This window comes from Mycobacterium sp. PS03-16 (assembly GCF_004570325.1).
Taxonomy (GTDB): domain Bacteria; phylum Actinomycetota; class Actinomycetes; order Mycobacteriales; family Mycobacteriaceae; genus Mycobacterium.
In genome coordinates this window covers 57,508-170,109 of the sequence record NZ_SPQO01000008.1, presented here as the reverse complement: position 1 = coordinate 170,109, position 112,602 = coordinate 57,508, and the positions used below count along the sequence as shown (strand labels likewise).

Below are 112,602 nucleotides of genomic sequence, written 5' to 3'. Positions count from 1 at the left end.
AGCGACGGCCGGCCGTGGACCTCCGGTAGCGCCAGATCGGACCCGACGGCGGTCTGCCAGGCCACGCGCACCGGTTTGGCCGCCGCGCCATAGAACCGGCTCGCCAGCTCGGCGTCGTTGTCCTGCAGGCACTCTCGCAACAGCAGCGCTTCGATCGCGGCGATGCTCATGCCCTGGCCGTAGATCGGGTTGAAGCTGCAGATCGCGTCACCCAGTGTGAGGAATCCGGCCGGGTGCCTGCTCAGCTTGTCGTAGCGACGCCAGCGGTTGCTCGGGTACTGGTAGATGCGGACCCCGGCGAGCGGCTCGGCGGACCGGGCGGCGGCCAGTGCGTATCCGGGCGCGAGATTCTCCGCGAAACCCAGCAGCTCCGACGGATTGGTGGGCGGGCGGATTCCACCGAGAGTCGCGGCGAGCACCATGAAGGTGTCGTTCTCGGCGCGCACCATCATGAAACCGCGCGGGCGGCCCGGCTCGAACATCCGCACGATCATGTGCTGCCGCACCGCATCGACGGCGAGCCGCACCGGCATGCTGGCATAGGTGACTCGCACGGTGAGCTCGTCGACCTCCGGGCGGGGGTAACCGAGGTCCTCGAGAAACGCCGGTGCCCGCGAGCCGCGGCCGGTGGCATCGACGACCAGATCCGCGGACAGATCGACCGTCGACCCGTCGGGGCGATGGACCTTCGCGCCGGTGACCCGGTTCCCGTCGGACATCAGTGTGTCGACGCAGTGGCCGTCGAGTATCGCCACGCCGGGCAGCGCGCACAGCCGCCGCCGCACGTGGTGCTCGATGAGTGCGCGGGAGGCGAAATGCTGGATCAGGCCGGCGGGATCGGGCATGCGACCGGTCCGGACCAGCACGTGGCCGCCGAACGAGAAGTCGTAACGCGAGACGTCCCCGTCGTCCCACCGGTGTGCGCCCGCCTCGACGAGTTCGGCGAGATACCCGGGGAACAACTCCTCGACGATCTGCGCGCACCGCGACAGGATCACATGGGGTTGGCAGCCCTGCGGCACACCTCTGCGGGCCACCGGACCGTCCGGGAGGCGGTCGCGCTCGAGCACGGTCACCCGGTCGAAGTGCTCGGTGAGCACCCTGGCCGCCAGCATCCCCGCCATGCTGGCGCCGATGACCACCGCATGCCCCCCACGTCCGTCCACGGTTGACCCTCCCGACTGTGCGCGTTGTGTCGAGACAAGCACCGCCCGCGGCGCACCACCTCATCCGAACGCATGAGTTTTCGGTGGCCGCCCGCACACGTCGCCCCTACGTTCTCGGCATGTCCGCCGACGTGCCGACGATCCTGGCCATCAGGGCGGTCAGCGAGACCGACCGTGCCGGAGCCGACTTCGTGGACGCCGACGGAGAACACCGCCTCCCGGTCCGGCGACTGTCAGATTCCCAGTAGTGCCGGCAGGTCGGCCACCGAGTCGATGACGTGGTTGGGCTGCATCGCGAATTCGTCAGCCGCCCAGCGGTCCAGTGTGTCCTGCCGGAACTTGCCGGTCCGCACCAGCACACCGGTCATCCCCACCACCTGACCGGCCAGCACGTCGTTGTTGAGATCGTCGCCGATCATGTACATCTCGTCCGGATCGACGCCCAGCCGATTCGCCGCAGCCAGGAACCCCTCCGGGGCCGGCTTGCCGACCGCGGTCGCCTTGCGGCCCGACGTCTCCTCCATGCCCAGCAGGTACATCCCGGTATCGATGCGCAATCCCTCGGCGGTGTTCCACGACGTACTGCGATGCATCGCAACCACCGGCACCCCTTGGGCCATCCAGTCGTAGACCCAGCTGAGCGTCAGGTGGTCGTACTCCGGCCCGGCGCCGCCGAGCAGCACCACGTCCGGTATCTCGGGCGGTGCGTCCGGGCCGTACTCGCTGGAGTACACCAGGTCGACCCCGGTCATGTCCTCACCGATGCGGCCACTGTTGACCAGGAAACACCGCGCACCGGGATACCGGTCGCGGACGTACTCGGCGGTCAGCACGGCCGCGGTGATCACCTCGTCGGCGGTCACCTCCATGCCGGATTCCACGAGGAGATCCGCGATCTGCACCCGCGTCTTGGTGGTCGTGTTGGTCAGGTAGGACCGGGCGATCTGATGGTCGGCGAGCACGCGCAGCGTCTCGGCGGCGCCGTCGATCGGCCGCCACGATGTCACCAGCACGCCATCGATGTCGAAGAGCACTCCACCGATCGCCATGCTGTCCGACAGTAAACCGCCGGTGCCGGGCCGCAACTCGGACCCGGTCAATCACTCCCGGCCCACGACACGTCGCGCAGCCACTCGGACGCCTCGGCGGCGATCGACCACGCGAGCTCGGAGGGCACATCGATGAGGCGGTAGGCCTTCTCGCCGGCCGCGGTCGCCGCCACCACCGTCGCGACGCCCGCGCGCCGCTGCCAGAAAGTCTGGCGCACCGTCCAGCCGATGATGCCCGCCCCGGCGATGCAGTCCCGGCGCCGCTCCAGGCTCCCGGCCCGCGCCACCAGCCAGCCGCCGCCCACGCGATGGCCGAGCGCGCGCACCCGGTCGGCGGCCAGCAGCGCCCCGCACACCGTCGCGACCGCCAACAGCGGCCACACCCACACCGGCAGCACGATCCACCGGATCGCCACCGCCGCCGCGACCGCCAGCACCGCGGGCAGGGCCAGCGCCCTGATCCAGCGCCGCCGGACCGCTGCGGGCCCGTGCCCGCGCAGCGGCCCGGTCACCGCGTCGCGGTCGTCGATCAGGTCGGTGAGCACGTCGCGCGCGGTGACCGCCGGGCATGGCGGCAACAGCAGCGACGCCTCCCCCGCTCCGCCGACGCCGGTCATCACCGCGTCGAGCCGGGCGCCTCCGAACAGCCGCACCAGCAGCGGCTCGCGCAGGGTGCCCCCGCGCAGCCGACGCATGTCATAGGTGTGTTCCTGCCGCCGCACCAGCCCGTGCGCCAGGTGCAGCACGCCGGGACAGTCCGCCGCGTCGCGCCGGATCAGCACCAGATCGGCGTAGGCGAGCAGTGACCGCACGACCGACAGCACCACCGACGCGGTCAGCACGACGACCACCACCGCCGCCACCGTGGCAGCCACCCCGACCCGGGCGGCGACCTCGCGTCCGTCCTCGACGAGTCCGGAATCTCGCAGCAGCACACCGGCTCCCGCCTGATAGAGCAGACCCGCCGCGGCCAGGATCATCGCCAGGCCGGTGAAGCTCAGCGGGCTGTAGCGCAGCCACGCCGGCTGCCAGCGCGCCAGCACCCGCCCCGGGTCGTCGGCCGAGCCCTCGGCGACAGCGGTCGGCACGGCCGACGACCGGGCCAGCAGTTCGGCCCGCAGCCGCGGCACCTGACCGGCCCGCACCGCGTCGAGCGCGAAACCCGCGTCGCCGCGCGCCTCCTGGCCGGTGCTCACCCGAAGCACCGTCAGCCCCAGCAGCCGGTGCAGCAACCGCGCATCGGTGGACACCGAACGAATCCTGCTGCGCGGCACCGACAGCACCCGGCGCTGCAGCACCCCGACCCGCAGCTGCACGTCGTCGACGTCGATGCGGTAGGTGGTGGTGAACCACCGCGCGACCCCCACCCCGACGGTGACGGCCAGCGCGGCGATCGCCCACAGCGGATTGCCGGTGGCCGAGCCGAGCACCACCGAGCCGATCAGCACCGGCACCTGGCGCAGCACCTCGTGCACCGGGTGCACGAGCAGCATCCGGGGACTCAGCCGCTCCCACGGCGGTTCGGCCGGGGCAGTCACGTCGCGTCCTGTTCGCCGAGCGCGGCGATGTCGGTCAGCTGCGCGACGACCCGGTCGGCGACGGCGGTGTCCAGCGCGACGATGCGCACGGCACCGGCCGACGACGCCGTCGTCACGGTCACCGCCGCGAGCCCGAACAGCCGGTCCAGCGGGCCGCGCTGGGTGTCGACGGTCTGCACGCGCGAGATCGGGGCGATCCGGCGCTCCTGCACCAGCCAGCCGGTCCGCGTGTACACCGCCCGGGCGTCGATGTCCCAGCGGTGCACGCGAAACCGCCACACCGGCACGACGACGACGAACAGCACCACACCGGCGACCGTCGCGGCCGCGGCGGCCCCGTGCAGCCAGGGCTGCCCCGGCGCGGCCAACCACCACGCCACCTGCGCGGCCACCGCGATCACCCACGGCACCGCGGCCGACGTCGCCCACAGCAGCGGCGCCCTGGTGCTCGGCCGGTGGGCCGGATCGGCGAGGACGACAGGAGACGGCCCGGTGTTGTCCATGCTTTCGAGCATGGCGCATCGGCGGGGAGAAGATCGGACCGCAGTAGGGTGCTGGCCATGAGCGCGAACAGTGATTGGACCGCCGCCCGGGTGCCTGACCAGGAGGGCCGCGTCGCGGTGATCACCGGCGCGAACACCGGCATCGGCTACGAGGCGGCGGCGGTGCTGGCGGGTAGGGGCGCGCACGTGGTGCTGGCCGTGCGCAACACCGAGAAGGGCCGGGCCGCCGCCGAACGCATTCACGCCGCGACTCCGCACGCCGACGTGACCGTCCAGGAACTGGACCTCACCTCGCTGGACAGCATCCGGCGCGCGGCCGACGACCTGCGCGCGCAGTACTCGCGCATCGACCTGCTGATCAACAACGCCGGCGTGATGATGACGCCGAAGGACACCACCCGCGACGGGTTCGAGTTGCAGTTCGGCACCAACCACCTCGGGCATTTCGCGCTCACCGGCCAGCTGCTCGACAACCTGCTGCCGGTCGAGGGCTCGCGGGTGGTGACGGTCAGCAGCGGAGCCCACCGCATGGGCCGGATGAACTTCGACGATCTGCAGTCCGAGCGCAGCTACAACCGGGTGACCGCCTACGGACAGTCCAAGCTGGCGAACCTGCTGTTCACCTACGAGCTGAACCGGCGGCTGTCGGCGAAGGGCGCACCCACCATCGCCGTCGCCGCCCACCCCGGCGGCTCCAACACCGAGCTGACCCGCAACCTGTGGCCGGTGATCCGTCAGCCGATCGAGCTGGTGTGGGGGCTGCTGGCGCAGAGCGCGCAGATGGGTGCGCTGCCCACCCTGCGGGCCGCCACGGATCCGGAGGTGCGCGGCGGGCAGTACTTCGGACCCAACGGCTTCGGCGAACAGCGCGGTTACCCCGTCCTGGTGCAGTCCATCGGCCGCTCGCACGACGAGGCCGCGCAGCGGCGCCTGTGGACGGTGTCCGAGGAACTCACCGGCGTCACGTTCCCGGTCTAGCCGATGCGCTCCGTCGAAGAACATCAGCGCGTCGTCGCCGCCCTGATCGGCGCCCGCCCGCCGGTCCGCCTGCCCATCGCCGACACCCTGGGCCTGGCACTGGCCGAGGACATCGTGGCCCCGCTGTCGCTGCCCGGATTCGACAATTCGGCGATGGACGGTTACGCGGTGCGCGCCGACGACGTCGCCGCCGCCACCGCCGAGGCCCCGGTCCGCCTTCCCGTCGCCGAGGACATCCCGGCCGGCCGCACGGATCCGCTGACCCTGCAGCCGGGCACCGCGCACCGCATCATGACCGGCGCGCCGCTGCCCACCGGGGCGACCGCCGTGGTCCCGGTGGAGGCGACCGACGGCGCCACCGACACCGTCACCATCCGCGCCGCCGCCGGCGCCGGCCAGCATGTCCGGCGCGCCGGTGAGGACGTCGCCGCGGGCACCACGGTGCTGCGCGCCGGGGTGGCGCTCACCCCGGCCGCGCTCGGGCTGGCCGCCGCGCTCGGACTCGGTGAGCTCATGGTGCGGCCGCGGGCGCGGGTGCTGGTCATGTCGACGGGCACCGAATTGGTCGCACCCGGCACCCCGCTGGCGCCGGGGCAGATCTACGAGTCCAACGCCGTCATGCTGGCCGCGGCCGTCCGCGACGCCGGCGGCGAGGTGGTGGCGTGCCCGATGACCGGCGACGACGTCAACACGTTCCGCGCGACGCTGGACCGCTACGCCGGACAGGCCGATCTGATCATCACCACCGGCGGAGTGAGCGCCGGGGCGTACGAGGTGGTCAAGGACTCGCTGGGGAGTGAGGTCGAGTTCGTCAAGGTCGCGATGCAGCCCGGGATGCCGCAGGGCGCCGGCCGCGTCGGCGAGACCCCGATCGTCACGCTGCCCGGCAATCCGGTCAGCGCGCTGGTGTCGTTCGAGGTGTTCCTGCGGGCACCGCTGCGCGCGGCCATGGGCCTGCCCCGGCCGGAACGGCCGCGGCGCACCGCCGTGCTCACCGAGGACCTGACCTCGCCGCGCGGGAAGCGCCAGTTCCGCCGCGGGGTGTTCGACGCCGCCACGGGTGAGGTGACCAGCTACGGACCGCCCGCATCGCACCACCTGCGGTGGCTGGCGTCGGCGAACTGCCTGCTGGAGCTCGGCGAGGACGTCACCGAGGCGCGGGCCGGCTCCGATGTGCGGGTGTGGGACCTGAGTTAGCTCGCGGGTACCCCGGCGCACGTAGAATCCGGAACCGATGGCCAGACGCCCCCGCACCGACGACCTGAAATCCGGCCCAGAGCGGTTCATGGCGCTGGTGAAGACCACCGTTCCCCCGGTTCACCCGGCCGGTCTGCCGTTCATCGGCGCCGGTCTGGCGCTGGCCGCGGCCGGCCGCCGCAACCGGTGGGTGCGCGGCACCGGACTGCTCGCCGCCGGTGTGAACGCCGCGTTCTTCCGGCATCCGCCGCGGGTGCCGCCGATCCGGCCCGGGGTGGTGGTCGCCCCCGCCGACGGCCTGATCTGCCTGGTCGAGGAGGCCGTGCCGCCCGCCGAGCTGAACCTGCCCGCCCGGCCGGTCCCGCGGGTCAGCATCTTCCTGTCGATCTTCGACGCGCACGTGCAGCGCATCCCGGTCAGCGGTGAGGTGGTGGCCGTCGCGCACCGGCCGGGTCTGTTCGGGTCCGCCGAACTCGCCGCGGCCAGTGAGGACAACGAGCGCAACAGCGTGGTGATCCGCACCCCGCAGGGCGCCGAGGTGATCGCGGTGCAGATCGCCGGTCTGGTCGCGCGGCGCATCGTCTGTGACGCCAAGGTGGGCGACACGGTCACCATCGGCGACACCTACGGCCTGATCCGCTACGGCTCCCGGCTGGACACCTACCTGCCCGAGGGCACCGAGGTGCAGGTGCTGCCCGGACAGCGCGCGGTGGGCGGCGAGACGATCCTGGCGGCGCTGTCGTGATCCGGCCCCGCGTCTCGAAACGGGTCGTGAGCCTGCGCATGCTGCCGAGCGCGATGACGGTCGCGGCGATCTGCCTCGGCCTGTCGTCGGTGAAGTTCGCACTCGACGACCGGCCCACCGAGGCGATGGCGTTCCTGGCGGTCGCGGCGATCCTCGACGCGCTCGACGGGCGGATCGCCCGGATGCTCAAGGCCACCTCCAAGATGGGCGAGGAGATCGACTCGCTGGCCGACGCCGTGAACTTCGGAGTGGCGCCGGCCTTCATCGTCTACGGCACCCTGCTGTCGCAGTCGCGGATCGGCTGGATCGTCGTGCTGGTGTACGCCGTCTGCATCGTGCTGCGGTTGGCGCGCTACAACGCGATGCTGGCCGAGGACCTGCCCGCCTACACCAAGGACTACTTCGTCGGGATGCCCGCCCCCGCGGGCGCGATCGGCGCGATCGGCCCGCTGGCGGCCAAGATGCAGTTCGGCGAGGGCTGGTGGACGTCGGAGCCCGCGGTGGTCATCTGGATGGTCGGCGTCTCTCTGCTGGTGGTCAGCACCATCCCGATGCGCAAGGTCCACACGTTCTCGGTCTCACCCAACATGGTGGTGCCGCTGCTGGCGCTGCTGGCCATCGGCGTCGCCGCGTCGATCCTCTACGGCTACGTGGTGATCCTGCTGATCATCCTGGCCTACGTCATCCACATCCCGTTCGCGGTGCGGACCAACCGCTGGCTGGCCGCCCACCCCGAGACGTGGTCCGATCAGCCGCGTCAGCGGCGGGCGATCCGCCGCGCGACCCGTCGCGAGATCCGCCAGATCCGCCGCACCCAGCCGCGCCGCTCGATGGCCCGCCTGGGCCTGCGCAAACCCGGCCGCTGAGCCATGACCGAGATCGAGCAGTACGAGGAACCCGGTCTGAGCCACCTGCGGTTGACCGCCCGGCTGAACACCTCGGCGCTCGACGCGCGGCGCGGGGTGGTGCGGCTGCATCCGGAGGTGATCGCGGCGCTGGGCATCCGCGAATGGGATGCGGTGTCGCTGACCGGGTCACGGACCACCGCCGCCGTCGTCGGTATCGCGCCGGCGGGCACCCCCGCGGGCACCGCACTGCTCGACGACGTGACGCTGTCCAACGCCGGGCTGCGGGAGAACACCGCCGTGATCGTGGCCCCGGTGACCGTGTACGGCGCGCGGTCGGTGACGGTGACGGGGTCGCGGCTGGCCACCCAGTCGATCTCCCCCGCGACGCTGCGTCAGGCCCTGCTGGGCAAGGTGATGACGGTGGGCGACACCGTGTCCCTGCTGCCCCGCGATCTCGGCCCGGGCACGTCCACGTCGGCGGCGACCACCGCGCTCGCCTCGTCGGTGGGGATCACCTGGACCTCCGAACTGCTGACGGTGACCGGGGTCGATCCCGCCGGCCCGGTGAGCGTGCAGCCGAATTCGTCGGTCACCTGGGGTGACGCGCTCAGCGCCGCGCCGGCCGATGCGGTCGCACTGCCGTCCGGTGAGCCGGTCGGCCAGGCCACCGTCACCACCCCGTCGACCGAGAAACCCTCGGTGACCTACGACGACCTCAAGGGCAGCCACACCCAGGCCGCGCGCCTGACCGAATGGCTCAAGCTGTCGCTCGACGAGCCGGGACTGCTCGAAACCCTGGGCGCCACTCCGCATCTCGGGGTGCTGGTGTCCGGTCCGGCCGGGGTGGGCAAGGCGACGCTGGTGCGGGTGGTGTGTGCGCAGCGGCGGGTCGTCGAACTCGACGGTCCCGAGGTGGGCGCCCTGCACCCGGAGCACCGGCTCAAGAGCGTGTCGGCGGCGGTGGCCACGGTCCGCGACGGCGGCGGGGTCCTGCTGATCACCGACGTCGACGCGCTGCTGCCCGCGACACCCGAACCGGTCGGCACGCTGATCCTCACGGAACTGCGCACGGCGGTGGCGACGCCCGGCGTCGCGTTCATCGCCACGTCGGCGATGCCCGACAACCTCGACGCCCGGCTGCGGGCGCCGGACCTGTGCGACCGCGAACTCGGTCTGACCCTGCCCGACGCCGCCACCCGCAAACAGCTGCTCGAGGTGCTGCTGCGCGACGTCCCCGCCGAGGATCTGCAGCTCGACGAGATCGGTGGGCGGACACCCGGTTTCGTGGTCGCCGACCTGTGCGCGCTGATCCGGGAGGCGGCGCTGCGGGCGGCCGCACGCGCCAGTGCCGACGGTGCCCCGCCGGTGCTGACCCAGGCGGACCTGACCGGTGCGCTCACCGTGATCCGGCCGCTGTCGCGGTCGGCCACAGAGGAGGTCTCGGTCGGGTCGGTCACGCTCGACGACGTCGGCGACATGGTGGAGACGAAACAGGCGCTCACCGAGGCGGTGCTGTGGCCGCTGCAGCATCCCGACACCTTCGAGCGGCTCGGGATCGAGCCGCCGCGGGGTGTGCTGCTCTTCGGGCCGCCCGGCTGCGGGAAGACGTTCGTGGTGCGCGCGCTGGCCAGTTCGGGCCGGCTGTCGGTGCACGCGGTCAAGGGCGCCGAGTTGATGGACAAGTGGGTCGGCGCCTCGGAGAAGGCGGTGCGCGAACTGTTCCGCCGTGCTCGCGATTCGGCGCCGTCGCTGGTGTTCCTCGACGAGATCGACGCGCTGGCGCCGCGACGCGGCCAGAGCTTCGACTCCGGGGTGACCGACCGCGTGGTGGCGTCGCTGCTGACCGAACTCGACGGCATCGAACCGATGCGCGACGTCGTCGTGCTCGGCGCCACCAACCGGCCGGATCTGATCGACCCGGCGCTGCTGCGGCCGGGCCGGCTGGAGCGGCTGGTGTTCGTCGAACCGCCCGATGCCGAGGCGCGCCGGGAGATCCTGCGCACCGCGGGCAAAGCGATACCGCTGGCGGCCGATGTCGACCTCGACGCGATCGCCACGGACCTCGACGGGTACAGCGCCGCGGACTGCGTGGCGCTGCTGCGCGAATCGGCGATGACCGCGATGCGCCGGTCCATCGACGCCGCGGACGTCACGGCCGCCGACGTCGATGCCGCCCGGCGCACGGTCCGGCCTTCGCTGGACCCCGGGCAGGTGGAGGCGCTGCGCGCGTTCGCCGCCGGACGCTGAGCCGTCGCCGCCGAAATCTTGACAGTGCCAAGTTGAGGTGCCACCCTGGGTGCAGTCGAACTTGTCACCGTCTAGATCGCATTCGGGAGGCACCATGTCCAGCCCGCTCACGCCAGTCGACACCACAGTGCGCATCGGCGACGACGATCGGCAGCGCACCGCCACCATGCTCGGACTCGCCCTGAGCCAGGGTTATCTGGAGCTGTCCGAGTACGACTCGCGGCTGCAATCCGCGTACGCCGCCCAGACCTCGGCCGACCTGCGCGCGCTCACCGCGGACCTGCCCGCCGCCGAACTGCGCCGCAAGGATCCGCGGCGGCGGGCCGCCCGGCAGCGCGCCGCCCGGCGCAGCGTGCAGTGGCACCTCGCCGGCTACCTCAGCATGGTCGTGATCGTGCTGACCGTGTGGCTGGCCGTCGGACTGACCGCGGGCGCCTGGTACTTCTGGCCGATCTGGCCGATCCTCGGCGCCGGCATCGGACTGCTCGGTCACGCGCTGCCGATGCGCTACCGGATGTTCTCGCCCTGCTCGGTCACGGTTCGATCAATCCGGCCCTGATCGCGTACCGGGTCAGCGCGAGGCGGTCGCGCAGACCGAGTTTCGCGAGGATGTTGGCGCGGTGCCGGTCGACCGTCTTCGCGCTGATGGTGAGTGTGGCGGCGATCTCCCGGGTCGAGTAACCCTCGGCGACGAGTTTGAGCACCTCCTCCTCGCGCGGCGTGAGGATCGTGTCGGGCAGGTCGTCCCCGCTGCGGGCCCGGTGCAGGTAGTCGCGGATCAGCGCGGTCACCGCCCCGGCGTAGAGGAACGGCTCCCCGCGCAGGGTGGCCCGGCACGCGGCCAGCAGATCGCGGTCGGCCACCGACTTCAGCACGTATCCGGACGCGCCCGCCTTGAGCGCCTCGAAGAAGTACTGCTCGTTGTCGTGCATCGACAGGATCAGGATGCGCACGTGCGGATGTGACCGGCTGATCTCGCGGGCGGCCTGCAGCCCGGTCATCCGCGGCATGGCGATATCGAGGATTGCCAGGTCGGTGGGGGTGGTCGCGAGCGCCGTCAACGCCTCGTGCCCGTCGGCGGCCTCGGCGACCACCTGCAGATCGGGTTCGGCGTCCAGGATCATCCGCAACCCGCTGCGAACCAGCGCGTGATCATCGGCGAGCAGGATGCGCGCCGCCTCGGTGGGCATGATCACTGCGCTCCCCGCAGCGGGATGGTCAATTGGACCTCGGTGCCCCCGCCCGGCGGCGAGCCGATGGTCAGCGCCGCGTCGACGAGAAGCGCCCGCTCGCGCATACCTCCGATGCCCGCGCCTTCCCTCGCCCTCCCCGCACCCACCCCGCCCCTTCCGTCGTCGGCGATGCGCAGCGTCAGCGCAGTGTCGGTGAGGTGCAGATCCATCCAGACCTTGCGGGCACCGGCGTGGCGGGCGACGTTGGTCAGCGATTCCTGGGCGATCCGGTAGCAGACCAGTTCGACGTCCGGCGCGAGCCGACCCGACGGCATCCCGATGTGCTTGACCACCGGCAGCCCCGTCGCCTGGGCGAATTCGTTGCACAGCGCGTTGAGCGCGCTCTGCAGGCCGAGGTCCTCGAGCGCGTCGGGCCGCAGCCGCCGGGCGATGCCGCGCACCTCGTCGAGGCTGGCGCGCACCGTTTCCTGGGTGTCTTCGAGGTCACCCCGGATCTCGGCCGGAGCGCGGTCCACCGCACGCTTGAGCGTGAGCAGCGCGACCGTCAGCGTCTGACCGATCTCGTCGTGCAGTTCCCGCGCGATTCGTTGGCGTTCGTTCTCCTGGGCGGCCAGCGCCGAGGCGCTCGCGGTGGTCCGCTCGGTCTCCAGTCGATCGAGCATCGTGTTGAACGACTCGATCAGATGGTGCAGATCCCCACTGCCCCGGTCATCCACCCGATCGCTGCGGCGGGGCGGATCGACCCGGCGCATGGACGCGGCGAGCCGGTCCAGCGGTGCCAGGCTGGACCGCAGCAGCAGCGCGTTCGCGGTGAGGATGACCGCGAGGCCGACCACCAGGACCGGGATCTCGGTCAGCTTGATGCGGGCCGACACCGTGGCCGGGGACAACGCCAGGATCAACGTGCCGAGCGTGAAGATCGACCCGTTGATCACGAAGACCCGGCGGAACAACGCGGCCGCGGGCGTGCGCGCCCGATTCATACCCACCAGCGTGATCCTTCCGCGCCGGCGTTGTCCATACAGGTCATTGCCCATCCCGAATGGGTGTCAGGCCGGATGGCGATGGGTCCGATCACCGCCGACACTTCCAATCACCCGCCCCAGAGGAGCGCGATGCGAGTGAATCGGACGACGGCGCCGGGCAGCGGAGTGATCCACCACCTCGTCACCCGGGCCGGGGACAGGCTGTGCGTGCTGGTGCGCCCCGACGGACACCGGCAGCTGTTCGAGTACGACGGCGACAGCGACCAACCCACCCGGGCGGTCGGGCTGGCACCCGACGAGGCCGACCAGCTGGCCGACATCCTGCACAGCCGGCCGATCACCGACCGCGTCGCGGCATTGGAACAACGGGTCGACGCATTGATCGGAGAACGAGGACGATGACGGTAACGGCAGCCACCCGATGGAACGAAGTCGCCATGCAAGCACACGAGATCGCGGTCTCGCCGCCGACGGTCCGGGTCGACGACCCGGTCTCCAAGGCAGTTCAGCTCATGGTCGTCAACCGGCTGCCCGGCCTGGTGGTGGTCGACGACGCCGACCACCCGATCGCCGTACTGCCCGGCACCCAGGTCCTGCGCCTGACCATCCCGGAGACGTACCGGGACGACCCGGCACTGGTCCGGACGGTCGACGAGATCCACGCCGACCTGTTCTGGCACGGCCCGGGCAAGCTGACCGTCGGTGACTGCCTGCCGACACCCGTCGCGAAGCCGGCCACCGTATCGCCCGACGCCACACTGCTCGAGGTCGCCACCGTGATGGCGACCAAGCGCAGCCCGCTGATCGCGATCGTAGACAGCCGCGGACGACTCACCGGTGCGGTCACGTTGGAGCGGTTGTTGACCAGCCTGGCGGTGGCGGGGCCGGGCGACTGACCCCGCCACGGCGAGCCCGTGTCGGCCGGGAGTTCGACGGTGTACGCCTCGCTGGCTCCGGTCCTCGCCCTGACCATCTTCGTCGTCGCATTCTGGTTCATCGCCACCGAACGGGCCAACAAGGTCAAGACCGTGCTGATCGCGGCCGGGCTGATGGCGGTGCTCGGACTGATCCCCGGCGAGCGGATCTTCTACTCGGAACACGAGGGCATCGACTGGAACGTCATCTTCCTGCTGCTGGGCATGATGATCATCGTCGGCGTCATCAAGCAGACCGGGCTGTTCGACTTCCTGGCCATCTGGGCGGCCAAACGCTCCCGGGGCAGGCCGTTCCGGCTGATGGTCATGCTGATGGTGATCACCGCCGTCGCCTCGCCCGTGCTGGACAACGTCACGATCATCCTGCTCGTCGCCCCGGTCACCCTGGTCATCTGCGACCGGCTTCGAATTGCGCCGCAGCCCTACCTCATCGCCGAGGTACTGGCATCCAACATCGGTGGCGCCGCCACGCTCATCGGCGATCCGCCCAACATCATCATCGGCAGCCGGGCCGGACTGAGCTTCAACGACTTCCTCGTCCACATGGCGCCGGCCGTCGTCGTGATCTTCGTGCTGTTCGTCGTCTTCACCCGCGTGCTGTTCCGCCGCGATCTGCGCGGCGGGGGACTGCACATCGACGACGTGATGGCGCTGCAGGAACGCCGCGCGATCAAGGACACCCGGTTGCTGTCCCGTGCGTTGGCCGTACTCGCGCTGGTGGTCACCGGGTTCGCGCTGCACTCGGTGCTGCACGTCGCACCGTCGGTCGTCGCGCTGGTCGGCGCCGGCCTCATGGTGATGGTCACTGACGTCGACGTCGCCGAGATCCTGCCGGAGGTCGAATGGTCGACGCTGGTCTTCTTCATGGGCCTGTTCGCGATGGTGGCCGGCCTGGTGCACACCGGGGTCATCGGCGCCCTGGGCTCGGTGGCGGACACGGCGTTCGGCGACCACCATTTCCTGACCGCCACCGCACTGCTGTTCGGTTCGTCGGTCGTGGGCGCCTTCGTCGACAACATCCCCTACACCGCGACGATGACACCGGTGGTGGAAGGGCTGGTGGCCGACGTCCCGGACGAGGACACCGGCCGCGCGCTGTGGTGGGCGTTCGCGTTCGGCGCCTGCTTCAGCGGGAACGGCACCGCGATCGCCGCCAGTGCCAACGTCGTCGCTCTCGGCATCGCCGCACGGGCCGGCCACGCCATCAGCTTCTGGCGCTTCACGCGGTACGGCATTGTCGTGACGCTGCTCAGCACGGCGCTGGCCTGGGTGTACGTCTGGCTGCGGTACTTCTGAGTCCCGCGGCTTCCGCGGGCGGTCAAGTCCGGAAGGCGGTCCACGTAGACTGGGGTCAATCCCTTCAGCTGAGGCTGACACCCCGACACCCGTTCTTTTCGCGAGGACGGCCAGTCAGATCGGAGTGCCATGCTGGCCATCCTCTGCGCCCACGCGGTCGCCACCGCGCTGGCGCCCCTTCTGGTGGCCAAATGGGGACGGCTGGCGTTCTACCCGCTGGCGCTGGTGCCGCTGTGCTCGCTGATCTGGGTGGGCCTCAACTGGCCGGCGCCCGGCGACGCGCGCACCGTCGACATCACCTGGGTGCCCGAGCTGTCGATGGACATCACGCTGCGGTTCGACACGCTCGCGGCCATCATGAGCGTGCTGGTGCTCGGCATCGGCGCACTGGTCCTGTTCTACTGCGCGGCCTATTTCCACCACCACGACGGACGCCCCGAGAAGCGGCTGCCCAGCTTCGCCGCCGAACTCGTCGCGTTCTCCGGCGCGATGTTCGGTCTGGTCACCAGCGACAACATGCTGCTGCTCTACGTGTTCTGGGAGACCACGACCGTCCTGTCATTCCTGCTGGTCGGGCACTACGCCGAACGTGCCACCAGCCGCCGCGCCGCCACGCAGGCCCTGCTGGTGACCACGTTCGGCGGGCTGGCGATGCTGGTCGGCATCGTCATCCTCGGCAACCTGGCCGGCACCTACCTGCTGTCCGAGCTGATCGCCGCGCCGCCCACCGGGACGGCCGCGGCCGTCGGCGTGGCGCTGATCCTCGTCGGCGCGCTGTCCAAATCGGCGATCGTGCCGCTGCACTTCTGGCTGCCGGGTGCGATGGCCGCGCCGACCCCGGTGAGCGCGTACCTGCACGCCGCGGCGATGGTGAAGGCCGGGGTGTTCCTGGTGGCCAGGATGACGCCGGGCTTCGCCGACTCGCCGGTGTGGCGGCCGATGATCGTGACGTTGGGCGTGGGCACGATGCTGCTCGCCGGCTGGCGCGCGGTCCGCGAGTACGACCTCAAGCTGATCCTGGCGTTCGGCACCGTCAGCCAGCTGGGCCTGATCACGCTGATGGTGGGCACCGGCGGTCGCGACATGATGCTCGCCGGGCTGGCGATGCTCGTCGCGCACGCGCTGTTCAAGGCCTCGCTGTTCATGGTGGTCGGCGTCATCGACCACGCGACCGGCACCCGCGACATCCGCAGGCTGGCGTGGCTCGGGGTACGCAGCAAGCCGCTGCTGGTGATCGCGGTCGGCGCGACCGCCAGCATGGCCGCGCTGCCGCCGTTCCTCGGGTTCATCGCCAAGGAGGCCGATTTCGAGACCGTGCTGCACAGCGCGGCGCTCGGCGACTATGCCCCGTACGTGCTCGCCGGCATCGTCACCGGGTCGGTGTTCACCACCATGTACAGCGTGCGGTTCCTGTGGGGCGCCTTCGCCCGCAAAGGCTTACGTGAGCCCAGCGTGCGCGTCGCCGAGATGCACACACCGCCGGTGAGCTTCCTGTTCGCGCCCGCCGTACTGGCCGCAGCCGGTCTGGTGTCGGGTCTGTGGCCGGCGCCGCTGGACACCGTGCTCGACGAGTACGCCGCCACCGTGCCCGGCGGTGAGGAGTACTACCTCGCGCTGTGGCACGGGTTCAACCTGCCGCTGCTGCTGTCGGTGCTGGTGCTGACCGTCGGTGTGGTCGCGTTCTTCGAACGCTCGCGGTTGCGGAGCGCCCGGCTGCCGCACGTGTCGCTGGGCAACGCCGACCGCATCTACGACGGCATGATCCGCGCACTCGACGTGCTGGCCGTCCGGCTGACCGGATCCACGCAGCGCGGTTCGATCCCGGCCACGCAGTCGGTCATCCTCACCACGCTGGTGGTGGTGCCCAGCGTGGCGCTCGCACTCGGGGCACGCGACCGCCCGCAGTTCGCGCTGTGGGAATCACCGTGGGTGGTCGTCGTCGGGTTGCTGATGGTCGCGGCCGCCCTCGGCGCGACCGTCATGCGCAACCGGCTGGCGTCGGTGCTGCTGATCGGCGTGACCGGCTACGGCTGCGGCGCCATCTTCGTCCTGCACGGCGCACCGGATCTCGCGTTGACCCAGTTCCTGGTCGAAACGCTGGTGCTGGTGATCTTCGTGCTCGTGCTGCGTACCCTGCCCGCCGAGGCCGACCGCGCCGGCATCGAACACAAGCGGTTGCCCCGCGCCATCCTGTCGGTGGCGGTCGGTGCGACGGTCACCACGCTCGCGGTGTACGCGATGGCCGCCCGCAGCGGCGCCGGCATCGCCGACCTGCTGCCCGATGCCGCCTACTACCGCGGCTACGGCATGAACACGGTGAACGTGCTGCTCGTCGACATCCGCGCGTGGGACACGATGGGTGAGATCTCGGTACTGCTGGTGGCGGCGACCGGGGTGGCGTCGCTGGTGTTCCGCAACCGGCGGTTCGGCGCCGCGCCGCGGGTCGCCGACGCGGGTCAGCCCGACATCGGCCGGGTTTCGGCGTACCCGAACAGCCCGGCCGCCGGCGACATCACCTGGCTGCGCGGCAGTGAACTGCGCGATCCGCGGCACCGGTCCCTGGTCCTCGAGGTCGCGACCCGGGTGATCTTCCCGCTCATCATGGTGCTGTCGCTGTACTTCTTCTTCGCCGGCCACAACACCCCCGGCGGCGGCTTCGCCGGAGGGTTGACCGCCGGGCTCGCGCTGGTGCTGCGCTATCTGGCCGGCGGCCGCTACGAGCTGGGTGAGACGCTGCCGCTGGACGCCGGCAAGGTGCTGGGCACCGGGCTGGCGCTGTCGGCCGGCACCGCGGTGGCCTCGCTGTTCCTCGGCGCACCCGCGCTGTCCTCCGCGGTGATCGAGTTCGAGGTGCCGGTCCTGGGCACCGTCAAATTCGTCACCGCACTCATCTTCGATCTGGGGGTGTATCTCATCGTCGTCGGGCTGGTGCTGGACGTGCTGCGGAGTCTCGGCGCACGGGTGGACACGGAGATCGCCGAATCGCCGGCCACCGAACCGTCTGTCAGCACGTCGGGGGTGGGCAGCCGATGACCACGTTCGTCGTTCCCCTCGTCCTGATCGGAATCCTCACCAGCATCGGTGTGTACCTGCTGCTGGAGCGCAATCTGACCCGGATGCTGTTGGGGCTGTTGCTGATCGGCAATGCGATCAACCTGCTGATCCTCACCGTCGCGGGCCCGTCGGGCAACCCCCCGATCCGGGGCCGCACCAGCAACGGCGAGACCAACGACGCCGATCCGCTGGCCCAGGGCATGATCCTCACCGCGATCGTCATCAGCATGGGGATCGCCGCGTTCGTGCTCGCCCTGACCTACCGGTCCTACCGGCTGACCACCGCCGAGGACGTCGCCAACGACCCCGAGGACACCCGCGTCTCGGAGCTGGCCGGGAAGGACGCCGCGCCCATCGCCGACGACCGGCCGCCGGAACCGGATCTGTCCATCGACACCGACCTGCCCGACGAACTCGATGCCCTGCCGGGTTACGAGGGGTCCCGATGAGGGCGGTGCGCGGATGACGCTCTCGGCCGTCCTCACTCCGCTTCCGGTGCTGATCCCGACGATCGCGGCGGCGCTCACACTGTTCGTGGGCCGGCAGCCGGTGGTGCAGCGCGTGATCGCTCAGGTCGCGTTGGTCGCCGTCGTCGCCGTGTGCGCGGTGCTGCTGTACCTGACCGACCGGGACGGAACGCTGGCGCTACACGTCGGCGGATGGGACCAGTCGGTGCCCGGGATGGGACCACTGGGCATCACGCTGGTGGTCGACCGCCTGTCCGCGCTGATGCTGGTGGTGTCGTCGATCGTGCTGCTCGCCGTCGTGGTCTACGCGATCGGTCAGGGCATCCGCGACGGCGACGAACGCCAGCCGGTGTCGATCTTCCTCCCGACCTACCTGATCCTCTCGGCCGGCGTGTGCACCGCGTTCCTGGCCGGCGACCTGTTCAACCTGTTCGTCGGGTTCGAGGTGCTCCTGGCGGCGAGCTTCGTGCTGCTCACCATCGGCGCCAGCGGCGAACGGGTCCGCGCCGGCATCGCCTACGTGATGGTGTCGATGGTGTCGTCGATGATCTTCCTGCTCGGCATCGGCCTGGTGTACGCGACCACCGGCACGCTCAATCTCGCCGAGCTCGCGGTCCGGCTCGACGACGTGTCCGCGGGCACGCGCAGCGCATTGTTCGCGGTGCTGATGGTGGCGTTCGGCATCAAGGCCGCGGTGTTCCCGCTGTCGGCGTGGTTGCCCGACTCCTACCCCACCGCACCGGCCCCGGTCACCGCGGTGTTCGCCGGGCTGCTCACCAAAGTCGGTGTGTACGCGATCATCCGCGCGCACTCACTGCTGTTCCCCGGCGGCGGACTGGACCGGATGCTGCTGGCGGCGGCGCTGCTCACCATGATCGTCGGCATCCTCGGCGCGATCGCCCAGAGCGACATCAAACGGTTGCTGTCGTTCACCCTTGTCAGCCACATCGGGTACATGGTGTTCGGCATCGCGCTGTCCAGCGAGCTGGGCATGGCGGGCGCGATCTACTACGTCGCCCACCACATCCTGGTGCAGACGACGCTTTTCCTCGTGGTCGGCCTGATCGAGCGGCAGGCCGGGGCGTCGACGATGGAACGGCTGGGTGGGTTGGCCGCGGTGAGCCCGCTGCTCGCCTTCGTCTTCGTCATCCCGGCACTCAATCTGGGTGGTATCCCGCCGTTCTCGGGGTTCATCGGCAAGGTGGCCCTGCTCGAGGCCGGCGCCGCGGACGGTTCGGTGCTGGCCTGGGCGCTGGTGGCCGGCGGGGTGGTGACCAGCCTGCTGACGCTCTACGTGGTGGTGCGGGTCTGGACGAAGGCGTTCTGGCGGTCCCGGGCGGATGCGCCGGAGGGGCACCTGGCCGCCGCCGCACCCGCCGCACTGCTCGACGACGCCAGGGATTCGGCCGACGTCCAGTTCGAGGACCGCGACAACGTCGGGCGGATGCCGGTCGGGATGCTCGTGCCGACCGGGGCGCTGATCGCGGTCGGCCTGGCGCTGACGGTCGCGGCCGGACCGATCTTCGCCTACAGCGGCCGCGCCGCCGAAGAGGTGATCGACCGCGGCCAGTACATCACCGCGGTGGTGGGTGAGCGGCCATGAGGTCCGTCGCGTCCACGCGCTGGCATCCGCGCCGCCTCGCGCTGCGCGGGTGGGTGCTGTGCTGGCTGATGCTGGTGTGGATTTTGTTGTGGGGCACGCTGTCCGCGGCCAATGTCCTCAGCGGGCTGGCGGTGGCGCTGATCATCACGGTGCTGCTGCCGCTGCCTCCGGTACCGGTGGAGGGGCGGCTGCACCTGCTGTCGCTGCTCCGGCTGATCGCCACCGTCGCGTACTACCTGGTGGTGTCGTCGGTGCAGGTGGCGTGGCTGGCCATCCGGCCGGGCCCGCCGCCGCTGACCGCGGTGCTGCGCGCGCACTTCCACGTCAAGTCGGACCTGGTGCTGGCGCTCGCGGTGAACATCATGAATCTGACGCCGGGCACGATCGTCCTCGAGATCGACCAGAACCGGCGGATGGTGTACGTCCACGTCATCGACGTCGGCAGCGACCGCGCACTCAACCGGTTCTACCGGCAGGTCGGGCAGTTCGAACGTCTGCTGGTGGCTGCCTTCGAGCGGGACAAGGACTGGCAGCCGTCGGCTGATAAGGAGGCGGAGCCCGCATGACGGCCAAGCGAGGAGCGAAGGCGGATCGCGCATGACGGCCAAGCGAGGAGCGAAGGCAGAGCCCGCATGACGGCCAAGCGAGGAGCGAAGGCGGATCGCGCATGACCTGGGTCTGGATCACGGCCGGGCTGATGCTGAGCGGCGCCGCGGCAGCCACGATGTTCCGGTTGCTGTCGGGGCCGAGCACGCTGGATCGGATCGTCGCGCTGGACACCCTGGTCGCGGTGACCATGTGCGCGATCGGGACGTGGGCCGCGTTCAGCCGCGACACCACCGTCACGTACAGCCTGACGGCGCTGGCGCTGATCTCTTTCGTCGGTTCGGTGAGCGTGGCGCGGTTCCGCGTGCCGGACGTCGAACGACCGCGCGGACGGGGGGAGGCACCATGACGGTTCTCGATGTCGTCGTCAGTGTGCTGATCCTCGGCGGGTCGACGCTGGCGCTGACCGCCGCGATCGGCGTGGTCCGGTTCCCCGACACCTTGTCGCGGATGCACGCCGCCACCAAACCTCAGGTCTTCGGACTGCTGCTGGTGCTGACCGGCGCGGCAATCCGGTTGCGCGGCAACGTCGATGTGGGCATGGTGATCCTCACCGGACTGTTCACGCTCATCACCGCGCCGGTGGTCGCCAACCGGGTCGGCCAGCTCGCCTACCGTGAGCAGAACATCCGCGACGACCTGTTGACCAGGGACGAAATGCTTGAGTTCGAGCCGGAGCGGGAATCCTCCGGCAATGAGAAGCCCTGACCACATCGCGAGCGCACTGGCCCTCGCGATGGCCCGGCGGGGTGAGGCGCACGCCGACTGCCCGTTGTTCAACGATCCGTACGCCGAGGTGTTCATCGACGCCGCGCAGCGGCGGGGCTGCCGGCTGCCCACGGGCGATCAGGCGCAAGCCATCGACGGCATCGCCAACTACACGTCCTCGCGCACCAAGTGGTTCGACGACTTCTTCCTGGCGGCCGGCGGGCACGGTCTCGAACAGGCGGTGATCCTGGCGGCCGGACTCGATGCCCGGGCGTGGCGGTTGCCGTGGGTGGGCGGGACAGCGCTGTTCGAGATCGACCAACCCGCGGTGCTCGACTTCAAGACGGACGCGTTGCGCGAACACGGCGACACCCCGGCGGTGGACCGCTACGTGCCGGTGCCGGCCGACCTGTTCGACGGTTGGCCGGATGCGTTGTGCGACGCCGGGTACGACCCGGCCGAGCCGACGGCATGGGCGGTCGAAGGGCTGCTGCCGTATGTGCCGGAGGGCCCGAACAGACTGTTCGAGCGCATTCACGACCTCAGCGCCCCGTTCAGCCGCGTGGCGGTCGAAACGGTGGGGCACGCCGTGGCGGAGTGGCTCTCGGCGAACGGCTGGCAGGTCACCACGCTCTCGGCGCAGGAGTTGATGACGCGATACGGCCGCTGCGGCGCGCACGACGACGTGGACGTCGTGCCCGACACGGTGTTCGTGGACGCCAAACGCACCGGCTGACAGGCGACCCCCAACCGCCCGAAGATTGCGTCCAGGGTTGTGCCACAGGGGGTTTGAACGACCCTCAGCGCAATCTTCGCGGCGTCACTCCGAGAGCTGGAACTCCACCATCGCGGTGACCGACTCGACGGCTTCGCTCAGCGCCGCCAGCCGCGCCGAGGCGGACGGTGCCGCCAGCACCGAATACTTGTCGGCCTGTCCCATCGGGATGCGCGCGGCCAGTCGGTAGAGGCGCTTGGCCAGGTCGGGCTCGGCGGGCCCCAGCACGGTCGAACGGTCCAGCGGCTGCGCACCCCGCGCCACGGCGATCCGCTCGTACAGCGCGAAGATCCGGTCCTCCACGTCGCCGACCGCCGCCGCGTCGACCGGATCGCCGGGCTCGTCGTCCCACACCTCGATGTCGGCCTGCGGGTACGGCGCGTCGTCAAGCCATTGCCTCACCCGGATGCGTTCGCCCATCACACATCTCAGGCGATAGCGGTCGATGCCGAGGTCCGCGTGCTCGACGATGCGGGCCAGCGCCCCCACGTCGCTGCGCCGGTCACCGCCGCCGACCTCGCGGCCCGCTTCGATCAGCACCACCCCGAACGCCGGCTCCTGGGCCGCCATGCAATCCTGCACCAGTGCGACGTAGCGGGGTTCGAAGATCCGCAGCGGCAGCTCCTGTCCGGGCAGCATCGCCACCTCGAGCGGGAACATCGGCGTGACCGGCATGGGTCAGTTGAACCCGCCGCCCACGACGGCGTCCTCGACCAGCGTCGCCGGGTCGGCGAACGTACACATCGCACTGGCCAGCGTGATCCACAGTTCCGGGTTGAGCCCGACGAGTTCGTTCTGCCGGCCGATCGCGTCGATCACCTGCCGCTGCGTGGCCTCGTCCATGTCGACGTACTGCCCACACGTCGTGGCCGCCAACCCGGTCGGCGGCGCACCCGGCGCACCCGGCGCCCCGGGAGCGCCCGGTGCCGGCGGCAGCGTCGGATCGGGCACCCGGGCCCGTGTGGTGGTCGAGGGTGTGGTGGTCGTCGTGGTGGCCAGTCCGGTCTGGTCCGGGTCGGCCATCGGCGTGCCGGTGGTGAGGTTCGTGCACCCGGCCACGGCCAGCGCCGCCACCGCGCACCCCGTCAGCACCCACCGCCGCACCGCCATCAGACCAGCCTATAGCTCCAGCTCCCCGACGAGGGCGTCAACGACTTCCCGTAGATCCCCGTCGTTCTCCTCGGCGACGCGCCGCTGGCGCTGATAGCTCGCCCCGGCCCGCGCGATCCCGGCGACACCGGCCAACTCGTCGGCGCATCCCAGCGACGCGGCTACCGGCTGCAGCCGCGTCAGGATGTCGTCGAGGTCCTCGGTGACCAGGCGTTCGTTGCTGTCCGCGTCGAGGATGATCTCGGCGTCGAGCCCGTAGCGGGCGGCGCGCCACTTGTTCTCCTGAACATGCCACGGCGGCATCACCGGCAGCTGCTCACCGGCATCGAGCCGGCGGTCGAGATCCACGATCAGGCAGTGCGTCAGCGCCACCAGCGACCCGAGCTCGGCCAGGTTCGAGACCCCGTCGAAGATCCGGACCTCCACGGTGCCCAGATGCGGCGACGGCCGGATGTCCCAACGGATCTCGTTCATGTGATCGATGATCCCGGTCTTCTTCTGATCGTGGACGAAGCGCTCGAACTCCGGCCACGACTGGAACTGGAACGGCAGCCCGGCGGTCGGGAGCTGCTGGAACATCATCGCCCGGTTGCTCGCGTACCCGGTGTCCTCACCGTCCCAGAACGGCGACGACGCCGACAGCGCCAGCAGGTGGGGGTACTGGTTGAGCAGCGACGAGATGATCGGCATCACCTTGTGCGCCGAAGACACCCCCACGTGCACGTGCACGCCCCAGATCAGCATCTGCCGACCCCACCACTGCGTGCGCTTGATCAGCTCGGCGTACCGCGGCGCATCGGTCAGTTCCGCCGCCGACCATTTGGCGAAGGGATGCGTGCCTGCGCAGAACAGTTCCATTCCGCGGTCCCGCACGATGCGGCGTGCGGTCTGCAGGGTCGTGCGCAGGTCCGCCATCGCCTCGCCGGCGTTGTCGCACACGCCGGTGACGACCTCGACGGTGTTGCGCAGCAACTCCTTGTGCACGCGCGGGTTCTCGCCGATCTCGGCGATGACCGTCGCGGCCTCGTTGCTCAGGTCGCGGGTGTCGGCGTCGACGAGGGCGAATTCCCACTCGACGCCGACGGTGGGCCGGGGTGACCCGGCGAAATCGATCCGACTACTCGGCGGGACGGATAACACCGCACGCCACCCGGCCCCCGGCGTCACCGGTGGACATGGTCGTCTGGTCGGGCCCCGGCGTGCCGTTGACCTGGTTGTAGCGCTCCGGCGGGATGTTGGCGAAGTTGTCGGCCTTCTCGTGGATGATGATTGCGGTGCCCTGACCCGACGTCAGCTGCTCGGCGGTGAACGCATCCGTGGTGGTGACCAGCATCGCCGAACCGTCCTCGCGCACCTGCAGCGAGGTCAGGTCGCCGCTGGCGGGGTGGCCGGTGTTGCCGTCCACCTGCAGGTGCCCGCCGGCCGAGTTGAAGTTGCCGGGCGCACCGCCGGTCGGGGGCGTGGAGTTGGCCTCACACTTGCCCACCTGGTGGACGTGCATGCCGTGGAAGCCGGGCTCCAGCTGGCCGGAGGCCACGGTCTGCACCGTGATGGTCGCGTAGTCGCCGCTGAAGTCGAACTCCGCCGTGGCCACCGTGGTGCCGTCGGGGCTCTGCAGTTCCGCGGTGAGCATCTCGCCCTCGCCGCCCTGGGCCTGACCGCCGGAGCCGCCTTCACCTTCGCCGGGCGCGGCCGACGGGGACGGCGATCCGGTCCAGACCGGGGGCGTGGTGCCCGGCTCGCTCGACACCGGCTCGTTGGGGGTGCAGGCAGTCATCGCAAGCGCGGGAACGGCGAACAGGGCGGCAACAGCGGCAGGCTTGAGCATGCCCTGAAGCCTAACCGGTGACCACCACGATGATGCCTGGTGGCTGCTCGGCCAGCGGCGGCGTGCGCGGTTCCACCGGCGCCTCGAGCAACCGGCCCACCTCGTCGGCGGCCTCCCGCTCACCCGGCGCGTCGGTGAAGTACACCGTGGTGGCGGGAACGTCCTCCAGCGTGAGGTTGCCGGTCTCGGCGACGTTCCAGCCGTCGTCGCGCAACCGCGTCGCGACGCCCTCCGCGGCGCCCTCGACCGACGAGATGTTGAACACCCGCACCTCCGGCCGGGCCGGTTCGGCCGCCGGCGACGGTTCGGGCGCGGCCGTGCTCGACATCGAGGTGGCGACCGACGACTCGTCGGAGTCCCCGTCGCCACCCGAACCCAGCGCCTGGAACCCCACCAACAGGAAGACCACCCCGAGAAACAACAGCACCATCACGATGGCGCGCAGGGGCAGACCGGAGGATTCTCGCTGGTTCATCACGCACACTGTATCGAGCGGGCCGCCCGGCCCGGCACGACACGCAGTCTCAGGTGACCTCGAAGCCGAGCCGGCGCGCCGCACGCGCCTTCTGCCTGCTGGCCCGCAACCGGCGCAACCGCTTGACCAGCATGGGATCTGCCGCGAGTGCTTCAGGGCGGTCGACCAGCGCGTTGAGCACCTGGTAGTAGCGGGTCGCCGACATCGAGAAGAGCTCCTTGATCGCGTCTTCCTTGCTGCCCGCGTACTTCCACCACTGACGCTCGAACGCCAGGATGTCGAATTCCCGTCGGGTCAGCCCTTCGGGAAGATCAGAGTCGTCGCCGGATTGCTCAGTCCGCGCCATGGCGCCGTCCATATCGCTTCTCGGACCCCTCCGACAGTGGTGAATGACATCGATGTGTTTCGGCGCTCATTCAATCACGGCCCGAACAGATGAGGCGTCACCGAAGCGGGCGAGTCGGCTCACTTAAGCTGCTCACCGTGGCTGTCGTTCCGATCCGCATCGTGGGAGACCCCGTCCTGCACACCGCGACCACCCCCATCCCCGTCGGCGAGGACGGCTCACTGCCCGACGACCTCGCCGATCTGATCAAGGATCTGTACGACACGATGGACGCGGCCAACGGTGTCGGGCTGGCCGCCAACCAGATCGGCATCGGCAAGCGGGTGTTCGTCTTCGACTGCCCCGACTCACGCGGCCGCACCAGCCGGCGCCGCGGCGTCATCGTCAACCCCGTGCTGGAGACCTCCGAGGTCCCCGAGACCATGCCCGACCCCGACGATGACGACGAAGGGTGCCTGTCGGTGCCCGGCGAGCAGTTCCCCACCGGCCGCGCCGAATGGGCCCGCGTCACCGGACTCGACGCCGACGGCACCCCGATCACACTCGAGGGGTCGGGGTTGTTCGCCCGGATGCTCCAGCACGAGACCGGCCACCTCGACGGCTTCCTCTACCTCGACCGCCTCGTCGGCAGGCATGCCCGGGCCGCCAAGCGGGCGGTCAAGCACCACGGCTGGGGCGTGCCCGGCCTGAGTTGGATGCCCGGCGAGGATCCCGACCCGTTCGGACACTGACCGCAGTGGCCGATCTGCCGACGCCCGGCACCCGGGTGAGCCTGCGCTACCGGCGGCCGGCCGGGTCCGTGCCGCCGCTCAACGACGTGGTGGGCCATGTGGTCGACGGCGATCCGGTGGTGCGGGTGCGGACCAAAGAGGGTGAGACCGTCGAGATCTCGCCGGCCGATGTGGTGACCGTGCGGGTGCTGACCGACGTCCCGGTGAAGGCGTCGCAGATCCGCGCCGTCGAACACGCGGCCGCGCTGGCCTGGCCCGGTCGAGAGCACATTTGGCGGGACGGCTGGTTGCTGCGCGCCTCCGACGGCCACACCCACCGCGGCAACTCCGCGGTGCCGCTGGACATCAACGCCTCGGCGGCGGCGCTGCCCGGCATTCGGGACTGGTACGCCGAGCGCGGGCTGACGCCGTGGCTGGCCGTGCCGGACCGGCTGGTGCGCCTGACGGTCGCCGACGTCCACATCGAGAGCGTGGTGATGGTGCGCGACGTCCACGGCGGCGGCGCCGGGAACCTCACCCTGGGCGAGCTACCCGACGACGCGTGGCGGCGGATCTACCAGCGCGACGTCCCGTCCGACGTCCTGGCCGCCGTCGTCGGCGGCCGGGTGGCCTTCGGCCGGCTCGGCGACGCCGCGGTGGGCCGGGCCGCCGTCACCTCCGGGCACGACGGCAGCCGGTGGGTGGGCCTGTCGGCGGTGCGGGTCGCCGAGGAGCACCGGCGCCGCGGCCATGCCCGCACCCTGTGCGACGCGCTGCTGGCGTGGGGCGCGGACCAGGGCGCGACGCGGGCGTATCTGCAGGTGACGGTCGACAACACCGCGGCGATCGCGCTGTACGAGTCGATGGGCTTCACCGCGCAGCACCGGGAGCGCTACATCGACGCTCGTAGGCTGTAGCGCATGCGCCTGGCCACGTGGAACGTCAACTCCATCCGGGCCCGGGTCGACCGGGTCACCGACTGGCTGGCCCGCGCCGACGTCGACGTCCTGGCGATGCAGGAGACCAAGTGCTCCGCCGAGCAGTTCCCGACGATGCCGTTCGCCGCGCTGGGCTACGAGGTGGCGCACTGCGGGTTCAACCAGTGGAACGGGGTGGCGATCGCCTCGCGGGTGGGCCTCGACGACGTCGAGGTCGGGTTCGAGGGGCAGCCCACGTGGAGTGACAAACCGGAATTGGAGGCCGCGGCGGAGGCGCGGGCGCTGGGCGCCACGTGTGACGGGGTGCGGGTGTGGAGCCTGTACATCCCCAACGGTCGGTTCGTCGGGTCAGCGCACTACGACTACAAACTGGAATGGCTTGCCGCACTGCGCAACACCTCGCAGAAGTGGCTGACCGACGATCCGGCGAAGCCGATCGCGATGGTGGGTGACTGGAACATCGCACCCACCGACGACGACGTGTGGAGCGTGGAGGCCTACCAGGACAGCACCCACGTCACGCCGCCCGAACGCGATGCGTTCGCCGCGATCGTCGACGCCGGATACGCCGACGTGGTGCGCCCGTTCACCCCGGGCCCCGGGGTGTACACCTACTGGGACTACACCCGGCTGGCGTTCCAGAAGCGGCGCGGGATGCGGATCGATTTCATCCTGGGCTCACCGGCTCTCGCGGCGCGGGTCACCCACGGGGAGATCGTCCGCGAGGAGCGGAAGGGTAAGGGCGCCAGCGACCACGCGCCCGTCCTGGTCGAACTCGGCGGGTGAGGCTCAGCTCGGCGCGGGGCGCATGACGCGCACGAGTTCGGCGCGCGAGCGGATCCCGAGCTTGCGGTACACGCGGGACAGGTTGGCCTCGACGGTCTTCTCGCTGACGTAGAGCTGTGTGGCGATCTGCCGGTTGGTCAGCCCGGATCCGGCCAATTCCGCGATCCCACGCTCGGATTCGGTGAGTTCGGTCGACGGCTGACCGCCGCTGAGCCGGTTCAGCTCGGCGCGCGCCCGCGTCGCCCACAGCCCGGCGCCGATCCGCTCGAACCCGGCCACCGCTGCGGCCACCGCCCGCGCGGCCTCCTCGCGTTGCCGCCGCCGGCGTAGCAGCGTGCCCAGGACCAGCTGGGTGCGGGCCAGCTCCAAGGGCATGGCCAGCCGATCGTGGGCGGCCAGCGCCTGCTGCGCCGCGGTGACCGCGCCGGCGAGATCACCGGTCGCGGCCAGCACCAGCGCCCGGCATCGCCCACCGCGCGCGAGCATCCACGGCCGGTCGAGCCGGCGGCCGTTGGCCTCCAACAGGTCGGTGAGGCGCCGCGCGTCGTCGACGCGGCCGACCTCGACCATCGCTTCGATGGCGTCGGGGATGCATGCGCCCGTGGGGATTTCGGTTGACCGGGGCCTGGACAGGACGCCGCCCACCAGCGGGTCGAGCAGCGTGAGCGCGGCGGCGGGGTCACCGAGCGACAGCTCGAGGAAGGCCAGGTTGCCGATCGCCATCTCCATGAGGCGCTCGGAGTGGCAGCGTTCGCCCACCTCGATCGCCGACGCGGTGTGCCTGCGGGCCTCGTCCACCCGGCCCAGGTGGGCGTCGACCATGGCCCGGGCGATCAGCGCGACGAAGGTGGCCATGTCGGCGGCGAGGTGACGGGCGTGGGCCATGGCGTTCTCGGTGGCCCGGTCGGCCGCATCGAGGTTGCCGCGCCACACCTCGAGGAAGCACTGGTGCGAGCGCACGAACATCCGCTCGCCCTCCTCACCTCGCTCGGTGCACTGGATCTCGAGCCGCGCCAGCCCCTTTTCCGCCGCGTCGAAATCACCGGTCCACAGCTGCATCAACGTCTGCAACATCCGCGGCCGCACCGACAGCGGGACATCCGTCGAATCGCCGTCGAGGTCGAGGGCATGCTGCAGGTCGCCGGTGTCGACGCCGTCACCGTTGAGGAAGCGGGTCATCACCCGCACCGTCAGGGCACGGCTGAGCAGCCCCGGGTGCAACAGCATGCGCGCCTGCGCGACCGCCTGTTCGGCCGGGCGCAGGGCCGGTTCGCTGTCGGCGTCGGTGGTCATCGCGAAGGCGAGCATGATCAGCATGTGCGTCTGCCGCAACGGGTTCCCGGCGGATTCACCGACGGCCTGCTGCAGGAGCCGGGTCCCGGCCACCGCGTCGTTGTCGTACATGTGCACGAGCGCCAGCAGGTGACACACCTCGGCGCGCAGGCCGCCGGGCGGCAACTCGGCGATCAGCCCGTCGAGCAGGTCCCTGGCCCGGTGTGGGGCACCGGATTCGAAATGGCAGGCGGCGCAGTTCAACCGGTGCTCGACGTCGGTGTCGCCGAGCGTGATCGCCATGTCCAGCAGCTCGGCCGCCGCGGCGGGCGCGCCCCTGCGCCGCGCCGACCGTGCGGCCTCCACCAGCGCCGTGACCGTGCCCGTGTCGGCGACGTCGCCGGCCAGGGCGTGGTGGCGGGCGCGGGACTCGGGATCGGCGACGATGCCGGCCAGCCGGCGGTGCATGGCGCGCAGCTGGTCGGGTGGGGCCTCGGAGTACACGCCCCGGGCCAGCAGCGGATGTTCGAACGCGACCCGGTTGCCGGTGATCCGGACGATGCCGTGGCGTTCGGCCTCCTCGAGGGCGGCCACCGTGTCCCCCACCGCCGCGCCGGCGGCCCGCGCGATCAACTCCACCGTGGGCGCGGCCAGACAGGCCGCCGCCAGCAGGGTGTCCCGGGTGCCGTCGGGCAGCCCGGCGATGCGGGCGGCGACCAGCTCGGCGAGCGTACTGGGCAGCGAGGTCATCGCGGCGCTGTCACGCGTCAGCGCCCGCGCCAATTCCAGTGCGTAGAAGGGGTTTCCGGCCGACACGTCGTGAATCCACACCATCTCGACGCCGGGGAACGCCCGGCCCAGGTGGTGGGAGAGCATCGACCGCAGCGCACCGATCCCCATCGGGGTGACCTTCACCAGGTGCAGGCGTTCGGGGTCGGCGGGCTCGAGCAACGTGCGCGCGGGGCTGCCCTCGTCGCTGCCGCGCAGGGTGGCCAGGAAGCCGATCGGTCCGGCGACCCGCCGCGCCGCCCAGGCCAGCACCGTCGCGGTCGGCGGGTCCAGCCACTGCACGTCGTCGATCGCCACCAGCAGCGGACCCGACTGCGCCAGCCGCTCGAGGACCGAGCGCACGGCAGCCGCCACCGCACGCTGGTCGGTGTCGGGGCCCTGCTCGTCGCCCTCGGCGAGCACCCGGTCGATCGCCAGACGCTGAGGGGCGGGCAGGTGGTCGAGCACCGCGGCGTCCACCCCGGCGAGCAGTTCGGCCAGTGCGGAGTACGCCGCCGCCGATTCGCTGAGCACCGCCCGCGTCGACAGCACCCGGAACCCGCGCAGCTCCGCCGTGGCCATCCCGGCCAGCCACACGCTGGTCTTTCCGATGCCCGCCTCCCCCGACAGGACGAGTGCGCACGGACCGCCGGGCACCTGCGTCAGCAGGTGGTCCACGGCATGACGCTCGACGTCGCGGCCGATGAGTCGCGAGGGCATCAGATCATTGTCCCAGCCGCGGCGGACACCGTCACCGCCGTGGGCATCCGGGTTCCCCCCGGCCGGGCTCTGCGCTAGGTTGGGCTGCGCACCATCAACCACGCGGGAGCGCGCACCGAGCGCGCTGAGAGGACAGCTGGGGCTGTCGACCGTACGAACCTGACCGGGTAATGCCGGCGTAGGGAGATTTCGATGACTGATTCTTTGGCGTTGTCGGGCAACGACGTGGCGGCTCAGATCACCACCGGTCCGATCACCGGGAGCACCAAGGTGTACCGCGACCTCGACGGGATGCGCGTGCCGTTCCGGCGGGTCGGTCTGACCACCGGTGAACACCTCGACCTGTACGACACCTCCGGCCCGTACACCGACCCCGACGCGATGATCGACCTGCAGGCCGGGCTGCCGGCACGGCCGCACGTGGTCCGCGGCCGCGGCACCCAGCTGCAGCGGGCCCGGGCCGGGGAGATCACCGCCGAGATGGCGTTCATCGCGGCTCGCGAGGGCGTGCCCGCCGATCTGGTCCGGTCCGAGGTCGCGGCCGGACGCGCGGTGATCCCGGCCAACCACAACCATCCCGAGAGCGAGCCGATGATCATCGGCAAGGCGTTCGCGGTGAAAGTCAATGCCAACATCGGCAATTCGGCCGTCACCTCCTCGATCGCCGAGGAGGTCGACAAGATGGTGTGGGCCACCCGCTGGGGTGCGGACACCATCATGGACCTGTCCACCGGCCGCGACATCCACCTCACCCGCGAATGGCTGCTGCGCAATTCGCCGGTGCCGGTCGGCACGGTGCCGATCTATCAGGCGCTGGAGAAGGTCAACGGCGAGCCCACCGCGCTGACGTGGGAGATCTACCGCGACACCGTGATCGAACAGTGCGAACAGGGCGTCGACTACATGACCGTGCATGCCGGGGTGCTGTTGCGCCACATCCCGCTCACGGTCGACCGGGTCACCGGGATCGTCAGCCGCGGCGGGTCGATCATGGCGGCGTGGTGCCTGGCCCACCACACCGAATCGTTCCTCTACACCCACTTCGCCGAGCTGTGCGAGATCCTCGCCCACTACGACGTGACGTTCTCCCTGGGCGACGGGCTGCGGCCGGGATCGATCGCCGACGCCAACGACGCGGCCCAGTTCGCCGAGCTGCGGACCCTCGGTGAACTCACCAAGATCGCCAAATCGCATGGTGTGCAGGTGATGATCGAGGGACCGGGCCATGTCCCGATGCACAAGATCGTCGAGAACGTGCGGCTCGAGGAGGAACTGTGCGAGGAGGCGCCGTTCTACACCCTGGGCCCGCTCGCCACCGACATCGCGCCGGCCTACGACCACATCACCTCGGCGATCGGGGCGGCGATCATCGCCCAGGCGGGCACCGCGATGCTGTGCTACGTCACCCCCAAGGAGCACCTCGGCCTGCCCGACCGCAAGGACGTCAAGGACGGGGTGATCGCGTACAAGATCGCCGCGCACGCCGCCGATCTGGCCAAGGGACATCCGCGGGCTCAGGACCGCGATAACGCACTGTCGAAGGCGCGCTTCGAGTTCCGCTGGTACGACCAGTTCGCGCTGTCGCTGGACCCGGACACCGCCCGCGCCTACCACGACGAGACGCTGCCGGCCGAACCGGCCAAGACCGCGCACTTCTGCTCGATGTGCGGGCCGAAGTTCTGCTCGATGCGCATCACCGCCGATCTCAAGGACGCCATCCGCGAGGAGGCCGAGTGGGGTATGGCCGGGAAGTCGCGCGAGTTCGCCGAGCGCGGTAACCGCGTCTACCTGCCCGTGGTGTAGTGGCGCCATGACATTCCTGCCTGTTCCCGAGCCGGGGCACACCCCACGGCGCGTCATGACCATCGCCGGGTCCGACTCCGGTGGCGGTGCGGGCATCCAGGCCGATATGCGCACGTTCGCGATGCTCGGTGTGCACGGCCTGGTCGCGGTCACGGCGGTGACGGTGCAGAACTCGGTCGGCGTCAGAGGGTTTCACGAAATCCCGCTGGACATCATCGCCGGCCAGATCGAGGCGGTGGCCTCCGACATCGGGGCGCAGGCGGCCAAGACCGGCATGCTGGCGTCCTCGGCGATCATCGAGACCGTCGCCGCGACCTGGCGGGCGCAGGGGCTGGCCGGCACGGTCCCGCTGGTGGTCGACCCGGTGTGCGCCTCGATGCACGGGGACCCCCTGCTGCATCCGAGCGCGCTGGACGCCCTGCGTGATCACCTGCTCCCGCTGGCGACGCTGGTCACGCCGAACCTCGACGAGGTGCGGCTGCTGGTCGGGGTCGAGGTGGTCGACGAGGACTCCCAGCGCGCGGCGGCGCGGGCGCTGCATGCGCTGGGCCCGACATGGGTGCTGGTCAAGGGCGGCCACCTGCGGTCCTCGGCCCACAGCCCGGACCTGCTGTTCGACGGCACCGACTTCCACGAGTTCGACGCGCCGCGGGTCGACACCGGCCACGACCACGGCGCCGGGGACACGCTGGCGGCCGCGGTGGCCAGCGCGCTGGCGCACGGCTACGACGTGCCCGATGCGGTGGCGTTCGGCAAGCGGTGGGTGACCGAATGCCTGCGGGCCGCGTATCCGCTGGGCCACGGCCACGGGCCGGTGTCGGCGCTGTTCCGGCTGTCCCGGTGAGCCGACGCCGCGAACTGCCCGACATCGCCGGGGTGGCCCATCACCCCGAGGGCGACCCGCGCGGCGCGGTGGTGCTGACCCACGGTGCCGGCGGAAGCCGGGAGGCGCCGCTGCTGATCCGGATCTGCGACGAGTGGGCGCGCCGCGGCTGGCTGGCCGTCCGCTACAACCTGCCCTACCGGCGCCGCCGGCCGAAGGGACCGCCCTCCGGGTCGGCGGTGGCCGACCGGGAGGGGATCGTCGAGGCGGTCGCCACGGTGCGGGCGCTGGTCGACGGTCCGGTGGTCGCCGGCGGGCACTCCTACGGCGGGCGGATGACGTCGATGGCCGTCGCCGGCTCGATCGATGAGCCCGGCCTCGACCTCGACGTGCTGACGCTGTTCTCCTATCCGCTGCACCCGCCCGGAAAGCCGGATCGCCCGCGCACCGAACATCTTCCGCGGATCGGCGTGCCGACGGTGTTCACCCACGGCACCGCCGACCCGTTCGGCAGCATCGCCGAACTCACCGACGCGGCCACGCTGATCGCCGGGCCGGCCGAGATCGTCGAGATCACCGGCGCCCGCCACGACCTCGGTTCCAAGACGCTCGACGTGCCTGCGCTGGCCGTCGACGCGGCGCTGCGGCTGCTGTCATGATCGGAAAGCGCCGACCAGCGCCGTCACCGGTTATCGTCGTCGCATGACGATGCCGCCTGGCCCGCCTCCCCCGCCATCCGGCCCCCCGACTCCCCCGCCACCCGGACAGCCGCCCTACGGTCAGCAGCCCTACGGTCAGCAGCCGTACGGTCAGCAACCGCCGGGGCAACCGCCGTACTACCCGCCTCCGCCGCCACAGCCGTACGCCGGCATGCCGCCGGGCGGGATACCGCCGCAGAAGAAGAAGAGCCGGCTTCCGCTCATCCTGGGCATCGTCGCGGCGGTCGTCGTCGTCGCGATCGCCGCCGTCGTGCTCATCGTGTATCTGGTGGTCGGCCAGGGCACAGTCACCGCGACCGACGTGCAACTCGGCGACTGCCTGTCGGAGATCCCGTCCGACGCCCGGGTGCTCACGGTCAAGACCGTCAGTTGTGACGAGGTGCATGCCGGTGAGGTGTTCGCAGTGCTGACGATGCCCGACGGCGACTACCCCGGCGACGCCGCGGTGGCGGAGTTCTCCGACCAGTGCAGCCCCGAGCTCGCCGCGTACTCGCCGGCCGCCATGGAGGACGACAGCGTGCAGCTCTACGTGCTGTACCCGACCGCGGAGACCTGGGCGAACGGCGACCGTGCGGTGACCTGCGTGGCGACCCTGGACCCGCCGCGGGCCGGGACGCTGAAGGGCTAGCGGGCGCTGGTCGGTACCGGTACCTGGGGTACCGTCTTGGCATGACTTCGCAGCAGTACGACGTGGTCATCGTGGGCGCCGGCTTCGGCGGGATCGGGGCCGCGATCCAGCTCAAGCGGCTGGGCTACACGAACTTCGTCATTCTCGACCGCGAGGACGACCTGGGCGGCACGTGGTACGTCAACCACTACCCCGGGTTGACCGTCGACGTGCCCACCACCACCTACAGCTACTTCTTCGAGCCGAACCCGAACTGGTCGCGTCTGTTCTCCACCGGGGCGGAGATCAAGCAGTACGCCGACGATGTGGCCGACAAGTACGACGTGCGCCGCCACATCCGCTTCAACACCACCGTGGAGGGCGCCCGCTGGGACGAGGAGGCCTCGGTCTGGCGGGTGACCGTCGCGGGCGGCGACACGTTCACGGCGCGCTATCTCATCACCGCCACGGGATTCCTCTCCCAGCCCAGGCTGCCCGACATCGCGGGCATCGACACCTTCGCCGGCCGGGTGGTCCACACCGCCGACTGGGACGACGACTACGATCCGAGCGGTGAGCGGGTGGCGATCATCGGCACCGGCGCCACTGCCGTGCAGCTGATCCCCGAACTGGCCGACAGAGCCGCCGACCTCACCGTCTACCAGCGCACGCCGATCTGGGTGGCGCCCAAGGTGGACATGCGGTTCTCCGAGCGCACCAAGCGACTGTTCGCGCGGGTCCCGTTGCTGCAGCGCCTCATTCGCGTCATCACCGACACCATCTACGAGGCGATGATCAACATCGGCGTGGTGCACTACCGCGTCCCGCTGTTCCGGCGGCTCAACATCTCGGCGATGGATCTGTGCAAGATCCACCAGTTCCTGTCGATCCGCGACAAGGAACTGCGCCGCAAGCTCACGCCGGACTACGACATCGGCTGTAAGCGGCCGACGTTCTCCAACAGGTACTTCCGGGCGTTCACCAAACCCCATGTGCATCTGCAGTCCGACGGGATCGACCGCGTGGAGGCCGACGGGATCGTCAACGCCGACGGCACCAAGACCGTGATCGACACCCTGGTCCTGGCCACGGGCTTCGACCTGTGGGAGGCGAACTTCCCGGCCATCGAGGTGGTCGGGCGCGGAGGCCGCAACCTCGGGAAGTGGTGGCGCGACACCCGCTTCCAGGCCTACCAGGGCGTGTCGATGCCGCACTTCCCGAACTATCTCAGCCTGGCCAGCCCGTATGCGTTCCTGGGGTTGAACTTCTTCAACACCATGGAGTACCAGATGCGGCTGATGGACCGGTTGTTCGGTGAACTGCAGCGCCGCGGCGCCACCACGTTCGAGGTCACCGAGGAGGCCAACAGCCGCTACCTCGACCGGATGACCGAACTGCTCGGCGACTCGCTGTGGACCCTGGGCAACTGCGCCTCGTCGCGGTCCTACTATTTCAATCCCAGCGGTGAACCGTCGTTGCTGCGCCCCATGTCGACGCGCGACGCCATCCGAGAAGCATCCGAATTCCCCCTGAGCGATTACCAGATCGCTTGACCCGGAAGGACACACCTTGCCCGAGAGCAATCCGCGTGCCGCGAAGCTGACCGGCCTGGCGCTGGCCGGCATGGGGGTGGCGCACTTCGCGCGGCCGCAGCTGTTCGAGCCGATCACCGTCGCGGCGTTCCCGGAGAACACCCGCCGCCACATCTACACCAACGGTGGGCTCGAGACCGCGATCGGGCTGGCGCTGGCCGCCCGGCAGACGCGCAAGCTGGGCGTCGCGGGACTGCTCGGGTACCTGGCCTACTTGGCCGGCAACACCGTCCGCAGCCGGTAGCGGCCCAGCAGGGTCAGGTCCATCACGCCGGCGACCAGGGCGCGGCAGTACGGCGAGTTGCGGTAGCCGACCAGCCGGCCCAAATCCACGGTGACCGCCATCGCCGCGTACACGGCGAAGCGCGCCTGCCCGGCGGTCCAGTCGGGCCGTAACGCGGCAACCAGCTCCGCCCAGGTTTCGACGGTGGAGCGCTGCAGGTTGCGCAGGATCTGCTGGTCGGCGGCCGACATGTTCAGCCGCTCGGTGTAGTAGACGTAGTCGAGCTCGGGCTGGGCGAAGGAGCGGGCCACGTGCCCGTCGATCAGGCGGGTGAGCGCCTCCTCGCGGTCGGCGTCGCGGTCGGACACGTCGGCCAGCACGCCCGACATCTCCGCCGACCAGCGGTCGGCGGACCTCCGGAACGCCCCGGCCAGAATGTCGCTCTTGCCGGAGAAGTACCGGTAGATGCCCGACGCGGGCATCCCGACCGCCGCGGCGATGTCCTCCATCGAGGTGTCGCGGTAACCGTTCTGGTTGAACAGGCGCATCGATTCGACCAGCAGGGCCTCGTACTTCGACCGCAGGGCCGGCGCGACCGGCGGCGCCGGCGGGTCCGGTTCGTCCGAGAGCGCCGGGAACTGTGCGGGCACCAGGGCGAGGACCAGGTCGACCAGTAGCGCCCGAATCTGACCGGCCGGCAACTTCGCGCGGTGGTCGACGATGCTGCCGAGCACACTGATCATCGCCGTCGACAGCGTCCACAGCTGCCGCGAATCCAATTCGGGGCGCAGCAGGGTCAGCGGCTGCTGCAGACGCCGGTGCACCGTGCGAATCTGGGCGTTGAGCGTCGCCTGATCGTCGCCCCGCAGGTACCGCGCCTCCCACCGGTACAGACCGCCGGACTCGCGGTTGGCCAGCGCGGCGTCGCCGATCGCGGTGGCCAAACGCACCAGCGTGTCCCGCGGTTCGGGGGCGTCGTCCTCGTCGGCGAACGCGGTGGCGTCGACCAACTGCTGCCCCAGGGCCAGCACCGCATCGCGGAACAATTCGTACTTTCCCGTGTAGTGCCGGTAGAGCGCAGCGCCGGAGATCCCGACGCGTGAGGCGATGGCCTCCATGCTGACGCCGTGGTAGCCCAGCACGCTGAACGCCTCGGCCGAGGCGCGGGCGATCTGCGCCTTGCGGTCTTTGGGTCGGCGCCGGACACCGTCGCCGCGGCGGGGCGGGGTGAGCGCCATGCGAACACATTAGCCGCACCGGTGCGGCCCGGCCCCGGGGCCGACGGTGGAGATTGTGACGTCCGGCGAGTGTGCGGTAAGAATAGCGATTAACATAGTGTTCGCAGGACGGCGGGACGGGGGTCACGCGCCGAGGTGTGGCAGGTCGCGGCCCGTTCCCCGTGTGCGATACGGAGGAGAACGACGTGCGACATCGCGGGTGGTATCTGGGCATCGGTGGTGCGGTACTGCTCGCAATCGGACTCTTCGCACTGCGCTTCCCCGTGTTCCTCGACCACTACGACCAATGGGGGTGGCAGGTGCGCTGCGGGAGCGGCTTCGTCGCCGACCTCGCCCAGGCCCGCGACGCCACGTCCGTCGACGGCACCGACTTCGTCGGCGACTGCGAGTCCGCGTTGCTGATCCGGCGGGCCTGGACGGTGCCGCTGGTGGTGGCGGGTGCGCTGGCCGTGATGGCCGTAATGGCGGTGGCCGCGTTCACCTCGCGTGACGAGCCACTGGTCGGCGGGCGCGACCGCGCCTGACTACGCTCACGGCGTGACTTCGCCGGGCGGCCCACCCCTGCAGCGACGGCTCGGGGTCGGTGACGCGGTCGTCGTCGGGCTCGGCGCCATGATCGGGGCCGGGGTGTTCGCGGCGCTGGCCCCGGCGGCCGCGGCCGCGGGCAGCGGGCTGCTGATCGGACTGGCCGTGGCCGCCGTGGTGGCCTACTGCAATGCCACGTCGTCGGCCCGGCTGGCGGTGCGGTATCCGCAGTCCGGGGGCACCTACGTCTACGGCCGCGAACGCCTCGGCGCGTTCTGGGGTCACCTGGCCGGCTGGAGCTTCGTGGTCGGCAAGACCGCGTCGTGCGCGGCGATGGCGCTGACCGTCGGCTACTACGTGTGGCCGGACGGGGCGCGCGCGGTCGCGGTGGCCGCCGTCGTCGCGCTGACGGGGGTCAACTACGCGGGTATCCAGAAGTCCGCGCTGCTCACCCGGGTCATCGTGGTGGCGGTGCTCGCCGTGCTCGCCGCGGTGGTGGTGCTGGTGCTCGGGTTCGGTGACCCCGACGTCGGCCACCTGGCGGTGGGCGGCGACGCCGGCGTGGGCGGTGTGCTGCAGGCCGCGGGTCTGCTGTTCTTCGCGTTCGCCGGGTACGCCCGCATCGCGACCCTCGGTGAGGAGGTCCGCGATCCCCAGCGCACCATCCCGCAGGCGATTCCGGTCGCGCTCGCGATCACGCTGCTGGTGTACGCCGCGGTCGCGACCGCGGTGCTGTCCGAACTGGGTGGCGCCGCACTGGCCTCGGCGAGTGCGCCGTTGGCCGAAGCGGTGACGGCCGCGGGCTTCGGCGCCGCTGAACCCGTGGTGCGGGCCGGTGCGGCGGTGGCCGCGCTGGGCTCGCTGCTGTCGCTGATCCTCGGCGTCTCGCGGACCACGCTCGCGATGGCCCGCGACCGCCACCTGCCCGCCGGGCTGGCGGCCGTGCACGAGCGCTTCGGGAGCCCGTACCGCGCCGAGGTGGCGGTCGGGGTCGTGGTCGCGGCGCTGGTGCTGACCGTCGATCTGCGTGGGGCGATCGGGTTCTCGTCGTTCGCGGTGCTGGTGTACTACGCGGTGGCCAATGCTTCGGCGTGGACGCTGGGCCACCGCGTGGTGCCCGCGGTGGGACTGGCGGGATGCCTGCTGCTGGCGTTCGCGCTGCCGGTGACGTCGGTTCTCACCGGGGCGGCGGTGCTCGCGCTGGGGGCGCTCGCCTACACCGTGACCCGCCGCCGGGCCTGACTCAGGCGGCGCCGTCCACCAGCACGTCCGCCGCGCCCGCCATGTGGGCGCGCACGGTGGCCGCGGCACGGTCGGCGTCGCCGGATTCGATGGCGTCGACGATCTCGAAGTGCCTGCGGGCGTCCATGTTCTTCAGTGCGCGCTCGACCCCGGCGAACATGATCGACATCCGGATGCTGCCCTCCAGCGACGTCCACTGGTGCAGCAGCGTCTCGTTGCCGCACAGCGTGCACATGGTGCGGTGAAACTTGAGATCGGCCTCGATGCGGTCCTCGAGGTCGGCGGCCGCCCACTGCTCCATCTCGGTGACCGCCGACCGCAACTGCGCGACGGCGTCGGCCCGGTCTGCCGCCGCGGCCAGCGCCCCGGCGGCCAGCGACTCGAGTGCCGCGCGGACGTCGAAGATGTCGCGGATCTCCTTGGCGTCCAGGTGACGCACCGACAGCCGACCGCGCGCTCCGGCGGAGATGAGGCCTTCCTGCTGCAGCTGGCGCATGGCTTCCCGCAACGTGCCGCGGCTGATCTGCAACGCCTCGGACAACTCCGTCTCCACCAGGTGGGTGCCGGGTGGCAGCTGCCCGGTGGTGATCGCCCGGCGCAGTGCGGTCAGGGCCTGCTGGCGGAGGCTGGTCTTCTCCAGCCGCAGCAGAGACGGTGCCTCCGGTGACGATCCCGCCATCGCGGTCATGGACGCACACTCCTCACAGGTGTCGACACTCAGATGTCGACATTGGACTTTACAGGCGGTCGAGCACCGAGGCGACGATTCGCCGCGTCGACAGTCCGTAGCGGTCGTGCAGCGTGGGAAGTGCACCGGCAGCGAGGAACTCGTCGGGCAGCGCGATCGGGACGATCGTGCGGTGCACACCCCGGCGCACGGCTTCGGACGCGACGGTCTCGAACAGCCCGCCGACCACGGTGTGGTTCTCCAGCGTGACCGCGAGCCGGTCCGAATCGATCTCGCGCAGTACGGTTTCGGCGTCGAACGGTTTGATCGTCGGGGTGTGCACCACCGCCACGTCGACGTGGTGGCCGGCCAGTTCCTCGGCGGCCAGCAGCGCCCGCATGGTCATCAGGCCGCTGGAGACGAACACCACGTCGTTCCCGGGGCGGATCACCTTCGCCTTGCCCAGCTCGAACGTGTAGTCGTACTCGTCGAGGACGGTCGGCACGTTGCCGCGCAGCAGCCGCAGATACGTGGGGCCGTCGTGCTCGGCGAGCTGCGGCACGGCCTGCTCGATGTCCACCGAATCGCACGGGTCGACGATGGTCAGGCCGGGAACCCCACGGAAGATCGCGATGTCCTCGGTGGCCTGGTGCGAGGGACCGTAGCCGGTGGTGAGGCCGGGTAGCCCACCGACGATGTTGACGTTGAGGTTCGGTTCGGCGATGTCGAGGCAGATGAAGTCGTACGCGCGACGGGCGGCGAACACCGAGTACGTCGACGCGAACGGCACCAGCCCGGTCTCGGCCATTCCCGCCGCCGCGCCGAACAGCAGCTGTTCGGCCATGCCCATCTGGAAGTACCGGTCCGGCAGCGCTTTCGCGAAGATGTGCATGTCGGTGTACTTGCCGAGGTCGGCGGTGAGCCCGACGATGCGCTCGTCGGCCTGGGCGGCCCCGACCAGCGCGTGCCCGAACGGGGCCGGTGTGGTGCGCTGACCGGGGTCGGCGAACGAGGCGATCATCGCCGATGTGCGCAGCTTGGTCGGTGTGCTCATGCGAGTGCTCCCTCGAATCCTGCGGTCAGTTGGTCGCGGCACACCTGCCACTCGTCGGCGTCGATGCGCATGAAGTGCGCCTTCTCCCGGTTCTCCAACAGCGGCACGCCTCGGCCGATTCTGGTGTCGCACAGGATGACCGACGGCGCGCCCTCGGGTTGCGCACGCTGGCCGGCGGCGTCGAAGGCGGCGAGCAGCGCATCGATGTCGTTGCCGTCCACCCGCGCCACGTGCCATCCACACGCCGCCCACTTCTCGGCGACCGGTTCGGTGCGCAGCACCCCCTCGGTGGGCCCGTCGGCCTGCAGGGCGTTGATGTCCACCATCGCGACCAGGTTGCCGAGCCGGTGGTGGCTGGCGCCCATGGCGGCCTCCCAGGTCGACCCCTCGTCCAGCTCACCGTCGGACAGGAAGTTGAACACCCGGGCGTCGGACCCCTGGAACCGCAGCCCCAGCGCCATCCCGACGGCCACGGTCAGGCCGTGGCCGAGGGATCCGCCGGAGATCTCCATACCCGGTGTGTAGCTGGCCATCCCGGACATCGGCAGCCGGGAGTCGTCGCACCCGTAGGTGGTCAGCTCGGCGGGGTCGACGATGCCCGCCTCGGCCAGTGCCGCATACAGCCCGATGGCGTAGTGGCCTGTGGACAGCAGGAACCGGTCGCGGCCCGCCCAGTGCGGATCGTCGGCGCGGTAGCGCAACTGGTCGGCGTAGACGCAGGCGAGCAGGTCGGCGGCACCCAAGGCCTGGCCGACGTAGCCCTGCCCCTGGGCCTCACCCATGTCCAGGACGTGGTGGCGCATCCGGTAGGCGGCCTGCGCGACTTTCCGGCTGCGCATCAGGCGGCCAGGTGCACGTCGGAGGAGCGTGGATGGCGCAGTTCGGCTTCGGCGGCCAGTTCGCGTTCGCGCGGGCCCCAGGTTTCCCGGGTGACCAGGGCGGAGATCAGGCCGATCGCGGCGTAGGTGCTGAACAGCAGCGCGGGACCCCACCAGCCGAAGCCCTCGTAGAGCAGGGTGGTGATGAACGGGGTGAACCCGGAGACCATCGCCGAGATCTGGTAGGCGAGCGAGGCGCCCGAGGTGCGGGTGTTGGCGTTGAACAGTTCCGGGAACCAGGCGCCCTGCGCACCGGCCAGCGCGTTTTGGCTGACGCCGTAGGCGATCACGAACGTGGCGATGATCAGGATCATCAAGCCGGTGTTGACGAGGGCGAACATCACGACGCCGAAGGGAATCCCGAAGGCGCACACGCCCAGGTACACCGGCCGGCGGCCGACCTTGTCGGTGAGTGCCGCCCAGCCCAGGGTGGCGAAGATGCCCAGCGCGGACGCGATGCACAGTGCGGTGAGGGTCTGGCTCGCCGACGCCAGCCCGGCGCTCTTGATGTAGGAGATCATGTAGGTGATCGAGACGGCGTAGCCGGCGGTCTCGGCGATGCGCAGGCCGATGCCCCGCAGAATGTTCGGCCAGTCGGTCTTGAAGACCTCGACGATCGGCGCCCGCACGATGGCGCCGGACTCCTTGACCTCTTCGAACACCGGCGACTCCGGCACCTTGGCCCGGATGATCAGGCCGACGATGACCAGCAGGATGCTGGCCAGGAACGGCACCCGCCACGCCCAGTCACCGCCGAGGTGGACGCTGACCAGGAACACGAGGTTGGCCAGCAGCAGCCCGACCGGGAAGCCGGCCTGCACGATGCCGGTGTAGCGGCCCTTCTGGCGCCACGGCGCATGTTCGTAACTCATCAAGATCGCGCCGCCCCATTCGGCGCCGAACGCCAGGCCCTGGATGATGCGCACGGTCACCAGCAGGATCGGCGCCAGGATGCCGACGGATTCGTAGGTGGGCAGCAGGCCGATCGCGAACGTCGCGAGGCCCATCACGATCAGCGACGCGACGAGCACCGGCTTGCGCCCGACCTTGTCGCCGAGGTGACCGCCGATGATGCCGCCGAGCGGGCGGGCGGCGAAGCCGACGCCGAGCGTGGCGAACGCGGCCAGCGTGCCGGCCACCGGGCTGGCGCCGGGGAAGAACGCGGTACCGAAGTACAGCGCCGCCGCCGTGCCGAAGCCGATGAAGTCGTAGGTCTCGATGACTGCGCCGACACCGGAGCCGACCGCGACCCGTCGGGCCTCAGGCGTGCCGTGTACCGGTCCCCGCATCGAGAGAGCGTCGTCGCTCATGGGCTGATCCTTCCAAAACCGCTGTCTGGAGTCACTGTCGACGGTCGACAGTGCGCTACGTCACTCAGTGTGAGCACGCGCACACGCCCTTGTCAACAGTCGACACCAAGTTTGTTCACTAGTTGACTGTCAACAGTCAACGCCGCTACTGTGGCGGCCATCACCCCTTCGTTCCCCGAGGTATTCCATGTACGGCGCGCCCCACACCCGGCTGGGCTGCTCGACGATCTCCTTCCGCCACCTCGACCTGGAGATGGCGCTGGCCTGGATCGGCCAACTCGGCTTCCGGCGCATCGACCTCGGTGCGCTGCCCGGCGTGTGCGACCACGTGCCCTATGAACTCGACGCGCGCGCCGTGGCCTCGGTGGCCGCCACTGTGCGGGCCTCCGACCTGCGGGTGCGCTCCATCAACGGTGACATCGGGGACCTCAACCTGCCGCTCGACGCCGCCGCCCGTGAGGCGCGCGACCGTCACCTCGACGCGCTACTCAGCCTGGCCCGCGCCGTCGGGTCGCCCGCGCTGGTGCTGCCGTGCGGCGCGCTGAGCCACGACCCGCATCGCGATCTCGACTCCGACCTCGATCTCGTCGCCGCCGAGCTGATCCGGGCCGCCGGCCGTGCCGCGGACTACGGCGTCGAGATCTGGACCGAATCGCTGCACTTCCACCGGCTCTGCCACGACCTCGACCGGGCTCAGGCGCTCGCCGACCGGCTGGCCGGGCGCCCGGTGGGCATCGTCATGGACTTCAGCCACATCGTGGCCTCCGGCGGCGACCCGCGCGACTTCGTCGCCCGCTTCGGTGACCGGATCACTCACGCCCACATCCGCGACGCCGAACCCGGCAACATCAACCTCTCGGTCGGGCGCGGTCGCGTCGACTTCGCCGCCGGCCTCAAGACGCTCGCCGACGCCGGCTACACCGGCCACTTCGCCCTCGAACTCGAGACCCGCGACGTCACCAACGACGAGCGGCCCATGGCGACCGCCGCGGCCGCCCGCCTGATCTCCGACCTGATCTGACCGACCCACCGTCAAGGAGCCACCCATGAACCAGCGCACCGCCGTCATCACCGGCGCCACCTCCGACAAAGGCATCGGCAAGGCCGTCGCCGAACGCTACGCCCGCGAAGGCTGGGCCGTGGTGGTCCTCGACCTCGACGGGGAGAAGTCGGCCAAGGTGGCCGCCGAGATCGGCAACCAATTCGCCGTTCCGGCGTTCGGCCACGCCGTCGACGTGACCTCCGAGGAGTCCGTCGCGGCCGCCGAGGCCGCCGTCGCCGCTGAGGTCGCCGCGGGCAACCTGCCCCCGGTGGGCGCGCTGGCCAACATCGCCGGCATCACCTCGCCGGTGCCGTTCCTGGAGACCAGCCTGGACCTGTGGAACCAGGTCATGGCCGTCAACGCCACCGGCACCTACCTGGTCACCAAGGCGTTCCTGCCGGCGATGATCGAGCAGGGCTGGGGTCGCATCGTCAACATGAGCTCGGTGTCGGCGCAGCGCGGCGGCGGCGTGTTCGGCAAGGTGCCCTACTCCTCGGCGAAGGCCGCGATCCTCGGCTTCACCAAGGCGCTGGCCCGCGAGATCGCCGACAGCGGCGTGACGGTCAACGCCGTGACGCCCGGCGCCGTCGACACCAACATCCGCGTCGGCTCCACCGACGAGCAGGAGGCCAAGCTGGCCCGCGACATCCCGGTCGGCCGCACGGCCACCACCGACGAGGTCGCCGCCGTGATCACGTTCCTGTCCAGTCAGGATGCCAGCTACCTCACCGGCACCACCGTGGACATCAACGGCGGCAGCCACATGCACTGACGGCGTCACGCCGCGAGGATCGGCGAGTAGGCCGCAGGACGGCGCTCAACCACGCGATCGGCGTGCACCGGCGCGGGCGATGGTGTGTAGTCGTACTCTGCGTGCGCACGAGAGGAGCCCCGCCATCCCCGCGATCCCGTTGACCTGGAAACCGGTCGAATCCCGCTCCGATCCCGATTTCGTCGTCGCCCCCGGCGAACGCCTGAGCTGGGGCCGCACCATCGGGCTGGGCGCCCAGCACGTGGTGGCGATGTTCGGTGCGACGTTTCTGGTGCCGGTGCTGACGGGGTTTCCGCCCGCCACCACGCTGCTGTTCTCCGGGGTCGGGACGATCCTGTTCCTGATCATCACCGGCAACCGGCTGCCGAGCTATCTCGGCTCGAGCTTCTCGGTCATCGCCCCCGTCACCGCGGCCGTCGCATCCCAGAGCACCGGAAGCGCGCTGGGCGGCATCGTCGCGCTCGGGCTGGTGCTGATCGCCGTCGGCGCCGTCGTCCACGTCGTCGGCACCCACTGGCTCGACGTCGCCCTGCCGCCGGTGGTGACCGGCGCGATCGTCGCGCTCATCGGGTTCAACCTGGCGCCCGCAGCGAAGAACAACTTCGAGCAGGACCCGCTCATCGCGCTGGTCACACTGGTGCTGCTGGTGGCGGTGCTGGCATTTTTCCGCGGGCTCATCGGCCGGCTGGCGATCTTCCTGGCGGTGGTGGTCGGCTACCTGCTGTCGCTGCCGCTGGACGCCGACGCCCGGGCGGCCATCGCGGCGGCGCCCTGGATCGGGCTGCCGGACTTCCAGGCCCCGACGTTCTCGCTCGCGGTGCTGCCGATGTTCCTGCCCGCGGTGATCGCGCTGATCGCCGAGAACATCGGGCACGTCAAGTCGGTCGGGCAGATGACCAGGACCGACCTCGACCCGCTGATCGGCCGGGCGCTGGCCGCCGACGGGGTGGCCACCACGCTCGCCGGCTTCGGCGGCGGCTCGGCCACCACCACCTACGCGGAGAACATCGGCGTCATGGCCGCCACCCGGGTCTACTCCACGGCCGCGTACTGGGTGGCGGCGGTGGTGGCGATCCTGCTGTCGTTGTGCCCGAAGATCGGCGCGGTCATCGCGGCGGTCCCCGAAGGCGTGCTCGGCGGTGCCACCGTGGTGCTCTACGGTCTGGTCGGCATCCTGGGTGTGCGGATCTGGCTGATCAACCGCGTCGACTTCTCGCTGCCGATCAACCAGATGACCGCCGCGATCCCGCTGATCATCGGCATCGCCGACTTCACCTGGCAAGCCGGGGAACTCACGTTCACCGGCATCGCGCTCGGGTCGATCGCCGCGCTGCTGGTCTACCACGGCATGCGCCTGCTCGGGCTGCGGACCAGGCGGACGACGGCCGCGCAGGTCGGCGACGCGGTCGCCGAACCGCCGCGCGACTGACGGGCGGTCGGCGCCGCGTCAGCGCCGCCCCGCCGGGGTAGTACCCCGACATGTTGCGCTCCGGGCCGACCGTCGTCCTGCTGCTGTTGACCGCGGCGTGTGCCATGGAGGCGCCGGGTCCCGGTGACCGCCCGCACCTCGAGGAGGCCTCCCCCGCCACCGCGCCCGCGGATCCCTCCGGCGGCAGGCTGGTCGCCCGTCCGCATCCGCCGGCGGCGCCGCCCGGCGGGCCGGGCCTGCACGAGCTGCCGATCGAGGAGGGCCGCACGGTTCTGCTGTATGTCCCGCCCGGCTACCGCCCCGACCGCGCCGCACCGCTGGTCGTGCTGCTGCACGGCGCCGGCGGCGACGCGCGCGGGGGCATCGACCCGCTGCTGTCGCTCGCCGACGATGCGGGTGTGCTGCTGCTGGCCCCGGCCAGCCGCGCCGCGACCTGGGACGTCATCGTCGGGACCTTCGGACCCGACGTGTCCGCGATCGACCGCGCACTCGCGTACGTCTTCGACCGCTACCGCGTCGATCCGGCGCGGTTGGGCATCGGCGGCTTCTCCGACGGGGCCTCGTACGCGCTGTCGGTGGGACTGACCAACGGTGACCTGTTCACCCACGTTGTCGCCTTCTCGCCGGGGTTCGCCGCACCGGGCCGCACGGTGGGCCGGCCCGGGATCTACATATCCCACGGCGTCGCGGACCGCGTGTTGCCGATCGACCGCACCAGCCGTCGCCTGCACCCGCGCCTCGACGACGCCGGGTATGACGTGGTCTACGAGGAGTTTCCGGACGGCCACGTGGTGCCGCCCGAGCATGCGCGGCGCGCGCTGAGCTGGCTTCTGGGATAACGACCGTGCCCGAGGTCGCGATCCTGGTCGGCCTGCAGGCCTCGGGGAAGACGACGTTCTACCGTCACCGGCTCGCCGCCACCCATGTGCGGGTGAGCAAGGACGCATTCCGCCGCAACCGGAGACCGCAGCGGCGACAGATGCAGCTGATCGCCGAGGCGCTCGGGTCGGGCCGCAGTGTGGCCGTCGACAACACCAATCCGTCGCCGCAGGAGTGGAATCCCATCATCGCGATGGCCCGTGCCCACGGTGCTCGCGTGGTCGGCTACTGGTTCGCTCCCGACCGTGCGGGATCGCTGCGCCGCAACGCGGCACGGAGCGGCGTCGAACGGGTTCCGGACGTCGGCGTGTTCGCCACGCTCAAGCGACTGCGCGAGCCACAGCACTGCGACGGGTTCGACCGCATCTTCGATGTTCGCTTCGACGGCACAGGCGGTTTCGTCGTCTCCGAACGGGTGGGGTGATCCGTCACGGCCGGCGGTGCCGCTCGTTCCTGGGCGGGACACCGTTGGCGCCGTCGGTGGACTGGGCGTAGGTGCCGACCGCGAACGCCACCGCGGGCGCCATCACCTCGAGCACATGGTGGTCGACGTTGTCGACCGTGTCGCGTCGGGTGTGGTGGTTCGGGTCGAACGGCGCCCCGGCGCGGCCGCCCCACAGGCGGGCCTGCACCGGTGTCTTCTGCTGTCCTGCACCGGTGGTGGTACCGCCGATCGGCACACCGGCCGTCAGGAACGGGTGGTAATCGCTGGTGGTGGTCAGCGGCATGTCGGCGGGCCGCACCCCGGCCAGGTTGAGGTATCCGGCCAGCAGGCGTTCGATGGCGGCCGAGCCGTCAGGGACGTTCGGCATCGGTGTGGTGGCCGCGGACTGGTCCCCGTCGTAGGTGAAGTAGCCGGCGTTGGTCGAGCCGATCATGTCGAAGTTCAGATAGAGCGCGATGTCGTCGAGTTGTTCGGCCGTGAGGTCGCCGACGTAGGCGCGCGAGCCTTCCAGTCCGATCTCCTCCGAGCCCCAGAACGCGAACCGGACGGCGTTGGCCACCTGGGGTGAGCTCCCCAGTTGCAGCGCGGCCTCCAGCACGGCCGCGACACCGCTGCCGTTGTCGTTGATGCCCGCTCCGCCCTTTACGCTGTCCAGGTGCGCGCCCGCGATCACCACGTTGCGGGGGTCGCCGGACCTCGTCTGCGCCAGCAGGTTTCGGGAGGTCACCATGATGGGCTGACCGTCGAGGCGCAGCCGGACGGGTGCGGTGGTGCGGCGCAGCGCGGCGTTGGCGTCGGCGCCGATGATACCGACCGGCACGGTGAGCCTGCGGTAGTAGCCGGGGGTGAACAGGCCCGGTGGGCTGCCCCGGTCGGCGGTGGTGGCGACCAGCAGTCCGACCGCACCGTGGGTGAGCGCCACGTCCTGTTTGACCACCACCGAGCACCCGGTGTCGTCGACCACCGCGATCGCGCCCCGGACATCGGCGCCCCGGTAGTCGGCGGCGCTGCAGCCGGCGGGACGGGTCGGCCGCAACGTCGCCGCGGTCAGCCCTTCGGGGCCGGTGTCGATCAACAGCGCGGCCTTCTCGACGGCGTGGTCCCGGCCGTTGACGGTCAGCCGCGGCTGCCCGCCCCGGGTGCCGCCGAAGCGGTCGAATTCCGGTGTCTGAACGTCGAAACCCTTGTCGCGCAGAAGGTTGGCGACATAGTCGAGGCTCGCGTCGTAGCCGGGGGTGCCCTCGCCGCGGTTGCCGCCGTGGCGTTCGGCGATGTCCTGCAGGGCCCGCAGATGGGTGTAGAGGGCGTCGACGGAGATCTTGCCGGCCAGCTCGTCGGCCAGCTCGACCGGCGGTGGGGGCGGGGGCGAAGAGCAGGCGCACAGCACCACACTGAGCGCGGCCGCGATGAACCAGCGGGTTCTCACGACGCGTCGGCGGGATGGCGCGTGCGGTCCTCACGGATCGGAACCCCGTTGCGGCCGCGTTGATCCTGCGCATACAGGCCGACGGAGTAGGCGACGCCGCCGCCGTTGATCTCCATCGCGGTGCGATCGATGTTGTCCAGCGTGTCGCCGGGTTTGTGGTAGTTGGGGTCGAACGGCTGCCCCGCGTCGCCGCCCCACTTCTGTGCCTGCTCGGGCGTCATCTCGGCCTCCGCGCCCGAGAAGATGCCGCCGGCGGGGATGCCGGCGCGGGTGAATCCGTCGTAGTCGCTGCGGCCGTCGAAACCGGTGTCCTCGGCCGGCTTTCCGGCCTCGTCGAGGTAGGCGACCAGCATCCGTTCGATACCCGCCGAACCCTCCGGCACCCGCGGCACCCGGCCTTGCGGATCCGGCGGCGCGGACTGGTTGCCGTCGTAGGTGAAGTAGCCCGGATTGGGTGAGCCGAGCATGTCGAAGTTCAGGTAGAGCGCGATGTCGCGGAGTTGCTCCTCGGTCAGCGACTGCGTGTAGTCACTGGATCCGCGCAGCCCGACCTCCTCAGCGCCCCAAAACCCGAAGCGCACCGTGTTGCGCACGTCCGGGTCGGGACCGAGCTGCAGCGCCGTCTCGAGCACCGCGGCCACGCCGGAACCGTTGTCGTTGATGCCCGGGCCTTCCGGCACGCTGTCGAGGTGGGCGCCGACCATCACCACGTCGGCCGTCGACCCGGTGTTCGTCTGGGCGATGATGTTGCGGGTGCGCTCGGTGCGCACGCCGGCCTCGAGCCGCAATGTCGCCTCCCCGGGATCCGCGCGCAACTGCTCGCCGAGCGCCTTGGTGACGCTGACCACCGGAATTCTGACGTCGGTGGTTTCGCCGAGGGTGCCGCCCATCTCGTCACCGTCGACGTTGTTGGCCACCACCAGCGCCACCGCGCCCCGTTCGGCGGCCGCCGCCTGTTTGTCGCCGAAGGGGCATTCGCCGCGGTCGACCAGCACGACGGCGCCCTGCACGGGCAGGCCGTCGTAGTCCGATGCCGTGCACCCGGGCGAATCCTCGACCCGCGCCGCGACGAGCGGGCCCGACACCCCCGCGGTGCCGATGGTGAACTCCAGCGGTTTGGCCGTCACCGCCCGCCCAGCCACGGTGAGCGCGGGGTCTTCGGCGAACGGTAGCCTGACTTCGAACTCCGGGGTCTGCACCTCGAAGCCCTTGTCGCGCAGCTTGTTCGCCACAAAATCGACACTGGCGTCGTAGCCGGGTGACCCGAGCGCGCGGTTACCGCCGTGCGCGTCGGCGATCTTCTGCAGCTCGGCGAGATGGGCCATCATGGCGTCCGCGGTGACCTTGCCGCGCAGATCGGTGGCGAACTCGGTGGCCGCGGCCGCCGGCTCCTGCGGGGTGGCCGACGGCGCGGGCTCGGTGTCGCGGCCACACCCCGCCAGACCCGTCGTGAGGGCCGCAGCGGACAACACCACCAGCATCTCGCGCACCATTGCATCCACGTTAGCGGCTGCGGCCGCGGGCTCGGGTCCCCTCCGCGAACGGGGGGACCCGAGGTCACCCGGCGGGGGACTCAGCTGTCGGCGCTTGGGCCGCCGCGTCATCGGAGGGCTCGATGCCCGCGTGCGACGGCGGGCCCGACCGTTCCGCACCTCATGGCGAAGCGCACTCGCGATAACGATCTACATGCGAGTCCCGCGTACGGTCCGAGTGTGGGTGAAGAGCGAACGCAGCGCCGCTTGAGCCGGGCGGAGTCGCGTTTGATCGCCGACCGGGGCGTCGACCGGGTGGAGCGCGTCGGCGAGACCATGAAGGCCGCCCGGGACCAGCCCGGCGGCACCCTTGGGGCGGTCGGCAAGTTGCTCGTCGAGGTGGCAGATCGAGACATCGACGCCGCCACCATCGCTGCACTTCGCGACGTCCTTCGCCGAGGTGCCGACCGGTCACGGCATCGACGACAGCATCACGCCGGAGACGTTCGCCGTCGTCGCGCTCGCCCTGTTTCAGGGGCTGGTCCGGCAGCGTCGCATCGACCCGGCGCGGGTGTCCGACGAACTCTTCGGCCAAGTGCTGTCGTGGTTACTCGCCGGCATGCCCAAGGCCGGCGACGCGGGCTCCGGCTAAGGGTCGCGGCGATACACGGCCGTGCCGCGGCTTGGCGTGCCGGCCTTCAGCGGTGTGTCTCGGGCCCGGTTGGGAGGCCGACACCGGTTCGGGCAGTGGCGGCGTCGGCGGAGTGCGGGCGCAGGTGATGTCGCCGGATTGGATGTCGTCGACATGCGGCCTTCGGCGCCGCCGAAGCCAGGCCGCGGCCGCGTCGGCGATGGCTCGGGCGCGCTCGCTGGGCAGGAATGCCAGGTACAAGACGAAGATCGCGAGGCTGAACAAGCCGATGGCCATGCTGAACAAGATGCTCACGTGCAGGGCCACCCCGGCGGCGAGCACCCAGGGCCGCCAGCGTCGGTTCCAGACCATCAGGCCGATCGCCAGCTCGATCACCAAGGTGCCCCAGCTCAGAACGTTCGAGATCACGAGCGTGTCGGTGATCCAGGTGGGGGTGGTGAAGAACAGCAGGTCGCGCTGGCGCAGGGAGTAGGCCACCGCGGTGCCTTCCTGCCAAGTCTCGCCGTGCAGCTTCGCGATGACCGTCGACACGTAGATCACCGAAACCTGGATCTGCATCAGGCGGATCGGCCACATCGCCCGCTTCTCGGCGTGCCAGAAGGATCCTGCGCGGCGGCGTTGGTCGAGCGAGAGCGCCGCGCCCGAGGGCGCCAGCGCGATGAACAGCGCCTCGATCCGAAGCAGGACGTCACCGGCGTTCATCACGAATGGATTTCGCCGTTCGAAGGAGATGACGAGGATGAAGACCAGGACGGCGGCGAGGCGGCTGTGCCAGCCGACCGTGAGCGCCAGCGACGCGACCAGCAGCAGGATCCAGGCGATGAACACGGCGCGGTCGTCCGGGAAGAGCCGCAGCACGCTCCACGTGAAATCGGCGGTCGGCGGGCGCGGCACGACACCCTGTGGACCGAAGAGATCGGCGAGCGCCGGATAGAGCGACAACGTCCAGGCGGTCATGAGAAGGCCGAAAGCGATTCGGACCAACCCCAGGGTGTAGGCCGGCTCGAGGGCGAACCAGAAGCGGTGCCACCCGTCAGCGGCCCGACGGCCGGATCGTCCGGCGCGAGCCAGTACCGTCGTCATTCCGCCCGCTCCTGCGTTGTGCGAGTGCGTGAGGGGCCGGCCGAGTCGAAGAGCAGTCTGCGCACCTTCTTGGGCTCGCCCTCGCCGGGTAGCGGCAGCGTCTCGGTCTGAACGATCATCAAGACCCGCGCCGCCCGCTCGCCGGGCCCGGTGACCTCCCGAACCACGTACTTCGCGAGCCCCGGCCGAAGGGTTTTGTGCCGGATGACTTCTTCTTTCAGCTTGCGCCAGCGGTAACCCGGCAGGGAACGGTCGGCGTCGAGCCGCCACACGCGGTCCTCGCCGTTGGTCATGATCACGTGAACCTCGACCTCGGTGAGCCTGCGCGGCGGATTCGGTGAGAAAACTCCCCAGCTCTGGTCGAGCCCGGTGACGCGCATGAGCGGGGCGAGCACCGGCGCCGCGACGTCCTTGATCGACGAGTCGGGCAGCGACCCGACGATGGCGGTCGCGACGAGGAGTGTGACCATCAGGCTGACGGCGATGTCGCGAACACCGCTGCGCTTTGCGGGCTCCCGGTCATCGCGGGCGGAGCGTCGGCGCTCCCGCAGGGCGAGCATCGCGTACTACACCTCCCACCAGCCGTAGCGGCCGACGTCGGTGCTGCGATCGAAGACCAACTCCGCGAACCTTGTGATGATGTCCTGGACCATGTGGACGATCCGCCAGAACAAGTCGGCGAGGAAGTTGAAGAACCTCGCGATCGGTCCGGGTGTCGGCCGGCGGTCGGTCCCATCTGCGGCGTCGACGGCGTCGGTGCTGTCGCTAGCGTCGGTAGCGTCTCCGGCGTCGGTCAGGTCGAGTGCGGAGTCGAGCAGGTCGGCCACATCGAGCAGACCGTCGGCGCCGACACCGTCGAGCAGGTCGTTGGTGTCGAGCGTGTCATCGACGGCATCGAGTACGCCGTCGACGGTGTCGGTGAGATCGGTGCCGTCGACCACGTCGGTCAGATCCGTGCTGTCGGCGACCTCGTCGACGGTGTCGAGCACCCCGTCGACCGCACCGTCGACCACGTCGGTCACCCCACCATCGGGAGTGTCCGAACCGTCGCTGACATCGAGGGTGGCGTCGACCGCGTCCAGCGTCGAATCCGCCGTATCGGCCAGGCCGTCGACCGCCGCGTCGAGCGTGTCGGTCAGGTCGGTGCCGTCGACCGTATCGGCAACCCCGTCGACCGCCGCGTCGAGCGTGTCGGTGAGGTCGGTGCCGTCGACCACGTCGGTCAGATCCGTAACGTCGGCGACCTGATCGACGGTGTCGAGCACCCCGTCGACCGCACCGTCGACCACGTCGGTCAGCCCACCATCGGGAGTGTCGCTCGAGTCGCTGACATCGAGGGTGGCGTCGACCGCATCCAGCGTCGAATCCGCCGTATCGGCAACCCCGTCGACCGCCGCGTCGAGCGTGTCGGTCAGGTCGGTGCCGTCGACCACGTCGGTGAGATCCGTGCCGTCGGCGACCTGATCCACGGTGTCGAGCACCCCGTCGACCGCACCGTCGACCACGTCGGTCAGCCCACCATCAGGAGTGTCCGAGCCGTCGCTGACATCGAGCGTCGCGTCGACCGCGTCCAGCGTCGAATCCGCCGTATCGGCAACCCCGTCGACCGCCGCGTCGAGCGTGTCGGTCAGGTCGGTGCCGTCGACCACGTCGGTCACCCCACCATCGGGAGTGTCGCTCGAGTCGCTGACATCGAGGGTGGCGTCGACCGCGTCCAGCGTCGAATCCGCCGTATCGGCCAGGCCGTCGACCGCCGCGTCGAGCGTGTCGGTCAGATCGCTGCCGTCGACCACGTCGGTCAGATCCGTACCGTCGGCGACCTCGTCGACGGTGTCGAGCACCCCGTCGACCACGTCGGTCACCCCGCCGTCCGGCGCATCGGTCGAATCGCTGAGGTCCAGTAGGTCGTCCACCGCGTCGAGCGTCGAGTCGGCGGTGTCTCCGATGCCGTCCACCGCGGTGTCGAGAGTGTCGGCCACATCGGTCAAATCGGTTGCGTCCGTGACGTCCAGTGTGTCGTCGAGGTTGTCGACCAGATCACCGACATCGAGGTTGCCCAGGTCGAGCCCGCCTCCGAGATCGAGAAGGCCACGCGTGCCGATGCGGTTGCTGATGTTGGCGTCAGCATCGTCGGTCGAGTCCTCAGCGTCGGTTGCTGACGACTCGTCGGCCGCGCTCGAGACCTCGTCTGCAGACGCAGCGTCGGTCTCCTCGGGGTCACTCACCCCGTCACCGTTCGTCGCCGGCGCGAGCGCCAGCTGCCCCGCGCCTCCGCCCGGTGCGGAAAGTAGCTGTATTGCGGGGATCTCGGGTGCCTGGGTATAGGCGGTCACCGACAGCGCCATGCCGCCCGCGAACAATGCGGTCAGGGTGCGACGTACCGTCGCACCGGAATTCCCGGACTCCGGCGACTCTGACGCGGGTGAATCCTCCGGCGGTCGCATCGAATGCTTGCCCATGACGCCCCGACCCTTCTGCCCTGCGCTAACCCCATACGCCGGGCGGTGGCTCAAGTTATTACGCCACTTTCATCCTTGTCAATATTCGCTCATATCTTGCTTTCGCGAATTGTTACGGGCGGTAATTACTTCGGCTACGCATCGGGAGGGATCGGCGGACCGTCGGACGAAACGACGCATCAGCAAAGGATCAAGATCGTCGCTTCGCTTCGCGAGGCCGGAGGAACAACATCCAAACTGGCGCTTTATCGCCATTTCGCGCCCTTGGCGTCTCGGTCGGGCGAATCGAGCAAGAACCCTCATACCTATCATGAAAGAGGAGCGAGCCGAACCAGAATCCGAGAAACTGGTTGCTTCAACAATAATCAGACGGGACCTCTTACTGGCTCGTTCGTTTTGCTGAAAAGCATGTGTGGTGGCCGGCGTAATGCAATCGCACTTCGGGCGGGGCGCATCCGGAGCAACGTGTCGCCGACCCCCTGCACAGTCGAGAACTGCACGTTTGCCTCGACTGAGGAGATGGTCAGCGAACGCGTGGCACCGCCGACGCTCGCAACGTCGGGCGTCGGCTGAGCACTTGCCCCGCCAATTAAGCACGCTGCTTTGCCAGCATCGCCGGTCGCGAGTGAAGTCGCCGCCGCTGTCAGGGATCGCGTCGGTTGACGTCCGCCGTGGCGAGGAGGAAGACGACGCCCACCACCGCGGTGAAGTACAACAGCGCCCCGAGCGGCCCCCACTTCATCGCGAAGGTCTGGATGGTCGGCACCTCGGTGAACCTGTGCGCGTTCGCGAAGGGCAGGAATGGCCCGATCCGCTCCCCCACTCGCGGAATGGTGCCGAGGAGCGGCTCGACGACGAACGGCAGCATGAGCAGGATCGCGATCACTCCGGCGCTGTGCCGCACCAGCGCGCCGAGGCCGACGGCCAGCACCGCACCGAGGGCCGCGTAAAGGCCGGCCGAGCCCACCGTCCGCCACACCTCCACGTTCGTGAACGACAGTTCCGCAGCCTGAGTCCCGGTGCCGACGACCCGCACCAACACCACCGACGCGATCACCATCGCCACCGTCGACAAACCCGCGAACACCGCCGCCACAAACGCTTTCGCCGCCAGCACCCGGGTACGCGACGGCGTCGCCAGGAACGTCGTCTTGATCATGCCGGTGCGGAACTCGCCGGTGACGGTCAGCGCCGCCAGGATCAACAGGACCGGGACCGCGAACGTCGTCACGCCCATCGCCACCCGCTCCGGTTCCAGCGGCATGCGGGTGCTGCCGACCGACGCCTGCACCCCGGCGAATCCCAAGCTCAACACGACGACAGCCAGCAGCGACCACAGCGGTGACCGCGTCGTCCCCAGCTTCACGACTTCCGAGCGCAGCGTCATGCCTGCGCCCGGTAGTCGACCGCCTGATCCGTCAACGCCATGTACGCCTCTTCCAGCGATGCCTGCTGCACCGACAACTCGTGCAACGTGATCCCGTGCCCGGCCGCGAGGTCACCGACCCGCTCGGTGGACGCCGACGGGACGAGCAGCGTCGCTCCGTCCACCGTCGGCGCCAGCCCGGCGTCGGCGAGGACCGCGGCGAACCGGTCGAGCTGCGGCGTGCGCACCCGCACCGTGTCGAGCCCGGACCGGCCGAGGAACTCGCTGACCGTGGTGGCCGCGATCAGCCGCCCGCGGCCGATCACCACCACACGATCCGCGGTCTGCGCCATCTCGGCGAGTAGGTGACTGGACACGAACACGGTGCGCCCCTCCGCGGCCAGTGTGCGCATCAGCGTGCGGATCCACCGGATGCCCTCGGGATCGAGCCCGTTGACCGGTTCGTCGAACAGCAGAATCGGCGGGTCGCCGAGCAGCGCGGCGGCGATGCCGAGCCGCTGGCTCATGCCCAGCGAGAAGGTCCCCGCCGGCTTGCCGGCGACCTCGGTGAGGCCGACCGTGTCGAGCACCTCGTCGATCCGCTTGCGCGACAGTCGGTTACTGTCCGCGATCCACCGCAGGTGGGACCGGGCGGTGCGCGTCGGATGGACCTGGCGGGCGTCGAGTAGCGCGCCGACGGTGCGCAGCGGATCCTTCAACTGCCGGTATCCGCGGCCCATCACGGTCGCGGTGCCCGCGGTGGGCCGGTCCAATCCGAGGATCATCCGCATCGTGGTCGACTTGCCGGCACCGTTGGGGCCGAGGAAGCCCGTGACGACGCCCGGTTCGACGGAGAACGTCAGATCCTCGACGGCGTGAATCCGGCCGAAACGTTTGGACAGACCGGCGAGTTCGATCACCGGCCGTCGTCCCACTGTGCCACCACCAGGTCGGCCACCGCCCGCATGCCCGCGGCGTTCGGATGCGCCGGCGCGGGCCGGCCCGGCCACGGAAACCCGGGCCGGGTGGTCCATGGTTCGGTCGACCAGGCGTGGTGGCCGCGGCTGGCATCGGCGGCGCGGACCCACTCCGCGCCGGTCTGGGCGGCGGCCGCACCCGTCACCCGCTCCAGGGTGTCGGCGATCCGGCGGCCCAGCGCCGCATCGGAATCCGACAACGGCGCCACGGGTTCGCCGGGTGGTGGCAGCAGCGTCAGGTAGTCGACGAACATCACCCGCGCCCGCGGCGCCCGGGTTCGTATCGCTTCACCGACCCGCCGCAGCGAGGCCTCGACCGCCACCAGCGCACGGTCACGCGCGGTGCGGTCGAGGAGGTCGCCGACCGGTGGCAGCCGCCGCACGATCCGCGGCAGGCCCGCGGCCATCAGCATCGGCACGTACCCGACGTCGTTCCCGCCGATTGTCACCGTCACCAGCGCCTCGCTGCCGTCGAGCGCATCGATCTGCGGGGGCGCCCCGTGCTGCGAATCGCTGAGCACATGGGCGGTCGTCGCCCCCGAATACGTCACGTCGACGAGGTCGAGGCCGAGTCGATCGGCCACCAGGTGCGGATAGTTGCGCGCCGACCGGCCGGCCCGAAACGGCGCGCCCGACGCCGACGGACGGATGCCGGGACCCGCCGCCATCGACGAGCCCAGTGCCACATACCGGTCCGCACTCACAGGGACGGGCTCGACGCCTGCGCCCAGAACCGCTTGGGGATGCGCCCGGCGTGCCGGGCCAGATAACCGGCGGTGACGGCGGCGCACATCGCGGCCGCCATCGCCGGCGGATCAGCCGCGCGGGTGACCGCGCTGGCGAGCAGCACGGCATCGCACCCCAGCTCCATCGCCAGCGTGGCGTCACTGGCGGTACCGATCCCCGCGTCCAGAATCACCGGGACGCCCGCGGCGTCGACGATCATCTCGATGTGGTGCGGGTTCGCGATGCCCAACCCGGTGCCGATCGGCGATCCGAGCGGCATGACCGCAGCGCAGCCGACGTCCTCGAGCCGGCGCGCCAACACCGGATCGTCGTTGGTGTAGGGCAGCACGGTGAACCCGTCGTCGACGAGTTGCTCTGCGGCCCGGACCAGTTCGACGGCATCAGGCAGCAGGGTGCGTTCGTCGGCGATCACCTCGAGCTTCACCCAGTCGGTGCCGAGCGCTTCGCGGCCGAGCTGCGCGGTGTACACCGCCTCGGCCGCCCCCCGGCAGCCCGCGGTGTTCGGCAGCGCAGTGATGCCGAGCCGGTGGAGCAGGTCCAGCACCCCGGTGCCGCCTTCGGCGTCGACGCGCCGCATGGCGACGGTGGTCAGCTCGGTACCCGAGGCGACTAGCGCCGCCTCCAGGACCGCCAGGTTGGGCGCACCGCCGGTGCCGAGGATCAGCCGCGAGCCGAACTCCCGCCCGGCGATGGTCAGCTTGGACGTCGTGGCGTCCTTGACATCAACCACCCTGTACCGCCGTCACGACCTCGACGCGCGCACCGTCGCGCAGCGGCGTCTCCCATTCCGAACGGGGCAGCACCGACCAGTCGACCGCCACCGCGATCCCCTTCTCCGGGAAACCCATGTGCTCCATCAGCTGTGCCACCGTCGTCTGGTCGTCGACGGTGACGTCTTCGTCGTTCACCCTCAGTTTCACCTACCGGCTCCCACTGTCGTTCGTAGTTCGGCGGCGATCCGCTCGGCCGTCCACGGCGCGAGTAGAAAGCCGTTGCGCCCGTGACCGGCGGCCACCAGTGTGCGCTCGTCGAGGCGTTGCACCAGGGGCAGCCCGTCCGGCGTCATCGGTCGCAGCCCGGCCGCGCACTCGGCGAACTCGTACTCCCCGAGCGCGGGCATCACCGTGCATGCGTCGTCGAGCAGATCGCGAACGCCGCTCACCGCGGGCGCGGTGTCGCGGCCGTGTTCGTACTGGGTGGCGCCCACCACGAGGCCGTCGGCCCGCGGGACCAGGTACACCTGCCTGCCGCCCACCCGCGCGCGCACCACTCGCTGCGGCACCGGCATGCAACCCCGCCGCCAACGCAGCCGCAGCACCTCACCCTTCACCGGCCGGATCGGCAGGCCCGGCCACAGGGTGGGTGCGTCGATCCCGTTGGCCAGCACCCGCAGGTCGGCGTCGTCGACCGCGGCCAGGTCGTCGACCGGCGGAGCCCACTGCACGCCGAGGAGTTCGCAGTGCGCGGCCAGCGCGTCGACCACCGCCCGGTTGTCCACGGCCAGTTCGGTGTCGGCGACGAACCCGTGCCGGATGCCTTGGGCCAGCAGTGGTTCGATGTCGCGCGCCGAGGTCGTCAAAGAGACCGGATGGCCCTGGGCGGCCAGCCACTCCCCGACGGTCTTGAGGTCGGCGGCGTCCGCGCGGTCGACCGCCACCACCAGCGACTCCCGGGCGGTGACCACCTCGGGCGGCAGCCCGTCGAGGAACCCCTCGTGCCACAGCCGCAGCGATTCGAGGCCGATCTGCAGCAGCTCGTGTTCGCCCGGCCAGCCCTCGCTGTGCGGGGCGAGCATGCCGCCGGCCACCCACGACGCTCCCTTCTCGGGGCGGCGGTGCACGCGCACCGACCACCCGTCGAGCGCCGCGCGCCGCGCAATCGACAGGCCGATCACACCACCGCCGATCACGGCCAGTGACGGCGCGGATGCTGATCCATGGGGCACAGTGCACCTCCCTTCGCCGGCATGACCCGGATCAGGTCCAGACGGTAAGGGCCGGATGCGTGACCCACTCTCAGTCCCGCTCTCCCGGGACTCCCGCGTCAGCCATCCAGCCTACCTGCGCCGCCGGGGTCACCGGATACCGTCGCGGTGTGCCCGAACCCCACGACCGCCTCGACACGGCCACCCTGTACCTGTGCACCGACGCCCGCCGCGAACGCGGTGACCTGGCCGAGTTCGCCGACGCCGCGCTCGCCGGCGGCGTCGACCTGATCCAGCTGCGCGACAAGGGGTCGCCCGGCGAGCAGCAGTTCGGGCCGCTCGAGGCGCGCGACGAGCTGGCCGCGCTCGAGGTGCTCGCCGACGCGGCGCGCCGCCACGGCGCCCTGCTGGCCGTCAACGACCGCGCCGACATCGCGCTGGCCGCGGGCGCCGACGTGCTCCACCTGGGCCAGGATGACCTGCCGCTGCCGGTGGCCCGCGGCATCATCGGGTCGCGGCCGCTGATCGGGCGGTCCACCCACGACAGCGATCAGGTCGGCGCCGCGATCGCCGAGGCGGTCGACTACTTCTGCGTCGGCCCGTGCTGGCCGACCCCGACCAAGCCCGGCCGGTCCGCCCCCGGCTTGGACCTGATCCGCCACACCGCGGCGCTCAACCCGGACAAGGTGTGGTTCGCGATCGGCGGGATCGACGAGGCGCGGTTGCCGGAGGTGCTCGACGCCGGGGCGCGGCGCATCGTCGTGGTCCGGGCGATCACCGCCGCCGAGGATCCGCGGGCGGCGGCGGCACGGCTCAAGGGCGCTCTGACTGCTGCCCGTTGACCAGTAGCGGGATGGTGGCCGTCACCGTCCGCAGCCGGTCCCAGCTGGCCGCGAAGCCCGGGTGCAACGGCAGCGCGGCCACGTCGTCCTCGTCCACCCAGCGCAGTTCGGCGCTTTCCCGGTTGGGCACGGTGTGCAGCAGGGTGGGCGCGTCGGCGATCACGGTGGTGTAGGTCCACGACGCCCCGCCGGCGCCACTGACCTCAGCGGTCACCACGGTGGTGCGGACGGTGAGCTGATCGGCGGGCAGGCCCGCCTCCTCATGCGCCTCGCGGACGGCCGCCTGCTCGGGGGTCTCATGGCTGTCGCGGGCGCCGCCCGGCAGTCCCCAGGTGCCGCCCTGATGACTCCAGGGGGCCCGGTGCTGCAGCAACACGGCGGCCGAGCCGTCCGGCCGCGGGGCGCGCAGCAGCAAACCGGCGGCGCCGTGCCGGCCCCAGTACCGGCCGCCGCCCTCGGAGAACACCCAGCCGTCGCCGTCCCCACGCACCCGTACAGGATAGGGCCGCGACGTCATCGACGGCTGTGCGCCGAATCAGCGCGAGCCGTGCCGGGAGCTCTTAGAATTCTTTTATAGAGTTGGACGGTCGGAAAGTAGCCGGATAGATGAGGACCGCGCACAGGTGACTGTGGAGTTGGCGCACCCATCGACCGAGCCGCTGGCGTCCCGGTCGCCGACCACTCCGGCCCACCCCCGCTGGTGGTTCCTGTGGACGACGCCCGGCCGGATCCTCACCATCGGCATCGTGTTGTCCGCCCTGGCGATCGCGTGCGCGTTCGCGACGTCGACCACCATCAACGACCGTCAGCAGGCGCTCACCACCGTGCTCAACCACACCGAACCGCTGGCCTTCGCCGCCGGTGAGCTCTACACCCGGCTGTCGGTGGCCGACGCCGCCGCCGCGACCGCGTTCATCGCCGGCACCGAACCCCGCGACGTCCGACAGCGCTACGAGCAGGCGATCACCGATTCGGCGGTCGCGCTCACCCGCGCCTCGAGCGGCCTGACCGACGAGGAGCTGGTGCAGCTGCTCGGCCGGATCAACGCCGAACTGGCCGTGTACACCGGACTGGTGGAGACCGCGCGCACCAACAACCGGGCGGGCAATCCCGTCGGCTCCTCCTATCTGTCGGAGGCGTCGTCGCTGATGCAGACCAAGATCCTGCCCGACGCGCAGCGCCTCTACGAGGCCACCTCGACTCAGGTGGACCAGGAGACGACGGCGTCGACGCGGATCCCGGCGCCGGTCATCCTCGTCGTGTTGGCCACCCTGCTGTTCGGGGTGTTCGCGAACCGGTGGCTGGCCCGGCGCACCCGCAGGCGGGTCAACATCGGCTTCGTCGCCGGCGGGCTCGCGGTGCTGATCATGGTGCTCTGGGTGGGCACGGCGCTGACGATCTCCACCGCCGACAGCCGCAGCGCCAAGGACACCGGCGCGGAGTCGCTGAAGACGATCACCAACCTGGCCATCACTGCCCAGCAGGCCCGCGCCGACGAGACGTTGGCACTGATCCGGCGCGGCGACGAGAATGTCCGCAAGCAGTCCTACTACCAGCGAATCGACGTGATGCAGGCCCAGCTGTCGGAGTATCTGGCCCGCGAGGACGCGATCGACAAGACCGATCTCGCCGCGGCCGCGGAGTTGCTCACCCGGTGGCGCCTGGCCGACGACCGCATCAACGCCTACATCGCGGTGGGCAACTACCAGGCCGCCACCCAGGTGGCGCTGGGCACCGGGCAGGGCGATTCGACGCCGGCGTTCGACAAGCTCAACGAGGTGCTCAACAAGGGCATCGAGGAGAGCCGCAGCCAGCTGCGCAACGACATCCTCAACGCGCGGCGGGTGCTGTCCGGCGCGACGGCGGGCGCAGCCGCGCTCAGCGTCATCGCCGCGATCGCGGTGGCGTTGGGCCTGTGGCCCCGACTGAGCGAGTACCGGTGATGAGCGCTCGCGCGAAGAACAGACGAGCACTGATGAGCGCTCGCGCGAAGAACAGACGAGCACTGATGAGCGCTCGCGCGAAGAACAGACAGCCGGTGATGAGAATTCTCAGGGCGGTCGTCGCGGTGCTGGCCGTGCCGGCATTGCTCACCGGCTGCGCGCAGGCGGCCTCGGTCGCGCCGACGCCGGGGGTCACGCTGGCGTCGCCGACGCCGGCCGGCATGCAGGAACTGCCGCCCGAACCGGCGCGGGTGCCGATGCCCGACAACGACGACTGCAACCGCACCGCCAGCCTGCGGCCCTTCCCGACCCGCGCGCAGGCCGACGAGGCGGTGGCCAACATCCGCGAGCGCGGCCGGTTGATCGTCGGCCTGGACATCGGCAGCAATCTGTTCTCGTTCCGCGATCCGATCACCGGTGACATCACCGGTTTCGACGTCGACATCGCCGGCGAGATCGCCCGCGACATCTTCGGCAGCCCGGCGCAGGTCGAGTACCGGATCATGTCGTCGGCCGACCGCATCTCCGCGCTCGAACAGAACCAGGTCGACGTCGTGGTCAAGACCATGACGATCACGTGCGAGCGTAAGGAGAAGGTGGCGTTCTCGACGGTGTACCTCACCGCCAACCAGCGCATCCTGGCGCCGCGCGATTCGGCGATCTCGCGGGCCGGCGATCTGTCCGGCAAGCGGGTGTGCGTGGTGAAGGGCACCACGTCGCTGCGCCGGATCCAGCAGATCACGCCGCCGCCGATCATCGTCGCGACCGTCACGTGGGCGGACTGCCTGGTGGCGCTGCAGCAGCGTCAGGTCGATGCGGTCAGCACCGACGACGCGATCCTGGCCGGGCTGGTGTCGCAGGACCCGTATCTGCACATCGTGGGGCCGAGCCTCAACGAGGAGCCGTACGGCATCGGCGTGAACAGGGAGAACACCGGCCTGGTCCGGTTCGTCAACGGCACGCTGCAGCGCATCCGCAACGACGGCACGTGGTATGCGCTGTACCGAAAGTGGTTGACGGTGCTCGGCCCCGCACCGGCACCCCCGGTCGCAAGGTACGTGGACTGATGGCCCGCTCCGATCACGACCTGGACGAGGTGGCCGGCGCCAGATCCGTCAACGTCGACGACGATCCCGGCACCCAGCCGGCCGCTTTCGACGAGGATCCCGGCACCCAGCCCGCCAGCCTCGACGACCTCGATATGGACTCGATGTCGACGATGCGGCCGATGGCCACCCAGGCGGTGTACCGGCCGACCTTCGACGACTCCGAAGGCACCACGGTCCACACCGGCGACACCGAGCCGCAGGACCATGCGACGACGGTGGTGCGCGCGCTGTCCCCGGTGCGCCGGCTGGGCGGCGGGCTGGTGGAGATCCCGCGGGTGCCCGCGAAGGATCCGCTGCAGGCGCTGATGGTCAACCCGGTGGTCGCCGAGGCGAAACGATTCTGCTGGAACTGCGGCAGGCCGGTGGGCCGGTCCACGTCGGACGGCAAGGCGCTCTCCGAGGGTTGGTGCCCGCACTGCGGCAGCGCGTACTCCTTCCTGCCGCAGCTCAATCCCGGTGACATGGTCGCCGACCAGTACGAGATCAAGGGCTGTATCGCGCACGGCGGCCTGGGCTGGGTGTATCTGGCGTTCGACCACAATGTCAACGAACGGCCGGTGGTGCTCAAGGGTCTGGTGCATTCCGGCGACGCCGAGGCCCAGGCCATCGCGATGGCCGAACGGCAGTTCCTCGCCGAGGTGACCCACCCGGGCATCGTGAAGATCTACAACTTCGTCGAACACGACGACAAGCACGGTAACCCGGTCGGTTACATCGTGATGGAGTACGTCGGCGGGACGTCGCTCAAACAGGCCAGGGGTGAGAAGCTCCCGGTCGCGCAGGCGATCGGCTACATGCTCGAGGTGCTGCCCGCGCTGGGGTACCTGCACTCCATCGGGTTGACCTACAACGACCTCAAACCCGAGAACATCATGCTGACCGAGGACCAGGTCAAGCTGATCGACCTCGGCGCGGTGTCGACGATCAACTCGTTCGGATATCTGTACGGCACACCGGGCTATCAGGCGCCGGAGATCGTGCGGACCGGGCCGACCGTGCAGAGCGACATCTACACGGTGGGGCGGACGCTGGCGGCGCTGACGCTGGATCTGCGGACCCGCAAGGGCCGCTACGTCGACGGCCTGCCCGGAACCGATCCCGTTCTCGCGCAGTACGACTCGTTCGGGCGGCTGCTGCGCCGGGCGATCGACCCGGACCCGCGCCGGCGGTTCGGCAGCGCCGAGGAGATGTCCTCGCAACTGCTGGGCGTGCTGCGCGAGGTGGTGGCACAGGACACCGGGGTGCCCAGACCCGGTCTGTCGACGGTGTTCTCGCCGTCGCGGTCGACGTTCGGCATCGACCTGCTGGTCGCGCACACCGACGTCTACGTCGACGGGCAGGTGCACTCGGAGAAGCTGACCGCGCAGGAGATCGTCCGGGCGCTGCAGGTGCCGCTGGTGGATCCGACGGACGTCGGCGCGGCCGTACTGTCGGCCAGCGTGCTCAGTGAGCCGGTGCAGACGCTCGACCAGCTGCGCGCGGCGCGGCACGGGGCGTTGGACTCCGAAGGGATCGACCTGTCGGAGTCGGTGGAGCTGCCGCTGATGGAGGCGCGTGCGCTGCTCGACCTGGGCGACGTCGCGAAGGCCACCCGCAAGCTCGAGGATTTGGCCGGCCGGGTGGGCTGGCGCTGGCGGCTGGTGTGGTTCCGTGCGGTGGCCGAACTCCTGTCCGCCGACTACGAGGCGGCCACCAAGCATTTCACCGAGGTGCTCGACACGCTGCCCGGCGAGCTGGCGCCCAAACTCGCGCTGGCCGCGACGGCCGAACTCGCCGGTGACACCGCGGAGCGCAGTTTCTACCAGACCGTGTGGACCACCGACCACGGCGTCATCTCGGCCGGTTTCGGGCTGGCGCGGGCGCAGTCGGTCCGCGGCGACAGGGACGGCGCCGTCCGCACGCTCGACGAAGTACCCGCCACGTCACGGCATTTCACCACCGCCCGGCTGACGAGCGCGGTGACGCTGCTGTCGGGGCGGTCGTCGAGTGAGATCACCGAGCAGCAGATCCGCAACGCCGCCCGCCGGGTGGAGGCGCTGCCCGACACCGAACCGCGGGTGCTGCAGATCCGGGCGCTGGTGCTGGGCACCGCGATGGACTGGCTGGCCGACAACGAGGCGAGCACCAACCACATCCTCGGGTTCCCGTTCACCGAACACGGTCTGCAACTCGGCGTCGAGGCGTCGCTGCGCAACCTGGCCCGGGTGGCCCCCACCCAGGCCCACCGCTATGCGCTGATCGATCTGGCCAACAGCGTGCGGCCGATGAGCACGTTCTAGTCCGCCTTGTTTGCCTGCTCGGCAATCGGTGTTGCCGCTGGGTCGGACCGCAGCGATCCTGGGTGCCATGGGTGCACACGAACGAGACACGCTGACCGCCGAGTGGGACGAACGGTACAAGGGGTGGGACCTCTCGGGCGCACAGCCCAACGCGGTGCTGATCGCCGAGACCGCCGGGCTGACCGCGGGCCGCGCACTGGACATCGGCTGCGGGCTGGGCGCCGAGGCGATCTGGCTCGCGCAGCAGGGCTGGCGGGTGACGGCGATGGACGTCTCCCAGGTGGCGCTCGACCGGGCGGCGCAGCGCGCGCAAGACGCCGGGGTGCAGGTGCAGTGGTGCCGTGGCTCCCTGGAGGACGCCGAGTTACCCTCGGACGGCTTCGATCTCGTCACCGCGCACTATCCGGCGCTGCGGCACTCCGCCGGGGGCGACGCGCAGAAGGCGCTGCTGGGCGCCGTCGGGCCCGGCGGCACCCTGCTGGTGGTCCATCACGCCGACGTCGACGAGGCCACGGCGAAGGCGCACGGGTTCGATCCCGCGGACTACCTGATGCACGACGACGTGGTGGCGCTGCTCGGCGACGGGTGGGAGGTGCGCGTGCAGCGGCGCCGGCCCCGTGCCACGCCGGCCGGCGCGCAGGGGCAGCACACGCACGACGACGTGGTGGTGGCCCGCCGCCGTTAGATCACCTGCATGCAGGCGCGGGCGATCGCGAGTTCCTCGTTGGTCGGCACCACCAGCACCGTGGTCGGCGAGCTCTCCGCGGAGATCCGCCGGGCGGCCCGACCGGGGCTGGCGTTGAGGTGCTCGTCGAGCTCGATGCCCAACGGCGCCAGCCCGGACAAGGCGTCGCGCCGCACCGCGGCGTCGTTCTCCCCCACCCCGGCGGTGAACGTGATGACGTCGGCGGTGCCCAGCAGTGCGAGGTAGGCGCCGATGTATTTGCGCAGCCGGTGGACGTACACGTCGTAGGCGAGTTGCGCTGCCTCGTCGCCGGATTCGATCCGCTGGTGCAGGACGCGGAAGTCGATCTCCCCGCCGAGACCGCGTACGCCGGAGCGCTTGTTGAGCATCGTCTCGATGTCCTCGATGCTCATTCCCGCGGTGCGCCACAGATAGGTCAGCACACCGGGATCGATGTCGCCGGAGCGGGTGCCCATCACCAGGCCCTCCATCGGCGTCAGCCCCATCGACGTGTCGACCGGCCGCCCGCCCAGGATGGCCGAGGCCGACGCCCCGTTGCCGAGGTGCAGCACGATCTGGCTGAGCGAGGCCAGCGGCGCGTCGAGGAAGAGCGCCGCCTGCTCGCTGACGTACTGGTGCGATGTGCCGTGAAAACCGTACCGGCGGATGTGCCAGCGGGCGGCCAGGTCCCGGTCGATGGCGTACGTGGCCGCGGCGGGCGGCAGGTCGTGGAAGAACGCGGTGTCGAACACCGCGACGTGCGGGACATCGGGTAACGCCTTGCGCGCCACACCGATCCCGAGCACCGCGGGCGGGTTGTGCAGCGGGGCGAGCGGCGCCAGCTCGTCGAGGGTGGCGACCAGCCCGTCGTCGATCACCGTCGGACGGTACAGATCAGGGCCACCGTGTACGACGCGGTGCCCGACCGCGACCAGCCCGACCGACCCCAGTTCGGCGCCCGCCTCGTCGAACAGCTCGAACGCGGTGCGCAGGGCGGCGTCGTGGTCGGCCACCGGTTGCTCCCGGGTCACCTCCCGCTCGCCGACTGTGAGGCTGGCCGGCGAGGCGTCCTCACCGATGCGCTCGACGATGCCGTCGGCCAGCGAGGCGCCCGAATCCGGGTCGATCAGTTGCACTTTGACCGACGATGAGCCGGAGTTGAGGACCAGAACCGTACGCGTCATCGCTGCTCCTGCGGTACCGGGCCCGTGCCCTGGGCCTGAATCGCGGTGATCGCGACCGTGTTGACGATGTCCTCGACCAGCGCCCCGCGCGACAGGTCGTTGACCGGCTTGTTGAGGCCCTGCAGCACCGGGCCGATCGCGATGGCCCCGGCGCTGCGCTGCACGGCCTTGTAGGTGTTGTTGCCGGTGTTGAGGTCCGGGAAGATGAGCACCGTCGCCCGGCCGGCCACCGGGGAGTCCGGCATCTTGGTCTTGGCGACCGACGGTTCCACCGCCGCGTCGTACTGAATGGGTCCCTCCACCAACAGCTCCGGCTCTCGTTTGCGCACCAGTTCGGTGGCCTCACGGACCTTCTCCACCTCGGCCCCGGAGCCCGACGTACCGGTGGAGTACGACAGCATCGCCACCCGCGGGTCGATCCCGAACTGCGCCGCGGTGCGCGCCGAGGAGATCGCGATGTCGGCCAGTTGCTCCGCCGTCGGGTCGGGCACGATCGCGCAGTCCCCGTAGGCCAGCACCCGGTCGGCCAGGCACATCAGGAAGATGCTCGACACCGTCGACACATCGGGCATCGTCTTGATGATCTCGAACGCGGGGCGCACGGTGTGGGCGGTGGTGTGCGCGGCGCCGGAGACCATGCCGTCGACCAGGTCGTTGTGCACCAGCATCGTGCCGAAGTACGACACGTCGTGGATGGTCTCGCGGGCCTGCTCGACGCTCACCCCCTTGTGCTTGCGCAGTTCGGCGTACTGACTCGCGAACTGATCGCACAGGTCACTGGTGCGGGGGTCGATCACCGTGGCCTCGGTCAGATCGACACCCAATTCGGCTGCGCGGGAACGGACTCGCGCCTCCTCGCCGAGGATGGTGAGGTCGGCCACCCCGCGCTGCAGCAACCGGCCCGCGGCCTGGAGGATGCGGTCGTCGTCGCCTTCGGGCAGCACGATCCGTTTGCGGTCCGACCTGGCGCGGTCGAGCAGCTGGTAGGTGAACATCTGGGGGGTCGTCACTGTCGGGATCGGAATCGCCAACCTGCTCAAAAGGTCCGCGGTGTCGACGTGCTCGTCCATCAGCGCCAGCGCGGTGTCGATCTTGCGCGCCGACGCCGCGGTCACCCGGCCCCGGGTCTCCGCGACCCGGCGCGCGGTGTCGTACGTGCCGTACCCGGTGGCGATGACGGGCAGCCGCAGGCCGAGGCCCGACACCAGTGCCGCGATCGAGGGATGCAGCTCGAGCCCTCCGTTGAGGATGATTCCGGACAGTGACGGAAACCCCTCGGCGGCATGCGCGCTCACGACGGCGAGCACCACGTCGGAGCGGTCTCCCGGGGTGATGACCGCGACGCCCTCGGTCAGCCGTTCCAGCACGTGTTCTGCGGTCATGCCGGCCACCAGCACGTCGAGCGCTTCCCGACTCAGCAGCGTGTCGTCGCCGCTGACGAGGGTGCCGTCGACGGCGTCGCGCAGCTCGGCGACCGACGGGGCCACCAGCAGGGGCTCTTCGGGCAGGACGTAGGCCTGCGGACCGTCCGGACGCTGCAGCGCCTCGCACACCGCGGCCAGCTGAGGTGGGTCACACCGGTTGGCCACCACAGCGGCGGTGAACGCGTGCTGGGCCGTGATCTCGTCGAGGCACACCTCGACGACCTGCGCCACCTCGGCGGGGGTGCGATTTTTCGCCTTGACCGCCAGCACCACCGGTGCGCCGAGGTTCGCCGCGATGCGCGCGTTCATCGACAACTCGCTCGGGCTCGCCACGTCGGTGTAGTCGCTGCCGACGATCAGGACCGCATCGCACCGGTCGGCGACCCGGTGGAAGCGGTCGACGATCTCGGCGAGCGCCCCGTCGGGGTCCTCGTGCAGCTGCTGGTAGCCGACGCCGACGCAATCCTCGTAGGGCAGACCCGCCGTGGTGTGGGCGAGCAGGAGCTCGAGGATGTAGTCCCGATCCCCCGGCTCTGCCCCGTGCCGCTCGGGACGCCGGGTGATGGGCCGGAACACCGCGACGCGGGCGACGGTGGCCGCCAGCCGGTCCAGCAGTCCGAGGGCGATCGTCGACTTTCCGGTGTCACCCTCCGGCGACGCGACGTATATGGCGGAGATGCGGGGACCAGGATCCTCGGGCACGCCTCAAGCCTGCCGTATCGCTGCAGGCACGGCCAGCAGGCCTGAGGACGACACGGGTCACGAGTACTTGAACGGACACAAAAATGTGACGTATACGCGCAGTTGTGGTTATTGGATGTTCCTTTGCTAAAGTCGCGTCGCCACGTAAAGAACGTGAGCGTCAATAACTTACTCGCGAGTCAGGAATGGTAGTGGAACTGCCCTTATCTGCCGACGTCTGTCAGTTTTCTCTTGCCCGCGCAAGCATGGCGGTGTCGTCATGACTGTTACTGAAACGCGATATGCGAATTTTCTAGTCGACCTACCCGAGGTCCGAATCGAGACGGTGACGGCGCGTCTCGACCGCTTCTGGTTTCCGCTACGGCTCGCGGTCGCGGTCAGTCTGACCGCCCTGGCCGTCGGTCCCGGTTACGCCGAGACGGTCACCGCCGCGCTCAACGGGTCCCGCACGTCGCTGCTCGCGGTGCTGCCCCTGCTGGTCGTCGCGATCGCCTCCGGTTACCGCAGCGCACCCCGGGGTGTCGCCGACACCGAGTCGAACTGGATCATCGCCGCACTGGTGGCGATTCCGGCGCTGGCCGGCCTGTGGCTGCTCGGGCAGCGCATGCCGACCCTCGCCGCGCTGTGGCACCTGCACAACTTCGGTGGGGTGGTGATCTTCGCGGCCGCACTCAGCGTGCTCTTCGGCGTGCGGCACGTCGCCCGCATGTGGCCCCTGTGGGTGTTCGCGATCTGCTGCGTGAGCCCCCTGCCGCTCGTCCTGGTCAGCGCGGCATTCGGCGGCTCCGACGCCGCGGCGGCGGTTCCCGCCGCGCTGGCCGGGACCGTCGCGGTCGCGCTGGCCTCGCCGATGGCCGGGTGGTGGCGCCGCCTCGTCGCCGCGGCCACCTGCGCCGCCGTCTCGACGGTGGTGATCGTCGCCGCCGCCGCGCACCTGCCGCTGGCGGTCACCACGCTGCTGGTGGGCGGTGTGTTCCCGGTCACCGCCATCGTGTGCTGCCGCCGCACCCCTGCCGGTGTCGGGTCGTGGACCGCCCCGCACGCACTGTCCGTCCGAACGGTCGGGGTCCTCGCGGCGATGGCCGCCGCGCTGGCCGTGCTGGCGCCCAACGCCGGCGCACCCACCGGCCCCCTGCCCGCCGTCGACATCGACTGGGCCGACCGGGCCGGGTTGACCTCACCGGTGTCCTACGACTTCATGACCCGCTACGCCGGGCCCGACGTCGAACTGGTGCGCTACCGCGTCGCCACCACACCCCTTCGCCCCGCGATCGCCGTCGACGTGATGACCGCCGCCGACCGGACGGCGCTCACCGAGGCCGCCGACCTGATGTGGTACCCGGCGGCGCGTCCCGCCGAATACCGGCCCGCGCCCGCGGACTCCGGCCTGCCGGCCGGCGCGCTGATGGCCCACACGAACGCCGACACCGCCCGCGTCGGCGGCCGCGACGACTGGCTGGCCATCACCTGGCAATGGCGCGCGGGTGAGGTGTTCCAGCAGGTCACGGTGCTGTCCAACCAGTCGCTGAACAGTGCGCGCTCGCTGCCCGCGCCGAAACCGGTCACGCTCTTCGACGCGTCGGTGCGGCCCGCGCTGTGGGTGGCCCGCCAGCAGCCGGACTCCAGCGGTGTCGTCGACCCCGTGGTCCTGCAGCACGCGACTTCCCTGGCCGCCGGTCTGCGCCAGGCCGCCGCGCCGGAACCCGTGAGCGGCACCGCCCCCGATGCCTGAGTCCCATCCGACGCTGCTGCCGGCGCACCTGTCGGCCCGCGGACTGCTCGGACCGCGCGCGCTGCTGTGCCTGGCCGCGATCGCCGCGGCCCTCGCCGCCGCGGTCGGCGCCTGGCCGTCCGCCCTGGCACCGGCGGTGACGGGGGCGTGCGCGCTGGCCTACCTCGTCTCGACCGTCGACCGCAACTACCTGCTGTTCCGCGGACTGCGTTCATCGGCGATGCTCACCGTCAGCGCCGACGAAGCACTGGCGATACCCGACGACGAGCTGCCGGTCTACACCGTGCTGCTGCCCGTCTACGACGAACCGACCATCGTCACCAACCTCATCAACGGTGTCGGCCGACTGGACTACCCGGCCGACAAGCTCGAGATCCTGCTGCTGGTCGAGGAGGACGACCTCGCCACCCAGGAGGCGCTGCTCGGCGCGGACCTGCAGTCGGTGCGCATCGTGCTCGTCCCGCACAGCCTGCCCAAGACGAAGCCGAAGGCGTGCAACTACGGCATGTCGCTGCCGGACCTGCGGGGCGAGTACCTGACGATCTATGACGCCGAGGACATTCCCGACCCGCTGCAGCTGCGACGCGCGGTCGCCGGATTCCGCCGCGCTCCGGCTGATATCGGCTGCCTGCAGGCCCGGCTCGGCTACTTCAACGAACGCCAGAACCTGCTCACCCGGTTGTTCTCGCTGGAGTACGACCAGTGGTTCGGCGTCGTGCTGCCGGCGGTCGAACAGTCCGGCTGCGTGGTCCCGCTCGGCGGTACGTCCAACCACATGCCGGTGCGGGTGTGGCGGGAGATCGGCGGGTGGGACGAGTTCAACGTGACCGAGGACGCCGACCTCGGCGTGCGCCTGGCACGCCACGGGTACCGCACCCGCATCCTCGACTCGGTGACGCTGGAAGAGGCCAATTCCGATGTCGTCAACTGGATCCGGCAGCGCTCCCGCTGGTACAAGGGCTACCTGCAGACCATGCTGGTCGCCCTGCGCGGACCCGTGGCGCTGCGTCGCGAACTCGGCGTCAAGGCGTTCTTGCGGCTGATCAACATGACCGGCGGTGTCCCCATCACCAGCGCGCTCAACGTGGTGTTCTGGTTCACGCTGTTCGTCTGGGTGCTGGGCCGGCCGCCGGTGGTCGAACTGCTCTTCCCGCCGGTCACCTACTACGTGTGCCTGGCGCTGCTGTTGATCTGCGCGCCGCTGTCGGTGTTCGCCGGCCTCATCGTCACCCAGGCCCTGGGCAAGCCGCATCTGTGGTGGGCGGCTCTGCTGGCGCCGCTGTACTGGATGTTGCAGTCGGTGGCCGCGATCAAGGCCGTCTACCAACTCATCGCCCGACCCTCGTTCTGGGAGAAGACCGTTCACGGCCTCTCCCCCTCCGCCTGACCCCTCGACCTCCAAAGGACAGCCATGACCATGCTCACGCGTGTCTTCGCCACCGTCGCCGCCGCCGGCGTGGCGCTGACCGCAGCACCAGCGATCGCACACGCCCAACCGGCGAACACCGTCATCACCGATCCGGGCCCGCCCGTCATCGGATGGGAGGCACTCGGGGTGTCCGACGCTCTGGAGGTGTTCGGGGCGAATCAGCCGGTGGGCGTGACGATCCCGCTGCCTTCCGGCGTGCGCCCGCTCGCACTGACCGGTCAGCTCGGCTCGGTGGTCAATGTGACCGACGGCCGGGTGGAGGTCACCGACAGCCGCGGCACCCTGCTGGGCGTCGTCCCGGTCCCGCCCGACGCCGCCAACGTCCCGTTCACCCTGGACATCTCGACCGCCGAGGTCGTCGACGACAAGGCCGCGCTCGAGTTCGTGCTCCGCGACCGCGGACAGGCCGCCACGAGCTGCACCCAGCCTCCCGCGCTCACCATCAGCCGGCTGGCCAGCTCGTTGGCCGGCGCCACCCCGGACCCCGTGTCGGTGGCCGACTTCCTGCCCGGCGTCCTCGACCGGATCGTCATCCGGGTGGGCAGCGCCCCGACGCAGTTCCAGCAGCAGGCTGCGCTGAACCTGGTCGCCGAGCTGACCGACCTCTACCGGCCGATGCCGGTGCGCATCGACGTCGACACCTCCGACGCGCCCGCCCCGCCCGGCGGCCCGGCCCTGCGGGTGATCGATATCCGCGACGGCGGCCCCGCCGGTGTCAGCGTCGAGAACCCCGGCACGCCGGGCGCCCTGCTGGCCGTCACCGGCAGCGGTGAGGAGCTCATCGAGCAGATCGATCTCTTCGCCGACCGCCGGTTCGGCCTCGCTCAGAACAGCACGGCGGCAACGCTTTCGGCGTCGCTGACCCGGACGGAATCGACCGACATCAAGACCTTCGCGCAGCTCGGCATGACCGGTGAGGCGTCGGTGCTGGGCACCAGCACCCTCTACGCCGGATTCGACGTCAGCCAGTTCGCACTCGGCCCGATCACGCACGCCACCGTGCACCTCAAAGCCCGCTACACCCCTGTCGTCGGCGGTGAGGCGTCGGTGCTGATCCGGTCCGGGTCCACCGTGCTGGCCACCCAGCGGCTCGACGAATCCGGCGTTCTCGACATCACCGGCGACATCCCGGCGGAATCGATCACCTCCAACATCGGGATGGCGCTGGAGCTGCGCTACCTGCCGCGCCAGGAGTGCGCACCGATCAATGACCGGATGACCTTCGCGCTCGATCCGCAGTCCACGGTGACCGTCACCCCCGGCACCCGCAACCGGGGCGGATTCCCCGTGCTGCCCATGGCGTTCACCCCCGACTTCGACGTCGCGATCGACCGTCCCGAGCACCTCGGCTACGCCGCGCAGGCGATCAACCTGATGGGTCAGCAGACCACCGGCGCACTCCGGCCACGGCTCACCGGGTTCGGTGCCGCGGCCGGCTCGGGCACCGGCCTGCTGGTGGTCGACGGCGGCGCGGAGCTTTCCGCGGCCGGGATGAACCCGCCGCTGCTGCCCGGCGACGCGGGCGCCGTCGGCGTCAACGGGGCGCCCGATACCGATGTCGACCTGGGTGGTCCGGTCGGCGTGGTGCAGGCCTTCACCCACAATGACCGCACGGTGCTGGCGATCTCGAGCAACGGGGACTGGTCGCTGGTCGACACCGCCTTCGACCACATCCGCGGGCTGCCCGACCGGTGGGCGTCGCTGACCGGCGACGTGGTCGCCACCGGCCCCGCCCGCCAGACGGTCAACCTCACCGTGCGCGAGGGCGGCGGCCTGGTCAACGAGTACCCCGGCGACCCGTGGAAGTGGTGGACGTGGGCCTCGCTGGCCGCGGGCCTGACGATCGTCGTCGCGGCGGGCGCCGTCGTGCTCATCCGGTACCGCCGCCGAGTCCGGTGACCCGGTGAGTTCACCGCCGGTGACCGCGCCTCTGGACGCGGTCACCACCGCCGGCACCGGATCCAGCGGTGCGCCCCGGCGGATCTGGGGGGTGGCGTTGTTCGCCGTGTTGACCGCGCTGTACTTCACCGTCGGTGCCGTGTTGATCTTGCGCTACAACATGTTCGACCCCGATGCGCCGAGCCGGGTGGCCAACGCGGGATACGTGCTGATGAGCCGGCAGCCGCACCTGTCGGCGATCGGCTTCGTGTGGAATCCGCTGCCCAGCCTGGTCGAGATCCCGGTGCTGCTGTTCACCGACTGGTGGCCGGAACTCAAGACCCACGGGTTGGCCGCCGTGGTGCAGAGCGCGTTGTTCATGGCCGGCGCTGGCGTGCTCATCCGGCGCATCGCGTTGGACCGCGGGGTCGGGGCGGGGTGGCGGTGGCTGGCCGTGGCGTGCTTCGCGCTGCAGCCGATGATCATCATCTACGGCGCCTCCGGGATGAGCGAGGCGGCCGAGACGTTCTGCCTGGTGTGGTGCGTCCGGCATCTCATGCAGTGGGCACACGCCGGCCGCGTCGGCGATCTCGGCTGGGCCGGGATCGCGCTCGGCGTGGGGTACCTGTCCCGCTACGAGGCCGTGCCCGCCGCGTGCGGTGCGGCCCTGCTGGTGGCGGTGGTCGCGTGGCACCGTGCGGCGCGGTCGCAGCGGGTGAACTCGGTGATCCTCAGCGTGCTGATCGTGCTGTTCCCGCTGATCACGGCGTTCGTCACGTGGGCGCTCACCGGGTGGGTGGTGTCGGGGGAGCTGTTCGCGACGCTGTCCTCGCAGTACGGCAACGACAGCCAGGTCACCGCCGCGATGGAGCGCGCGAACCCGCTGGCTGGCGCTGCCTCCGATGACTGGGTGGTGATCGCCGCACGACTACTCGGCATGCAGCCGTTCGCGCTGCTGGCCGCGGCGGGCGCCGTCGGATACGCGGTGTTGCGGCGCGGCGCCGACGCGCTGGTGCCGGTGGCCACCTTCGGGCCCGTGCTGGCGTTCGCCGCGTGGGGGCAGTACTCGTCGACGACGTTCGGCTGGTTCCGGTTCTACCTGCTCGCGATCCCGCTCGTGGTCTGCGTCGCACTGGCACTGTGGCAGCCGCGGTCGCGCGGCGTGCGCCACGAGGCGCGCGGCGTCGGGGCGGCCGGGCGCACGGGCGCGGCGCTGCTGTGCGCGTCGCTGACCGTCGGCTTCCCGGTGACGGTGGCGGCGATGTCCGACGAGCGAATCGGCAACCAGCAGTTGCAGTTCGGTCTGCGCTCGCTGGCCGATCCGCACACCTACCCGCCGTCGGAGCAGTGGTACCGCCGGCTCATGGTCAACGACCGCGCACTGGCCGACTACTTCGACCGCAAGCAACTCCCCGACGGGTCGATCCTGATGGACACGTTCAACACGTGGGGCATCTGGCTGGCCTCGGACCGCCCGAAGCAGTTCGTCATCACCAGCGACTACGACTTCACCACCACGTTGAACCGGCCGTGGGACTTCGGGATCCGCTACATCGTCGCCAGCAACCCGACGATCAGCAACGCCGATGCGCTCAACGTGCGCTACCCCGACCTGTGGCGGGACGGCGCGGGGCTGGGCACGCTGGTGCACTCGGTGTACGGCGTGACCGGCGACGAGCGGTTCCGGGTGTACGAGGTCACCGGCCGACCCGCGCCCGGGTGAGCTCGGCCGGCGACTTTTCTGTCGATACAGACCCCGCCTCCGCCCCTTGCGTGATGATGAGGGTTCGTAACGGTTCGTGCGGGAAGTCGGCCAATGGTCAGCGTGGTCAGCGACATCACCGGGCGGTGCAGGGCTTGCGGTAACGCCCTGCGCGCGCGGGCGCGCTTCTGCGACGACTGTGGGACGCCGGTGGCAGAACCGCACACCGCGGGTGAGCGCAAACAGGTCACGGTGTTGTTCGCCGACGTCGTCGGGTCGATGCGTCTCGCCGCGCAACTGGATTCCGAGCGCTTCCAGGAGCTGATGAACGAGTTGTTCAACCGGGCGGCCGCAGTCGTTCAGCGATATCAGGGCACGGTGGACAAATTCACCGGTGACGGCCTCATGGCTGTGTTCGGCGCCCCGTTCGCCCTGGAAGACCACGCACTGCGGGCCTGCATCGCGGCTTCAGAGATCCAATCGGTGACCCAGAGGTTCGCCGCCGACGTTCGGCGGCGTGACGGGATCTCACTCGAACTGCGGATCGGTGTGAATTCGGGTGAGGTGATCGCCGGACACATCGGTTCGGGTCCCGGACGCTACACGGCGGTCGGCCATTCCGTCGGCATGGCTCAGCGCATGGAATCCGCCGCAGCGCCCAACAGCGTGCTGTGCTCGGAGTCCACGGCACATCTGGTCGAACACAAGGTGCAGCTGGGACCGGTCGAGAAGGTCGCCGTCAAAGGCCTCGACGAGCACGTGGCCGCCCGCCGCCTCATCACTGCCGCACCGGCCAAGGCGATCGTCGGCCGCAACGAGTCGGTCTTGCTCGGCCGCGACCACGAAATGCGGTTCCTGCGCGATCGTTTCACGGCGGACCGCGGCGGGCTGGTCGCCGTGATGGGCGCACCCGGTCTGGGCAAGAGCCGGCTCACCGACGAATTCACCGCAGCCGTCGAATCCGACGCGGACATCGTGATCGCGCGCTGCGAGGCCCACACCACCAACCACGCGTTCCGGGCGCTGTCGCGGTTGCTGCGGGAGTTGTTCGCGGTCACCGGCCTCGCCGACGAGGACGCCCGCGCGCGCACCGCGGTCCAGTGTCCCGGTCTTGATCCGCGGTCGGCCGACGCACAGATCCTGTTCGAGGTGATGGGCATCGCGCAGAAGGCCTCACCCGACACACAGACCAACATCGACGGCCGCCGGCGTCGACTGGTCGAGCTGACCACTCGTGCGCTGCGGCGGCGGCCTCGGCGCATCGTCCTCGTGGTCGAGGACGTGCACTGGATCGACGCGCCCAGCGATGCCGTTCTCGCAGAGTGCGCCGCCCTGCTGGCCCAATCCCCGGCCCTGTTTCTAACGACGTTTCGCCCCGAATTCCACGGCGAACTCCGCCGTGCCGCCGCCGAGGTGATCGCGCTGCAGCCGCTCACCGACGCGATGCTTGTGCAGTTGGCCCACCTGATCCTCGGCCAGAACCCCACGACGCAGCAGCTCACGAACAAGCTCACCGCGGCCGCCGCCGGCAACCCGTTCTACCTGGAGGAGATCATCCGCGATCTCGCCGACCGGGGGATCCTGTCCGGCGTTCGTGGTGACTACCGCCTCGCCCGGCCGATCGGTGAGATCGCCGTTCCGGCGACGGTGCAGGCGGTGCTCGCTGCGCGCATCGACCGGCTGCCGCCTGCGACGAAGTCCGTGTTGAACGCGGCCGCCGTCGTGGGAACGCGGTTCGACCTCGACGCGCTCACGTCGCTGCTCTGCGAGCCCGTACCCGCGCGCCTCGCCGAACTCGTCTCCGCCGAACTCATCGACCAGACCCACTTCGTCCCCCACCAGCGATACTGCTTCCGGCACCCCTTGGTGCGCACCGTCGCCTACGAATCGCAGCTGAGCACGACGCGGTCGCGGATGCACCGCAAAGTCGCAGCTGCCATCCGAGCTCGGAATCCGGCGGGGGAAGACGAGAACGCGGCGCAGATCGCCACGCACCTCGAAGCCGCCGGCGACCTGACCGACGCGTATCACTGGCATCTCCGCGCGGCAGAGTGGTTGCGATCGAGGGACCTTCCCGCCGCACGCAACCACTGGGCGCACGCCGAGAGCATCGCCGACCGACTGCCCGATGATCACCCCGGCGTCGTCCCGATGCGCATCGTCCCGCGCACGATGCTGGTGTCGACCCTTCTCTATGTGGGCGCGGACCCGGACGCGGACACACGGTATCGACGACTGCGTGAACTCACTTCGGCCGGCGGTGACCTGACGTCGCTGGCCGTCGCGACGGCTGGACGCATCTGGGCGTTCGCGCTCAACGACCACCGCGTCCCCGAAGCGGTGACACTGGCCGACGAACTCACTGAGCATCTCGGCGAGCTCACCTGCGATGCATCGGCCACGGGCATCATCCTCAACGCAGTGGCGTTCGCGCGCTTCGCTGACTGCGACTTTGCGGCGGCGCTCGCGGCCATTGACGCGATCGAGACCGTACCTGGCGGCGTACCGATGATCGAACTCGCGCCGGCCATCATGATGAAGGGTGTCATCGACATCCTGTGTGGGCGGTCCGACAGCGGGCAGCGCTACCTCCGCGACGGGATGCGACGGGCGAGGGAACTCCCGCCGGTGAATCGTGCCGCGGTGCTGGCCCTTCCGAGCTTCCTCGTCGCGCTCGGGTTGTGCGACGTCGACGACATCGTCGATGAGATGCGGGAGGGAGTGCGGAGGGCCGAGGAGGTCGGCGACATCCTCGCGATGGTGGCCGCGCACTTCGGCTATGGAGCCGCCGGCCTGCGCAGCGCGTCCGTCCCACGATGCGAGGCGATCACCTCGTTGCGCACTGCTGCCGAGGCGATCGACAAACACCGGGTGAGCGTCCTCATGGGCGTGGCCGTCGCCGCGGACCTGTCGCGGGAATCGGCACGCAGCGGCGACGCCGACGGCGTGGTGGAACGTCTGTGGCGCACCGTTGACCAGGTGACTCACGGCGGCTCCCGGCTGCTTGCCGGGCTACCGGTGGAGGCCCTGGTGGAACTCCTCCTCGAACGGGATTTCGCAGGCGACCGTGCGGAGGCCCGCCGGCTCGTCGACGAGTGGAAGACGCGCCGCGTCGGGATTCCCGGCGTGGATCTGTGGTGGCTGCGGGCCCGGGCCCTGCTGGCCCGAACCGATGGCGACGCAGGCGATTACGTCGAGGCGGCGCGCCAGTATCTGACAGCGTGTCAGGACGTCGGTGCGCACGGCCGGCTCGCCGGTGCCCGCCGCCTCGTCGATGCCGGCATGGACGGCCGGTGAGTATGGGTACCGTCCTGGCTTACACCTCCCCGGCGCTGGGCCACCTGCTGCCGATCAGCGCACTGCTCGCCGAGTTGGGGCGTCGCGGGCATGCGGTGCACGTCAGAACCCTCTCCGACGGCGTCGGTATCGCCCGTCAATTCGGCTTCGAGGCCGAGCCGATCGACCCGCGGATCGAAGCCATCGAACTCGATGACTGGCACGCGTCCAAGCCGCTCGAGGCACTCGAGGCGGGTATCGCGGCGTTGGGGAAGCGAGCGGTCCGTGAGATCGACGACCTCGCGCGTGCAGTCGGCGACGTGCGGCCGGATGCACTTGTGATCGACGTGAACTGCTGGGGTGCGTTGTCGACGGCCGAGGCCTCCGGCCTTCCGTGGGTGACGTTCTCGCCATTCACCCCGCCCATGAGATGCCGCGGGATGCCACCCTTCGGTCCGGGACTGCGGCCGATTCCCGGGGTGGCCGGGCGGCTGCGCGACGCGGCGGTGTCAGCGGTGGTGACGCGTTCGTTCGAGCGCATCATGCGCCCACCCGTCGACACGATCCGTACCCGCCTCGACCTACCGCCGGTCCGGTCGATGGACGCCTTTCTGCGCCGGTCCCCACTGATCTTCATCGCCAGCGGAGCCCCCTTTCAGTACCCCTTCGGCGACTGGGGCGAAGGGGTCCACATGATCGGACCCTGCGACATCGACGTTCCGAGCGACGACGATGTGAGCTGGCTGGACGGGCTCGCCCATCCCGTCGTTCTGGTGACGACGTCGTCGGAGAAGCAGGCCGACGCCGATCTCGTGTCGATCGCGTTCGACGCCCTGCGCGACGAGCCCGTCCACGTGGTCGCCACGGTCCCGGCCGGCGATCCCGCCGACTACCCGCTGACCGGTAATGCGACAGTGCATCGGTTCCTGCCCCATGGCCCGGTGCTCGACCGTGCCGTCTGCGCCGTGACGCACGGCGGGATGGGCGCCACCCAGAAGGCACTCACCCGGGGTGTGCCGGTGTGTGTGGTGCCCTACGGCCGTGACCAGACGGAGGTGGCGCGACGGGTCACGGTCGCACGGTGCGGCACTCGCATACCATCGAAACGCCTGTCGGACAGAACTCTTCGCGCAGGGGTGCGTCAGGCGATGACGATGTCGGCGGGCGCCCGCCGGGTCGCGGCGGGTTTCGCCGCCACCGGCGGCGTGCGCCGGGGCGCCGATCTGTTCGAGCAGCGTGTGCTCGGGCGGTGACCCCGCTCAGGCCAGCTTGCGCAGCCGCGGCTCCAGATCCCGCTGGAACAGTTCGAGGAACCGGCGCTGATCGTGGCCCGGGGCGTGGAAGACGAGGTGGTTGAGGCCCCAGTCGACGTAGTCCTTGACCTTCTCGACCGCTTCGTCGGGATCCGAGGCGACGATCCAGCGCTTGGCGACCTGCTCGATCGGCAGCTCGTCGGCGGCCTTCTCCATCTCCATCGGGTCGTCGATGCTGTGCTTCTGCTCGGCGGTCAGCGACAGCGGCGCCCAGAATCGCGTGTTCTCCAGCGCCAGTTCGGGATCGGTGTCGTAGGAGATCTTGATCTCGATCATGCGGTCGATGTCGTCGAGCTCTTTGCCGGCCCCCGCTGCACCTTCTGACACGGCGGGGATGAGCTTGTCCTTGTACAGCTCCTCGCCCTTGCCGGAGGTGCAGATGAACCCGTCACCGGCGCGGCCGGCGTACTTGGCCACCACCGGGCCGCCGGCGGCGATGTACACCGGCACACCGTCTTCGGGGACGTCGTAGATGGAGGCGCCCTTGGTGCGGTAGTACTCGCCGTCGAAGTCCACCCGGTCGCCCAGCCACAGCTCCCGCATGAGGCGCACCGACTCCCGCAGGCGGGCGAAGCGCTCCTTGAACTCCGGCCACTCCCCCTCGTATCCGGTGGCGATCTCGTTGAGCGCCTCACCGGTGCCGACGCCCAGGAAGATCCGGCCCGGGTACAGGCACGCCATTGTCGCGAACGCCTGCGCGATCACGGCCGGGTTGTAGCGGAACGTCGGCGTGAGCACCGAGGTGCCCAGTTGCAGACGCTCGGTCCGCTCCCCGACGGCGGTCATCCACGCCAGCGAGAACGGTGCGTGACCGCCCTCGTGACGCCAGGGCTGGAAGTGGTCGCTGACCGTCGCGCTGTCCATCCCGTGCGCTTCGGCCGCCACGGCCAGTTCGACGAGCTCCCGCGGCGCGAACTGCTCCGCCGACGCCTTGTATCCGAGTTTGAGTTCAGCCACGTCTTCTTTCTACTCGTATCCCTACACTCGCGACATGTCAGCAGCCCTCGAAGCGGTCACCGAACGCGTACACCTCGCCCGCACCGACCTGGTCAACTGGACCGTGGTGGCCGACGAGACCGGCGTCCTGCTGATCGATGCGGGGTTCCCCGGGCACCGCGACGACGTCGTCGACTCCGTGCGCCGGCTGGGATTCGGCGTCGGCGACATCCGCGCAATCCTGCTGACGCACGCGCACGTCGACCATTTCGGGTCGGCGATCTGGCTGGCCCACGCGCACGGGGTGCCGGTCTACGCGCACACCGCGGAAGTCGGCCACGCCAAGCGCGAGTACCTCGAACAGGTGTCGCCGGTCGACGTCGCCAAGCACGTGTGGCACCCGCGCTGGCTGAAGTGGTCGCTGGCGATCAGCCGCAAGGGCGGGATGGAGCGCGGCGGAATCCCCACCGTGCAGCCGCTCACCGCCGACATTGCCGCCGGCCTGCCCGGCGCACCCACCGCGGTCCCGACGCCCGGGCATACCGGTGGTCACTGTTCGTACGTCGTGGACCGCGTGCTGGTCAGTGGCGACGCGCTGGTCACCGGGCACCCGCTGCTGTCCCGCGAGCGTCCGACGCTGCTGCCGTCGCTGTTCAACCACGACCAACCGGGCTGCGTACGCAGCCTCGCGACACTCGGGGCGCTGGACACCGAGGTGCTGCTGCCCGGGCACGGCCCGGTGTGGCGCGGGGCCATCGGGGAGGCGGTGCGCCAGGCGATGGCGGCTCAGCCGAGGAACTCGTAGCCCAGCAGGAAAAGCGCGGTCAAGCACAGGCCGGACGCCACGACGATCGTCGGCATCAGGATCATCTCATCGAGGCTCTCGGGCTCCAGCGCGTCCCCGTGGACCGGGCCGAAGAACGCCCGGCCCAGCCGCGTGGTGCGCAGCCGCCGGATCAGCCGGCCGACGACGTGTCGGTCGGCTCGGCGTCCGACGAACGCGCGAAACATGACGCCGGCGGCGCCGATCACGACGGCACCGAGCAGCATCAGCCATCCCACGGCCGCCTGCGAGATCGGCACTGCGGAACCCCCACGGTGTGTGCGGTACTGGCGGCCAGCCTAACGGCCGGACCTGTCATGCCAGCGTCTTGATGAACGCGACCGGGTACACCTCGCCCTCGGCGGGCAGCGGTTCGTCGAGCCGGCGGTAGCCGGTGGCCAGGTAGAGCGCTTCGGCCTCGGGTTGCCGGTCGCCGGTGGTCAGGTAGATGCGGCGGTACCCGCGGGCGGCGATCTCGGCTTCGAGCGCGGCGAGTAGCGCCTTGCCGAACCCGCGGCGGCGGTGGCCGCGGTCGGTCCAAATGCGTTTGAGTTCGGCGGTGTCGGCGTCGAAGCGGCGGAACGCGCCCCCGGTGACCGGGCGGCCGCCGACCACTCCCATCAGCAGCGCGCCGTCGGGGGCGGCGAACTCGGCGGCCGGATAGCCGCTCAGCCACGTCAGGATCTTGTCGGCGCGGCCTTCGTATCGGTCGGCGTACTCGTCGGCCAGTTGCCGCAGCAGCGGCTGGGCCAGCGGATCGTCCTGGCCCACGGGCACGAATTCCAGTTCGGTGTTCACCGGCGTCCATTCCATCGCACCGGCGCGCGCGGGCCCGCATCAGCCCGGCGGATGAGACGTGGGCCACCTCTTCCGATCAAAACTTGACACCTGTAAAGTTCGGCGGCATGGACAACATCCGTGGCAAGACCATCGCCATCACCGGAGCTGCGCGGGGCATCGGATACGCGACCGCCGAGGCGCTGCTGCGTCGCGGCGCGCGCGTCGTGATCGGGGATCGCGACGTCGCCCTTCAGGAATCCTCGGTCGCGAAGCTGACCAAGCTCGGCCCGGTGTCGGGTTACCCGCTCGACGTGACCGACCGGGAGTCGTTCGCCACCTTCCTCGACAAGGCGCGCACCGACGGCGGCGGGCACATCGACGTGCTGATCAACAACGCCGGTGTGATGCCGATCGGCCCGTTCCTCGACCAGTCCGAGCAGTCGATCCGCTCGTCGATCGAGGTGAACCTCTACGGCGTCATCGCCGGATGCCAGCTCGCGCTGCCCGACATGGTCGCGCGCGGCCGCGGCCACATCATCAACATCGCCTCGCTGTCCGGTGTCATCCCCGTGCCCGGGCAGGTCGTGTACGTCGGCGCGAAGTTCGGCGTCGTCGGGCTCTCGGCCGCGCTGGCCGACGAGATGGCGCCGCACGGGATCCATGTGTCGGTGGTCATGCCGCCGTTCACCAACACCGATCTGATCTCCGGCACGCGGGAGACCGTCGGCACCAAGCCCGTCGAGCCCGAGGACATCGCGGCGGCGATCGTCAAGACGCTCGACAAGCCGAAGACTCACGTCGCCGTGCCGCCGTTCCTGCGGTTCACCGCGCAGGCGGCGCAGATGCTCGGCCCGCGTGGCCGGCGCTGGATGAACCGCAAGCTCGGACTGGACAACGTGTTCCTCGAATTCGACACCGCCAAGCGCAAGAGCTACGAGGACCGCGCGCAGTCGGCGCTGGGCGTCGTCGAAGGCGGCACCAAGAGCTGACGGGTCGACCCGTCGATGTTCACCGAGTTCTGCAACAGGGTCGCTCGATCCGCCTCAGAGCAACCCTGTTGTAGAACTCGGCGCGCACACCCGGCGCGCTACTCGAACGACGGCTCCGGCTCGCCGGCGCGATATGCCTCGATGGCCTCGAGGTTCTCCAGCAGCGACTCGGCTTCGAAGGCGTAGTCCACGCCCTGCTCGCCGGCGCCGACGAGGATGACGTGCCAGTCCTCGTCCTCGGTCAGCCAGATCCGCGTGACCGGTTCGACGGTGTCGTCGTCGGTCTCGATGCCCGACGGCGGGTAGTACCAGGTCGCCATCTCGTCGGTGGAGTGATCGACGTCGAACTCCCAGCCGCGCTCGGTGAGTTCCTCGTCGATGACAGTGAGATCGTCCTCGACGGGCGTCCAGCGGGGCCCCTTGGCGGCCTGACGCTTCTTGCGGCGGGCCTTCTTCGCCTGCGTCCGCCGAGACACGTCAGCCCAACGCCCGGTCGAGGTCGCCGATCAGATCGTCGGTGCCCTCGAGGCCGACCGAGATCCGCACCACGCCGTCACCGAGCCCGATCGCCGCGCGGCCCTCCGGACCCATCGCGCGGTGCGTCGTCGTCGCCGGATGGGTGATCAGCGACTTCGCGTCGCCCAGGTTGTTGGAGATGTCGATCAGCGCGAGCTTGTCGAGCACCTCGAACGCCCGCTCCTTGCCGCCGGACAGCTCGAAGGTGACCACGGTGCCGCCGCCGCTCATCTGGCGTTTGGCCAGGTCGTACTGCGGATGTGATTCCAGGAACGGGTATTTCACCCAGCTCACCGACGCGTGGTCTTCGAGGAACTCGGCGATCCGCTGCGCCGAACGGTTGGCGTAGTCCACCCGGACCGCCAGCGTCTCCAGACCCTTGAGCAGCGTCCACGCGTTGAACGCGCTGATCGCGGGACCGGTGTGGCGCATCAGCTTCTGCACCGGACCGTCGATGTACTCCTGTGAACCGAGGATCGCCCCGCCGAGCACTCGGCCCTGCCCGTCGATGTGTTTGGTGCCCGAGTACACCACGACGTCGGCGCCCAGCGGCATGCCCTGCTGCAGCAGCGGCGTAGCGAACACGTTGTCCAACACCACCTTTGCCCCCGCCGCGTGGGCCATCTCGCACACTGCGGCGATGTCGACCAGCGACTGCATCGGATTCGACGGCGTCTCGAAGAACACCGCCTGCGTGGGGACCGACAGCGCCTCTTCCCACTGCGACAGGTCGTCGCCGTCGACGAACACGGTCTCCACACCCCAGCGCGGCAGGATCTCGTTGCACACCACGAAGCACGACCCGAACAGCGACCGCGCGGCCACCAGCCGGTCACCCGCGCCGAGCAGCGCGCCCAGCGAGGTGAACACCGCCGCCATCCCGGTCGCGGTGGCGAAACAGGCCGGCGCGCCCTCGATCAGCCGCAACCGCTCCTCGAACATCGAGATGGTCGGGTTGCCGTAGCGCGAGTACACGAAGCGGTCGATCTCACCGGTGAACGCCTTCTCGGCCTCGGCGGCCGACGAGTAGACGTAGCCCGACGTCAGGTACATCGCCTCGGCGGTCTCTTCGAACTCGGATCGCAGCAGACCGCCGCGCACGCCGAGCGTCGCCTGACCGACCCCCTCGGGCAGCGCCGCCGGCCTGCGGACCGACGGCACCTCTGAACTCATGACTGCACCCACGGGAGTCCGACGGCCTTCCAGCCGGTGCCGCCCCGGTGTCCGCGCTCATCGAGGTTGCCCTCGAACCCGTCGAGGATGTTGTAGGACGGCCCGATGCCCGCCGCGGTCGCGGCCTCCGCCGCGCCGATCGACCGGTTGCCCGACCGGCACAGGAACACCACCGGCCGCCCTTCGGCGCCCGCGACCCCGATCTTCTCGACGAGATCGTCGACGAACCCGTCGTTGTGCGAGCCGTCGGTGCGGTTCCACTCGACGAACACGACGTCGCGGGACAGCGGGGACAGATCCGGGACGCCGACGAAGCGCCACTCGGCGTCCGTGCGGCAGTCCACCAGCACCGCGTCCGGGTTGTCGTCGAGGATCCGCCAGGCCTCCTCCGGCGTGATGTCACCCGCGTAGCTCACGGCGCCGAGTCTCGCACACCTAGCCGGAGGCGGGCGAACAGACCTTCCAGGCCCCGTCCTCGCGGACGAAGGTGGTCGGGACCTCGAATTTGTCGTCCTCGGTGCGCTCGAAGTGATAGGTGACGGTGGCGGTCGCGCGGTCGCCGTCGACCTCGACGCCGCCGACGCCGTCGATCACCCGCGGGCCCTGCTGCGCGCTCGACTCGCGCTGCGCGTCCAGCACTTCGGCCTCGGTGCCGTGCTCCTCGGCGCAGGTGTAGGACCGGTAGTCGGCGTAGCTCTCGCGCTGCAGCGCGTCGTTCTGCGCCACCGCGGCACGGCCGATCTGCTGTTCGTCGGTCAGCTCGTCGCCCTCGAACAGCTGGACCAGCCAGATTCCGATCACGACGAGAACAATGATGACCAGCGCCGCGAGGAACGGCGTGGCCGTCGGCCGGTCACTGGGCCGGCCGGGATCCGGTTCGGGTTCACGCGCCATCGGTCACCACAGCTTGCGCAGTGCCGCCCCGACCCGGCGGGCCCGGTCGCGGGCGATGATCACATCCGGGGCGGTGGCCGTCGCCAGCGCGAGCCGCCGCCGCTCGTCGGTCTCGTCGGGCCGGTCGAACAGCCGGACATCGCTCTCCTGGGTGGCGAGCGCCTCGGCCAGCACCGCGGCCAGGTCGGCGGCCGACGGTTCGGTCACCGGGGTGTCGGTGCCCGCGTAGCGCACCTCGGCGGCGCCGGGCGAGATCATGATCGTGTCCACCGACAGGCCGAGGATCGCCCGGGCGTGCAGTTCGAACTGTGACAGCCGCTGGCTGCGCAACGTCACCAGCCCGGCGTCCAGCGGCCGGCACCGCACATCGGCGAAGTACACCTCGTCACCGCGCACCAGCAGCTCCACCGCGAACACCCCGCGCCCACCGAGCGAGTTGACGATGCGCGCGGCGATCGACTTGGCCGCGTCCAGCGCGGCGGGCGTCATCTGCTGCGGCTGCCACGACTCGAGCGCGTCACCGTCGCCGAGCCGGTGCCCGATCGGCTCGCAGAACGTCACCGCCGGGCCGGTCGGGCTGGTGCTGCGCACGGTCAGCAGCGTCACCTCGAAGTCCACCTCGACGACGGTCTCGGCCATCACCCGGCTGTGCGGGATGCGGCCCGCGGCGATGGCGCGCTGCCAGGCGGGTTCGATGTCCTCGGCGCGCAGCAGCACCGACTGCCCCTCGCCGGGCGCCCCGCTGACCGGTTTGACCACCAGCGGGAAGCCGGCGTGCTGGGCGACCGCGGCCAGCTCCTCGACCGAGCCGGCGAACCAGAACGGCGCCGTCGGAAGGCCGAGTTCGTCGGAGGCCAGCCGGCGCAAACCCTCGCGGTCCTGGCCGAGCCGGGTGCCGCGCGGCGTCGGGAAGACGTCCACGCCGTCGCGCTCGGCGACGGCGATCAGCGCATCGGCGGCGACGACCCCGGATTCGGCCACCACGTAGCGGGGCTGTTCGCGGTCGATGAGCGCGGTGAGCGCGTCGGCGTCGGTCATCCGGATCACGGCCGTGCGGTCGGCCACCGCATGCGCGGGGGCGCCGGCGTAGCGGTCGACGGCGACGACGAAGGCGCCCAGCCGCTGGAACGCCAGCGCCAGTTCCCGGCTCAGCTCCCCCGAACCCAGCAGCACCACGGTGGTCCGCGAGTCCGGCGCGGCGGGCACCGGCACGGGTTCGGGTGCGGTGGACGCCGACGACACCGCGACCGACGGGTCGGTGTCGGACGTCTCCCCTTCGGTTGTGTCACTCATCGCCGCCAGCCTGCCAGATCGTCAGCCCACCCGGAGATCGATGTAGCACCACCGCCACGACTCCCCCGGTTCCACCGAGCGCATCACGGGGTGACCGGTCCGGTGGAAGTGCTCGGTGGCGTGCTGGTGCGGGCTGGAGTCGCAGCAGCCGACGTGGCCGCAGGTGAGGCACATCCGCAGGTGCGCCCACGTGTGTTCGCCCAGGTCGGCGCAGCCCTGGCAGTGCCCGGGAGTGAGCGGCCGCGTGTCGGCGTTGCTGGTCACGAGATGCTCACAGGGGCGGGCCGCGGCGGCGCCGCGGCGCTGCCGTCCGAATACCCGCCATGCTCTGCTGCGCATGGTGGTCGAGGATACGGATGCGACGACAAGAGGAGGCTCGGCGAGGTGAGTGCGTCATTGCTGGCCGTGCTGGCCGCGGCGATCCTGCTGGCGGCACTGGCCCGCCGCGCCGATGTGTCCGCGCCGCTGGCCCTGGTGGTGGCCGGACTGGTCGCGGGACTGATCCCGGCGGTGCCCGACATCCAGCTCGAACCGGAGCTCGTGCTCTACGTGGTGCTGCCGCCGCTGTTGTGGTCGGCGGGCCTGGAGAGCAGCTATGTCGCGCTGCGGCGCAACGTCGGCTCGATCGGGATGCTGGCCGTCGGGCTGCCGTTGGCGACGACGTTCGCGGTCGGCGTGGTGGCCTATCTGACGGTGCCGGAGCTGACGGTCGCCGCGGCGCTCACGCTCGGCGCGATCGTCGCGCCGCCGGATGCGGTGTCGGCCACGGCGATCGGCCGGCGGCTCGGGCTGCCGCGCCGGATGATGACGCTGCTGGGCGGGGAGAGCCTGCTCAACGACGCGACCGCGCTGACCGCCTACAAGGTGGCGCTCGGCCTGGCCATCGGCGGTGCGGCGAGCTGGACCGACGGGCTGCTCACGTTCGCGCTGGCCGCCGCTGGCGGAGTGGCCGTCGGCGGTGCGCTGGGCGCGGTGATCGTGTTCGTCCGGTCGCGGCTCGACGACCCGCTGGTCGAGAGCGCGGTCGGGCTCGTCGCCCCGTTCGCGATCTACCTGATCGCCGAGGAGGTGCACGGGTCGGGGGTGATCGCGGTGGTGGTGGCCGCACTGATCCTGGGCCAGCGTTCGACGCGGGCCAGCTACGCCACGCGACTGCAGGACTTCGCGGTGTGGAAGGCGGTGCAGTTCGTCCTCGAGTCGTTCGCGTTCCTGCTGATCGGCCTGCAGCTGCCGAAGGTCGTCGACGAGCTGGCCGGTATCCCCGCGGCCACGCTCGCGGTGTCCTCGGCGGCGGTGCTGGCCACGGTCATCGCGGTGCGCATCGCGTGGGTGTACGTCTTCGCCTACCTGCCGCGGGCGCTGTCGGCCACACGGCGGGCCCGCGAACCCGGGCCGCCCGCGGCACAGGTGTTCGTGGTCGCGTGGGCCGGGATGCGCGGCGTGGTGTCGCTGGCCGCGGCGTTCGCGGTGCCGCTGACGACGCTGTCGGGGGCGGCGTTCCCCGGCCGCCCCCAGCTGGTGTTCCTGACGTTCGTGGTGGTGGTGGGCACGCTGCTGCTGCACGGGCTGACGCTGCCGTGGGTGATCCGCTGGCTGGGCGTGCAGAGCGACGAGGCCCACACCGACGCCGTCGCCGCGGCGGCCGCGCAGGACAAGGCGGCGCGGGCGGCCGCGCAGCGCCTGGACGACGTGCTGGCCGAGCAGCGCGCCGGCGGCGGGTCGGAGGTGCACGAGCAGGCGGCCGAGGTGCTGCGCAGCTGGAACACCCGGCGGCGCAACTCGGCGTGGGAGCGACTCGGCCGCGGCGACGACGACATCGGGGAAGGCCCGGCGTCGGCGTTCCGGCGACTGCGGTTGGAGATGCTGGCGGCCGAACGCGCGGCGTTGATCGCCGAACGCGACAGCGGCCACATCGACGACGAGGTGCTGCGCACGGTGCTGCACGGACTCGACCTCGAAGAGGCGACCCTCAACCGACGTTAAACGTCGAGGTCGCGCCGGAAGGCGCCCATCGCGTCGAGCAGCGCGGCGAACGTGCGGTGGGCCGCCGCGAGGTCCGCGTCGGGCAGATCGGCCATGGCCCGGTTGGCGTGTTCGGCCAGTGGCGCGAAGAACTGGCCGGCCACCCCCATCCCGTGCTCGGCGACGCGCAGGATCACCTTGCGGCGGTCGGCCGGGTCGGATTCCCGGCGCACGTGGCCGGAGGCGATCATCCGCTCCACCAAGTAGGTGATCGCCGCCCCGGACATCCCCATCAGCGTGCGCAGCTCGCCCGCGGTCAGCGGGCGGCCCGCGGTCTCGGCCACCATGATGTGCAGCAGCGCGCGAAAGTCGTTGGCGGACACGTCATGTCGCGCGGCGAACACCCGACCGATCTGCTCGGACTCGGCGGACAGCGCGCGCACGTCGGCGGCGATCTGCGCTTCGAGCGCGGCCCGGTCGACCTCTGCCACCCCGTCAGCATAGTTCACTTGATGAATAGTTCAGTATCTGAAATATTGGGAGGCATGTCCGGACGGTTCTCCTGGGTGGTGGCACTGCTGATCGTGGTCGTGTCCGGCGGCGTGCTGGGTCTGCTCGGCGGTGGGGACGCCGACTCCCAGTCGCCGGTGTCGGTGCCCGCCGACGCGGAGTCGGCGCGGGTCACCGCGCTGCGGGCCGACTTCCCGGGCGGTGATCGGGCGCCGGTGATCCTCGTCGTCACCCGCACCGACGGCGCCCGGCTGAGCCCGGCCGACATCGCGGCCACCGACGCGGCGCGCCAGCGCATGCTGACCGCCGCGGACAGTGCGCCGGCAGGTCCCCCCACGGTGGTGTCCGAGGACGGTGAGGCGGCGGTGGCCACCGTGCCACTCGACGCGGACCTGTCCGGATTCGCGCTCAACGACGCGGTGAAGAGCGTGCGCGCGGCGGCCGCCGACGGACTGCCGGCCGGCCTGCGGGCCGAGGTGACCGGTGGCCCCGCGTTCGGCGCGGACATCGCGAACTCGTTCTCCGGCGCCAACGTCACGCTGCTCGCGGTGACCGCAGCGGTGGTGGCGCTGCTGCTGATCGTCACCTACCGCTCACCGGTGCTGTGGCTGGTACCGCTGGCAGTGATCGGGTTCGCCGACCGCGTGGCCGCCGTGCTGGGCACCGCCGTTGCCGAGGCCGTGGGCCTGTCCCCCGACGGGTCGACGTCGGGCATCACCAGCGTGCTCGTCTTCGGGGCGGGCACCAACTACGCGCTGCTGCTCATCTCGCGGTACCGAGAGGAGTTGGCGCGCAATGACGATCACCGGACCGCACTCGCGACCGCCACGCGCGCGGCCGGACCCGCCATCCTGGCCAGCAACGCCACCGTGGTGCTCGCGCTGCTGACGCTGGTGCTCGCGGCGGCGCCGAGCACCCGCAGCCTCGGGGTGCAGGCCGCCGCCGGCCTGGTGGTGGCGGCGGTGTTCGTGCTGCTGGTGTTGCCGCCCCTGCTCGCGCTGTTCGGCAAGAAGCTGTTCTGGCCGTTCATCCCGCGGACCGGCGGCGCCGCGCTGACCGACACCGGGGTGTGGCACCGCATCGCCGACGGGGTGGCCCGCCGCCCGGCCCGCGTCGCGGTCGTGTCGATCGGCGCGCTGGCGCTGCTGTGCACCGGGCTGGTGTTCACGCCGATCGGGTTGTCGCAGACCGAACAGTTCCGCGTGCAGGCCGAATCGGTCACGGGTTACGAGACATTGGCCGCACACTTCCCCGGCGGGCTGACCGACCCCACCCGCGTCATCGCCGCCACCGACCGGGCACCGGAGGTGACGCGCGCGATCACCGACACCGACGGCGTCGTGTCGGCGACACCGGCGGGCACCTCACCGGGCGGGCTGACGCAGTGGTCGGTGGTGCTGGCCGCCGAACCGGCGTCCGAACAGGCCTTCGCGACCGTCGACGACCTGCGGGCGGCGGTCCGCGCGGCCGACCCGTCCGCTCTGGTCGGCGGGTCGGACGCCCAGGCCCGCGACATCAGCGCCGCGGCGGCGCGCGACCGGTTGGTCGTCATCCCGGCGATCCTGGCCGTGGTGCTGGCGGTGCTGTACGTCCTGCTGCGTGCCGCGCTCGCGCCGCTCATCCTGGTCGGCGTCACAGTGCTCAGCGCGCTGGCCGCGCTCGGCCTCGGCGGCTGGGCCAGCGTGCACGTGTTCGGCTTCCCGGCCCTCGACAGTTCGACGCCGCTGTTCGCATTCCTGTTCCTGGTGGCACTCGGCGTGGACTACACGATCTTCCTGGTCACCCGGGCGCGCGAGGAGACCCCGGAACACGGGACCCGGCAGGGCATCGTGCGGGCGGTGTCGGCGACCGGCGCGGTGATCACCAGCGCCGGCATCGTGCTGGCCGCGGTGTTCTGCGTGCTCGGGGTGCTGCCGCTGATCGTGCTCACCCAGCTCGGCATCATCGTCGGCCTGGGCATCCTGCTCGACACCTTCCTGGTCCGCACGGTGATCATCCCGGCGCTGGTGACGCTTATCGGACCCCGATTCTGGTGGCCGGCACTGCGTTCGCCGAACTGACGGGCACCAACGAGCGCGCGCGTACGTTCGGTAGGTATGACGCAGGCTCCCGCCCTACCCCCGATGCACATGAGGCGCGACGGCTTCGACCCGACCGCCGAACTCCGGGAGATCCGGGAGTCCGAGGGGGTGCGCGTCACCAAGAACGCGTTCGGAATGGACGTGTACCTGGTGACCCGCCACGAGGACGTCAAGGCGGTGCTGGCCGACCACGCCCGGTTCTCCAACGAACGCCCACCGGGTTTCGTCGTCCCCGGCGCCCCGCCGACCACCGACGAGGATCAGCAGCGCGCCCGGGCGGGCAACCTGCTCGGCCTCGACCCGCCGGACCACCAGCGGCTGCGCCGCATGCTCACCCCCGAGTTCACGCTGCGCCGCATCAAACGGCTCGAGCCGCGCATCGTCGCGATCGTCGACGAACACCTCGACGCCATGGCCGCCCACGGGGCACCGGCCGATCTGGTCGAGAGCTTCGCGCTGCCCATCCCATCGCTGGTGATCTGCGAACTGCTCGGGGTGCCCTATGCGGATCGCGCGGACTTCCAACGCCGCAGCGCCCGCCAGCTCGACCTGTCCATCCCGATCCCGGAGCGCCTGGAACTGGCCCGCCAGGGCCGCGACTACATGCTCTCGCTGGTCGAGCGTGCCCGCCGCGCACCGGGCGAGGACATCCTCGGCATGCTGATCCGCGAACACGGCGACGAGCTGTCCGACGACGAACTCGTCGGCGTCGCCGGGCTGCTGCTGTTGGCCGGGCACGAGACCACCTCGAACATGCTCGGCCTCGGCGTGCTGGCGCTGCTGCGCCATCCCGATCAGCTCGCCGCCGTGCGCGACGATCCGGACGCCGTCGGACCGGCCGTCGAGGAACTGCTGCGCTGGCTGTCCATCGTGCACAGCGGAATCCCCCGCATCACCACCACCGAGGTCGAGGTGGCCGGCGTGCCCATCCCCGCCCACCAGCTGGTGTTCGTGTCGCTGCCCTCGGCCAACCGCGACCCCGAGTTCGTCGACGCACCCGAACGGCTCGACATCACCCGCGGCGCCCCGGGCCATCTGGCGTTCGGGCACGGCGTGCACCACTGTCTGGGCGCCCCGCTGGCCCGGATGGAGATGCGCATCGCCTATCCCGCGCTGCTGCGGCGGTTCCCGGACCTCGCGCTGGCCGAGCCGTTCGAGGACGTGCAGTTCCGGTCCTTCCACTTCATCTACGGCCTTCGCTCGCTGATGGTCAGGTGGTGAGGCGATGAGGATCGACGCGGATCGCGACCTTTGCATCAGCGCGGGCAATTGTGTGATGTCGGCGCCGGAGGTGTTCGACCAGGACGACGACGGCATCGTCGAACTGCTGGCCGACCCCGTGCCCGACGCCGAACAGGACCGCGCCCGCGAGGCCGTCCGGCTGTGTCCCGCGTCGGCGCTGCGGATCATCGACTGACACATCGGGAAGCGCCGGGATGACTTCCCGAGCCGTTCCGAGTTCTGGCGGGCAGGAAGCTGTCACAGGACAACGGAAAGGCTCATGATGAAGATCGTCGTCATCGGTGGAACCGGTCGGATCGGTTCGAAGTTGGTGCGCACGTTGGCCGAACGCGGTCACGACGCCGTCCCCGCCGCCCCCTCGACGGGGGTCGACACCTTCACCGGTGAGGGACTCGCCGACGTCCTCACCGGCGCCTCGGTGGTGGTCGACGTGTCGAACTCGCCGACGCTCGACGACGCCGCGAAGGACTTCTTCCGGGTCACCACAACGAATCTGCTGACCGCGGAGCAGGCTGCCGGCGTCGGGCATCACGTCGCGCTGTCGGTCGTCGGCACCGACCGTCTCGCCGCCCAGAGCGGGTACTTCCAGGCGAAACTGCTGCAGGAGCACATGATCGCCGACGGTCCGATCCCCTACACCATCGTGCACGCGACGCAGTTCTTCGAGTTCGTCGACACCCTGGCCGATGCGGCGACCGACGGTGACACCGTGCGCATCACGCCCGCCTTCTTCCAGCCGATGGCCGGCGCGGACGTCGCCCGAGGCGTCGCGATCGCCGCGGTCAACGCCCCGGTCAACGGCATCGTCGAGATCGGCGGCCCGCAGGCCCACCGGCTGCCGGACCTGATCCGCACCGCGCTCGCCGCCCGCCGCGACACCCGTCAGGTGGTCGCCGATCCGCAGGCGGGGTACTGGGGCGTGGACATCGACGACCGGACCCTGGTGCCCGGCCCCGGTGCCACCCTATTCGACACGCGGTTCGAGGACTGGATCCTCGAGACCGCCGGCGCCTGACAACTCAGAAGGCACAGGCGATGAACGTCTACGAGGCAGTCACCTCGCGGCGGTCGGTGCGGGCGTTCACCGACCGCCCCGTGCCCACCGCCACTCTCGAGCGGGTGCTCACCGCGGCGGCCTGGGCGCCGTCGGGGTCCAACCTGCAGCCCTGGCGGATCTTCGTGGTCACCGGCGAACCGCTGGCCCGGCTCAAGAAGCTGGCGACCACCCGCGTCGCGAACGGCGACCCCTGGGACGACCGGCAATTCGAGATGTATCCGAGCGACCTGGGGTCCCCGTATCGCGACCGGCGCAGCGCCTTCGGAAAGCAGCGCTACAGCGCGCTGAAGGTGGCCCGCGACGACTGGGACGCCCGCCAGCGGGCGGCGATCGCGAACTGGGACTGCTTCGGCGCACCCGCCGCCCTGTTCTGCTACATCGACCCCAGCCTGGGCCGGCCCCAGTGGGCGGATCTGGGCATGTACCTGCAGACGGTGATGCTGTTGCTGCGGGGTGAGGGACTGCACAGCTGCCCGCAGATGGCGTGGTCGCAGGTGCGGGAGACGGTGGCGCAGATCGTGTCGCCGCCCGAGGAGTTGATCCTGTTCTGCGGCATGTCGATCGGATACGAGGACGGCTCGGTCGACCACCCGCGGACGCTGCGCGCGCCGCTGTCCGAGACGGTGACGTTCGTCGACGGGTAGTGCCGCCCCGCGCCGGCCACGGTCCCGGTATGGTGCAGCCACAACGGTGCGGTGGTGTCTATGTCGGGAACCGGTCACGAACACGCTCTGCGGGGTCGCGCGGCGGAATGCGCGGCGCTCGACGAGCTGCTGATCACCACCAGGTCCGGCCGTTGCCAGGTCCTGGTGCTGCGCGGTGAGGCGGGGATCGGCAAGACGGCGCTGCTGGACTACCTCGCCGGTTCGGCCACCGGGGTGCGCACGCTGCAGGTCGCCGGGGTGCAGTCCGATATGGAGCTGGCGTTCGCCGGGCTGCAGCAGCTGTGCGCCCCGCTACTCGGACACCTCGACGCGCTACCGGCGCCCCAGCGCGACGCGCTCGACGTCGCGTTCGGCCGGGCCGTGGGCGCCGCACCGGACCGGTTCCTCGTCGGCCTCGCGGTGTTGAGCCTGCTGGCCGCCGCGGCCGACGAGCGTCCGATCCTGTGCCTCGTCGACGATGCGCAGTGGCTGGACGAAGTGTCGGTGCAGACGCTCGGATTCATCGCCCGGCGGCTGCTGGCCGAACCGGTCGCGCTGGTGTTCGCCGTCCGGGACCACCCCGCCCTGCTGGCCGACCTGCCGGAGCTCGCGATCCGTGGGCTGCCCGACGGCGATGCGCGTGAACTGCTGGAGTCGGTGATGGTCGGCGGCATCGACCCGCGGGTGCGGGACCGCATCGTCGCCGAGACCCGCGGGGTGCCGCTGGCCATCCTCGAGGCGCGCGCAGCGTCTCGTCGACCGAGCTCGCCGGCGGCTTCTGGATCGCCGGTAAGCGATCGTCGGCGGCGGCGGTCGAGCAGGGTTTCGTATCCCGCATCCAGGCTCTGCCGCACACCACCCGCTGTCTGCTCCTCGTCGCCGCCGCCGACCCCCTCGGCGACACCGCGCTGTTCCTGCGCGCCGCCGGCCGGCTGGGCATCGCGGTCGACGAGCTGGCCCCCGCCGAGGCCGACGGGCTGGTCGACTTCGGTCCGCGGGTGCGCTTCCACCACCCGCTGATGCGGTCGGCCGCCTACCGCGCGGCCGACCTGACCGACCGCCGGACGGTGCACCGCGCGCTCGCCGATGTGCTCGACGCCGACACCGACCCGGACCGGCGGGCCTGGCATGCCGCCCAGGCCGCGGCCGGACCGGACGACGCGGTGGCCGAACAGTTGGAGAACTCGGCGGCACGCGCCCAGAGCCGGGGTGGAATTGCCGCCGCCGCAACGTTTCTCGAACGCGCCACCGCGCTGACGGCCGATCCGGGACTGCGCGGGGCCCGGGCGATCGCCGCAGCCCAGGCCAAACGCGACGCGGCCGCACCCGCGGCAGCGCACGAACTGCTCGCGGTCGCCGAACTGGGGCCGCTGTCGGACCTGCAGCGCGCCAAGGTCGCGCGGCTGCGGGCGCAGATGGAGTTCGTGCACAGCCGGGTCGGGGAGTTCGGCGCACCGCCGGTCGGTGACACCGCCGCGCCGCTGCTCGACGCGGCCGGCCGACTCGAGGGGGTCGACGACTACTCCTCCCGGGAGGGCTATCTCGAAGGCATCGCGGCGCTCATGTACGCCGGGTGCTTCGCGGCGCCGGGCGCTCTGGCGCAGGCCGCGAGCGCGGCCCGCACCGCGCTCGCGGGCGTGGCCGAGTTGCCGCGTCCGGTCGACCACCTCCTCCACGGGATCGTCGAGTGGGTCACCGGCGGGATCAGCGCGGGCGCGGCGCCGTTGCGCCGGGCGCTGGGCCTGATGTGTGAGCAGGCCACATCCCGGCACCCGGCGATCGCCCGCTGGCTCGTGGTGCCCGGGTTCCCGATCCTGCAGGAATCCGCGGCCCATGAACTGTGGGACGACGCCCTCGCGCTCACCCTGTCCACCGCCGCGGTTCAGTACGCCCGCGACACCGGTGCGCTGTTCGGCTTGCCCCGCGCGTTGGCCTACCGCGCCGGGGCGCATGTGCTCGCCGGCGAATTCGCCACCGCCGAACAGCTTCTCGAAGAGTCCGCGTCGATCATCGCGGCCACCGACCGTCATGCGCCGATGCGCTACCACGCGGTGATGCTGGCCGCCTGGCGCGGCGACCCCGAGCACGCCGGCCCGCTGATCGACACGGCCGCCGCCGAGGCCCGGTCGCGCGGTGAGGGGCGGCTGCTGTCGCTGAGTGGTTACGCCACGGCGGTCCTGCACAACGGGCTCGGCCGCTACGACGAGGCCCACACCGCCGCGCGGGAGGTGTGCCGGCACCCCGACCCCGGCTTCCACGGCTGGTGCCTGTTCGAGCTCGTCGAGGCGGCGACACACACCGGCAACGCCGACAGCGCGGCGTGGGCGCTCGCGCGCCTGGCCGAGGGCACCACCGCCGCAGGCACCGACTGGGGGTTGGGTGTCCTCGCCGCCGCCCGCGGCCTGCTCGCCGCCGACGACGACGCCGACGCCCTGTTCGGCGAGGCGGTCGAACGGCTCGGCCGCACCGACGTCGCGGTGTTCCGGGCGCGCGCGCACCTGCTGTACGGCGAGCGGCTGCGGCGGACCAACCGCCGCACCGACGCCCGGCGGCACCTCACCGAGGCCCATGAGCTGTTCACGCGGATGGGGGCGAAGGCCTTCGCCGACCGCACCCGCCGCGAACTCATCGCGACCGGCGAGAAGGTGCGCGCACCGCAGACCCGCACCGGGGACCTCACCGCGCAGGAGGGGCAGATCGCGAGGCTGGCCGCCGAGGGGCTGACCAATCAGGAGATCGGCGCACAGCTGTTCATCAGCACCCACACCGTCGAATGGCACCTGCGCAAGGTGTTCGCCAAACTCGGCATCACCTCCCGCCGCCAACTCCGCACCACAGCGCCCACCGGCTAGGCACCCCGGGGTCAAGGGGTCCCCAAGGGGCCACGGAGACCACGGGTGATCAAGGGTTCGCATTCTCCCGCGGACCACGAGGGTGGGTAACGAGGGCGATCAGGCCCCTACCACCTCGACATCGACCCCACGGGAGGTTCGATCATGACCGTCACCACCGCGCCCGCCCCCTCGGCGCCCGACCACGACCTGGCCGTCCGCTTCACGCTCGAAGCCGAGCCCTACTTCGACGTGCTGGCCCGCGGCGCGCGGCGGCTGACCCGCTGCGACGCTGACGCCGACGACCTGCTGCAGGACACGCTGCTGCACGCGTACGCGGGTTTCCGCACCTTCCAGGAGGGCACCAACCTGCGCGCCTGGCTGTTCCGCATCCTCTACAACCGGTGGGTCAGCGCCCACCACGCCCGCGGTCGCCGCGTCACCGAGGTCTCGGCCGACGACCTCACCGAACGCGATCTGGCGAGCAGCGCGCGGCGGCTGCCCGGCGGTCCGCGCTCGGCCGAGACCGAGGTGATCGACGGGCTGCCCGACGGCGACATCAGGGCGGCGCTGGCCACGATGCCGCCCGGCTTCGCCGAGGCGCTGTTCTACGCCGACGTGCAGGGCTACACCTACGCCGAGACCGCCGACATCCTCGACATCCCGATCGGCACCGTGATGTCGCGGGTGTCGCGCGCCCGCAAGCGGATGCGCCTGGCGCTCGCCCACCTCGCACCGCGCCCCGCCGCGGTCCGCCTCGACTCGTGCATCGCGTGAACGGCGCGGCGGCAATGGAATTGCAGAACACGACCGCACTCGTCACCGGCGGCACCGCCGGCATCGGCCTGGCCAGCGCCCGGCTGCTGGCCCAAGAGGGCGCGACGGTGATCATCACCGGCCGCGACGCACAGCGCGGCGACGCCGCGGCCGCCACGCTCGGCGGGGCGTCGCGGTTCGTCCGGGCCGATCTGTCCGACTCACGGTCGGTGGACGAGCTTGTCGCGCAGGCCGGTCCGGTCGACATCCTGGTCAACAACGCCGCGAGCTTCCCGGCGGCGCTCACCGTCGACCAGGGCTCCGCCGCGTTCCAGCACACGTTCGACACCAACGTGCGGGGCCTGTACTTCCTCGCGGCGGGCCTGGTGCCCGGAATGATGGAGCGCGGCAGCGGCAGCATCGTCAACGTCACCACCATGGTCGCATCGAAGGGCGTCCCCGGCGCCGGCGTCTACAGCGCGTCCAAGGCCGCGGTGGAGTCGCTGACCCGCACCTGGGCCGCGGAGTTCGGCCCGCACGGGATCCGCGTCAACAGCGTCGCCCCCGGACCCACCAGAACCGAAGGGGTGCAGGCGGAATGGGGTGAGGTCAATGAGGAGCTGGGCCGGTCACTGCCGCTCGGCCGCACCGCGGCACCGGAGGAGATCGCCCATGCCGTGCTGTTTCTCGCCTCGCCGCGCGCCAGCTTCATCACCGGCTCGGTCCTGCACGCCGACGGCGGCGGCTCGGCCGTCTGAACAACGACGAAGGGAGACAGGCGATGTCGCATCATGACCCGTCCTGGGAGTCCGCCTTCACCGTGGTGCAGGAGGTGCACCGACCCACCCTTCCCGCCGGCGCCGACGTGATGACCGTCGTCGTTGACTATCCCCCGGGCAGTAAAGGGGCGCCCCCGCACCGGCATCCGGGCGGACCGGCGTTCGGGATCGTGCTCGAGGGCGAGATGCTCTTCGAGCTCGAAGGTCAGCCGCCGAGGGTCGTCCACGCCGGCGAGGCGTTCTGGGAACCGGGCGGCGACGTCATCCACTACTCGGATGCCAACCACCGCGACGACATCCGGTGCCGCTTCGCCGTCACCATGGTGTGCGTGCCCGGCCGGCCGATGCTCACGCTGGTCGACGCGGACGAGCTCGAGGCGCGCAAGCATCTGCGCGTCCGAACCGCGCCTTCGGGTTAGGGCTGGCCCGGCAGCAGCCGGATCATCAGGCCGTTGGCCTCGGCGAGCAGATTGCCATCCGGGTCACGCATCTCGGCGTTGACGAACGACTTGCGGCCCTCGGCCTCGCGGACCCAGCCGCGCACGGTCAGCGGGACATCGATCGGCGTGACCTTGCGGTAGTCGACGTGCAGGAAGCCGGTGCGGCTGATCGGCCGGCCGGTGGCGTGGATGACCATGCCGAACACGGAGTCGAACATCAGTGGCAGCACGCCGCCGTGCACCGCGGAGTTGCCGCCGACGTGGTAGCGGCTGAACGTCACGGTCAGGACGACCGCCTCGGCGTCGAACTGCGTCACCCGGTACGGCGGCATCAGCAAGCTCCCCGCACCGGGCAGTGACGGCACCCGGTTCGCCGGGCCGACACCCTCGGCCGCCTCGAACGGGTCGAGCAGCGTCACCAGCTGCTCGGCCAGGTCGGCCGCCCGGTCCCACGTGCCGCCGTCCGGATCGGCCGACACCGCCAGGTCCTGGGCGCGGCGCATCGCGGTGAGGAACCGCCCGAAGCCGGGACCGGGATCGGCGGGCTGGAACGCCGGGAAGCCGCCGTGGCGGTCGTAGTCGGGGTCTTCGAGGTGCGGGTCCGTCACGGACGCGCCGCCAGGATGTCGCGGCGGACGATCGTCTGCTCGCGTCCCGGACCGACGCCGATGCACGAGACGTGCGCACCGGCGAGCTCCTCGAGCCGCAGCACGTAGTCCCGCGCCTTGGCGGGCAGATCGTCGAATTCGCGCGCCCCGGAGATGTCCTCCCACCAGCCGGGCAGCTCCTCGTAGATCGGCTCGGCGCGGGCGATGTCGGACTGCGTCATCGGCATCTCGTCGGTGCGCTTGCCGTCCACCGTGTACCCGACGCACACCGGCACGGTCTGCAGGCTGGACAGCACGTCGAGTTTGGTCAGGAAGTAGTCGGTGATGCCGTTGACCCGGGTGGCGTAGCGGGCGATCACCGCGTCGAACCAGCCGCACCGGCGCGGACGCCCGGTGGTCACCCCGACCTCGCCGCCGGTCTTGGCCAGATAGGCGCCGTGCTCGTCGAACAGCTCGGTGGGGAACGGGCCCGACCCCACGCGGGTGGTGTAGGCCTTGAGGATGCCCAGCACCGTGGTGATCCGGGTGGGCCCGATGCCGGAGCCGACAGCCGCCCCGCCCGCGGTCGGGTTGGACGACGTGACGAACGGATAGGTGCCGTGGTCGACGTCGAGCAGCGTGCCCTGCGAACCTTCCAGCAGCACCGTCTCACCCCGCTCGAGCGCCTGACCCAGCAGCAGGCGGGCGTCGGCGATGCGGTGTTTGAAGCCGTCGGCCTGGGTGAGCAGGTTGTCGACCACCTCGGCGGGGTCGAGCGCCTTGCGGTTGTAGATCTTGACCAGCATCTGGTTCTTGAGTTCCAGTGCGGCCTCGATCTTCTCGGCCAGCTGCACCGGGTCGAGCACGTCGGCGACGCGGATGCCGATGCGGGCGATCTTGTCCTGGTAGCAGGGCCCGATGCCGCGGCCGGTGGTGCCGATCTTCTTGCTACCCGCCCAGCGCTCCACGACCTTGTCGATCGCGACGTGGTAGGGCATCAGCAGATGCGCGTCGGCGGAGATCAACAGCCGCTCGGTGTCGACGCCGCGGTCCTCGAGGCCCTTGAGCTCGGTGAGCAACACACCCGGGTCGACCACGACACCGTTGCCGATGACGTTGGTGACCCCCGGGGTGAGGATCCCCGACGGGATGAGGTGAAGGGCGAAGTTCTCGCCCGTGGGCAGGACGACGGTGTGGCCGGCGTTGTTGCCGCCCTGATACCGCACCACCCACTGCACGCGGCCGCCGAGTAGATCGGTGGCCTTTCCTTTGCCCTCGTCGCCCCACTGGGCGCCGATGAGCACGATTGCCGGCATGGCCTCTCTCCGCTCAGGTACCTGAAATAACGTATGCAGCCGGTGACACACCCTATCCCAGCAGGTAGCGAGGAGTTGTCTTGATAGCCGGTGACAGCGCCGCGGGCGTGGTCGTCCTCCGTTTCGGCGCGCACCGCGCACCGCGGCGGCTGGCCGGCCTGCACACCGTCGAGGTCGCGGGTGCGGCCGACGTCGACGCCGCCGCGGACACCGCCCGGCGTCTGGTCGTGGTGGGGTCCGACGCGGACCTGGCGCTGGTGCTGAGCCGGCTGATGCGCACCGAGCGGCTCGGTGTGGAGCTGGCCGCCGCGCGCACCTGGTGGCAGGCGCGCCGGGCGCTGACCGGTACGGCGCGGCGGGTGCCGCTGATCCGCGACGACGCCGGGATCGCGATCGTCGGATCCGCCGAATGGCGCGGCGCTCCGCTGCACGGCGAGGCCGTGGTCGACGACACGCTGCTGTTCAGCGGTGAGACGGCCGGGGTGCGCATCGAGCCGACCGATGCGATGCCCGGTCTGCGCGCGGCCGTGTTGAGTGCGCGGGGCCGGCCGGGCCGCTGGGTGGCGGGGCGCGCTGCGCAGCTGGGCACCACCGGTGCGCGGGTGGTCCGCGACGGCGTGGAGGGCCCGCGGGAGGTCAAGCGCTCGACGTTCTACCGGCACACCGAGGGCTGGCTGCGGGTCGGCTGACCGCCTCCGCCGGTAACGTTGCGTCGTGAGCATCCGCCCGCTGCGCCAGTCGGTGCGGCCGAGCCCCGTGTTCCTCGCCGCCGTGGCGATCACCGTCGCCGGCGGGGTGGCGGCCTGGCTGGCCGCCGATACGGTGCAGCCGCTCGCGTACGCCGGGGTGTTCGTGTTCGTCATCGCGGGCTGGCTGGTGTCGCTGTCGCTGCACGAGTTCGGTCACGCGTTCACCGCCTGGCGGTGCGGCGACCGCGACGTCGAGATGCGCGGCTATCTCACGCTCAACCCGCTGAAGTACTCCCATCCGATGCTCTCGCTCGGGCTGCCGGTGCTGTTCATCGCGCTCGGTGGCATCGGGCTGCCCGGCGGTGCGGTGTACCTGCGCACCTCGTGGATGACCGCGCGGCAGAAGACGGTGGTCAGCCTCGCCGGCCCGTTCGCAAACCTCGTGCTGGCGGTCGTGCTGCTCGCCGCGACCCGGCTGCTGTACGACCCCGGCCATGCGGTGTTCTGGGCCGCGGTGGCGTTCCTGGGCTTCCTGCAGGTGACCGCCGTCGTGCTCAACCTGCTGCCGATTCCGGGGCTGGACGGTTACGGGGCGCTGGAACCGCACCTGAGCCCCGCCACGCAGCGCGCCCTGGAACCCGCCAAGCAGTGGGGGTTCTTCATCCTGCTGATCCTGCTGCTCGCCCCGGCGCTCAATGCGTGGTTCTTCGGCGCGGTGTACTGGCTCACCGAGTTGTCCGGCGTCGACGATGCGCTGGTGTGGTTCGGCGGCGGGCTGACGCGGTTCTGGTCGGCCTGGCTCTGAGTCTCTGCGCGAGCAGACGCAAAAGGGCCCTGGAACACTGGAAATCGGGCCACTTTGCGTCTGCTCGCGGGGCAACGCCTTGACATATGCGGGTATGCGCATAGATTGACGCGTATGGGCGCGGGTCATGATCACAGCCACGGGGCGGACGCCCGCGTCAGCCGCATGCTGCTCGCGGCCGGCATCCTCACGGTCTTCTTCGTCGTCGAACTGGTCACCGCGCTGTGGATCAACTCGATCGCGCTGCTCGCCGACGCCGGCCATATGCTCACCGACCTGGTCGCGATGTTCATGGGGCTGACCGCGGTCCTGCTGGCCCGGCGCGGCAGCAGCTCCCCCGCCCGCACCTACGGCTGGCACCGCGCCGAGGTGTTCACCGCGGTCGCCAACGCCGTCCTGCTGCTGTGCATGGCGGTGTTCATCCTCTACGAGGCGGTCGAACGGCTCGGCGACGCGCCGGAGATCCCGGGCGTCCCGATGATCGTGGTGGCGCTGGCCGGCCTGGCCGCCAACGTCGCGGTCGTGCTGCTGCTGCGCTCGCACTCGAAGCAGAGCCTGGCCGTCAAGGGCGCCTACATGGAGGTGGTCGCCGACACCGTGGGCAGCATCGGCGTGCTGATCGCCGGCATCGTCACGCTGACCACCAGCTGGCCGTACGCCGACGTGGTGGTCGCGGTGTTCGTCGCGCTGTGGGTGCTGCCCCGGGCGATCGCGCTGGCCCGCTCCGCGCTGCGGATCCTCTCGGAGTCCTCGCCGGCGCACATCGACGTCGACGAGCTGCGCAGCGCGCTGTGCGCGGTCGACGGCGTCACCGAGGTGCACGACCTGCACGTGTGGACGCTGGTGCCGGGCAAGGACGTGGTCACCGCCCACCTGACGTCGTCGGCCGACTCGTCACGGGTGCTCGACGACGCCCGCGCGGTGCTCGCCGCCCGCGGGCTGGCGCACGCGACGGTGCAGGTGGAGCCGCCGCGCGGCGCCGCCAACTGTAACTGCGAGAGCAACGACTGGTAGCGGCCGCCCTACACGCCGAGTTCTACGCCACGGTCGTCCCGGCCGCCGATCGACGACCCTCTGGCAGAACTCGGCGGCACCTCTAGAAGCCGAATTCGCCCCGCGCCGATGGATCGCAGTCATCGAGCAGGTCCAGGCAGCGCTGGTACTCGTCGGTCTCGCCGATGGTCTCCGCCGCCCGGGCGAGCGCGGCGACGCAGCGCAGGAAGCCGCGGTTGGGTTCATGCCGGTACGGGACCGGCCCGAACCCCTTCCACCCGTTGCGGCGCAGCTGGTCGAGGCCGCGGTGGTATCCGGTGCGGGCGTAGGCGTACGCGGTGACGGCCTGATCGGCGGCCAGCGCGTCCTCGGCCAGCTGGGCCCACGCCACCGACGCCGACGGATGCGCCGCCGCGACGATCGCCGGGTTCTCATTCGCCGCCAGTTCCGCCTCGGCCGCCGGATCGCCCGGCAGGAACACCGGATCCGGCCCGAGAAGATCACCCATCCGCGTCATGAAGGACATTGTGCCGTGCCGGTCGCGGCGTGCGGCCATCGGCTCGAATCGCTCGATAAGCTCCACCCGTAGCGTCGTTGGAGGAGGAACGCAGCAGGGATGTCGAACCCACGAGGGCCCGAACAGGGCGACGAGCCGACCGTGCCGTCGGCAGCGGGTGATCCCGGTGGGCCGACCGGCCCCGACGACCCCACGGTGCCGTCGCCGTCCACCGACCACGAACCCGCCACCGAGGTGATCTCCCCGCACCCGCCGCCGGGGGCACCGCACCCCGACGACCCGAGCCAGGGCGAACGCCGCTTCACCGCGCCGTCGGGCTTCGACGCCGGGTCGACGCAGAAGATCGACCGGCCGCCGGACCCGGCCACCGAGGTGTTCCCCCGCTCCGAGGCCGGTGCGGTCACCGAACCGTTCACCGCGCAGAAGGCCGCCGGACCCCAGGTGATCCCCGCACGTGGCGACGCGCCGCGTCCCCCGCAGCCGGCCAAGCGCAGCTGGGGCTGGGTGATCGCGGTGGTGCTGGTGATCGCGGCGCTGGTGGCGATCGCGGTGCTGGGCACCATCCTGCTGACCCGCGGTCCGGGGTCGGCGGCCTCGCAGGAGGAGCAGGTCCGCGCGACGATCGAACAGTTCGACGTGGCGATCCAGAACGGCGACCTGGCCACGCTGCGCGGCATCACCTGCGGGGCCACCCGCGACAGCTACGTCGGCTACGACGACCGCTCGTGGGCGGAGACCCACGAGCGGGTGGCCGCCGCCAAGCAGTACCCGGTGGTGGCCAGCGTGGACCAGATCGTGATCAACGGCGACCACGCCGAAGCCAACGTGACGACCTTCATGGCGTTCGCGCCCCAGACCCGATCGACCCGCAGCTTCGACCTGATGTACCGCGACGACCAGTGGAAGATCTGCCAGGCGCCCACGCCCTAGTCGCGATTTCGGTGTACGTCGTCGCGCTCGGCGCGACCAGCTACACCGAAATCACCCGGCGGAGACGCTTCGGCCCGCGCTGTGCAGATCCCGGCAGGCCTCGACGACCCGCTCGCTCATCCCCGCCTCGGCCTTCTTCAGGTAGCTGCGCGGGTCGTAGACCTTCTTGTTGCCCACCTCGCCGTCGACCTTGAGCACGCCGTCGTAGTTGGTGAACATGTGCCCGGCCAGCGGGCGGGTGAATGCGTACTGGGTGTCGGTGTCGACGTTCATCTTGACCACGCCGTAGCGCAGCGCGTCCTCGATCTCCGACTTCAGCGACCCTGAGCCGCCGTGGAACACGAAGTCGAACGGCTGCGCGTCACCGGACAATCCGAGCTTGGCGGCGGCCACCTTCTGCCCTTCGGCGAGTACCTCCGGCTTGAGTTTGACGTTGCCGGGCTTGTACACGCCGTGCACGTTGCCGAACGTCGCCGCCAGCAGGTAGCGGCCGCGCTCACCGGCGCCGAGCGCGTCGACGGTCTTCTCGAAGTCCTCGGGCGTGGTGTAGAGCTTGTCGTTGATCTCGGCCTCGACACCGTCCTCCTCGCCGCCGACCACCCCGATCTCGACCTCGAGGACGATCTTGGCGGCCGCGGCCTGGGCGAGCAGCTCCTGCGCGATCGACAGGTTCTCGTCGATCGGCACCGCCGACCCGTCCCACATGTGCGACTGGAACAGCGGATCACGGCCGGCGCCGACCCGTTCGGCGGAGAGCGCCAGCAGCGGGCGCACGTACGTGTCGAGCTTGTCCTTCGGGCAGTGGTCGGTGTGCAGCGCGACGGTGACCGGGTACTTCGCGGCGATCACGTGGGCGAACTCGGCCAGCGCCACCGCCCCCGTCACCATGTCCTTCACCCCGAGTCCCGACGCGAACTCCGCACCGCCGGTGGAGAATTGAATGATTCCGTCGCTACCGGCGTCGGCGAACCCCTTGATCGCGGCGTTGACGGTCTCCGACGACGTGCAGTTGATGGCCGGGAAGGCGAACGAGTGCTCCTTGGCGCGGGTGAGCATCTCGGCGTAGACCTCGGGCGTGGCGATCGGCATGTCTGCCAGTATCCCCCTCCCGGGGCCGGATCACATCGTGAGAACCATCCGGTACCGCGCGCGGCCCTCGTCCATCGCGGCGTACGCCTCGGCCGCATCGGCCAGCGGCATCTCCTGGATCCGCGCCCGCACGCCGCTCTGCAGGGCGAAGTGCATGGTCTCCTCGACGTCGCGGGCGGTGCCCGACGGGTGACCGGTCACCGACAGGCCGTCGTTGATCAGGTCCAGCGGGCTGATCGGCAGCGGGTCGGGGGTGACGCCGACGATGATCAGCTCACCCTGCGGGCCGAGCCCGCCGACGGTCTGACCCATCGCCGTGGAGTTGGCGGCCGTCGCGAGGATGACCTTGGCGCCGCCGAGGGCTTTCAGTGCGGCGGCGACGTCACCGGCGGTGGAGTCGATGTAGTGATGGGCGCCGAGTTCGCGCGCGTCGGCCTCCTTGTCGGCGCCGCGGGCGATCGCGACGGTCTCGAAGCCCATCGCCCGGGCGAACTGCACGCCGAGGTGGCCGAGGCCGCCGACACCCAGCACGGCGACCAGGTCACCGGCGACGGCCCTCGTCTGGCGCAGCCCGTTGAACGTGGTGACACCGGCGCAGCCCATCGGCGCCGCCTCGGCGAACGACAACCCGTCGGGGATCCGGGCCGGCGCGGTGGCGGGCACGACGACCGTTTCGGCGTATCCGCCGGGATAGTGCCAGCTGGGCACCTGCATGTTGACGCACTGCATGAACATGCCCTTGCGGCACGGGATGCAGGTGTTGCAGTTGCCGCCGAACCAGCCGACCGCGACCCGGTCGCCGACGGCCCACTGGTCGACGCCGTCGCCGACCTCGGCGATGGTGCCGGCGATCTCGTGGCCGGGGGTGATGGGCCAGTTCAGGCCCGGGAAGCCGCCGTTGACGAAGGCGTGATCGGTGCCGCACACGCCACAGGCGGCGACGTCGATGCGGACCTGGCCGGGCTGCGGTGACCCGGTCTCGACGTCGACGAGCGTGAGCGGCTGACCGGCGGATTCGACGTGCACTGCCTTATGCGTGGACATGCATCGAACACTATCGGCGCGAACCCGGTCGCGTATTGCAGCCAGCTGGAATACCCGGGGTACGCCGGCGGGAATCGCGGCGCGGGCTCGTCGGCGTCGGCGAACGGCAAGGATGCGCCGGTATCTTAAGGAGCCATGACCACCACCCATCTGGCCCTGATGCCCGATTTCCTGGACCCGATGACGCTGCTCGGGTACTTCGGGACCTGGGCGCTGATCGGCCTGCTGGTCGTGGTGTTCGTCGAGTCCGGGGTGCTGTTCCCGATCCTGCCCGGCGACTCGCTGCTGTTCGTGGCCGGCATGCTGGCCGCGGGCACCGCGGCCGTCGCGGAGGAGGGTGGCGACGCCATCAACTTCCAGCTCTGGCAACTGCTGGTGTTCATCCCGATCGCGGCGATCCTCGGTGGTCAGGTGGGCTACTGGATCGGCCGCAACCTGGGCACCGCGATGTTCAAGCCCAACGCCCGCTTCCTCAAGCTCAAGTACCTCGAGGAGGCGCACCTGTTCTTCGAGGCGCGCGGGCCGTTCGCGATCGTCGTCGCGCGGTTCGTGCCGATCGTGCGGACGCTGGCCCCGCTGACGGCGGGCGCCGCGCGGATGAACTATCCGGTGTTCGCGATCTTCAACATCCTCGGCGCGATCGTCTGGGGCGTCGGGCTGACGCTGCTCGGCTACTGGCTGGGCCAATTCGAGATCGTGCAGAAGCTGCTCGAACCGATCTTCATCGCAATCGTGCTGGCGTCGGTGGCGCCGATGTTCATCGAGTACTACAAGCGCCGCAAGGCGGCCAAGCGGGCCGGGATCGCGGCGCCGCCGATCGACGGGGACGAGCAAGCCGCCTGAGGCATCCGTGCGGCCGCACGAGACTGACGTGGTGCAGGGAAGGTGCGAGTGGGCGCCTGCGCAGATTCAGTCTCGTCACACCTCCCCGGCGAGGCCGCGCAGAATCTCCGCCGTCGGCTGCTCGGCCGCGTGCCGGAACCCGGTGCCCGCCCACAGGTGCACCAGGTCGGCCTCCCCGGCCGCCGCGGCGGCCTTGCGCAGCGGACTGGTCAGGTGATGCAGCGCCGGGTAGCCGAGCGGCGCGGCGGCTTCGTACTCGTCGATGAACCGGTTGCGCAGGCCGCGGGCGGGCCGTCCGGTGAAGGCGCGGGTGAGCACGGTCTCGGTGCGTGACCGGTCGGCCAGCGCGGCCTTGTGCGTGTCCGACGCGCCGCTCTCGTCGGCCCGCAGCAGCACCGTGCCCACCGCCACCGCCGCCGCCCCGGCGCGCAGCACCGCGGTGACGTCAGCTGGTGTGCCCACGCCGCCCGCGGCGATGACCGGCAGCCGCACCGCGCCGCTCACCTGCGCGACGAGATCGGTCAGCGGCACCGGGGCCGGCAGCCGGTCCGGCGACAGCGTCCCGGAATGCCCACCCGCGACCACCGCCTGCACGGCGAGCATGTCGGCGCCCGCCGCGGCGGCGGCCTCGGCCTCTCCGACGGAGGTGACGGTCTGCACCACGGTGGTGCCCGCCTTCTGCACCGCGGCGATGACGTCGCGGCCCGGGATGCCGAACGTGAAGCTGACGACGGGCACCGGATCGGCCAGCAGCACGTCGATCTTGGCGCCGAAGCGGTCGTCGTCATCGATGGGGTCGGCGGGCAGGGTGACGCCGAAGCGGTCGGCCTCGGGTTGCAGCGCGGCCGCGTAGCGGCGGTAGTCCGCGAGGTCGATGGGCACCGGGTTCGGCGCGAACAGGTTGACGCCGAACGGAACCGACGCGGCGCGGACGGCGGCGATCTCGTTCTGCAGGCTCTGCGGCGTCTTGTAGCCGGCCGCCAGCAGGCCCAGGCTGCCCGCGCCCGCGGCGGCGATCACCAGGGCCGGCGTGGTCGCCCCGCCGGCCATCGGCGCGGCGATCACCGGCAGCCGCACACCCAGATTCGTCAGTGGTGAGGTCATCGGCTGTCCTTCCTTCAGTGTCGCTGCGTGCAACCGATTCTCGACGACCGGCCATCCGCGTCACCAGGACCGGCATCCTCACTGCTGGGAGGAAGCGCCTCCCAGTCCAGGAATGACGACCCCGTGTACTGCGTTCCGCGGAGCACTCCGGTGACATCACCGGACGCACACCGTCCGAACCGCGACTTTCGTGCCACGGCTCGAACGCCGAGAAGGAAGTGAAGTGCCGTCATGGACATGAAACTCGAAGTCATCGTGATCCCCGTCTCCGACGTCGACCGGGCGAAGGCGTTCTACCAGTCACTCGGCTGGCGCCTGGACGCGGATTTCCCTGTGCGTGAGGGGTACCGGGTCGTGCAGCTGACCCCGCCCGGCTCATCGGCGTCGGTCATCTTCGGCGAGGGCGTCACCACGGCGACGCCCGGCTCGACACAGGGGCTTCTCCTGGTGGTCTCCGACATCGACGCCGCACGGGCCGACCTCGCATCGCGCGGAGTCGCGGTGAGCGACGTCTTCCACGACGCCACCGGCGTCTTCACTCACGCCGGTACGGCGTCGCGGGTGCCCGGGCCGGACCCGGAACGCCGCAGCTACGGGTCGCATGCGTCATTCTCCGACCCCGACGGCAACGGCTGGGTGCTGCAGGAGGTCACCGAACGCCTCCCCGGACGCTGAACCCGACTCAGCCCAACCCGAGTTCGCCGGCCAGCTCCCGCAGCGCGGGCCGCGGGTCGGCCATCGGGTTGTCGCCGAGCACCTGCACCACGACGTGGTCGGCACCGGCGTCGAGGTGGGCGGTCACCGACGCGGCGGCCTGCTGCACCGAGCCCATGCCGACGATGCCGCGCGCCAACCGGTCCGACCCGCCGCGCACCAGGTCCGATTCGTCGAAACCCTGGCGCAGCCAGGAGTTCCGGTAGTTCGGGAGCCCGCTGTAGACGTCGAGGTGCTGGTGCGCGCGCTGCAGCTGGTCGGCGTCGTCACCGCCGATCGCGACGGCCTGCTCGGACACGATCCACTTGTCCGGGCCGAGGATGTCGCGCGTGGTGCGGGTCTGCTCGGGCGTGACCAGGTAGGGGTGGGCGCCGTCGGCGTGGGTGCCGGACAGCTCGATCATCTTCGGGCCGAGCGCGGCCAGCAGCCGCGTGGGCCGCGGCGCGCCGGGTTCGATGGCCTCGGACACCCCGGCCATCTTCTCCAGGTAGGCGCGCATGGTGGCCAGCGGTTTGGCATACGTGCCCCCCATCCCGTGCTCCACCAGCGGTGCGTGGCTGACGCCG

111 protein-coding genes, 1 pseudogene and 2 riboswitches (2 of these 114 cut by a window edge) are annotated in these 112,602 nt (G+C 70.7%); of the genes and pseudogenes, 63 read left to right on the top strand and 49 right to left on the bottom strand.

Annotation, left to right across the window (positions count from 1 at the left end; genetic code table 11):
• Positions 1-1,166, bottom strand: the 5' portion of a protein-coding gene (locus E4P42_RS09750; RefSeq protein WP_245233960.1) for an NAD(P)/FAD-dependent oxidoreductase. The gene continues 211 nt to the left of window position 1, outside the view; only the first 1,166 of its 1,377 coding nucleotides appear in the window; the start codon lies at positions 1,164-1,166; its stop codon lies beyond the left edge, outside the window.
• A gap of 119 nt (positions 1,167-1,285) precedes the next feature.
• Between E4P42_RS09750 and E4P42_RS27575 the strand changes: the two genes are divergently transcribed.
• The gene (locus E4P42_RS27575) at positions 1,286-1,414 is read left to right on the top strand and encodes a hypothetical protein (protein WP_256371146.1); all 129 of its coding nucleotides are present in this window, start codon (positions 1,286-1,288) and stop codon (positions 1,412-1,414) included.
• On the opposite strand, the gene E4P42_RS09745 is transcribed toward E4P42_RS27575, so the two are convergent.
• Genes E4P42_RS09745 through E4P42_RS09735 form a run of 3 tightly spaced genes read right to left on the bottom strand, consistent with a single transcriptional unit; the run spans position 1,400 to position 4,256 of the window.
• Positions 1,400-2,215 carry an HAD-IIA family hydrolase gene (locus E4P42_RS09745; RefSeq protein ID WP_135125561.1) on the bottom strand — a complete coding sequence of 272 codons (816 nt, stop codon included), beginning with the start codon at positions 2,213-2,215 and terminating at the stop codon, positions 1,400-1,402. The two genes, E4P42_RS27575 and E4P42_RS09745, sit on opposite strands and share 15 nt — an antisense overlap.
• A gap of 47 nt (positions 2,216-2,262) precedes the next feature.
• Positions 2,263-3,753 carry a PH domain-containing protein gene (locus E4P42_RS09740; protein WP_135125559.1) on the bottom strand — a complete coding sequence of 497 codons (1,491 nt, stop codon included), beginning with the start codon at positions 3,751-3,753 and terminating at the stop codon, positions 2,263-2,265.
• Positions 3,750-4,256, bottom strand: coding sequence for a PH domain-containing protein (locus tag E4P42_RS09735; RefSeq protein WP_135125557.1), 507 nt, complete (start codon positions 4,254-4,256; stop codon positions 3,750-3,752). The genes E4P42_RS09740 and E4P42_RS09735 overlap by 4 nt, the downstream gene beginning before the upstream one ends.
• 57 nt (positions 4,257-4,313) lie before the next feature.
• On the opposite strand from E4P42_RS09735, the gene E4P42_RS26960 reads away from it, so the two are divergent.
• From E4P42_RS26960 to E4P42_RS09710, 6 genes are all read left to right on the top strand, one after another.
• A complete protein-coding gene (locus E4P42_RS26960; RefSeq protein WP_167759427.1) occupies positions 4,314-5,234 on the top strand; it encodes an SDR family NAD(P)-dependent oxidoreductase in 921 nt (306 codons plus the stop codon).
• Positions 5,235-5,237: 3 nt separating this feature from the next.
• Positions 5,238-6,431 (top strand): gephyrin-like molybdotransferase Glp, encoded by a 1,194-nt coding sequence (glp, locus tag E4P42_RS26955; RefSeq protein ID WP_167759426.1) that lies wholly within the window; start codon positions 5,238-5,240, stop codon positions 6,429-6,431.
• A gap of 37 nt (positions 6,432-6,468) precedes the next feature.
• Complete coding sequence (locus tag E4P42_RS09725) at positions 6,469-7,176, top strand: phosphatidylserine decarboxylase (protein ID WP_135125555.1); 708 nt, start codon at positions 6,469-6,471, stop codon at positions 7,174-7,176.
• A gap of 38 nt (positions 7,177-7,214) precedes the next feature.
• The gene (gene pssA / locus E4P42_RS09720; protein ID WP_371287008.1) at positions 7,215-8,042 is read left to right on the top strand and encodes a CDP-diacylglycerol--serine O-phosphatidyltransferase; all 828 of its coding nucleotides are present in this window, start codon (positions 7,215-7,217) and stop codon (positions 8,040-8,042) included.
• Positions 8,043-8,045: 3 nt separating this feature from the next.
• Positions 8,046-10,271, top strand: coding sequence for an AAA family ATPase (locus tag E4P42_RS09715; protein WP_135125551.1), 2,226 nt, complete (start codon positions 8,046-8,048; stop codon positions 10,269-10,271).
• A gap of 94 nt (positions 10,272-10,365) precedes the next feature.
• Positions 10,366-10,830, top strand: coding sequence for a DUF1707 domain-containing protein (locus tag E4P42_RS09710; protein WP_135125549.1), 465 nt, complete (start codon positions 10,366-10,368; stop codon positions 10,828-10,830).
• Here the strand turns inward: E4P42_RS09710 and E4P42_RS09705 are convergent.
• On the bottom strand, positions 10,805-11,461 hold the full coding sequence (locus E4P42_RS09705; RefSeq protein WP_135125547.1) for a response regulator transcription factor: 657 nt from the start codon (positions 11,459-11,461) through the stop codon (positions 10,805-10,807). The genes E4P42_RS09710 and E4P42_RS09705 overlap by 26 nt on opposite strands.
• A 2-nt stretch (positions 11,462-11,463) precedes the next feature.
• Complete coding sequence (locus tag E4P42_RS09700; protein WP_135125545.1) at positions 11,464-12,447, bottom strand: histidine kinase; 984 nt, start codon at positions 12,445-12,447, stop codon at positions 11,464-11,466.
• Positions 12,448-12,579: 132 nt separating this feature from the next.
• Between E4P42_RS09700 and E4P42_RS09695 the strand changes: the two genes are divergently transcribed.
• From E4P42_RS09695 to E4P42_RS09650, 10 genes are all read left to right on the top strand, one after another.
• Entirely contained in the window at positions 12,580-12,852 is a 273-nt protein-coding gene (locus E4P42_RS09695) for a hypothetical protein (protein WP_135125543.1), read from the top strand.
• A gap of 35 nt (positions 12,853-12,887) precedes the next feature.
• Positions 12,888-13,346 carry a CBS domain-containing protein gene (locus E4P42_RS09690; protein ID WP_135125541.1) on the top strand — a complete coding sequence of 153 codons (459 nt, stop codon included), beginning with the start codon at positions 12,888-12,890 and terminating at the stop codon, positions 13,344-13,346.
• Positions 13,347-13,364: 18 nt separating this feature from the next.
• On the top strand, positions 13,365-14,681 hold the full coding sequence (locus E4P42_RS09685; RefSeq protein WP_371287006.1) for an SLC13 family permease: 1,317 nt from the start codon (positions 13,365-13,367) through the stop codon (positions 14,679-14,681).
• A gap of 129 nt (positions 14,682-14,810) precedes the next feature.
• Positions 14,811-17,714, top strand: coding sequence for a Na+/H+ antiporter subunit A (locus tag E4P42_RS09680; protein ID WP_135125537.1), 2,904 nt, complete (start codon positions 14,811-14,813; stop codon positions 17,712-17,714).
• Entirely contained in the window at positions 17,711-18,184 is a 474-nt protein-coding gene (locus E4P42_RS09675; RefSeq protein ID WP_135125535.1) for a Na(+)/H(+) antiporter subunit C, read from the top strand. Before E4P42_RS09680 ends, E4P42_RS09675 begins: the two co-directional genes overlap by 4 nt.
• A 13-nt stretch (positions 18,185-18,197) precedes the next feature.
• Positions 18,198-19,805, top strand: coding sequence for a Na+/H+ antiporter subunit D (locus E4P42_RS09670; protein WP_135125533.1), 1,608 nt, complete (start codon positions 18,198-18,200; stop codon positions 19,803-19,805).
• On the top strand, positions 19,802-20,371 hold the full coding sequence (locus tag E4P42_RS09665; RefSeq protein WP_135125530.1) for a Na+/H+ antiporter subunit E: 570 nt from the start codon (positions 19,802-19,804) through the stop codon (positions 20,369-20,371). Before E4P42_RS09670 ends, E4P42_RS09665 begins: the two co-directional genes overlap by 4 nt.
• 101 nt (positions 20,372-20,472) lie before the next feature.
• The gene (locus E4P42_RS09660) at positions 20,473-20,760 is read left to right on the top strand and encodes a monovalent cation/H+ antiporter complex subunit F (protein ID WP_135125528.1); all 288 of its coding nucleotides are present in this window, start codon (positions 20,473-20,475) and stop codon (positions 20,758-20,760) included.
• Positions 20,757-21,119, top strand: coding sequence for a monovalent cation/H(+) antiporter subunit G (mnhG, locus tag E4P42_RS09655; protein WP_135125526.1), 363 nt, complete (start codon positions 20,757-20,759; stop codon positions 21,117-21,119). The genes E4P42_RS09660 and mnhG overlap by 4 nt, the downstream gene beginning before the upstream one ends.
• Positions 21,106-21,855, top strand: coding sequence for an SAM-dependent methyltransferase (locus E4P42_RS09650; RefSeq protein ID WP_135125524.1), 750 nt, complete (start codon positions 21,106-21,108; stop codon positions 21,853-21,855). The genes mnhG and E4P42_RS09650 overlap by 14 nt, the downstream gene beginning before the upstream one ends.
• Positions 21,856-21,939: 84 nt before the next feature.
• On the opposite strand, the gene E4P42_RS09645 is transcribed toward E4P42_RS09650, so the two are convergent.
• From E4P42_RS09645 to E4P42_RS09620, 6 genes are read right to left on the bottom strand one after another with little or no spacing between them, the layout of a single operon-like run.
• Positions 21,940-22,569 (bottom strand): LON peptidase substrate-binding domain-containing protein, encoded by a 630-nt coding sequence (locus E4P42_RS09645; protein ID WP_167759425.1) that lies wholly within the window; start codon positions 22,567-22,569, stop codon positions 21,940-21,942.
• A 3-nt stretch (positions 22,570-22,572) separates the two neighbouring features.
• Complete coding sequence (locus tag E4P42_RS09640; RefSeq protein ID WP_245233959.1) at positions 22,573-23,004, bottom strand: hypothetical protein; 432 nt, start codon at positions 23,002-23,004, stop codon at positions 22,573-22,575.
• Positions 23,005-23,013: 9 nt separating this feature from the next.
• Positions 23,014-24,144 (bottom strand): glutamate--cysteine ligase, encoded by a 1,131-nt coding sequence (locus tag E4P42_RS09635; RefSeq protein WP_135125522.1) that lies wholly within the window; start codon positions 24,142-24,144, stop codon positions 23,014-23,016.
• Complete coding sequence (locus E4P42_RS09630) at positions 24,122-24,832, bottom strand: superoxide dismutase family protein (protein ID WP_167759424.1); 711 nt, start codon at positions 24,830-24,832, stop codon at positions 24,122-24,124. The genes E4P42_RS09635 and E4P42_RS09630 overlap by 23 nt, the downstream gene beginning before the upstream one ends.
• Positions 24,833-24,842: 10 nt before the next feature.
• The gene (locus E4P42_RS09625) at positions 24,843-25,307 is read right to left on the bottom strand and encodes a LytR C-terminal domain-containing protein (protein WP_135125520.1); all 465 of its coding nucleotides are present in this window, start codon (positions 25,305-25,307) and stop codon (positions 24,843-24,845) included.
• 49 nt (positions 25,308-25,356) lie between these two features.
• On the bottom strand, positions 25,357-25,665 hold the full coding sequence (locus E4P42_RS09620) for a DUF3263 domain-containing protein (protein WP_135125518.1): 309 nt from the start codon (positions 25,663-25,665) through the stop codon (positions 25,357-25,359).
• 125 nt (positions 25,666-25,790) lie between these two features.
• On the opposite strand from E4P42_RS09620, the gene E4P42_RS09615 reads away from it, so the two are divergent.
• The 3 genes from E4P42_RS09615 to E4P42_RS09605 are packed head-to-tail and all read left to right on the top strand — an operon-like array spanning position 25,791 to position 28,087.
• Positions 25,791-26,384, top strand: a complete 594-nt coding sequence (locus E4P42_RS09615; RefSeq protein WP_135125516.1) for a peptide deformylase — start codon at positions 25,791-25,793, stop codon at positions 26,382-26,384.
• Between the two features lie 5 nt (positions 26,385-26,389).
• A complete protein-coding gene (locus E4P42_RS09610) occupies positions 26,390-27,280 on the top strand; it encodes a GNAT family N-acetyltransferase (RefSeq protein ID WP_135125514.1) in 891 nt (296 codons plus the stop codon).
• Between the two features lie 3 nt (positions 27,281-27,283).
• Positions 27,284-28,087, top strand: a complete 804-nt coding sequence (locus E4P42_RS09605; RefSeq protein ID WP_135125512.1) for an exodeoxyribonuclease III — start codon at positions 27,284-27,286, stop codon at positions 28,085-28,087.
• Positions 28,088-28,090: 3 nt separating this feature from the next.
• Here E4P42_RS09605 and E4P42_RS09600 read toward each other — a convergent pair whose 3' ends face one another.
• Positions 28,091-30,847 (bottom strand): LuxR family transcriptional regulator, encoded by a 2,757-nt coding sequence (locus tag E4P42_RS09600; protein WP_135125510.1) that lies wholly within the window; start codon positions 30,845-30,847, stop codon positions 28,091-28,093.
• Positions 30,848-30,939: 92 nt separating this feature from the next.
• A riboswitch (TPP riboswitch) is annotated at positions 30,940-31,049 on the top strand.
• Here E4P42_RS09600 and thiC point away from each other — a divergent pair.
• The 6 genes from thiC (at position 31,040) to E4P42_RS09570 (ending at position 36,635) form a co-directional block, all read left to right on the top strand.
• Entirely contained in the window at positions 31,040-32,650 is a 1,611-nt protein-coding gene (gene thiC, locus E4P42_RS09595; protein WP_167759423.1) for a phosphomethylpyrimidine synthase ThiC, read from the top strand. Its footprint overlaps the riboswitch before it by 10 nt.
• Before the next feature lie 7 nt (positions 32,651-32,657).
• Positions 32,658-33,494: a bifunctional hydroxymethylpyrimidine kinase/phosphomethylpyrimidine kinase gene (thiD, locus tag E4P42_RS09590; RefSeq protein ID WP_135125508.1), complete on the top strand. Its 837-nt coding sequence runs from the start codon at positions 32,658-32,660 to the stop codon at positions 33,492-33,494.
• Complete coding sequence (locus E4P42_RS09585; RefSeq protein WP_209305738.1) at positions 33,491-34,132, top strand: alpha/beta family hydrolase; 642 nt, start codon at positions 33,491-33,493, stop codon at positions 34,130-34,132. Before thiD ends, E4P42_RS09585 begins: the two co-directional genes overlap by 4 nt.
• Before the next feature lie 43 nt (positions 34,133-34,175).
• Complete coding sequence (locus tag E4P42_RS09580; protein ID WP_135125506.1) at positions 34,176-34,820, top strand: septum formation family protein; 645 nt, start codon at positions 34,176-34,178, stop codon at positions 34,818-34,820.
• Between the two features lie 41 nt (positions 34,821-34,861).
• A complete protein-coding gene (locus E4P42_RS09575; RefSeq protein WP_135125504.1) occupies positions 34,862-36,352 on the top strand; it encodes an NAD(P)/FAD-dependent oxidoreductase in 1,491 nt (496 codons plus the stop codon).
• Positions 36,353-36,422: 70 nt separating this feature from the next.
• Entirely contained in the window at positions 36,423-36,635 is a 213-nt protein-coding gene (locus E4P42_RS09570) for a hypothetical protein (protein WP_371287007.1), read from the top strand.
• Here the strand turns inward: E4P42_RS09570 and E4P42_RS09565 are convergent.
• Entirely contained in the window at positions 36,602-37,852 is a 1,251-nt protein-coding gene (locus E4P42_RS09565; RefSeq protein ID WP_135125499.1) for a TetR/AcrR family transcriptional regulator, read from the bottom strand. The two genes, E4P42_RS09570 and E4P42_RS09565, sit on opposite strands and share 34 nt — an antisense overlap.
• 185 nt (positions 37,853-38,037) lie before the next feature.
• Between E4P42_RS09565 and E4P42_RS09560 the strand changes: the two genes are divergently transcribed.
• Together E4P42_RS09560 and E4P42_RS09555 are read left to right on the top strand one after the other, a co-directional pair.
• Positions 38,038-38,376, top strand: a complete 339-nt coding sequence (locus tag E4P42_RS09560; protein WP_135125497.1) for a hypothetical protein — start codon at positions 38,038-38,040, stop codon at positions 38,374-38,376.
• Positions 38,377-38,389: 13 nt separating this feature from the next.
• The gene (locus E4P42_RS09555) at positions 38,390-39,619 is read left to right on the top strand and encodes an APC family permease (RefSeq protein WP_135125495.1); all 1,230 of its coding nucleotides are present in this window, start codon (positions 38,390-38,392) and stop codon (positions 39,617-39,619) included.
• 1 nt (position 39,620) lies between these two features.
• Here the strand turns inward: E4P42_RS09555 and E4P42_RS09550 are convergent, their stop codons facing one another.
• The 4 genes from E4P42_RS09550 to E4P42_RS09535 are packed head-to-tail and all read right to left on the bottom strand — an operon-like array spanning position 39,621 to position 43,528.
• Positions 39,621-40,298 carry a GntR family transcriptional regulator gene (locus E4P42_RS09550; RefSeq protein ID WP_135125648.1) on the bottom strand — a complete coding sequence of 226 codons (678 nt, stop codon included), beginning with the start codon at positions 40,296-40,298 and terminating at the stop codon, positions 39,621-39,623.
• A 58-nt stretch (positions 40,299-40,356) separates the two neighbouring features.
• Positions 40,357-41,340, bottom strand: a complete 984-nt coding sequence (locus E4P42_RS09545; protein WP_135125493.1) for a transketolase family protein — start codon at positions 41,338-41,340, stop codon at positions 40,357-40,359.
• On the bottom strand, positions 41,337-42,179 hold the full coding sequence (locus E4P42_RS09540) for a transketolase (protein WP_135125491.1): 843 nt from the start codon (positions 42,177-42,179) through the stop codon (positions 41,337-41,339). The genes E4P42_RS09545 and E4P42_RS09540 overlap by 4 nt, the downstream gene beginning before the upstream one ends.
• On the bottom strand, positions 42,179-43,528 hold the full coding sequence (locus E4P42_RS09535; RefSeq protein ID WP_135125489.1) for an MFS transporter: 1,350 nt from the start codon (positions 43,526-43,528) through the stop codon (positions 42,179-42,181). The genes E4P42_RS09540 and E4P42_RS09535 overlap by 1 nt, the downstream gene beginning before the upstream one ends.
• 187 nt (positions 43,529-43,715) lie before the next feature.
• Here E4P42_RS09535 and E4P42_RS09530 point away from each other — a divergent pair, with 187 nt between their 5' ends.
• From E4P42_RS09530 to E4P42_RS09510, 5 genes are all read left to right on the top strand, one after another.
• A complete protein-coding gene (locus tag E4P42_RS09530) occupies positions 43,716-44,549 on the top strand; it encodes a sugar phosphate isomerase/epimerase (RefSeq protein WP_135125487.1) in 834 nt (277 codons plus the stop codon).
• Positions 44,550-44,574: 25 nt separating this feature from the next.
• Positions 44,575-45,342 (top strand): SDR family NAD(P)-dependent oxidoreductase, encoded by a 768-nt coding sequence (locus tag E4P42_RS09525; protein WP_135125485.1) that lies wholly within the window; start codon positions 44,575-44,577, stop codon positions 45,340-45,342.
• Between the two features lie 79 nt (positions 45,343-45,421).
• Positions 45,422-46,771, top strand: coding sequence for a uracil-xanthine permease family protein (locus E4P42_RS09520; protein ID WP_135125483.1), 1,350 nt, complete (start codon positions 45,422-45,424; stop codon positions 46,769-46,771).
• 50 nt (positions 46,772-46,821) lie between these two features.
• Positions 46,822-47,610, top strand: a complete 789-nt coding sequence (locus E4P42_RS09515; RefSeq protein ID WP_209305737.1) for an alpha/beta hydrolase — start codon at positions 46,822-46,824, stop codon at positions 47,608-47,610.
• A gap of 5 nt (positions 47,611-47,615) precedes the next feature.
• A complete protein-coding gene (locus E4P42_RS09510) occupies positions 47,616-48,074 on the top strand; it encodes an ATP-binding protein (RefSeq protein WP_209305736.1) in 459 nt (152 codons plus the stop codon).
• Positions 48,075-48,078: 4 nt separating this feature from the next.
• Here E4P42_RS09510 and E4P42_RS09505 read toward each other — a convergent pair whose 3' ends face one another.
• Together E4P42_RS09505 and E4P42_RS09500 are read right to left on the bottom strand one after the other, a co-directional pair.
• Positions 48,079-49,521 (bottom strand): M20/M25/M40 family metallo-hydrolase, encoded by a 1,443-nt coding sequence (locus E4P42_RS09505; RefSeq protein WP_135125479.1) that lies wholly within the window; start codon positions 49,519-49,521, stop codon positions 48,079-48,081.
• A complete protein-coding gene (locus E4P42_RS09500) occupies positions 49,518-51,014 on the bottom strand; it encodes a M28 family metallopeptidase (protein WP_135125477.1) in 1,497 nt (498 codons plus the stop codon). Before E4P42_RS09500 ends, E4P42_RS09505 begins: the two co-directional genes overlap by 4 nt.
• A gap of 349 nt (positions 51,015-51,363) precedes the next feature.
• Between E4P42_RS09500 and E4P42_RS09495 the strand changes: the two genes are divergently transcribed.
• Entirely contained in the window at positions 51,364-51,645 is a 282-nt protein-coding gene (locus E4P42_RS09495; RefSeq protein ID WP_135125475.1) for a hypothetical protein, read from the top strand.
• On the opposite strand, the gene E4P42_RS09490 is transcribed toward E4P42_RS09495, so the two are convergent.
• From E4P42_RS09490 to thiO, 9 genes are all read right to left on the bottom strand, one after another.
• A complete protein-coding gene (locus tag E4P42_RS09490) occupies positions 51,601-52,728 on the bottom strand; it encodes an HTTM domain-containing protein (RefSeq protein WP_135125473.1) in 1,128 nt (375 codons plus the stop codon). The two genes, E4P42_RS09495 and E4P42_RS09490, sit on opposite strands and share 45 nt — an antisense overlap.
• Positions 52,725-53,288, bottom strand: coding sequence for a hypothetical protein (locus E4P42_RS09485; RefSeq protein ID WP_135125471.1), 564 nt, complete (start codon positions 53,286-53,288; stop codon positions 52,725-52,727). The genes E4P42_RS09490 and E4P42_RS09485 overlap by 4 nt, the downstream gene beginning before the upstream one ends.
• A 6-nt stretch (positions 53,289-53,294) precedes the next feature.
• The gene (locus tag E4P42_RS09480) at positions 53,295-54,953 is read right to left on the bottom strand and encodes a hypothetical protein (RefSeq protein WP_135125469.1); all 1,659 of its coding nucleotides are present in this window, start codon (positions 54,951-54,953) and stop codon (positions 53,295-53,297) included.
• Between the two features lie 877 nt (positions 54,954-55,830).
• The gene (locus tag E4P42_RS09475) at positions 55,831-56,574 is read right to left on the bottom strand and encodes an ABC transporter permease (RefSeq protein WP_135125467.1); all 744 of its coding nucleotides are present in this window, start codon (positions 56,572-56,574) and stop codon (positions 55,831-55,833) included.
• On the bottom strand, positions 56,571-57,473 hold the full coding sequence (locus tag E4P42_RS09470; protein WP_135125644.1) for an ABC transporter ATP-binding protein: 903 nt from the start codon (positions 57,471-57,473) through the stop codon (positions 56,571-56,573). The genes E4P42_RS09475 and E4P42_RS09470 overlap by 4 nt, the downstream gene beginning before the upstream one ends.
• Complete coding sequence (locus tag E4P42_RS09465; protein ID WP_135125642.1) at positions 57,470-58,216, bottom strand: SGNH/GDSL hydrolase family protein; 747 nt, start codon at positions 58,214-58,216, stop codon at positions 57,470-57,472. The genes E4P42_RS09470 and E4P42_RS09465 overlap by 4 nt, the downstream gene beginning before the upstream one ends.
• A 14-nt stretch (positions 58,217-58,230) precedes the next feature.
• Positions 58,231-59,007, bottom strand: coding sequence for a thiazole synthase (locus tag E4P42_RS09460; RefSeq protein ID WP_135125465.1), 777 nt, complete (start codon positions 59,005-59,007; stop codon positions 58,231-58,233).
• The gene (gene thiS / locus E4P42_RS09455) at positions 59,000-59,197 is read right to left on the bottom strand and encodes a sulfur carrier protein ThiS (protein WP_135125463.1); all 198 of its coding nucleotides are present in this window, start codon (positions 59,195-59,197) and stop codon (positions 59,000-59,002) included. Before thiS ends, E4P42_RS09460 begins: the two co-directional genes overlap by 8 nt.
• Positions 59,194-60,222, bottom strand: coding sequence for a glycine oxidase ThiO (thiO, locus tag E4P42_RS09450; RefSeq protein ID WP_135125461.1), 1,029 nt, complete (start codon positions 60,220-60,222; stop codon positions 59,194-59,196). Before thiO ends, thiS begins: the two co-directional genes overlap by 4 nt.
• A riboswitch (TPP riboswitch) is annotated at positions 60,214-60,329 on the bottom strand. (Overlaps the previous gene by 9 nt.)
• Before the next feature lie 42 nt (positions 60,330-60,371).
• Here thiO and thiE point away from each other — a divergent pair.
• Complete coding sequence (gene thiE, locus E4P42_RS09445; RefSeq protein ID WP_135125459.1) at positions 60,372-61,043, top strand: thiamine phosphate synthase; 672 nt, start codon at positions 60,372-60,374, stop codon at positions 61,041-61,043.
• Here thiE and E4P42_RS09440 read toward each other — a convergent pair.
• Positions 61,015-61,533, bottom strand: coding sequence for an NUDIX hydrolase (locus tag E4P42_RS09440; protein ID WP_167759422.1), 519 nt, complete (start codon positions 61,531-61,533; stop codon positions 61,015-61,017). The two genes, thiE and E4P42_RS09440, sit on opposite strands and share 29 nt — an antisense overlap.
• Positions 61,534-61,666: 133 nt before the next feature.
• On the opposite strand from E4P42_RS09440, the gene glnX reads away from it, so the two are divergent.
• The 4 genes from glnX to E4P42_RS09415 all read left to right on the top strand — a co-directional run bounded on the left by glnX (position 61,667) and on the right by E4P42_RS09415 (position 67,059).
• Complete coding sequence (glnX, locus tag E4P42_RS09435; RefSeq protein ID WP_135125457.1) at positions 61,667-62,986, top strand: protein kinase G-activating protein GlnX; 1,320 nt, start codon at positions 61,667-61,669, stop codon at positions 62,984-62,986.
• A 65-nt stretch (positions 62,987-63,051) separates the two neighbouring features.
• Entirely contained in the window at positions 63,052-64,053 is a 1,002-nt protein-coding gene (locus E4P42_RS09425; RefSeq protein WP_135125455.1) for a glutamate ABC transporter substrate-binding protein, read from the top strand.
• Positions 64,053-66,374: a serine/threonine-protein kinase PknG gene (locus E4P42_RS09420; RefSeq protein ID WP_167759421.1), complete on the top strand. Its 2,322-nt coding sequence runs from the start codon at positions 64,053-64,055 to the stop codon at positions 66,372-66,374. The genes E4P42_RS09425 and E4P42_RS09420 overlap by 1 nt, the downstream gene beginning before the upstream one ends.
• A gap of 67 nt (positions 66,375-66,441) precedes the next feature.
• Positions 66,442-67,059, top strand: a complete 618-nt coding sequence (locus E4P42_RS09415; protein ID WP_135125453.1) for a class I SAM-dependent methyltransferase — start codon at positions 66,442-66,444, stop codon at positions 67,057-67,059.
• Here the strand turns inward: E4P42_RS09415 and E4P42_RS09410 are convergent.
• Complete coding sequence (locus tag E4P42_RS09410; protein ID WP_135125451.1) at positions 67,056-68,243, bottom strand: acetate kinase; 1,188 nt, start codon at positions 68,241-68,243, stop codon at positions 67,056-67,058. The genes E4P42_RS09415 and E4P42_RS09410 overlap by 4 nt on opposite strands.
• On the bottom strand, positions 68,240-70,345 hold the full coding sequence (gene pta / locus E4P42_RS09405) for a phosphate acetyltransferase (RefSeq protein WP_135125636.1): 2,106 nt from the start codon (positions 70,343-70,345) through the stop codon (positions 68,240-68,242). The genes E4P42_RS09410 and pta overlap by 4 nt, the downstream gene beginning before the upstream one ends.
• A gap of 349 nt (positions 70,346-70,694) precedes the next feature.
• Here pta and E4P42_RS09400 point away from each other — a divergent pair, with 349 nt between their 5' ends.
• The 6 genes from E4P42_RS09400 to E4P42_RS09375 all read left to right on the top strand — a co-directional run bounded on the left by E4P42_RS09400 (position 70,695) and on the right by E4P42_RS09375 (position 81,639).
• Positions 70,695-72,101 carry a hypothetical protein gene (locus E4P42_RS09400; RefSeq protein ID WP_135125449.1) on the top strand — a complete coding sequence of 469 codons (1,407 nt, stop codon included), beginning with the start codon at positions 70,695-70,697 and terminating at the stop codon, positions 72,099-72,101.
• The gene (locus tag E4P42_RS09395) at positions 72,094-73,488 is read left to right on the top strand and encodes a glycosyltransferase family 2 protein (protein WP_135125447.1); all 1,395 of its coding nucleotides are present in this window, start codon (positions 72,094-72,096) and stop codon (positions 73,486-73,488) included. The genes E4P42_RS09400 and E4P42_RS09395 overlap by 8 nt, the downstream gene beginning before the upstream one ends.
• A gap of 24 nt (positions 73,489-73,512) precedes the next feature.
• On the top strand, positions 73,513-75,429 hold the full coding sequence (locus tag E4P42_RS09390) for a hypothetical protein (protein ID WP_135125445.1): 1,917 nt from the start codon (positions 73,513-73,515) through the stop codon (positions 75,427-75,429).
• Between the two features lie 19 nt (positions 75,430-75,448).
• Positions 75,449-77,131: a glycosyltransferase family 39 protein gene (locus E4P42_RS09385; RefSeq protein ID WP_245233958.1), complete on the top strand. Its 1,683-nt coding sequence runs from the start codon at positions 75,449-75,451 to the stop codon at positions 77,129-77,131.
• Positions 77,132-77,320: 189 nt separating this feature from the next.
• On the top strand, positions 77,321-80,407 hold the full coding sequence (locus tag E4P42_RS09380; RefSeq protein WP_245233957.1) for an adenylate/guanylate cyclase domain-containing protein: 3,087 nt from the start codon (positions 77,321-77,323) through the stop codon (positions 80,405-80,407).
• 2 nt (positions 80,408-80,409) lie between these two features.
• Entirely contained in the window at positions 80,410-81,639 is a 1,230-nt protein-coding gene (locus tag E4P42_RS09375) for a nucleotide disphospho-sugar-binding domain-containing protein (protein WP_135125632.1), read from the top strand.
• Positions 81,640-81,645: 6 nt separating this feature from the next.
• On the opposite strand, the gene fgd is transcribed toward E4P42_RS09375, so the two are convergent.
• Entirely contained in the window at positions 81,646-82,656 is a 1,011-nt protein-coding gene (gene fgd, locus E4P42_RS09370) for a glucose-6-phosphate dehydrogenase (coenzyme-F420) (protein WP_135125441.1), read from the bottom strand.
• Between the two features lie 34 nt (positions 82,657-82,690).
• Here fgd and E4P42_RS09365 point away from each other — a divergent pair, with 34 nt between their 5' ends.
• A complete protein-coding gene (locus E4P42_RS09365) occupies positions 82,691-83,440 on the top strand; it encodes an MBL fold metallo-hydrolase (protein WP_135125439.1) in 750 nt (249 codons plus the stop codon).
• On the opposite strand, the gene E4P42_RS09360 is transcribed toward E4P42_RS09365, so the two are convergent.
• Both E4P42_RS09360 and E4P42_RS09355 read right to left on the bottom strand, forming a co-directional pair.
• On the bottom strand, positions 83,422-83,718 hold the full coding sequence (locus E4P42_RS09360) for a hypothetical protein (protein ID WP_371287004.1): 297 nt from the start codon (positions 83,716-83,718) through the stop codon (positions 83,422-83,424). The genes E4P42_RS09365 and E4P42_RS09360 overlap by 19 nt on opposite strands.
• Before the next feature lie 55 nt (positions 83,719-83,773).
• Complete coding sequence (locus tag E4P42_RS09355; RefSeq protein ID WP_209305735.1) at positions 83,774-84,271, bottom strand: GNAT family N-acetyltransferase; 498 nt, start codon at positions 84,269-84,271, stop codon at positions 83,774-83,776.
• Positions 84,272-84,363: 92 nt separating this feature from the next.
• Here E4P42_RS09355 and E4P42_RS09350 point away from each other — a divergent pair, with 92 nt between their 5' ends.
• Positions 84,364-85,227 carry an SDR family oxidoreductase gene (locus E4P42_RS09350; RefSeq protein ID WP_135125435.1) on the top strand — a complete coding sequence of 288 codons (864 nt, stop codon included), beginning with the start codon at positions 84,364-84,366 and terminating at the stop codon, positions 85,225-85,227.
• 98 nt (positions 85,228-85,325) lie between these two features.
• Here E4P42_RS09350 and E4P42_RS09345 read toward each other — a convergent pair whose 3' ends face one another.
• The 6 genes from E4P42_RS09345 to E4P42_RS09320 are packed head-to-tail and all read right to left on the bottom strand — an operon-like array spanning position 85,326 to position 89,442.
• Complete coding sequence (locus E4P42_RS09345) at positions 85,326-85,703, bottom strand: hypothetical protein (RefSeq protein WP_135125433.1); 378 nt, start codon at positions 85,701-85,703, stop codon at positions 85,326-85,328.
• Between the two features lies 1 nt (position 85,704).
• Positions 85,705-86,916, bottom strand: coding sequence for an O-succinylhomoserine sulfhydrylase (locus E4P42_RS09340; RefSeq protein WP_135125431.1), 1,212 nt, complete (start codon positions 86,914-86,916; stop codon positions 85,705-85,707).
• Complete coding sequence (locus E4P42_RS09335; protein WP_135125429.1) at positions 86,913-87,332, bottom strand: rhodanese-like domain-containing protein; 420 nt, start codon at positions 87,330-87,332, stop codon at positions 86,913-86,915. Before E4P42_RS09335 ends, E4P42_RS09340 begins: the two co-directional genes overlap by 4 nt.
• 19 nt (positions 87,333-87,351) lie before the next feature.
• The gene (locus E4P42_RS09330; RefSeq protein ID WP_135125427.1) at positions 87,352-87,810 is read right to left on the bottom strand and encodes a lumazine-binding protein; all 459 of its coding nucleotides are present in this window, start codon (positions 87,808-87,810) and stop codon (positions 87,352-87,354) included.
• A gap of 3 nt (positions 87,811-87,813) precedes the next feature.
• Positions 87,814-89,103, bottom strand: a complete 1,290-nt coding sequence (gene purT / locus E4P42_RS09325; protein WP_135125425.1) for a formate-dependent phosphoribosylglycinamide formyltransferase — start codon at positions 89,101-89,103, stop codon at positions 87,814-87,816.
• Between the two features lie 21 nt (positions 89,104-89,124).
• Positions 89,125-89,442 (bottom strand): UBP-type zinc finger domain-containing protein, encoded by a 318-nt coding sequence (locus E4P42_RS09320; RefSeq protein ID WP_135125423.1) that lies wholly within the window; start codon positions 89,440-89,442, stop codon positions 89,125-89,127.
• A 45-nt stretch (positions 89,443-89,487) separates the two neighbouring features.
• Between E4P42_RS09320 and E4P42_RS09315 the strand changes: the two genes are divergently transcribed.
• A complete protein-coding gene (locus E4P42_RS09315) occupies positions 89,488-91,086 on the top strand; it encodes a Na+/H+ antiporter (RefSeq protein ID WP_135125421.1) in 1,599 nt (532 codons plus the stop codon).
• On the opposite strand, the gene E4P42_RS09310 is transcribed toward E4P42_RS09315, so the two are convergent.
• Positions 91,083-91,556, bottom strand: coding sequence for a MarR family winged helix-turn-helix transcriptional regulator (locus E4P42_RS09310; protein ID WP_135125419.1), 474 nt, complete (start codon positions 91,554-91,556; stop codon positions 91,083-91,085). The two genes, E4P42_RS09315 and E4P42_RS09310, sit on opposite strands and share 4 nt — an antisense overlap.
• A 54-nt stretch (positions 91,557-91,610) precedes the next feature.
• Between E4P42_RS09310 and E4P42_RS09305 the strand changes: the two genes are divergently transcribed.
• From E4P42_RS09305 to E4P42_RS09265, 9 genes and pseudogenes are all read left to right on the top strand, one after another.
• Positions 91,611-93,635: an MMPL family transporter gene (locus E4P42_RS09305; RefSeq protein ID WP_135125418.1), complete on the top strand. Its 2,025-nt coding sequence runs from the start codon at positions 91,611-91,613 to the stop codon at positions 93,633-93,635.
• Between the two features lie 36 nt (positions 93,636-93,671).
• Positions 93,672-94,877 carry a cytochrome P450 gene (locus E4P42_RS09300; protein ID WP_135125416.1) on the top strand — a complete coding sequence of 402 codons (1,206 nt, stop codon included), beginning with the start codon at positions 93,672-93,674 and terminating at the stop codon, positions 94,875-94,877.
• Between the two features lie 4 nt (positions 94,878-94,881).
• Positions 94,882-95,073 (top strand): ferredoxin, encoded by a 192-nt coding sequence (locus tag E4P42_RS09295; RefSeq protein ID WP_135125414.1) that lies wholly within the window; start codon positions 94,882-94,884, stop codon positions 95,071-95,073.
• A gap of 87 nt (positions 95,074-95,160) precedes the next feature.
• Positions 95,161-95,913 carry an SDR family oxidoreductase gene (locus E4P42_RS09290; RefSeq protein ID WP_135125628.1) on the top strand — a complete coding sequence of 251 codons (753 nt, stop codon included), beginning with the start codon at positions 95,161-95,163 and terminating at the stop codon, positions 95,911-95,913.
• Positions 95,914-95,933: 20 nt separating this feature from the next.
• A complete protein-coding gene (locus tag E4P42_RS09285; RefSeq protein WP_135125412.1) occupies positions 95,934-96,599 on the top strand; it encodes a nitroreductase in 666 nt (221 codons plus the stop codon).
• Positions 96,600-96,659: 60 nt separating this feature from the next.
• Positions 96,660-99,451 (top strand): annotated as a pseudogene (locus tag E4P42_RS09280) (AAA family ATPase).
• Positions 99,452-99,595: 144 nt separating this feature from the next.
• Entirely contained in the window at positions 99,596-100,207 is a 612-nt protein-coding gene (locus E4P42_RS09275) for a sigma-70 family RNA polymerase sigma factor (protein WP_135125410.1), read from the top strand.
• A 14-nt stretch (positions 100,208-100,221) separates the two neighbouring features.
• Complete coding sequence (locus E4P42_RS09270) at positions 100,222-100,944, top strand: SDR family NAD(P)-dependent oxidoreductase (protein WP_135125408.1); 723 nt, start codon at positions 100,222-100,224, stop codon at positions 100,942-100,944.
• Positions 100,945-100,967: 23 nt separating this feature from the next.
• The gene (locus E4P42_RS09265; protein ID WP_135125406.1) at positions 100,968-101,384 is read left to right on the top strand and encodes a cupin domain-containing protein; all 417 of its coding nucleotides are present in this window, start codon (positions 100,968-100,970) and stop codon (positions 101,382-101,384) included.
• Here the strand turns inward: E4P42_RS09265 and E4P42_RS09260 are convergent.
• The gene (locus tag E4P42_RS09260; protein ID WP_135125404.1) at positions 101,381-102,013 is read right to left on the bottom strand and encodes a PaaI family thioesterase; all 633 of its coding nucleotides are present in this window, start codon (positions 102,011-102,013) and stop codon (positions 101,381-101,383) included. The genes E4P42_RS09265 and E4P42_RS09260 overlap by 4 nt on opposite strands.
• Positions 102,010-103,308, bottom strand: a complete 1,299-nt coding sequence (locus E4P42_RS09255; protein ID WP_135125402.1) for an adenylosuccinate synthase — start codon at positions 103,306-103,308, stop codon at positions 102,010-102,012. The genes E4P42_RS09260 and E4P42_RS09255 overlap by 4 nt, the downstream gene beginning before the upstream one ends.
• A gap of 80 nt (positions 103,309-103,388) precedes the next feature.
• Here E4P42_RS09255 and E4P42_RS09250 point away from each other — a divergent pair, with 80 nt between their 5' ends.
• From E4P42_RS09250 to E4P42_RS09240, 3 genes are all read left to right on the top strand, one after another.
• Positions 103,389-103,997 (top strand): peptidase M50, encoded by a 609-nt coding sequence (locus E4P42_RS09250; RefSeq protein WP_135125400.1) that lies wholly within the window; start codon positions 103,389-103,391, stop codon positions 103,995-103,997.
• Positions 103,998-104,022: 25 nt separating this feature from the next.
• Positions 104,023-104,802, top strand: coding sequence for a site-2 protease family protein (locus tag E4P42_RS09245; RefSeq protein ID WP_135125398.1), 780 nt, complete (start codon positions 104,023-104,025; stop codon positions 104,800-104,802).
• 114 nt (positions 104,803-104,916) lie between these two features.
• A complete protein-coding gene (locus tag E4P42_RS09240) occupies positions 104,917-105,816 on the top strand; it encodes a cation diffusion facilitator family transporter (RefSeq protein ID WP_135125396.1) in 900 nt (299 codons plus the stop codon).
• Between the two features lie 82 nt (positions 105,817-105,898).
• Here E4P42_RS09240 and E4P42_RS09235 read toward each other — a convergent pair whose 3' ends face one another.
• Positions 105,899-106,312, bottom strand: coding sequence for a DUF3151 domain-containing protein (locus E4P42_RS09235; protein WP_135125394.1), 414 nt, complete (start codon positions 106,310-106,312; stop codon positions 105,899-105,901).
• 99 nt (positions 106,313-106,411) lie between these two features.
• Between E4P42_RS09235 and E4P42_RS09230 the strand changes: the two genes are divergently transcribed.
• Positions 106,412-107,242 (top strand): DUF4878 domain-containing protein, encoded by an 831-nt coding sequence (locus E4P42_RS09230; RefSeq protein ID WP_135125392.1) that lies wholly within the window; start codon positions 106,412-106,414, stop codon positions 107,240-107,242.
• A gap of 51 nt (positions 107,243-107,293) precedes the next feature.
• Here the strand turns inward: E4P42_RS09230 and fbaA are convergent, their stop codons facing one another.
• Together fbaA and E4P42_RS09220 are read right to left on the bottom strand one after the other, a co-directional pair.
• Entirely contained in the window at positions 107,294-108,331 is a 1,038-nt protein-coding gene (gene fbaA / locus E4P42_RS09225) for a class II fructose-bisphosphate aldolase (protein ID WP_135125389.1), read from the bottom strand.
• 30 nt (positions 108,332-108,361) lie between these two features.
• Complete coding sequence (locus E4P42_RS09220) at positions 108,362-109,375, bottom strand: alcohol dehydrogenase catalytic domain-containing protein (RefSeq protein ID WP_135125387.1); 1,014 nt, start codon at positions 109,373-109,375, stop codon at positions 108,362-108,364.
• Between the two features lie 135 nt (positions 109,376-109,510).
• Between E4P42_RS09220 and E4P42_RS09215 the strand changes: the two genes are divergently transcribed.
• Positions 109,511-110,218, top strand: coding sequence for a DedA family protein (locus E4P42_RS09215; RefSeq protein WP_135125385.1), 708 nt, complete (start codon positions 109,511-109,513; stop codon positions 110,216-110,218).
• Positions 110,219-110,293: 75 nt separating this feature from the next.
• On the opposite strand, the gene E4P42_RS09210 is transcribed toward E4P42_RS09215, so the two are convergent.
• Positions 110,294-111,322 (bottom strand): nitronate monooxygenase, encoded by a 1,029-nt coding sequence (locus E4P42_RS09210; RefSeq protein ID WP_135125383.1) that lies wholly within the window; start codon positions 111,320-111,322, stop codon positions 110,294-110,296.
• Positions 111,323-111,553: 231 nt separating this feature from the next.
• Between E4P42_RS09210 and E4P42_RS09205 the strand changes: the two genes are divergently transcribed.
• Complete coding sequence (locus E4P42_RS09205; protein WP_135125381.1) at positions 111,554-111,997, top strand: VOC family protein; 444 nt, start codon at positions 111,554-111,556, stop codon at positions 111,995-111,997.
• 7 nt (positions 111,998-112,004) lie between these two features.
• Here the strand turns inward: E4P42_RS09205 and E4P42_RS09200 are convergent, their stop codons facing one another.
• Positions 112,005-112,602, bottom strand: the 3' portion of a protein-coding gene (locus tag E4P42_RS09200) for an LLM class F420-dependent oxidoreductase (RefSeq protein ID WP_135125379.1). It continues 311 nt past the right edge of the window; only the last 598 of its 909 coding nucleotides appear in the window; its start codon lies off the right edge, out of view — the gene reads right to left on this strand; it ends in the stop codon at positions 112,005-112,007.

Excerpts from the sequence above, each read along its gene's own strand:
- E4P42_RS09645 (WP_167759425.1), bottom strand. The coding sequence starts at position 22,569 with ATGCCGGTCACGCCGATGTTCCCGCTCGAGGTGGCGATGCTGCCCGGA.
- E4P42_RS09570 (WP_371287007.1), top strand. The coding sequence starts at position 36,423 with ATGGGGGTGGCGCACTTCGCGCGGCCGCAGCTGTTCGAGCCGATCACC.
- E4P42_RS09535 (WP_135125489.1), bottom strand. The coding sequence starts at position 43,528 with ATGAGCGACGACGCTCTCTCGATGCGGGGACCGGTACACGGCACGCCT.
- pssA (WP_371287008.1), top strand. The coding sequence starts at position 7,215 with ATGCTGCCGAGCGCGATGACGGTCGCGGCGATCTGCCTCGGCCTGTCG.
- E4P42_RS09745 (WP_135125561.1), bottom strand. The coding sequence starts at position 2,215 with ATGGCGATCGGTGGAGTGCTCTTCGACATCGATGGCGTGCTGGTGACA.
- E4P42_RS09415 (WP_135125453.1), top strand. The coding sequence starts at position 66,442 with ATGGGTGCACACGAACGAGACACGCTGACCGCCGAGTGGGACGAACGG.
- E4P42_RS09490 (WP_135125473.1), bottom strand. The coding sequence starts at position 52,728 with ATGACGACGGTACTGGCTCGCGCCGGACGATCCGGCCGTCGGGCCGCT.
- E4P42_RS09525 (WP_135125485.1), top strand. The coding sequence starts at position 44,575 with ATGAACCAGCGCACCGCCGTCATCACCGGCGCCACCTCCGACAAAGGC.
- E4P42_RS09350 (WP_135125435.1), top strand. The coding sequence starts at position 84,364 with ATGGACAACATCCGTGGCAAGACCATCGCCATCACCGGAGCTGCGCGG.
- E4P42_RS09725 (WP_135125555.1), top strand. The coding sequence starts at position 6,469 with ATGGCCAGACGCCCCCGCACCGACGACCTGAAATCCGGCCCAGAGCGG.
- E4P42_RS09700 (WP_135125545.1), bottom strand. The coding sequence starts at position 12,447 with ATGAATCGGGCGCGCACGCCCGCGGCCGCGTTGTTCCGCCGGGTCTTC.
- E4P42_RS09580 (WP_135125506.1), top strand. The coding sequence starts at position 34,176 with ATGACGATGCCGCCTGGCCCGCCTCCCCCGCCATCCGGCCCCCCGACT.
- E4P42_RS26960 (WP_167759427.1), top strand. The coding sequence starts at position 4,314 with ATGAGCGCGAACAGTGATTGGACCGCCGCCCGGGTGCCTGACCAGGAG.
- E4P42_RS09240 (WP_135125396.1), top strand. The coding sequence starts at position 104,917 with ATGGGCGCGGGTCATGATCACAGCCACGGGGCGGACGCCCGCGTCAGC.
- E4P42_RS09485 (WP_135125471.1), bottom strand. The coding sequence starts at position 53,288 with ATGCTCGCCCTGCGGGAGCGCCGACGCTCCGCCCGCGATGACCGGGAG.
- mnhG (WP_135125526.1), top strand. The coding sequence starts at position 20,757 with ATGACGGTTCTCGATGTCGTCGTCAGTGTGCTGATCCTCGGCGGGTCG.
- thiC (WP_167759423.1), top strand. The coding sequence starts at position 31,040 with ATGACTGATTCTTTGGCGTTGTCGGGCAACGACGTGGCGGCTCAGATC.
- E4P42_RS09275 (WP_135125410.1), top strand. The coding sequence starts at position 99,596 with ATGACCGTCACCACCGCGCCCGCCCCCTCGGCGCCCGACCACGACCTG.
- fbaA (WP_135125389.1), bottom strand. The coding sequence starts at position 108,331 with ATGCCGATCGCCACGCCCGAGGTCTACGCCGAGATGCTCACCCGCGCC.
- E4P42_RS09625 (WP_135125520.1), bottom strand. The coding sequence starts at position 25,307 with ATGAACCAGCGAGAATCCTCCGGTCTGCCCCTGCGCGCCATCGTGATG.
- E4P42_RS09210 (WP_135125383.1), bottom strand. The coding sequence starts at position 111,322 with ATGACCTCACCACTGACGAATCTGGGTGTGCGGCTGCCGGTGATCGCC.
- E4P42_RS09255 (WP_135125402.1), bottom strand. The coding sequence starts at position 103,308 with ATGCCGGCAATCGTGCTCATCGGCGCCCAGTGGGGCGACGAGGGCAAA.
- E4P42_RS09530 (WP_135125487.1), top strand. The coding sequence starts at position 43,716 with ATGTACGGCGCGCCCCACACCCGGCTGGGCTGCTCGACGATCTCCTTC.
- E4P42_RS09605 (WP_135125512.1), top strand. The coding sequence starts at position 27,284 with ATGCGCCTGGCCACGTGGAACGTCAACTCCATCCGGGCCCGGGTCGAC.
- E4P42_RS09230 (WP_135125392.1), top strand. The coding sequence starts at position 106,412 with ATGTCGAACCCACGAGGGCCCGAACAGGGCGACGAGCCGACCGTGCCG.
- E4P42_RS09650 (WP_135125524.1), top strand. The coding sequence starts at position 21,106 with ATGAGAAGCCCTGACCACATCGCGAGCGCACTGGCCCTCGCGATGGCC.
- E4P42_RS09620 (WP_135125518.1), bottom strand. The coding sequence starts at position 25,665 with ATGGACGGCGCCATGGCGCGGACTGAGCAATCCGGCGACGACTCTGAT.
- E4P42_RS09365 (WP_135125439.1), top strand. The coding sequence starts at position 82,691 with ATGTCAGCAGCCCTCGAAGCGGTCACCGAACGCGTACACCTCGCCCGC.
- E4P42_RS09705 (WP_135125547.1), bottom strand. The coding sequence starts at position 11,461 with ATGCCCACCGAGGCGGCGCGCATCCTGCTCGCCGATGATCACGCGCTG.
- E4P42_RS09710 (WP_135125549.1), top strand. The coding sequence starts at position 10,366 with ATGTCCAGCCCGCTCACGCCAGTCGACACCACAGTGCGCATCGGCGAC.
- E4P42_RS09665 (WP_135125530.1), top strand. The coding sequence starts at position 19,802 with ATGAGGTCCGTCGCGTCCACGCGCTGGCATCCGCGCCGCCTCGCGCTG.
- E4P42_RS09410 (WP_135125451.1), bottom strand. The coding sequence starts at position 68,243 with ATGACGCGTACGGTTCTGGTCCTCAACTCCGGCTCATCGTCGGTCAAA.
- E4P42_RS09550 (WP_135125648.1), bottom strand. The coding sequence starts at position 40,298 with ATGGCGGGATCGTCACCGGAGGCACCGTCTCTGCTGCGGCTGGAGAAG.
- E4P42_RS09270 (WP_135125408.1), top strand. The coding sequence starts at position 100,222 with ATGGAATTGCAGAACACGACCGCACTCGTCACCGGCGGCACCGCCGGC.
- E4P42_RS09220 (WP_135125387.1), bottom strand. The coding sequence starts at position 109,375 with ATGTCCACGCATAAGGCAGTGCACGTCGAATCCGCCGGTCAGCCGCTC.
- E4P42_RS09640 (WP_245233959.1), bottom strand. The coding sequence starts at position 23,004 with ATGGCGGTGCGGCGGTGGGTGCTGACGGGGTGCGCGGTGGCGGCGCTG.
- E4P42_RS09695 (WP_135125543.1), top strand. The coding sequence starts at position 12,580 with ATGCGAGTGAATCGGACGACGGCGCCGGGCAGCGGAGTGATCCACCAC.
- E4P42_RS09540 (WP_135125491.1), bottom strand. The coding sequence starts at position 42,179 with ATGCGCAGCCGGAAAGTCGCGCAGGCCGCCTACCGGATGCGCCACCAC.
- E4P42_RS09290 (WP_135125628.1), top strand. The coding sequence starts at position 95,161 with ATGAAGATCGTCGTCATCGGTGGAACCGGTCGGATCGGTTCGAAGTTG.
- E4P42_RS09690 (WP_135125541.1), top strand. The coding sequence starts at position 12,888 with ATGCAAGCACACGAGATCGCGGTCTCGCCGCCGACGGTCCGGGTCGAC.
- E4P42_RS09735 (WP_135125557.1), bottom strand. The coding sequence starts at position 4,256 with ATGGACAACACCGGGCCGTCTCCTGTCGTCCTCGCCGATCCGGCCCAC.
- E4P42_RS09630 (WP_167759424.1), bottom strand. The coding sequence starts at position 24,832 with ATGCTCAAGCCTGCCGCTGTTGCCGCCCTGTTCGCCGTTCCCGCGCTT.
- E4P42_RS09425 (WP_135125455.1), top strand. The coding sequence starts at position 63,052 with ATGAGCGCTCGCGCGAAGAACAGACAGCCGGTGATGAGAATTCTCAGG.
- E4P42_RS09500 (WP_135125477.1), bottom strand. The coding sequence starts at position 51,014 with ATGGTGCGCGAGATGCTGGTGGTGTTGTCCGCTGCGGCCCTCACGACG.
- E4P42_RS09300 (WP_135125416.1), top strand. The coding sequence starts at position 93,672 with ATGACGCAGGCTCCCGCCCTACCCCCGATGCACATGAGGCGCGACGGC.
- E4P42_RS09675 (WP_135125535.1), top strand. The coding sequence starts at position 17,711 with ATGACCACGTTCGTCGTTCCCCTCGTCCTGATCGGAATCCTCACCAGC.
- E4P42_RS09715 (WP_135125551.1), top strand. The coding sequence starts at position 8,046 with ATGACCGAGATCGAGCAGTACGAGGAACCCGGTCTGAGCCACCTGCGG.
- E4P42_RS09305 (WP_135125418.1), top strand. The coding sequence starts at position 91,611 with ATGTCCGGACGGTTCTCCTGGGTGGTGGCACTGCTGATCGTGGTCGTG.
- E4P42_RS09420 (WP_167759421.1), top strand. The coding sequence starts at position 64,053 with ATGGCCCGCTCCGATCACGACCTGGACGAGGTGGCCGGCGCCAGATCC.
- E4P42_RS09575 (WP_135125504.1), top strand. The coding sequence starts at position 34,862 with ATGACTTCGCAGCAGTACGACGTGGTCATCGTGGGCGCCGGCTTCGGC.
- thiD (WP_135125508.1), top strand. The coding sequence starts at position 32,658 with ATGACATTCCTGCCTGTTCCCGAGCCGGGGCACACCCCACGGCGCGTC.
- E4P42_RS09515 (WP_209305737.1), top strand. The coding sequence starts at position 46,822 with ATGTTGCGCTCCGGGCCGACCGTCGTCCTGCTGCTGTTGACCGCGGCG.
- E4P42_RS27575 (WP_256371146.1), top strand. The coding sequence starts at position 1,286 with ATGTCCGCCGACGTGCCGACGATCCTGGCCATCAGGGCGGTCAGCGAG.
- E4P42_RS09670 (WP_135125533.1), top strand. The coding sequence starts at position 18,198 with ATGACGCTCTCGGCCGTCCTCACTCCGCTTCCGGTGCTGATCCCGACG.
- glp (WP_167759426.1), top strand. The coding sequence starts at position 5,238 with ATGCGCTCCGTCGAAGAACATCAGCGCGTCGTCGCCGCCCTGATCGGC.
- E4P42_RS09355 (WP_209305735.1), bottom strand. The coding sequence starts at position 84,271 with ATGGAATGGACGCCGGTGAACACCGAACTGGAATTCGTGCCCGTGGGC.
- E4P42_RS09285 (WP_135125412.1), top strand. The coding sequence starts at position 95,934 with ATGAACGTCTACGAGGCAGTCACCTCGCGGCGGTCGGTGCGGGCGTTC.
- E4P42_RS09215 (WP_135125385.1), top strand. The coding sequence starts at position 109,511 with ATGACCACCACCCATCTGGCCCTGATGCCCGATTTCCTGGACCCGATG.
- E4P42_RS09295 (WP_135125414.1), top strand. The coding sequence starts at position 94,882 with ATGAGGATCGACGCGGATCGCGACCTTTGCATCAGCGCGGGCAATTGT.
- E4P42_RS09235 (WP_135125394.1), bottom strand. The coding sequence starts at position 106,312 with ATGACGCGGATGGGTGATCTTCTCGGGCCGGATCCGGTGTTCCTGCCG.
- E4P42_RS09600 (WP_135125510.1), bottom strand. The coding sequence starts at position 30,847 with ATGCCCTCGCGACTCATCGGCCGCGACGTCGAGCGTCATGCCGTGGAC.
- E4P42_RS09475 (WP_135125467.1), bottom strand. The coding sequence starts at position 56,574 with ATGACGCTGCGCTCGGAAGTCGTGAAGCTGGGGACGACGCGGTCACCG.
- E4P42_RS09545 (WP_135125493.1), bottom strand. The coding sequence starts at position 41,340 with ATGAGCACACCGACCAAGCTGCGCACATCGGCGATGATCGCCTCGTTC.
- E4P42_RS09390 (WP_135125445.1), top strand. The coding sequence starts at position 73,513 with ATGACCATGCTCACGCGTGTCTTCGCCACCGTCGCCGCCGCCGGCGTG.
- E4P42_RS09660 (WP_135125528.1), top strand. The coding sequence starts at position 20,473 with ATGACCTGGGTCTGGATCACGGCCGGGCTGATGCTGAGCGGCGCCGCG.
- E4P42_RS09320 (WP_135125423.1), bottom strand. The coding sequence starts at position 89,442 with ATGCGCAGCAGAGCATGGCGGGTATTCGGACGGCAGCGCCGCGGCGCC.
- E4P42_RS09520 (WP_135125483.1), top strand. The coding sequence starts at position 45,422 with ATGGTGTGTAGTCGTACTCTGCGTGCGCACGAGAGGAGCCCCGCCATC.
- E4P42_RS09375 (WP_135125632.1), top strand. The coding sequence starts at position 80,410 with ATGGGTACCGTCCTGGCTTACACCTCCCCGGCGCTGGGCCACCTGCTG.
- E4P42_RS09680 (WP_135125537.1), top strand. The coding sequence starts at position 14,811 with ATGCTGGCCATCCTCTGCGCCCACGCGGTCGCCACCGCGCTGGCGCCC.
- E4P42_RS09205 (WP_135125381.1), top strand. The coding sequence starts at position 111,554 with ATGGACATGAAACTCGAAGTCATCGTGATCCCCGTCTCCGACGTCGAC.
- E4P42_RS09340 (WP_135125431.1), bottom strand. The coding sequence starts at position 86,916 with ATGAGTTCAGAGGTGCCGTCGGTCCGCAGGCCGGCGGCGCTGCCCGAG.
- purT (WP_135125425.1), bottom strand. The coding sequence starts at position 89,103 with ATGAGTGACACAACCGAAGGGGAGACGTCCGACACCGACCCGTCGGTC.
- E4P42_RS09395 (WP_135125447.1), top strand. The coding sequence starts at position 72,094 with ATGCCTGAGTCCCATCCGACGCTGCTGCCGGCGCACCTGTCGGCCCGC.
- E4P42_RS09330 (WP_135125427.1), bottom strand. The coding sequence starts at position 87,810 with ATGGCGCGTGAACCCGAACCGGATCCCGGCCGGCCCAGTGACCGGCCG.
- E4P42_RS09565 (WP_135125499.1), bottom strand. The coding sequence starts at position 37,852 with ATGGCGCTCACCCCGCCCCGCCGCGGCGACGGTGTCCGGCGCCGACCC.
- E4P42_RS09265 (WP_135125406.1), top strand. The coding sequence starts at position 100,968 with ATGTCGCATCATGACCCGTCCTGGGAGTCCGCCTTCACCGTGGTGCAG.